This is a genomic window from Hyphomicrobium zavarzinii ATCC 27496, assembly GCF_000383415.1.
Classification (GTDB): Bacteria; Pseudomonadota; Alphaproteobacteria; order Rhizobiales; family Hyphomicrobiaceae; genus Hyphomicrobium_C; species Hyphomicrobium_C zavarzinii.
Genome location: NZ_KB911256.1, coordinates 224,913 through 338,354, shown reverse-complemented (window position 1 = coordinate 338,354; position 113,442 = coordinate 224,913). Strand labels below are relative to the sequence as shown.

Below are 113,442 nucleotides of genomic sequence, written 5' to 3'. Positions count from 1 at the left end.
CGCCGATCACGAGCCTGCGGTCGATGGGAGCATCAGCGGGCGGGACGCGGAACTGTGATCCCGAAAGAGGCGCCGCGCGCCGCCGGACAAGCCAGAACCCCGGCGCCGCGACGCCGATGGCGCCCGCCATGACGAACGCCAGACTCGGGTCCCACGTGCCGGCGATATCGAGAAAGTTCTGCACCTTCGCCGGATCGACCATGCCGGAAAGGATCAAGCCCAATCCGAACAGAAGGCCGGAGAGAAGCGCACCGATCACGCCCATGGCCAGCCTCCGATCACATGGCGCACCGCATAGACGGTTGCAGCGGCCGTCGCCATGAACACAGCCGTTGCCACGATGGAGCGGCGCGAAAGACGGGCGAGCCCACAGACGCCGTGGCCGCTCGTGCAGCCACGGGCGGCGAAGACGCCCGCGCCGACGAGCAGTCCCGCTACGACGGCCAGGCTCAAGCTCGGCGTTACGGTCTGATGCACCGGCCCCCCGGTCGCGAGCGTCCAGACGAATGGGCTAGCGAAGAGAGCGGCAATGAACGCGGCCGCCTCCAGCGGCGCGCTCGCGGCATAGGGCGGAAGCAAGCGGCGCACGATGCCGCTGATGCCAGCCAGGCGGCCGGTGGTGAGGAGAAGCAGCACCGCGGAAGCCCCAATCAGGGCTCCACCGGCCAAGGATTCCAGAGGCGTGAATGGCGTCACGGTCATCGGCAAGGATCTCCAGCGCGAAGCGAGGTCATAGGCGAGCCCGCGCAGCGTGTCGAGAGGTCCGCTCTTCTACTTGAGCGGCGCCTCTTCCCCGCCGAACCTGTACTTCACGCCGAAGGTAGCCTCGAACTGGTACATGCTGATGTCGATGGTGTGCGCCGGATTGCCGAAGCCAACAAGCTCGGCCCCGCTCACCGTCTCCTCCGGCGCATAGAGGCCCGCAAGCTCGACCGACCAGGCGCTGTCGATCTTGTATTCGAAGCCAGCCGTGATGTGATGCTGCACCACGGCGGGGGCCAGAATGTTGAACTGCACGTCCCGCGAGGAGATCGGGTTCGTCGCATACGCATATCCGGCGCGGAGCGTGAGGGCCGGCGACGAGCGCCATTCGACACCGAATTTCACCACGTCCACATCGTCCCAGCCGAAGCCTCGGCCCTCATCCGTTCCGAGCAGGGCGGGGTTGGTGGACGGGTTGGCGACCGACGCGACCGAGCCGAACCAGATATGGCGATAGTCGGCGAGCAGGGTGAGGTTCGGCGTCAAATCGACCGCGATGCCGGCCTGGATGCTCGCCGGGATGTCGAAGCTGCCCTGCTCCGCGAACAGGCCGCGGTACTTATTGAACTCCTGCGTCCAGATCGGGGAGTTGCCAGCCACACCGAACCGGATACCGGGCGCGACCGCCCATTCGAGGCCAGCGCGAACGCCGCCACCCCAGGACACATCGTAGCCTCTGTTGCTCACGGCACCGGGATCGCTGGACGCTCCTGCAAATGCATCCAGCCCTTTGAGCTTGATCTGCTGGCGCGCGATGATCGGCGCGACACCGATCGAAACACCGGGTGCGATCGTCTTGGCGAGCGCGACAGAGAACAGGGCCTGCTGGAGATCGACGCCGAGGCTGCCGAAGCCGAAGATGCCGGGACCGGGCGAGAACGCGCCACCCGCGACGGAGGGATAGTCCGTGTTCATGCCGCCGCTGCCGTAGACAGAGAACCCGATCACATCGAAGTATGGGTTACCGTCGAGGCGATAGCTGGCGGCGAGATTGGGAATGGCGAACCAGTTGCTGTCGCTCTCGACGACGCCGCTCGGCGTGAAGCCGGGTGCGCTGCCGCCCTCGAACTCGCGGCGCGGGCTGAACGCAGACACGGCCGCCGTGAACTCGTTTCCGGAATGCACGAGGCCCGCCGGGTTGAGCGAGATCGACGTCGAGTCCCGGCCATCGGCCACACCTGCGCCCCCCAGCGCCTTGTGACGCGCGCCGTAGCCGTGCTGGAAGTAGCCTTCCGTAGCGCTGGCAGCCGACGATAGCGCCGTCCCCATTGCGATGACGACGAGCGCCGACTTCATCGGCGACGACGAACTCACAGACATTCGATCCCCCTCAGAACAAAACCCCTAGGGGGAACCTAGAGAGGCAGAGAAGCGTGGCGAACGAAGAAAAAACGCAAAGCAATTTCGCGTTTCGCGATCGCGCCACTCACCGGAAGTTTGGCGATTTGTATAGTCGGAAAGATGCTCATCCGAGGTATCGTGTGCGGCAGGGGGACTACCCAATCGAGGAGCTCGGCCATGACCGATCACTCACTGTCCACCACACCCGCAAAGCCAGACGAGTTGCCCGGCGGCGAGCTTCCCCGCGCGGTCTACAGATCCGTCGCCGCGGCCTTCGCCTGGATGATCCTGACGGCGTGGATCGCGTTCGGAATCGGCCGCGAGGCCGATTTCGCGCTCGCGGCTGCGTCTGTGCTTATCTTCATCTTCCTCGCTCTGCCGCTGCTCATTTACATCACGGCAAGCCATCACATGGCGGCCAAGCAGGAGACGCTCAACCACTTCCTGCATTCGGAAGTCGACACCGCGACGGGACCGCTTCCGGGCAAGGACGTGTGGATCGAGATCGCGGTCATTCCCGTGGCGCTCGCGCTAGCGGCCACGCTGCTCGGGATCGTGTACGCCTTCAGCTGACGCAGGCGGGCTCAATACGGGTGCGCCTGAGGCAGCTATGAGCACCTTCTTCTGGTCTCGCGTCAGCCTCTTGATCCGCGCTTCCTCTTTTTGCGCGGCGGAGCGCGTCTCGAAGCTCGCTTCGTAGACGAGCGTAACGGGGCGGCGGGGTGCAGTGTAGCGCGCGCCGCGAGCCCTCGCTCCATTGTGCTCCTGAAGGCGGCGCTGAACGTCGGTGGCGATGCCCGTGTAGTACGTGCCGTCGGCGCATTCGACGATGTAGAGCACGTAGCTCATCTCCGCCGTTTATCCCTTCGCGCCTCCGGAGGGCGCGGCGCGATGCTTCCTCTTGTGGGCGTATTTCGACACGGGCCGGGAGGCACCGCGGCCTGCGTGATGCGACGCGTTTCCTCGCTCACCCTCGGCGCGAGGTCCGCCCTTGCCCTGATAGCCGCCGCCGCCGTCCCGTTTGAAACCCTTGCGATGCCCGTCCTTGTCGTCGCGCCAGGGCTTCTTCTGGCGCTCATGACGCGGTCCCTCGTGACGTCCCCCCTCGTGACGAGGTCCGTCATGACGCGGGCCCTGGAACGGACGCGGCGCACGCGTCTCCGGCGCATCATTGGCCGGAGCGGACGCGTCAGCCTTGCGGTCGAGCGTGTCGATCCGATCGGTCACGGCGGCATAGTCGCTCGCGCCATGGGCGCCGACGCGGGAGATGCGGCCCTCGTTCTTCGGCATCATGCGGGCGGCGTCCGCGAACTTGTCGGCGAACTCGGCTGCGATCTCGAAGCGTGTATCGCGGTCGAAAATCTTGATGGCGCCGATCTCGGATTTGGTGACGCCGCCTGCCTTGCAGAGGAGCGGGAGCAGCCAGCGCGGATCCGCATTGCGCTCGCGCCCGATGTTGACGCGGAACCACACCATCTCGCGGCCGTCGCGATGACGCTCGCGCGGCGGGCGGCGCTCGCGGCCGGCTGCGTCTCCGCCGGAAGCTTCGCCTCCCTGCTCGCGGTCGGGCCGGCGCTCGAAGCGCTCGCCCCGGCGGTCCTCGCCTTTCCAACGACCGCCGGCGGGACGAACCCGGTCCTGCCGACGCGGCGGGGGCCCCGTGTCCTCCGCGAGATCCTCGGGCGCGGGCAGACGTGCCCGGTGCATCCGCACGAGGGCAAGCGCGATCTCCTCGGCAGAGCGCGCGCCGGTCAGCGAGCCCACGAGCGCAAGATCCTCGTCCGTCGCCGCATCGGTGAAGATGGGGTCGCTCAGGAAGCGTTCCTGATCGCGGGCGCGGATCTCCTCGGCCGTCGGCGCGGGGGCCCACGTCACCTTGAGGCGCGCGGCGGCAAGAAGCGCTTCCGCCTTGCGCCGGCGGTTGAACGGCACGACGAGCACGCAAAGCCCCTTCTTGCCGGCGCGGCCCGTGCGGCCTGACCGGTGCAGCAGCGTCTCATGGTCGTGCGGCAGCTCGGCATGGATCACGAGCGCGAGGTCAGGCAGGTCGAGGCCACGCGCCGCGACGTCCGTCGCGACGAGCACGCGGGCGCGGCCGTCACGCAGGGCGACGAGCGCCTGCGAGCGCTCGTTCTGCGTCAGCTCGCCCGAGAGGGCGACCGCCGAGAAGCCCCGCTCCACCAGGCGCGCATGCAGCCGCTTCACACCCTCGCGGGTGGCGCAGAACACGATCGCGGCGCGCGCTTCATGAAGGCGCAGCACATTGACCACCGCGTTCTCGATGTCGAACGGGGCAACGCGAATGGCGCGGTATTCGATGTCGGCGTGCTGCTCGTTGCGGCGGAGCGTCTCGATGCGAAGAGCGTCGCGCTGATAGCGGCTTGCGAGAGCTTCGATCTCGCGCGGCATGGTGGCGGAGAAGAGCAGCGTCTGACGTGTTTCAGGCGTCGCGTCGAGAATGAATTCGAGATCCTCGCGGAAGCCGAGGTCCAGCATCTCGTCGGCTTCATCGAGCACGATGGTCTTGAGCTTGGAGAGATCGAGCCGGCGGCGCTCGAGATGATCGCGAAGGCGCCCCGGCGTGCCGACGACGATGTGGGCGCCGAAGCCGAGCTGGCGTGCCTCTGCGCGGGCATCCATGCCGCCGACGCAGGTGACGACGCGTGCACCCGTCTCCGCATAGAGCCAGGCCAGCTCGCGCTGAACCTGCATGGCAAGCTCGCGGGTGGGCGCGATGATCAGCGCCAGCGGCTCAGCCGCGGGCTCGAAGCGCTCGTTCTCGCCGAGCATGGTGGCAGCCATGGCCAAGCCGAAGGCTACCGTCTTGCCGGATCCGGTCTGGGCGGAGACCAGCATGTCGCGGCCCGAGGCCTCCGCTTCGAGCACGGCGCTCTGCACGGCGGTGGGCACGGAGTAATTTCGCGAGGCCAGCGCACGTGCGAGCGCCGGATGAGACGTGGGGAAAGTCATGTTCGGGCTGCCTCTCACGCGATGGCGACAGCTCCGGCCCCGCACGCGAGGCTCGGCACCAGGCCAAGTGTCTGTGGTTTTCCGGTTGTCTAGACGATTTCCCTCAGATCCGCCAGCGGGAGGCTCGGCATTATCGGAGGCGCATTGTCGCCCGGAGGCGCCCGGAGGCGCCCAGGATTGCACCGCCAACAGGGCGTTGGGTGCGAACGCCCGAGGGCGATGAAGGGCCGGTCTCAGGGTCACGCAGCGATGGGTAACCGATTGATTTTACTTAGCTCGTCTCCTCAGCGCCCATCTTGGGTTCGCTCCGCGAACTCGCAAAGAAAAGTGGATGGCGCCGGAATGCGCCATCCACGCACATGTACTCAGGATCGACGGCGAGGCAGGAGGCCCGCTGCGCCCGGGCCTCACCAGCGGTATTGAACGCCGCCATAGACGGCGCGCCCCGTGCCGGGATTGAAGAGCTCCATGCTCGGGTCGGCATTGCCTGTCGTGATGGTGGTTGCGATGTAGCGCTCGTCGAGCAGGTTGCGCCCTTCGACATAGCCCGACCAGCCCTTACTCTGGTCGTAGCCGAGCCTGAAGCCGAGAAGCGCGTAGGGGTCGACCTTCAGAGTGTTGGCATTGTCCGCGTAAAAGGCATCCGCCATCCACTCGACATTCGGGCCGGCATAGAACCCGCTCGGATGATTGTAGAGCAACTCGGCACGAAAATTGTGCGGTGCGACTCCCGGCAGCTGGTTGTTGCCCCACAGGACATCGTTGTCGAAGAAGAAGTCGTTGTATGTGTAGACGACGTTGAGCCAGACGCGATCCTCGATGTCGAAAGTCGACTTGAGGAAGGCCAGTCCGAAGCCTGCTTCGACGCCTTGATGCACCGTCTTGTCCGCATTCTGGATTACGCACGGCGCGGTGAAGAAGGGAGAGAACACCACCGTCAGGCACTGCAGCTCGTCGTCGATCTCGGCGCGGTAGAGCGAGACATCCCACCTGAAATCGGGCCTGCTCCCGCGCGTTCCGATCTCATAGGTCGTGGCCGTCTGCGCCTTGATGTTGAAAGCGTTCGCGTCAAAGGTCGGAACCTCCGCGCTGCGCGAAATATTGGCGAAAACCTGCCAGCCGGGATCGACATCCCACAGGATGCCAACCTTGGGACTCCAGAGATCGTAATCGTTCGAGCCCGAATTTGCTCCAATCCGGTCACGCTGCTCGCGAACGACATGCATGAACTGGGTGCCGGCGATGAGGGCCACGTTCGGCGTCACGCTGAAGCTGTTCTCGACGTAGGCCGAGTAATTTTCCGACTCCCAGTCGAGAGAGGTGGTCAGCGCGCCTTTTTTGCCTGCGTTGTTGACGAACTGCTTGTAGTCGAAGGTGCCATTCAGAACATTCGCGCCGACGATCAAGCGATTGCGGAAGCCTCCGATCATGCGGTCGTCGGTGGCGCGGACGAAACCGCCGTAGTCCGACACGTCGTAGTCGAGGTACTCATAGATCGGATGGTCGACGTAGCGCTGGTGCGTGAACGCGCCGAACTCCACAGTCGTTCCGTCGATGCGCAGCGTGGTCTTGTTGGCCACGCGCACGGAATCGATGTTCCGCTGCTGGTCCAGGAATACCCAATAAGGGTTCGCTTCCTTCGGTGATTTCAAGGCCTGTGCCTTGGTCACCTCTCCGGGCAGTTCGCCGTTCCAGGTATTGGCGTTGACGTAGAAGCGCGTTTCCGCGTTCGCCGACAGGCGATAGCCGAGGTTGGCGTTGAGGCGCGCCATCTCCTGTTCGCTGTGCTCGCGATAGCCGTCTTCGCGATTTGCGGAAAGGTTGATGAAATAGTCTAGGCCGAGGGATCGACTTCGAAGAGATCGAACAGCCCGTCCGACGTGTTGATCGGAATGCCGTCCATAAACGCGTTGATGCCGCGGTTGCCGTAGTTGCGGGTGAGGCCCGACCCTCGGATCGAGACGCGCGCATCCGGTCCCCACTTCGACTGGATGATCACGCCTGGCACCCACCCGAGCGCATCCTTGATGGTGTTCGCGGGCGTGTTCCTGAACTCAGTGTCGGGCACGACCTCGACGCCGCCCGGCGCCCGGTTGATGTCTGCCGTTGCTTCAGCCGTAGTCGGCACGCCGAGGCTGCCGGAGCGGGTGCCCGGCGCAGGCGCGGCAACCGGTGCAGGCTCAGCGGCCGGGAGCGGTGCGGCCGCGCTCTGAGGAGCAGGGGTTGCTTTAGCAGTCTTCTTAGCTTTGGCGGCCTTGGAAACGGTGGTCTCGACCTTCACCGCCGGCAACTCGGTGGTTCCCTTGGAGGGCTCCTGTGCAACGACTGGAGACGTGACGAGTAGAGCCGATATGCCGGCCAACACCACTCGGAAGTGGGGCAGCCGGGGCGAAGCCGAAATACGGAACAGCGGCATGATGGGGCATCCAAGCTGATTAAATGGGAGCGACGCGTCATCGGAGACTAATGGATTGGGCGGCGATCCGGGATCCCGGATCGCCGCCCATTCTCCGTGTCAGAATTTCAGGGTCAGCCCCGCGTTGAACGAGCGTCCCTCGCCGGGAACGTTGTCGCGGGGCGAGGCGAAGTAGTAGTGCCCTGCGAGCGGATCCTCGAAGTAGGTGTCGAATACGTTCTTGATGCCGAGATCGACGCGCACGTTCTGCCACTCGTAGCTCGTGGCGAGATTGAGCAGAGCGTAACCGCCCGTCTCCATCTCATTGCGCACGGTGTCGATGTTATGCTTGCCGGCGACCGCATAGATCTCGACCGAGTTCGTCCATCCGCCCAGCGTATGCGTGAGCGCGAGCCTGCCGTTCCATGGCATCATGTGATAGAGGCTGATGCCCGTATCGGCATTTTCGCCGTGCACGTATCCGGCAACGCCGGTCAGCGCGAAGCGTCCGAACTGGCTCGAGTCGGCGAGCAGCAGGCTTCCCGACAGGTTGATGCCATAGAGCTCGGCGTCGTGATTGGCGAACTGAAGATAGACGACGTCCGGCATCATCATGCTGTCGCCGATCTTTCGAACGCCGATGTAGTCCTCGACGTAGGTGTAGTAAGGAGTGGCCTTGAACTCCCAATCCTTGCGCGCACCGCTGCTCCAACCCGTGGTGAAGCTCACGGTATGGGCGACCTCGGGATCGAGATCCGGATCGCCGACGTATCCGTTGAGGTCGCCGAACCATCCGATCATGCTCATGGCCATCTCTCCGCGGCCCCAAGCGTAGCGCTCATAGAGATTCGGGGATCGCGTCTTTCGCGCGTAGCCAATCTCATAGCTCTCGGAAGCCGACGGCGCGTAGCGCGCCAGCGCGGTGACATCGAAGTTCGTATCCGTGCGAGACCTGTCCCGAGCGTTGAAGTCCAGCGCCGCCTGCGCATCGGGATTGTTCATGCAGCCCATCATGCCCATGGGAATGCAGGGGTTAGCCGTGTTGTAGGGCGCTACGTCACCGGTATCCATCCAGACCATGTCGTTGCGCACGCCGAGCAGCGTCGACCAGGCGTTCGTCCACTTCCGCTCCCACTCGACGAAGGTACCGAGCCGTTGGCGCGTGCCGTCGTTGATATTCAAGTAGGTGTCCGGCGCCATCATCATGGTGCCAGCCACGGGCGGCCACCAGTCGTCGAGCCGCTGGTGATGGAACTCGTTGCCGATGCGGAGGAGATCGCGCCCGGACAATGGGATCTCGGCTTTGACCGAGTACCCTGCGTCCTGGCCTTCGGTGAGCATCGGCATCTCACCCGGCTGCTTATCCGCGAGGAAGTTCATCTCGTGCTTGGTGTTCTGGTAGAAGGCCCGCGCATCGAGCTTGCCCCAGCCGAAATTCGCGACATACCGCGTGTTCAGGAACCAGGCCTTGTTCTCGACCATGTCCATGTACTGGTTCACGTAGCCCTGATACGGGATGTATTGGATGCCGCCCTGGACGACGAACAGGTCGCCGCCGTTGCGAACCGCAAGCTGCACCGAGTGGTTCTGAGCCTCGTACTCGGACGAGAGCACCTCGACCCCGTGGCCGTCCTCGTAGTTGTCGGAGCGAACCCACGCGCCCGCGTAGTTTACGCTGACGTTGTTGCTCGCGGCATGTGCCGTCGCCGAGGTGCCGACGCCGTTGCCGTTGCTGCGATAGAAGGCGGAGATGCTGCCGGCGGTGTGCACACCTTCACCGACGCCTGCGAAATGCGGCGGCAGCGATTCCACGATCACGGTGCCGCCCAGACTGTCGCCCCCCTTCGAGACCGGCGTGACGCCCGAGAGCACCTCGATGTAGGCGATCTGCGCGGGATCGGCGTAAGAGAGCGGCGGGTTCATATGGTTGGCGCAGGCCGACGAGACGACCATGCCGTTCAGAAGCACTTTGACGCGATCGTCGTTGAGGCCGTTGATGACGGGCAGCCCGGACACGCCGCCAGCCTTGAAGATGCTGACGCCCGGGGCCTCGCGCAGAAGCTCGGCTGTGTCGCTCGTCTGGGGGATCTTCGACTGGATTTCCTGCCGCCCGATTTGCGTCGTGGTGCTCGGCACGGCAAGCCCTGTCGCGCCTACGCCCACGATCGGGGGAAGGCTTGCGTCGCCGCCGTCCACAACATCGGCTTCGGATTGGCCCTGTTCGGCTCCCTGAGACACGCTCGACGGCTGGCCAGGCTTCTTTGCCTTCTTGGCTTTGCCGGCGGCCGACTGCTGGATGGTGACCTCGGGGAGGGTTTGTTGCGCGTGAGAGGGCGAGCCCATCGCGCAGAGCGCGAGAACCGAAACGGCTCCGAGGGCAGCCGCGCGAATGGAGACAGGATTGGGCCGGGCCGAGACGAGCGGCCGGAGCAAAGCGTACATGGCGAAGATCCACATTGAGTCTGAAACGAGCGACGGGCGCACGCTTCCGTTCGGGAAGGCGATGCACGGCCATCGATGGCGCAGTTGAATCAGATCAGTGCGGAGAGGGGCGGGCCTCGGGCGGAGACTGCCCCAGGCTTGGGAGTCTCGGCAAACAGCGCCACCGCCAGCGTGTAGGTAACGGCGGCGTACTCGACTTGGCGAACGACAGGTTTGGACTCTGCGGCGGCCACAGCGGCAGCACCAGAAGCGGCATACGGGCAAAGTGCGGTATCGGCGTGTTGCGGCTTTGGCGAAACCGGCTTGTTTTCATCATCGACGGCCAAAAGCCGCGCGCCGGAGCTCGCGCAAATGACGATTTCGAGCCCCAAGCCCTCCGCAGCACTGGCCGACTGCAGCATATATCCGGCCGGGAGCAGGCTACGCAGAGCCAGCACAGCAAGCAGGACAATGGTGATGGCAGCGCGTCTGTGCACGGATTTACTTCCCCCACCCCACAACGCTAGCAGGGGGATGCAGGTTCGCAATACGTAATGGCTACTCGAAGAGCGAGGTGTGACGAAGCCGCCACATCGCTTGATCCAAGTCACTCTTGAAGAGGCTCCGCTCTTGAACGCAGAGCGGTCTCCGTTTCGACGGACCAGCTGCTGACGATCGAACTCCACCGGCACGGTGAGGCTCATTGTTGTTTTTATTGGTGCGGACGGTGGGACTCGAACCCACACGACGTTGCCGTCTCAGGATTTTAAGGCGATCCAGGTCACTCCGCAGCATTACGCAGCATTACGTAACTTATTGATTTTACTGAGGCCTATTACTCAGTATACATCTTGATTTCGCCCTGTTTCGCTCCAAAGTGGTCGCTAATTGGTCGCTAATTTTGATCGATGGAGACCGCTTGTGACTGCCGCTGTTCTTCTTTCGAAGCGCTTGGTCGACGCTCTTCAACCGGGCGAAACCCTTTTCGATACGACCGTAAAGGGCTTCGCCGTTCGGCGCCAGCTGCGGCACCCGGTCTACATGTTGAAGGCACGCATCAACGGTCGTCAGAGATGGATCACCATTGGTCGGCATGGCGCACCGTGGACGGTTGAGACGGCTCGCAAAGAAGCACAGCGCTTGTGGGGGCAGATTCACTCCGGTGTGAATATCGTTGCGGTGCGCGAGGCGAAACGCAATCAGCCGACGATTGAAGAACTGTGCGAGCGCTTTCTCGAGGAGCACTCGCGCCAGCACAACAAGCCGGCAACCGTGCTTGGCTACGAGCGCAATAACCGCAACCACATCATTCCTCTTCTCGGCGGCCGTACAGTTGCAGAGATCACGCGCACCGACATCGAAGAATTCAAACGCAAGATCCGCGACGGCATTACATCGAAACGCACGAAGCGTCGGCGCGAAGGCGGCACAGGTGGACTCGATGTCAGAGGTGGCCCAGGCGCTGCCAACAGAACGCTTGGCCAGCTGTCGAAGATGTTCAATCTCGCCGAGGTGTGGGGATGGAGGCCTGAGAACAGCAATCCCGTGCGAAAGGTCATTCGCTACAAGGAGAAGAATCTTGAGCGCTTTCTTTCCACCGAAGAGCTCTTGCGTGTCGGGCAGGTCCTGGTCGACTTCGAGACCAGCGGTGCGATCATGCCATCCGCAATGGCCTGCATCCGCTTGCTCATCTTTACGGGCGCTCGGCTAGGAGAAATGTTGACGCTGCAGTGGTCGTACGTCGATTTCGAGCGGCGCCTCCTTCTCTTGCCCGATAGCAAGACGGGCCAGAAGCCGATCGTACTCAATCAGCAGGCGATTGAGGTTCTGAACTCCATCCCTCGAATCGCCAATTGCCCGTGGGTCATCATTGGGCATCTGGAGGGAGAGCATCTCAAGGCATTGCAGCCTGCGTGGGACAAGGTCCGCCGAGCCGCCGGTATCCCCGATGTGCGGATCCACGACCTGCGCCACTCATTTGCAAGTTTCGCTGTTATGAGCGGCGGCACACTTCCCGTGATCGGAAAACTACTGGGCCATAACACCCCGATCACGACGGCGAGGTACGCTCATCTATCTAATGACCCAGTGAGCCATCTCGCCGAAATCACCGGAACGGCCCTGGCTAAGGCAATGGCATCCGGAAAGTTGCCGGGTGAGACGGACGTGGAACAGCAGAAAGCTGCAGATACTTTCGAGACCCTCAAGGGCAAGCTTGCGGAGCTGTTGGCAGACATGGACAAACTCTCGAAGTCGCCGTAGACGCGCAATCAGGAAACCACAGCGGTCCTTGCGAAGACCGCTGCACCGAGAAAGCGGTCATGCTCCCGTCAGCGTGTCATCTAGCGACCTGCGCGCCGTTCACGTCCGCTTCTCGTGCACTAGCGACGATGGTGCACTGAAAAACTCAACAACCGATCAGCTCTTGCGACGTGGAATGTACCCATACACGAATGCGAGAATGCGCGGTGCTTTGCTACGGTCTCTAAGGACCTTCCCGTGTACGCAAGCGAGGCTGAGCTATCGTTTGATCAGTCGTGAGGTGCTCTTGGCCTGCAATGACTTTCAGGGGCTGAGCACCTGCAGCAACAGAGCGCTCAATAGCGAGTTCTCCGCCGACGCAGCCGAGCATGTCCTGTAGCTTGTCGAAGTCACCGCACCACTGCAGCTCGATATCGCGATCGCGCGAACTGTCGCGAGGAGCTCCAGGCGACCCGAATGCCACGACACGCATCTGGAGCCGCTGGGCTTCAGGCGGACCGCTGACCTCGAGACCGAAGCCAGGCGTCGTGGCGTGCTGCATCACGACCGCTTCTCCCTTCGCAAAGGCCGTGGCCATCCCTTCGCGAACTTCATACCCGAGGCTCGACAATCCTTGAAGGATCGTCTGGCGGCGCGCCTCTGCAGCGATGCGGTTGATCTCTGCCTTCACCTGGGCAGCCGCCGCTGCGAGCAGGCTATCGACTCCGCTGGTGTCGGATGCCGCGAGAGCCGCTTCGATATCCGAGGCTAGGGCTCGAGCAGGTGCCGACGAGAAGCGTTGGATCTCGGCCAGCTGCGCGCGCAGCTTTGCGTGCAAGTCGCGCCGTTCCCGTGCCTTGCGCGTCGCCTCGGCCAAATCCGCAATGAGGCTGTCGACGAGCAGACTCGCGCGCGCCGCAGCGGATTCGGCGTTGATTTGAGCCAAGCGCTGTACGAACGCTGCACCCGCGTCTTCATCGATGAGCTGTAGCTCGACAATCAGGCCATCGACGCGGACCAGTCGGTCATCAGGCTCATTGTCAATAATGGTGGTGCGCCATTCGGCAAGGCTCCTTGGGCGTTCGCCTGCGCCGAGCCGGATCGCAATGTCACGTGTCTGCCCAGGGACGGCGTTTGCAGGGCCGTTGCCGCTAAGCAGGGCAAAGGCCTTGGCGAACGCACCTTCCTCGTCCTGATCGCCTGTCGTACCGGATACGATCGCCTCGAGTGAAGTCGAGAGCTCGCTCGGCACTGGCTTGCCACTGGCTCTGAGCTCAGCCAGCACCGTCCGGGCCGCGCCGGCGCGGCGGCGGTGCCGCGTGCGTTCGGCAGCAGCACGCTCAACCGCGCGCGCAAGCCGAGACTGCGTGTCCGCATCGAGAAATGCGATCTCCTCTGGTACCGCCTTCTGAAGCTCGACGAAGGCATCCTCAGCCAGAAGCGCGCGCAACTGGTCACGACGTTGGTGCACTTCAGCGATTTCGGCCTCGGTGATCGTGCTGTTGCGCTGCCCCGATCGCGTCCAGTGGGCAATGGCCGCGTCAAGACGGGCGAGATGCTGCTCGCAGATGGCGATGATTTCTTCGCGCGTCACGATCCGCACGACCTTGGGACCACTCATGCTGTTCTCCCTGAGGGGGCTGAGAGCGCGGCCTCGATGGCCAGACGGAGGCGCTCTTGCTCCTAGGTCCGCCGCTCATACCAGTCGGCGCATGAAACCCGATGCAGCTGCCGCACCGTGCCAGCGAGAATCTTCGGCCGCCACAACTCGCGGGCTCGGGCGCGCGCCAGAATGGCATCGCGCGGCGCGTCACACTCGACGCCGACGCCAAACAGGCCGGTGCGCGGGTCGACAATGGCGAGGTCGACAGCGAAGGCATCCCTCTCCCCGCCCAGCGTGGCCTCATACCCCAACCCACTGACGAAACGTTCGACGGATCGCACGAACCCATCGGTCACATCATGTCTGCGTCGTTCACCCCGCGAGCCTTCCGTCACCATGCGCCGGCACAAGGCGCGTCCAGCGTCGAGATCCTGCGCCGTAATGGACCGTCCGAACTCCAGATACCCTTGCAGGTAGTCGCGCTCCGTCATCGGCGGACGATGCGTCGAGAGCATGTCGGAGACCTCGCCGATCGGGATGGACGTGGCGACGATGATCTTCTTCTTGGCACGCGTGACGGCAACGTTCAGGCGGCGCCGTCCGCCCTGTTGTCCGAGAACACCAAAGTTGCGGCGGAACACACCGCGCTCGTTGCGACCGAAGGTCGTCGAGAAGATGATCAGATCGCGCTCATCACCCTGCACGTTCTCGACATTCTTGACGAAAAAACCGATATCCTCGTGCTCCAGCGTGCGCTGCTGCTCGGCGATATAGGCTTCCCGGAAGGCCGCGTTCTGCTCCGCTCTGGCCTCGAGCCGGTCTTCGATCAAATCGGCCTGTTTGCGGTTGAATGTGACGACACCGATGGAGGGCCGTCGCTCAGGTGGCTGGCTCCAATAGCCTTCCAGCAGCTCGACAACGCGATCAGCCTCGGTCGGATTGGTCTGTTGCGTATAGATGCCGTTGAGCTGAATGACCTCGATGGGCCGCTCACGCCGTACGACGGCTTCGGGATGCTGAACGGGAACGTTGAGGCGATTGCCGTAGAAAGCGGCATTGGAGAATGCGATCAGCTCGCGGTAGGCCGAGCGGTAGTGGACCTCAAGCCCCCGTGAGGGCAGCGACACGCGGGCCAGGTTGAGAAGATCTGGGCAGTCCTTGATCTCGCGCCGATTCCAGGTTTCCTCGAGAGCGTCTCTTGCACTGTCGCTGAGCCCATCGGGCTCGCTATCGTCGATTTCCGCGTCCTCGTCATCTTCGATGCGCCCCGCAAAGAACGACGTCGGCGGCATCTGCTTCTCGTCTCCACTAACGACGGCAAGCCTCGCACGGAACAGTGTTGGCAAGGCATACTCGATCGGCATCTGCGAAGCCTCGTCATAGACGACGACATCGAACAGGCCCGGCGTGAGAGGCAGGATGCGACTGGCGACATCCGGGTTGGCAAGCCATACCGGGCGCAATTCAAAAAGCCCAACATCGCGACCGCTCTCGATAAGATCGCGAATGCTGGAGCGCGGCACGCCGCGCGCGGCGCGTAGTCGCGTAATGCTCGTCCACGTCTGTTGCGTCCCCTGCACCTGAGATGCCTCGATACCGTCGGCCAAGAGCCGGCCATTGAGCCGACGCATCTCCACGTCGGCATCGCCAAGCGCCCGGGCTTTGCCCTCCATCTCGGTCTGATCGAGGAGCAGTGCCGGTTCGCGCGCCTCTAGCGACGCCTTGATGGCGAGACGGGCCTCACGTGCTATGATGCGCCGGACCATGGCGCTCAACTCATGCGTCGGCAGGGCGCTCATCTGGGTCTCGACATCGCGCAGATGCGCGAACACCTTCAATGTCGCCTCGTCGAGACCCATGGCACGCCGACGAAACTGCTGGAAGGCCTCCAGCGTCGGCAGGGCGCCTGCGATCGTTGACAGCGACGACATGTTCGACTGGCCGGTCGTGATCGCCGATCGGCAGGCCGACAACCACGGGTCCTCGAACCAGTTGTCCAGGGCGGCCAGCGCGGCCGCGCTTGCCGCGCGCGTGTCGCATCGTCTGACCGCTGCCGCCACCTCCTCGAGGAATGCCGGCAAGGTGCCGGCTTCGGCGTGTTGCAGGGCCAGATCGATCCGCGGCCCGCGTTCGAGGAGCTGCGCCAGCTTCTCGACGTCGCCAAGCGACTGACGCAAGTGCATGGCAAGCCGGGTGACGCCCGCCCATGGCATGGAGGCGAGCGTCAGATCGTTGATCCGCAACTGCACCAGCACTACGGCGAGACGCTGCTTGAGTGTCCGCAGCTCGCGCTCAAACCGTACCGCCCCGACCAACGCGGGCACGTCGCCGACGATCCCGGGCGCGCACTCGCGCAGGAAGCGCCTCAGGTGCCGTAAAGCAAGAAATCTGAACGGATTGAGGAGGCCAATTAAAGAGGCCGGCCCGGAAGCACGGTCGCACGCGCCCGCCAGCGCGCGAAGCGTGTCGTCATCGAGGGTGAGGAGAATGCTTGCCATCTCGCTGGATGGTAAGGACGAGTCCAGCGTCTCCAGACAGGCGATCAGCGCGTCGAGCTCCTCGAGCTGTTTTCCACCCTCGCTCTTGCCGGCCCGGGCACCGGCGCCGGGTGCGAACAGCGAGATCCATAAGGCGACATTGCCACGTTGCTCCGCTCTAAACAGAGCACTCATTTCGGATGCCTCCGACACCCACACGCGTGTTGCCTCGGCATCCGCGACCTCAAAGGCTGCAGTACCTTGCGAGATCAGCCCTTGGCGCTGCGCTTCCGCCGCGGCAAAAAGCTCGAAATCCGTCAGGAAGGCCCGAAGCGTGGCTGGATCGGCGTGGAAGGCCTTGAGGGCATGAAGAGGATTTCCCTCAAAGCGCGCAGGCAGCCAATAGCGCGCCAGCGAGGCGCAGGACTCCTCAATCGCCGCCCTCTGCGCCGCTGGCAATGTCTCAAGCAGGCCGCGCAATCTCGGCACGTCGATCGGCGCCGGCCCGTCCGCCTCCAGCTCGATCAGTTCGCCCAGGAGCGTCCTGTAGCTCAAGCCGGTTTCGTCGTCGGCCTGATGCAGGGCCTCATGGCGGCGGTCGAGCTGACCTTCGAGTTCCTCAATCAGATGGGCAAGCTGCTGCCGTTTCCGGCGCACGGCTGCGTCTGCCGAACCGGGGTTCCGCCGCAGATTGATGGCCTGGTCACGGATCATCTGCAGCACGGGCTGCCGATCCTTGTTGATGTCCGTGACCATGATGCAGCGGTCCTGCAGTCCTTCCTTCTCCAGGCGCTTTCGCACGACGTCGATTGCCGCATGCTTCTGGCAGACGACGAGCACGCTCCGCTTCCGGCCGATGGCATCGGCGATGATATTGACGATGGTCTGGCTCTTGCCGGTCCCCGGCGGTCCTTCGAGCAGAAGCCCCGGCGCATTGCGCGCCGCGAACACCGCCGCCTCTTGCGACGGATCGCTTGCCGCGCTGAAGAAGCGATCGATCTCGCGCGGCGACGGCGGTGACGGACCGTCGGCTTCCAGGCTCACGATACGAAGAAGCGCGGCCAGAGCTGTGGTATCCGGCGCCCTGGCCTTTAGCCGCCGCAGATCATCGACGATCGCCTGCCCGATATATGAGAGATGGAAGATGACAGCGGACGGAACAGCCTGCCGTGCCCCCGGTGGCACCTGAACGTCACGCCCCGGCAACCTGGCAAGCTCCTGCCCGGCGCACGTTGCCAAGGCGCTGAAAGCATCCATGACATCGCCGGGACTCAGCGCCGAGCGGCCGAGCAGCTCCTCGATCACATCTCGCCACCGGCCGATCTCATCGACCCCGACGATCCCCTCCAGCGCCGGATTGATGCGGACATCCTCCCGGTCACGGTCGAACGCAACCGAAACATTGCCGCGCACACCCACCGCCGCGTCGACACGTATCGGCCAGAGCAGGATCGGCGCGATGCGCGGCTTGACGGCCACCCTGCCGTCGCGGGCGATGAGGAAGGGAAACCCCAGATAGAGGCCATCGATGCCTGTGTCGCGCTTGTAGAGGGCTGCGCCCTGCACGAGATGGCGCAGCCGGCTTTCCGGAGAGCTCTCCGGTGTCGCGAACACAGCTGGATCAATCTCGAAAGACTGATCCGAGCGTCGCAGCACATGTGCAACCATGTCGTCCGGGCGCCGCCGCGCGCTCCCCAACTCACAGACGTCAATGCGCGGCGTCGTCTTGCCGATAATCATGCGTACCAGCGGGCCGCGCGTCAGCGAGATCGTCACCTTCTTCTCGAAATAATCGAGAATGCGCTGGTAGTACTCATGCTTGGGCGGCTCGCGCCATTGCTCCGCCGGAATGGCCAGTAACACCAGCGCGCGCCCGATTGGCAGTCGCCGCTCCAGACGGAGCTGTTCCACCCACTCATCGGCGCGCGCAATCCCGCAACGCGCAAGATCGCCGGTCCGACGCCGGACTTCGGCGATCAGATCACGGCGGGAGAGATCGAGATGACGCGCGGCTGCCGCGCGATCGAACAGGGCAATGCCGGCCCGCTGCGCCAGCTGCTCCGCTTCGCCGATGACCTCATCGCGGCTGCGAAAATAGCCGGGATCGGCGGCAAGAAGGATGATGAAATCCCCTTCGGCCGACTGGCGCCGTTCCATCAGGCTCGCGATGCCAGCGTGCTCCGTATCCGGAAAGAGCCGGCGTCGTATGTCCCATTCCGCGGCAAGCCGCGCGCGCGAGGTCGCCAGAAGATAGGCCCGCAGCGTTGCTTCTTCCAGATTGATCTCGAGGTGCCTCGCTTTCTCGCGCACAGCGCCGGCACGCATCTTGAGGCGCGACAGCCAGGGCTCCGCACCCATGCCGGCCAGAATGTCCGGCGCCGGCCCCGCTATCAACGCGTAGCCCAACTCGCTATGTTCGAGCAGCCATGCCGGATTGATGATGTCGCCTCGGCAGGCCAGCGGCATGTTCTCATTGAGCAGCTTCAGTGCGATCGACAGCCGGAAGTCATCGTGCAGCCCATCGTGGCGCGTGATCTGCCGCAGCATCGAGACAGCACTATCCGGCAGGCCGATCTCCGCCGCCCACGTCGCGATCTCGCCGCGGAGGAGGAGATCGCGCGCCTCATCCCAGTTGGGTGCGTCGGCAGCCTCGAGCGCGAAGCGCGTCGGGCTCCTGTAAGCTTTGTTGCCGAGACGGATCTCCGGACCAGCGCCCGTCTCCGGGCTGACCGCCGCGTCTGCCGGGACGTCGACGGCCTCGCCTTCGAGCCAGGCCTTGAGCTGCGGCCAGCCCCAGCGTTTGGTCCGGTCGCGCACCAGAAGGCCGCGTAGCACTGTCTGGAGCTCAGGCGGGAGGTCGCCGGGTACCGCGACACCGGTCGCAAGAGCGTGGACCAGAAAGACACGGGGATTGATACCGTCGAAACAACGGCCTTCCGTGACCTGCTCGAGCAGAATCATGCCCAAGCTCCACCAATCCGACGCCGGCGCGACGGCGCCGACGACAGCTTCCGGCGCCGTATACGGTGTCGTTTCGAGTGGAGCGACGATGTCGAGATCGAACTCAGAAAGCCGTGCCGATCCGAAGCCGGTGATCACCAGGTCGAGCGGCTCACTGGCCCGGACGTGAATGTTACCCGGTCTCAGATCCCGATGTCGCAATCCGAACTCGGCAAAGGTCCTGAGTGCACTTCCAATCTCCAAGGCAAGATGGCGGACGGACGCCAGATCGGCCCCCGAGTAGGAACGGTCGGCGAGCGATCCGCCTTCAATGTGCTCGCAGATGTCGTAGACGCGATCGTTCCAACGGCCGGTGGCAAGCAGCTCCGGCACGTGATCACGCGGCAATCGCTGCAGCAGGGCATAGACGGACGGATCTGGCTCGTGGCCATGAGCGTACAATGTCAGTACGGCCGATCGGTCATCATCGCACCGCGTGGCGACAAAACGCTCGCGCACCCGTCCTGGCGTGCTCAGTCGACGATCCAAGCGCCAGCCGTCGATGGTGTCGGGAGTTTCGATTTCCGGCGGCGGTTCATAGGGCGGCGGATCGGGCTCGCTGAAACCACCACGTTCGATGGTGTCGCCAAGTGCCGGAATGTCGACATGGCACTCGGGGCAGATCAGATCCCCCGCCGTGATCGGATGTCCGTTTGGACAGACATACTGCGCAGGTTCCGACGGGTCGCTCGGCGTGGTAGCGGGGCGCCAACCGCTCGGCCGAATGGGTTCCTGTGAGATTGGCCAGGGCTCAAAGCCCTTTTCGAGGCATCCCTCGCAGAAGACCTCGCCGAGATCGCGTTCGCTCTCACAGCTCGGGCACCATCGCATATGACTGCTGGGCATCACCGACAACTCTTGTCCTCCGAAGTCGCCACGCAATGCCCTTGGGTGGTGAGCCATGCGTTGAGGCGCGCGAAGTCATCACGATCCGGAATGCCGGCGAACCAGACGGTGCCGGCTTCGTCGAAAGCAACGTCGAGATGGCGATCGCTGTTGTCGCGCGATGTCTGGTAAGCGGCAAAGCGGTGGCGGCCGAGTGAAGTCAGGAACGTCAATCTCTGATTGTCGCTGCCGCGCAGGCGAAGGGACTGCGTCGCCGTTCGCTCGAAGGGATCGCTGACAATGGCGTCGATCAGGCCACGCATGCGCGACAGGTGCGCGTGGAGTGCCTCCAGCGGATAGCCAGAGAACACGAGAATATCTCCCGCACTCTCGGCCCTCAGGCCCCGCAGCAGAACTTCGAGCGCCCCGGCCTGATCAAAGGGCTCGCCGCCCGAGATCGTGATACCATCTGCCGTGGCAAGCCACGGTCTGATCGCCGCCAGAACGCCGCCCACCGTCGATGACGGCTTTATCGCCGCCCAGGTGTCTGCAGAGATGCAGCCGGGACATCGGATTGAACAGCCCTGAAACCAGATGCCAACCCGGCGGCCTGGCCCCAAGGCGGTGACCGGAAAGTGAAGGCGGGACAGGCTGATGGGAAGATCCGTACTGATCATGGCAACCTCGCCAGATGCAGCGACGTGACAGCTCCTTTCTCAACCTCGGCAATCGACAGGCGAGATCCCTGCGGATCGCCGAAGTCGAACAGGGCGCGGGCCAGCGGATTGACAAGATGGCGTTCGACCTGATTGCGAATGCCGCGTCCCCCGTTCGACAGATCCTCCAGACACAAAATCGCCAGCTGTTCGCGGGCGCCGTTGCTGATCGAAACGTGTGTGCCGCCATGCGCCAGATCGGCCAGCGTCGCATCCACCATCTGATGAAAAATCTGGATGGCGACCTCCGGCCGGATGAAATCAAAGACGATGATGTTCTCGCCAATCCGGTTGAGAATTTCGGGCCGGTTGAGAACGATCTTGAAGTGGCGTTCGATTTCGCGGCGCACGTTCGCCTGGACCGCCGCAAAAGGCTCGTTGGGCGAGACGTTGAGGACGCGTTCGCCTGACGGGTCCTCGCGATAGATGCCGAGGTTGGAGGTGAAGACGATCAGTGCCTCGGAGAAGTAGACGCGATCACCGCGACCCGACGTCAGCACGCCGTCGTCGAGAATCTGCAAGAACTTGTCCAGGATGCGCGGATGCGCCTTCTCGATCTCGTCAAACAGAACAACACTGAAGGGCTTCTCGCGAATGGCGTTGGTCAACTCGCCGCCGACATCATAGCCGACATAGCCCGGCGGAGCGCCGATCAGGCGTTGGTCCGAATGCTCCGCGCCGAACTCGGACATATCGAACCGGATGTAGGCACTTTCATCGCCGAACAGCAGCGACGTAATAGCCTTGGCAAGCTCGGTTTTTCCGACGCCAGTGGGACCTGCCAGGAACACGACGCCCCGCGGCCGCCCGCCGCGGCGCGGTGCGCCGACACCGGTGAGTGCCCGCTTCACGATATCCAGCACATGCGTGACGGCATGATCCTGGCCCTTTACCCGGCCGCGGATATAGGCCGGCGCCGCCTCGATCTTGCGCCGGTCGATCCTCCTCCACGGGTCCTCGGTCACGCCGACCTTGTAGCGTCGCACGGCATCGGCGATCCGGTCGAACGTGACGCTCTCGCTGCGACCCAGTTGCGCAATCGCGTTGAGGTCCGTGAGGAGCAGGCCGTCGGTCATATCGACGAAAGCGTCGGCAGAGGCGGCGAGGGCCTCCGCACTCGCTTGTCCGCCTGCCGGCATGGTCTTGATAAGGACGCGCGCCAGCGCACCTCGCGCAAGGTGGTCGGGCTTGGCGATCGGAATGTGTCGCAGGCGGGCATTGTTGAAGAGGAACCAGTCCGGCAGATCGCCTTCTTTGTCGACGATCCACACGATGGAATTGAAGAACGGCGTCCGCTGCGGGCCATGCGGTCTCGGCCGGGCCGTCTGCGAAAGAACCTGGGCACGCATGAAGAGCTGATGCTCGTGCGGCTGGAGGAACTCATTGCGGACGATCAGCCGTGACGCGAAGTCCACCACGAGGGCAATAGGTCCGTCGTCAAACGAGACGATCCGCTCCAGTGTGGATGTGAGTAGATCGAGTCCCGCCGGTGCGATCCCGTTTGCCGGTGTCAGGCCTAGTCGGCTGAGTACCGCATCGCCATCCGGAGGCGTGCCCGACAGTGTGTCGGCCATGCGAAAGCCAGTGGTCGGCTCGTAGGAGACCACATGCTGGTAGCCGCTGGCGACGAGCTCTGTCGCAAGCGCTGTCATCAGGGATGCCGCAGTCATCTGCCCCGGGATAGCTTCCAGGGCCTGCAGGTCGCGAACATTGCCGGTGAGGACGAACTGGCTCTTTAGAGGAAGGAACCGCTGCAGATCCCTCAGCCAGCGCGGCTTCTGATAGGCGTCAACACGAACCATCCCCCACCTCGGAATCTATTGGCGCCCACCGCTCCAGAAGTCAGAAGGGCCGAAAGCGTTCGTTCAGCAAGAAGACTTTCGAAATGTTATGCTGAAAAGCAGCCAAAAAAAAATGTCTGGCGTGAATCGCAGCTGCCGTCGCCCCGCATCAGCAGGTTTTCCACTGCATGCGTGTGGTCGTTGCTGCACTCTGCCCTCGTGTTGCGGAGGTGAGGGCGGCGCTTGTGCACGTTCATCACCTCCCTGCAGGAAATAGGCAGCAGACGTGGAGAGAAAGAGACTGTGCGGCCGCCCCGATGAATCGCTAGGCAAACAGAAGCAGACGCCACTAACACAGCTGTCCGCAGTTCGAACCGATCGGAGCTAGATGTCGGCTCCTGGGACCAATCGTCAATCAAACTTCCTGACAACGATTCCGGTGATGCCAAGGCCACCCAATCGTGTCACCCACACCAAGCCACCGTTCAAGTCGGGAGTTCTGGTGAGCTTCCCCGCAAGGTATCCCCCTGGTCGCTTCCCACTTCGTCTTCAATCTCAGCCGCCTCTTCAATCTCGGGGCTCGCGCTCTCGATGGCTTCAGGCGTTATCTCTGCATCTTCGACGATGGAACTCCGAGGAACACCTTTCGGCCTCTTCGTCGTCATGCCCATCATGGCCTTGAACGATAACACCGACGAACCAGGGTGCCCTCTACCGTCGTGGTTTGCTACACCAGCGATGGACCACTTCGTCGGGCGTGCCCCATGGATATTAAGAAGCTGAGCGGTGCGACGGCTGGCAAAGCCGATAAGCCAGTCTTCAATGTCATCAATACATGTCTCGTTGCCTGTTTGACCGCGCACATTCGCTTGATGGATGACGTAAAATTCAATCTTGGCCTTACGTCTGTTACTTAGATACTCATTCAGACTGTTGATATTGCGGTCGTTGAAGGCTTCTTTGAAGATGTTCTTAGATGCCTTCCCCACATAGACCGGCAAGCTCCCGCGTCCAGAGGCGCAGGAGAAGACGTAACAGCCGGGCTTGCTGACGTCGTCGCATTCTTGGACGATTACTTTCAATTGCTCTTGATGGATGAGTCTTCCGCCGGTCACCCCCTTCCTTAACGGAACGGGAAAAGGACCCTTCACGACGAATTGCACCATGACATCCCCCACGCGACTTAATCGAGACGCATTGTACTATGGGAATAAGGGCCGCGACGAGCAAAACATGTTCCTCGGCCAATCAATGGACAGTGTCGCACGATTTGGTTGCAGAGCAATATATCGGGTACCGAAGCAGACGCTAACAAAGCGCTGAACGACAACCGCTACTTATTCGAAGACGGACGTCACACGATACATGCGGGGCTGTCCACCTCCCCCCATCGCGATGTCGGCTTCTGGGACGCCTCTCCCAACCGCCCTACGTCAGGGGGATAGCGTCGGACCTCGATTGTGTGTTGACATCTCCACACCGGGACGGCGACTGAACTGTTGACGCGATGACCTTCGATTTTGGATCAACCACATCGCCTGCCGCCCGCGCGCCTTAACCGTCTATGACGAACGGCATTACGTCACCTATCTGCGTTTGCTGGATGCGAAGGCCGACGGCGCGGACTGGAAGGAAGTCGCGCAGATCGTGCTACACCGTGATCCGGCCGCCGATGAACCTCGCACACGCCGTTGCTGGCAAAGCCATCTCGAACGCGCGCAATGGCTGTCGCGTGAGGGCTATCGGAGAATTCTGGAGCAGGCGGCAGCCAACAAGGCGTGAGGGCCACGCCAGCACGATTAACGCTTGTTGGGCTTGATCGGATAATGGAGCAGTAGGCGATAGCCCCCGCGCATCATTTTGATGCCGTGCGCGACTAGGCGGCGGGCCTTGTTCTTGCGCGGGTCGCGCTCGAAATCCTCCTTGGTGCCGCGAAAGCCGAGCAGGATTTCGGCGATGGTGCGATAGCTCTCGCCGCTCAGACGAGCGTCGAGCGCGCGCAGGGACAGGATATGCCATTGCCGGAGCTGGGCGGGAACGGCCCGGAAATCTGGACCGGGCGCGCGGCCGCTGAGGGAACGCCAAAAACGGCGGGCGGCGTGAGCGCGCAGCTCCAGAAATGAATCCATCGGCAGCGTAACGGCATAGAAGGCGGTGGCATCCGGAACTGCCTCGGGAAGCCAGAACTGATGTGCAATGCCATCCACCTGCCAGAGGCCGTGCCAGCCATCGGCAGCGGGGCGCAGGTCTAGGCCGTCTAGGTGCGCCAGCGTCAATATTGGCTCGGTGTCGCCGTCCTTGTGATCTACAGGCGACAACATCACAGCTTTCGGCTGAAGGCGCGGACACCAGATCGGCGTTTGACGATCATGCGGCGCGTCGGGATCGCACGGGAAATCGCAACCCCCATCGATGCGCGAACTCTTCAAGGTCGCGGGCAGCCGCCCCTCCGGTCAATGCGATGGTCTGGCAGTCCCGACGATATTCGTCGTTACGGCGCAGGTATTCCCAAGCGAAACCAGCGGCAGGGATGTGCTTTGTATGCCCGTATGCCGCCGGAGATCGCCAATCGATGCTGAGCATGGCGTCTCCTCCCCAAGCCGGGATGCTGGGCAGCGCCCGGCAAAAAGAGGTTCAAGGATCACCGAAAATATAGAACCCGCTCAAAGCAGATACCTTGAGCGGCTAACCCGATCATTCTTTGGTGTTTTTAGCTTGGCAACAGCCGGCGCTTTGGAGCTGCCTGCCCGTATGAGCACGGACAGGCAGTCATGTACTCACCTGTTGGAAAACACATGGACCTCGCCGTGCGCCGTCTCGATAGTGAACAGGTCGCCGCCCATCTCGGCGTCGCGCGCCATCGCGTTCCAATCGACATAGTAGCGCAGCGCCTCGGGGATCGTGACGCTCTCGGTCGTCAATTCCTCCATGTAGTCGGCGAGGCTGGCGAACTGACCATGATAGCAATCCTCCAACGTGGATTCGGCTTGGTCCATGTCGCCGCTGAACTGCTCCAGCCGGCCCGCGCCAAGTGCGCCATGCTCTGCGATGAAAGCGGCCATCCGCGCCACGGTGTCGATGCCGGCATATTCGGAGATGCTAACGCCCTCGAAGCCCTCATAATCGTGAATGGCGTATTCCTCCGCGCCCTCTACAGGGGAACGGGCAAGCATCGCGGCAATTTCATCCCTGATCTGATCGGTGTCCTGATCCGCGTCGATCCAAGCCCCATGCAGATAGCCGTTATTGTAGGCGGCAAGGCAGGCGACATAGATGCGGGGATTGCTGTCGGATACGTTGGCCATGTCTCTGATCCTCGGGTCTGAAGGTCAGCGAAGCGGAACGCCGCGCCTGACCTTCTGGCCGTCGCCGAGACCGGGTGTGCAAACGGAGGGAGGCTTCGCGGGGAACCGGCTGCACGGAGCGCGTCACGCGCGGAGGAAGCTGGGCGGAAGCCTTTCGAAGTGCGCCGAGGGCAGAGCCCTAAGTTACAGAACTTTTTTCCTGCCAGATCAACTACACGTCGAAACCACCTTGGCGTGCGATTGGCTCTTTCACGAAGCTGTCGGCATCCAAGCCAGCTTGACGCAGGAATGGTGCCTCGGAAAGCCGTGCATACAGATTAAGCATCCGAGTTTCAGCACGTCGGATAAATGTTTCATAGGCCATGGGGATAATCTTGGTCGGCCCTTCCTCACGGACGCCTTCACGCGGCGTTAGTCGCGATCCCAGGACAAAACAGGTCACACGCGTAGAATCGTCAATCAATCCGTGAGTCTGCAATTCAACAACATACTTCCATGCTTGGTTCTTCTGATCCATGCCGATAGGAATGCCGGGCCGCTTCAACTCGACAACAATCAAGTGCTCCACGCCAATAACTTCGTGCTGCTCATCGAACGCGGGGCGGGCAAATAGTCCTACACTGCCATCGGGTAGAATAACGAAGTCGGGCCGGTTCAGGCTGCCCTGACGGGATGACGCGCATCGGCTCCTGTCCGACCTTGTCGGCGAAGCTGTGAAGGATCTCCGGCCAGACGCTGAAATATCCCTGCCGCCGGGGTTCGGGCAGGCGCTTGAGCACGAAGGCCGCTTCCGCGAGACGTTCCTCGACGAGGCTCGGCGTCCACCTCACAGCACACCTCCCCGGGTCTCCATCGCCCAAAGCAGGATCGCGATCGCGTCGGCCTCGTTGTCGTCGGCGGGTTGGAACCCGCGCTGGCGCATCGCGGCGAGCACGGCTTCCTTGCCGGCGTTGCCCTTGCCCGTGGCGAAGCGTTTGATGGTGCCGACAGGAACGCCCTGATACCGCAGTCCGGCGCATAACCGGGCCGTCGGCGGCGCGCCACGCTCGAAGCACATGGACGGCACGGCCTTTGACATCGCCATGGCGAATCACGATCCGGTGGCTTTCGAGGCTGCCGCCCGAGCCGTCGGCTTCCTCGGCTTCGGCTACTATCCGCGCTCGGGCTTCATGCACATCGATCTCGGGCCGGCTCGGCAATGGGGCGAGCGGTTCCCGGTGCGGGCGACGGCGTTCGCCGCGGAAACGTCGCCCGTGCGGGAGGTCCTGGCAGACAGCCGAACGATGAAGGGCAGCGGCGCAGCTGGCGTGGCCACGCTGGGCGCAGCGGGTGTCGAGGTGGCGCAGAGCGTTCTGACGGAGACACAGACCGCGATCCTGCCGCTCGTCCCCTATCTCGACACCTTGCGCTGGGTGTTCATCGCCGTGGCGATCGCGGGCCTTGCCGTGGCGATCTACGCCCGCATCGACGACTGGAAACGGGGGCGTCGATGATCGCCGCTCTGTTCACCGGGATCGCCGCCGCCCCGTGGATGCGGGCGGCCCTGCGCTACGGCGCCATCGCACTCGCCGTGTTCCTGTTCCTGCTCTCACTCCGGCGCTCCGGGCGAGCGGGACGCCTCGCCGAACGCCTCGAAACCTCGGAGAAGTTCAATGACATCCAACGCCAGATGCTCGACGCGGCAGCTCGCCGTCCTTCGTAATCGCAGCGATCTCGCTGACCGCCTGCGCGACGGCCACTTCTGAACCTCGCACGGCTACCGTCTGTCCGCCCTCGGTCGAGTACAGCAGGGAGTTCCAGGCGCGGGCGGCCGAGGAGCTGGCGTTGCTGCCACAGGGATCGGCGCTCGCGGAAATGCTGACCGACTACGCCGTGATGCGCGACCAGTCGCGGGCGTGCTCTTAGTAATCTGAGAAATATGGTTATCTTGATGTTGACCCTTCTAAACCTTTAGCCCCGCCCATCTGACCGTGACACTCCCGGCCAGCATGCTAACTCCAATCGCGAGAAGGAGGGGGCCCGCGAACTCGTCGGCGACAATGCCCGATGCCGAAGAAACCGATAGCAGCATCAGGCTGAATTCTCCTCCGTGGGCCAGAATCATCCCAGTTCGCCACGAGGTCTGGAGCGACTCGCCGAATGATCGGGCGACGACCAAGACAATCAGCGTCTTTCCCGCGAAAATAATTGCGAGCCAGATCAGCACGACAGGCCATGCAGATGGAATAGTCCATAGTGGCAATTGCGTCCCGATGCCGACAAAGAAAATCCCGACAAACAAATCGCGGAAGGGCCTAATCTCGTTCTCGACAGCATGGCGCGCATCACCCTCGCCAATAATCATGCCGGCCGCGAATGCGGCGAGTGCCGGAGAAAGACCGGCGGAGGCCGCGACAATCGCAGACCCTAGTGCAATGGTGAGCGCGAGGAGCTGGGCAAGTTCCGGATCGCCACGCGACGCTACCCAACGGGCAAGCACCTGCAACGGGCCACGGGCAATGAACAGAGCTGCAACCAATGCCATTGCACTGGCGACGACCGTTATCACGCCATACCCTTCGGCGGCTCCACTCATCGAATCGTGCAGAAGCAGGAATGCGACAGCTGCCAAGTCTTGAAACAGAAGCACTGCAATGGCCAGACGTCCTTGGGCCGATCCCAGAGCGTTCGTGCTTGCGAGCACCTTGAGGCACATGGCTGTGGATGACATGGCAACGGCCCCGCCGATGAGGATTGCGGGGACGGGCGCGAGATCGAAGATCAGACTCGCTACCAACGACACCGTTATCGTTGTGACTGCAACCTGCACGGCTCCAAGACCGAAAACATGCTTCCTGAGCGTTACGAGCTTCTCGAACGAGAATTCCAGGCCAAGAGCGAACAGCAGGAGTACAACTCCGATCTCGCCAATGCTGCTCAGGGCAGCGTTCTCGGCAATCAGGCCGAGGCCGGCAGGTCCGATGACTATGCCGGAAAGAATGTAACCGACAATGCTGGGCACGCCGATCCGTGAACATATCGTCACGAGCACGAACGCGGCAAAGACCAACAAGGCCGCACTTTCGACAAATCCGGTCACGCCATGCATGTTCTTCTCCTGATGGCATGGCGCAGGTAAGGCCAATACCTGTAAGCTCTAGACGTGCGAGCGCGCCCACTGCGCTATCTGCGCGGCAGGCATTGCACCGCTCGTTCTCGCAATTTCCTTCCCGCTACTGAACAGGATCATGGTGGGAATGCCGCGGATCCCGTGGCGGCCGGCGATCTTCTGTTCGGCTTCCGTATCGAGCTTACCAAGGCGGAAATTTGGTTCGAGCGACTGCGCCGCCGCCTCGAATTGGGGTGCCATCATCTTGCATGGCCCGCACCACTCGGCCCAGAAATCGACCAGCAATGGCAGTTCGGCATTCGCATGACGGTCAAAATTAGCCGCTGTAAGCGTGACGGGCCTGCCGTGAAAGAGAGGCGCGCCGCAGCGTCCGCAATTGGGATTATCGGTCAGGCGCTCTTGCGGCACCCTGTTGGTGGAATTGCACTGCGGGCAAGCGACCGTGGGCATCCTGTATCCTTTCGTTGACGAGCCGGTCTTGGCGGCCGGCTGATGCAAGCATTCAGCGCGTGGACATGGCGCGGCGCACCTCTCGCTGCCGCGGCTCTGGCAGGTATTCCACGCCACCGCCCTGGCGCCGAACCGGCTGCGGATAGAGCGTCATCAGCTCCAGTATTTCCTTGGGCATGTCCGTTCCAACGGGCAGGCCCATGTCGCGGGCCTCATCGGCAGAGATGGGGTAGTCGTGGGTCCAGGTGCCCGTCGCCAGCTTCGCCGCCACGGACGCCGCGCGGTTCTCGTCCATCTTGTCGGACAGCAGACGTTTCGCGAATGCCTCGATCTGCGCAATGGCCTTGCGACCGACATCGGCCATGATCAGGGTCTGGTCGTCGATCTCGGCGATGGGTTTCTCCTCGACGACCTTGATGAGCGAGGCAGCAGGCAACTGGCCAAGTTGCGGATCGACGGGTCCCAGCACGGAATGCTCGCACATCACGATCTCGTCGGCAGCAAGCGCGATTAACGTGCCGCCCGACATCGCGTAATGCGGCACGAACACGGTGACCTTGCCCTTGTGGCCCTGAATGGCCCGAGCGATCTGGGTTGCCGCCAGCACAAGGCCGCCCGGTGTGTGCAGCACGATGTCGAGCGGCACTTCATCGTCGGTCATCTGGATCGCGCGCAGGACTTCTTCGGAGTCGTTGACGTCGATGTAGCGCATCAGGGGAAAACCCAGCAGGTTCATAGTCTCCTGCCGATGAATCAGCAGAATGACGCGACTGCCGCGCTTCTTCTCGATGTTGGCTATCTTACGTGTGCGCATCGCCTCAAGATATCGGCGCTGCAGAACCGGCTGCAGCGCCGAAATGATGAAGAACAGCCAGAACAGCTGCATTATGTCCATGGACCTTGTCCTCCTTCCCGTCGGCCATCCGGCAGAAAGCCATAGATGCCCTCGTCGCGATAATAGTGGCGATAGGCATCGGCGCGCCTTCGCAGGAGTGGCGTTACAAGCCAACCGGCGAGAAACCCGCCGATATGCGCCCACCAGGCGATCCCGCCCGTGGCCTGATCGCTGCCGAGCGACAGAAAGCCGGGAATGACCTGCATGAAAAACCAGATCATCGCGAAAATGACCGCGCGCACTTCGAAGAAGAGGGGAATGAACAGAATCGGCACGATCACCACCAGCCGAGCCGCCGGAAACATGCGTGCGTAGCAACCGATCACGCCCGCGATCGCCCCCGACGCGCCAAGCGCGGGAACGACTGAGTCGGGGTTCGCCAGCGCGTGAGCCAGTCCGGCCGCCACACCACAGAACAGATAGAACAGCGTGAATCTACCCGGTCCAAGCCGATCTTCGACGGCGGGGCCGAAGATCCAGAGCGTCCACATGTTCAAGATGAGGTGCAGCCAGCCGCCGTGCAGAAAGATATTGGTCAGGAATGGGGTCCAGTCGGACGGGGCGACGAGGCTCAGCTGTCCGAAGAAGCGCGAGGGCACCAGCGCAAACTCGAACAGGAACCAGTCCAGCACGCGCGGCGGCAGGCTGGTCTGATAGAGAAAGGCGAGGACGTTCATGCCGATGACCGCCCATACGATGACGGGCGGGTAGCGGCGCGCGACACTGTCAAGGTAGGGAAACAAGCGGCAGATCCTCGCTCGCGCTGGCCATTCCGTTCATTATTTTTTCCCGGCGATCGTCACGCCCGTCCAGGCTGGGGGATCGGAGGCCGGGAAGGATTCCAGACTGGCTTCGATAACTGGATCGAATTCCGCCTGTTCTTGCGACGACAGGTCCACCTGATCGACTGCGCGCCGGCGTCGGTGGTCCGTGCGACCCCGATCCAGGCGTGACGGTATGCGAAAGGCGTTCGGGGCGTCGGCTCCCTTGTAGAGGCGATGCCGCTCCTCTCCCCGCCAGCGGTCAGGCGCATGCCGGTGAGCCACGTCCTCACGCACGAAATAGCGCCAGTCCTGCCGCTCCGCGAATTCCACGGCGCTTTCGCGGTCGGGAAATTTCAGCCGGATCGGACGATAGGGATCGTCGCTGGAGGTATATCCCATCAGCGGCTCGATGTGGGGCGGGCGCGACGGCTCGAATTCCAGTATCCAGTAGTTGGGCCGCGGCGCCGATGTCATCGCGGAACGTGCCGGCCGGTAGATGATCGCCGTCGGAACGTCCCATGATCTCATGTTGGTCCCGGGTATCTTCGGCGGAACGGGTGGACGATTGTGACCGCGCATCATGGTGCTTCCCCTCGGCTATCCCCCAGAAAAGCGCGTTCCAGCCGGGCGCGATCCCGCAGGGGCTGTGGAATTCGCACCTTCCTCTGGTGAGCACTTTCAAAAAGCGCATGAGCGGTATTGGAAGACTGACCTGAGTCACGCAGTTTATCGCTAAGATAATTGCGAGCCGACTGGACGATCCGGGTCACGTCGTCTTCAGGAATGCCGAGAACCGAAGAGGCTTTCTCAAGCGGGGTGTCGTTCAGGTCGACAAGAAACAGGACCCTGCGCCATAGCGCCGGAAGACCGGCGATCGCTCGATGCAAGAACAGCGCGTCCTGCCGTTTAGCGACCGCCGTTTCGGGGTCGTCCACACCGTCGTCGGCGACGAGTTCCTCAAGCAGCAGCACGTCGTCGGGCTGGTAGAACTCGAACATCTCCTCATCAGACTCGGTAGGCTCTCCGCCAGGCGCCTCGGGCGCTTCGTAGATCGAGGCGGCATCCTCGGGCACCGCGCGGCGCGCAGCCTGCGCCTCGGCCTCGACGGTCTCGAAGGCCAGTTGCGTCAGCCAGTCCCGGACGGAGAATTCGGTCGGCCGCCGCTCGAAGCGGTTGAGCCCGTTGAGGATCGTCGCATCGACGATATCGCCAACGCTCAGGTAGCCAGCCGGCACAGACCCGCTACACTCGAGATAGGTCAACTCGCGCCTGACGGTATCGTAGACCGTATCGAGATGATCCTCGATCAGGTCGAAGAAGAGTTGGCGCCGGTCCGCTTCCGCCGTATCCCGCGCGGACGGCAGCGGGGCGCCGATCCGGCGCCGGCGGGCGGGACGCTTGTATTCAGACTCGTGCTTGAGGCGCGCCACATGCCGGTCAACCCGCTGGCGCAGGTCGGCAAAGGCCTTGCGCAGGACAGGCTCGATCTCGAACCCCTCTTCCTGTGCCGCGATCACGCCCGAGGGCAGTTGCAGGCGCAGGCTGACCTGGATGCGCGTCTTGCCGCTCGTCTGGGAGGCGACGACTTCGAGCCGGACGAGATCCTCGCGGAAGCGTACAAGATGCGGTTCAAGTTGCCGCACCTCTTCCTCGATGACCTCAGGCGCGCGCTGTTGGCCGTGCCGGTCGAGATTGCGAAATGCTCTGATGACTTCCATGCCGTATGACCTTGCTTGTCGCTTTTTGACGAAATGAGCCGGCGCGACCGTCATCGCGCCAGCCAGTCCTTCACGACGTCATCCGGTAGACTTATCGTCCTTGGACTGCTCCTTATCATTGGCGTCAACCGGGACATCGGGCGTCGGAGCGTCCGCCTTGTTTTCGGCAACTGCGCTGGACTCGTCGATCCCGGCCTGGGCCGGATCGTCCGGGCTGTCGTCACCGGTGTCCCTTGCGATCTTTTCGAACACGACCTTCTGTTCGTCCGCTGACCAGGCGACGCGGACCTTGTCGCCATCCTCGATCCGCCCCGAGAGCAGTTCGCGAGCCAACTCGGTCTCCAGCTCCGACCGGATCAGCCGGCGTAGCTCGCGGGCACCGAATTCGGGACGGAAGCCGACCGCGCCGAAGTGATCCACGACGCTCACATCGAGTTCGAGTTCGACGCCCTGGGTAAGGGCGGTCCGCTTCACCCGGTTGAGCTGCAACTCGACGATCTGGCGGATCTCCGACTGATTCAGCGAATGAAAGACGATGATCTCGTCGATCCGGTTGATGAACTCTGGCCGGAAATGACCGCGCAACACCTCCATCAGTTCGGATTTCTGCTTGGCCTCGTCGAACTCCTTGGTGCCGCGCTTCTTGAGGTTGCGCTGGATGATGTCCGAACCGAGGTTGGAGGTGGCGATGATGATGGTGTTGGTGAAGTCAACCACGCGGCCCTTGCCGTCGGTCAGGCGGCCATCGTCGAACACCTGAAGCAGGATGTTGTAGACATCCGGATGCGCCTTCTCTATTTCATCGAGCAGTACGACCGAGTAGGGTCGGCGGCGCACCTTCTCGGTCAGTTGCCCGCCTTCGTCGTATCCAACGTAGCCCGGAGGAGCACCAACCAGTCGGGCAACCGAGTGGCGCTCTCCATATTCTGACATGTCGATACGGATCATCGCGTCCTGATCGCCGAAGATCACCTCGGCGAGCGTCTTGGCCAATTCCGTCTTGCCAACCCCGGTCGGCCCGAGGAACAGAAAGGTCGCAGTCGGACCGGACCCTTCGCGCAGACCCGCGCGCGCGAGCCGCACCGCATCGGCCACGGCGCGGATCGCTTCTTCCTGACCGATGACGCGCTCGTGCAGCTTCTCCTCAAGCTTGAGGAGCTTGTCCTTCTCCTCGGTGGTCAGCTCCGTGACAGGAACGCCGGTGATCTTCGAGACGATCTGCGCGACATGATCGGCGCGCACCTCGGCGGTCGCCGAAGCCTGGTCGCGCTTCCAGATCTCCAGAAGCTCGTCAAGCTCCTTCTGCTTCTGTTCGAGTTCCCTCTTCAATTCCGCTGCCCGGTCGAATTGCTTGCGGGCTGCGGCATAGTCCTGCTCGCGCTTGATCTGCGCGACCTCGGCCTCTAGCTCCTGGACGTCCACGGGGCGCGCTGTGGCGCTGATCTTCACACGTGCGGCGGCCTGATCGATCAGGTCGATCGCCTTGTCAGGCATGAAGCGGCCAGTGATGTAGCGGTCCGAAAGCTCGGCCGCCGCGACGATGGCCTCGTCGGTGATCGTCACCTTGTGGTGCGCCTCCAGCGTGTCGCGCAGACCGCGCAGGATCATGATGACCTGAGCCACCGTAGGCTCCTCGACATAGACCGGCTGGAAGCGGCGTTCGAGTGCTGCGTCCTTCTCGATGTATTTCTGGTACTCGTTGAGCGTTGTCGCGCCGATCAGGTTCAACTCGCCCCGCGCCAGCGCCGGCTTGAAGGTGTTGGCGATGTCGAGACCACCTTCGCCACCGCCCTGGCCGGCGCCGACAATGGTGTGGATCTCGTCGATGAACAGGATCAGGCTGTCCTTCTCCTCGGTGATCTCCTTGAGGATCTTCTGGACTCGCTCCTCGAACTCGCCGCGATACTTCGACCCGGCCACCATCGAGTTGATGTTGAGCTCGACCAGCCGCTTGTCGCGCAGCGCCTCGGGCACTTCGCCCGCGACGATCCGTTGTGCAAGTCCCTCGACGATGGCGGTCTTGCCCACGCCGGGCTCGCCGATCAGCACCGGGTTGTTCTTTTTCCGGCGGGCCAGCACTTCGATCGTCGTCTCGATTTCGCGGGCGCGGCCGATGACGGGATCGAGCTTGCCATCGCGGGCGAGCTTCGTCAGGTCACGGCTGAACTGGTCGAGATCGGGGGTGTTCGACGGAGTCTCGACGCGGCCTTCCTCGGCTCCCTTGCCGACCACCTTCGTCACCTGCTGACGCAGCGCCTGCGGCGTCAACCCCAGCTTGCGCAGCATCGCCGCGGCCAGGCCTTCACCTTCCTCGGCAAGTCCGATCAGAAGGTGCTCGGGACCGACATAGGAATGGCCGAGTTCGTTCGAGGCGATGAAGGCCCGGTTCAGCGCGTCCTTCAGGCGAGGGCTTACGCCGATTTCGCCCTCCGTCTTGGCGTCTCCACGCTTCGCTTCCTTCTCGATCTGGCGCCGCAGATCGTCCACATCGACCTTGAACTGTTCCAGGATCGTCTTGACGACGTCGGACGAGGTCAATGCCAAAAGCAAATGTTCGGTATCGACCTCGCTGCGCCCGAACTCTCCGGCCTTCTGTGCGGCATCCTGCAACAGCTTGTTGCCCTGTTCGCTCAGCCGGTCAGCGATGGTGCGTCCGCCGCCGCGCCGCGATCCACGCCGCGGCGCACCCTCACCGAAAGTGGCCTCGACGACATCGTCATCGCCGTCACCCATGGAGCCGAGCGTGCCGCCCCGCAGCGGGCTGTCACCAAAGAGGCTGCCGAATCCGCTGTCGCCGAAGAACTCGTCAAAAAGGGAATGCCGCCCGAACAGGGACTCCAGCGGCGATGCGCTGCGGCCCGACCGGCGCACCATCTCGCGGTAATGCTGGTCGCAAAGCTCCATGTTCTGAATTCTGCCGTTCACCGAGGCGCGCACGCGCGCCGTCGCCGGGCGACCGCAAATATCGCAAGCTCCGTTTGCCATTCGTCTTCTCCGTTTCTTTATCCAGTCAGGGTTGTCCGCCGATCATCTGCGCCAGTGACAGTGTCACGCAGCGACGGCTTCCGTTCTTTTCACCTTGGACCCAATTGCCACCAGATCGGGCTCGTCCAGGGTCTCCCGTTGCAGGAGATCCTGCGCCGATTGCTCAAGAAGATCCCGATTGGTTTCGAGAAGGGCGAGGGTGCGCTTGAACACGCCATCCACGATGTCGCGCACCTTCGCGTCCATCCGCTCGGCCGTGGCGTCGCTGAAGCGGCGGTTCAGCCACGACGACGGGTCGCCGGTGCCGAGAAAGCCGGGCCGATCGGTGTCGTAGCTGACATGCCCGAGGTCTTCGTCCATCCCGTACCGCGCGACCATGGCGCGGGCGATATCGGTAGCCTTGACCAGATCGTCGGCCGCCCCGGTCGAGAGGTGGTCGTAGACGATCTTCTCGGCCGCGCGCCCGCCGAGGAGGACGGCGATCTTGTTCTCCAGCTCCTCGCGCGTCATCAGGAAGCGGTCCTCGGTCGGGCGCTGGATGGTGTAGCCGAGCGCGCCGATGCCGCGCGGGATGATCGAGACCTTGTGCACCGGATCCGTGCCGGGCAGAGCCATCGCCACCAGCGCGTGCCCCATCTCGTGATGCGCCACGATCTCGCGTTCGCGCGGGTTCAGAACGCGGTTCTTCTTCTCCAGCCCCGCGATGATACGCTCCACGGCATTGTTGAAGTCGTCCATCGTCACCGCATCAGCCTTGCGGCGCGTGGCCAGGAGCGCGGCCTCATTGACGAGGTTGGCGAGGTCCGCGCCCGAGAACCCGGGGGTCAGGGCCGCGACCTTCTCGGCGTCCACGTCCGGTGCGAGCGTCACCTTCTTCATGTGCACGCCGAGAATCTGGATGCGCCCCTTCCTATCGGGCTTGTCCACCAGCACCTGCCGGTCGAAGCGGCCCGCGCGCAGCAGCGCGGGATCGAGGATCTCGGGCCGGTTGGTGGCGGCCAGGAGCACGATGCCCACAGAAGGGTCGAAGCCGTCGAGCTCGGTCAGAAGTTGGTTCAGCGTCTGCTCACGCTCATCATGGCCACCGGCGATCTGGCCGGAGGAGCGCGCCCTCCCAAGAGCGTCTAGTTCGTCGATGAAGATGATCGCCGGCGCGGATTTCCGGGCCTGCTCGAACAGGTCGCGCACCCGTGCGGCGCCGACGCCCACGAACATCTCGACGAACTCGGAGCCCGAGATCGAAAAGAAGGTCACGCCCGCCTCACCCGCCACCGCGCGCGCCAGCAGCGTCTTGCCGGTGCCGGGCGGCCCAACGAGCAATATGCCTTTGGGAATATGTGCGCCCAGCTTTCCGTATTCGGCGGGGTTCCTGAGGAACTCCACGACCTCCTCGAGCTCGGCCTTGGCCTCGTCCACGCCGGCCACGTCGGCAAAGCTGACGCCGGTTTCCTTCTCCATGTAGACCTTGGCCTTGCTGCGGCCGACCTGCATGAAGCCGCCAAAACCCTGCTTGTCGGCGAACTTGCGGAACAGCAGCATCCAGATTCCGAAGAAGGCGAGCGCCGGCGCCACCCAAGAAATCAGCGTGCCGAGAAAAGTGTTTTGCGGAACGCCAGTGATCTCGACGCCAGAGCGGTCGATCCGCTGCAGGATCGCGGGATCCACGACCGTGGTGACGAACTGGCTCTTGCCGTCGACGGGTTCGGTGAAGGTGCCGGTGATGGTGTCTGACCCGACCGCGACCGAGGCGACCCTGCCATCATCGAGATAGCTCTCGAACTGGCTGTAGCTGATCGGGGCGACGCTCTGCCAGCCGGCGATCAGATCCTGGATGAAGATCACGGCTATGAAAGCCACCACCCAGTACCAGATGTTGTATTCGGTCTTCTTTTCCATGCCGCTTGTCCCTCTCACTGGCGCCCGAGCCGCGCCCTGATCCGCTCGAGCAGCGCCAGCAGGGCGCGCCTTTCGTCCGCCGACAGATCCTGCAGGATTTCATGTTCGAGCGCCGATTGCCGCGGCGCGAGTTCCATCAGCATCGCCCGGGCCTTCGACGTTGCCGTGACGATCTGCGCCCGCCTGTCGTCGGGCGAGGGCGACCGCTCGACCCAGCCGCCCCGGACCATGCGATCGACGAGCTGGCCCGCAGTGGCCGGGCCGACCTCAAGTCGGTCGGCCAGATCGCCGATGGTCAGCCCGGACGCATCCTCGACATGCGTTGCCGCGATCCAGGACAGGCGGGTCAGGCCGCTGCCGCGGATGTCTTGGTCGATCCGCTGTTGGATGAGCTGCGCGACCCGGTGGATCGTCGTCCCGATCAGCGCGATGTCCGAAGAGATCAAGGGTATCTTTCCTCCGATTGCATGGGACACAGGAGAGACTGCTCTCCATCCAAGGCGCAATGCATGCATCATATATGCTTGCATAATAAAAGGAACCGCCTATCTTGATAGGCGGTCTCCGAACCCACATCCGGCCGGCACCGTTGCCCGCTCGGACCATGCCGCCGGTTCGGGGGCATCGATCAGCAGCAGGAGGCCAGCAATGCTCTATCCGACATATCTGCGCCGCAGCGATCCCTTCGCGCTGATGCGCTCCATGATGCGCGATCTCGACCGCGGCTTCTGGCCGTCGTCCCGCGCGGCGTTCCCGGCGGTGAATGTCTGGCAAGGCCCTGAGGCCGTCGCCGTCACCGCTGAACTTCCCGGCATCGAACCGGGCGACATTGAGATTTCGGTCAAGGACAACGTCCTGACGCTGTCGGGCGAACGCAAGGCGCCCGAGGTTCCCGACGGTGCGCGCTGGCGCCGCAACGAACGCGGTTTCGGCAGGTTTTCCCGCACTATCCGCCTGCCGTTCGCGGCCTCGGATGACATGGTCGAGGCGAGGATGACGAACGGTGTATTGCGGATCGTCATCTCCCGGCCCGAGGAAGAAAAGCCGAAGAAAATCGAGATCAAGGCGGCCTGAGAGGAGCTGGAACGATGAGCACCGACATCACGCAAGCCGCCGAAAAGACGCCGACCGACTCGCCCGAGACCACCGGCGGCGGACGCATCTAACGCCCGTTGACCGATATCGTCGAGACCGATCAGGGTGTCTCCATGATGCTTGAAATGCCTGGGGTCGCCGCCGATACGGTCGAAATCACGCTCGAAAATCGTGTGTTGACGATCCGCGGCAAGGTTGACCCGGTGCGGCCGGAAAACCTCGAACTTGCCTATGCCGAATATGGCGAGGGCGATTTCGAGCGTGCCTTCACGCTTTCCGAGGACTTCGACCCCGACCGGATCGAAGCCGAGATGCGTGGAGGTGTCCTCACTTTGACGCTCCCCCGAGCCCCCGAAGCACAGCCGAAGAGGATCGCCGTCAAGGGCGCCTGAAAACCGAAGGAGACCATATCATGCAGATCAAAGACCTCATCCCCTGGGCGCGCAAGGACGGCGCGCCAGACGCCAAGAGCAGCGAAGACAACCCGATCGCGACGCTCCAGCGCGAAATGAACCATGTGTTCGAGAACTTCTGGAACCGGGTTGGTCATTTCGAATGGCCCTTTGGCAACGGCGAGGCAAAATCCGACGTGGTCGAGACCGATAAGGCGATCGAAGTGTCCATCGAGCTGCCGGGCATGGAGATGAAGGACATCGAGGTGACGGTCAACGATGACATGTTGACTGTGAAGGGGGAGAAGAAGATCGAGCGCCAGGAGGAGAAAAAGGGATACTACCTCTCCGAGCGCAGCTACGGCGCGATCTACCGGACTATTCCGCTCCCCCCCGGTGTGGATGGCGAAAAGGCGCAAGCGTCCTTCAAGAACGGGGTTCTGACGATCAAGCTGCCCCAGACTCCCGAGGCGCAGGCGAAGGTCAAGCGCATCGAGGTCAAGAACGGCTGATTTGCCACATTGGGTGTCGCCGGTTTGCGGCGTCCCCTCCGCTCCGTGCGATATCGCACCGTCTGGAAAAGCCCCGGGGAGCTTGTCTCTCCGGGGCGACCTTCGAGAGGCAATCATGAAAGACTTGCAGCGATCCGGGCTGACCCGTGAACAATGGTCGGCTATGACGCTCTACGAGAAGTTCGAGCAAGTTGTCCTCTTTGTACTCAGCGTCATCATTGCGGCGATCGTCGTGGCGTCGGTCTGGGCGCTGATGCGCGAAGTCGTGAACCGCCTGGTTCTGGGGGCATTCGACACTCTCGATTACGCCACCTTTCAGGTGGTGTTCGGCATGATCTTCACCGTGGTGATCGCGCTCGAGTTCAAGCGCTCCCTTCTTGTTGCGACCGAACGCAGCTTCGGGATCCTCCAGGTCCGCACGATCATACTGATCGCACTCCTCGCCATCGCGCGCAAATTCATCATCCTGGACCTCGGCGAGACGGAATCATCCAAGATTGCCGCACTCGCGGGCGCGGCGCTTGCGCTCGGGGTTGTCCATTGGCTCGTGCGCGATCAGGACCGACGCGAACAGCCCCCTACTGAAAATGCAGATGGCGGTCAATGAACCGAACCTTTTTCATTCGACTTGTTTCAGCAACCTCTGCCGCGCTCCTTATCATAATTGTGTGGCAGAGCTTTCCTATCATTCAGGGCGTTGTGCTCGGTCGGTTTGCCGAACCGCGCGCCGTGGCTCCGCGCGGCGACTTGGCGGCGTTTGAACAAAGCACCATCACGGTATTCAACGCCGCTCGAGACAGTGTCGTCTTCATCACGACGGCCGAGCGTGTAGTCGATCCCTGGACCCGGAATGCCTATGACGTTCCGCGCGGGAACGGTTCAGGATTCGTCTGGGACGAACTCGGTCATGTGGTGACGAACAATCATGTTATCGCCGGCGCGAGCCGGGCAGTCGTCAGGCTGGCTGATGGCCGTGCCTTCTCCGCGCGCCTGGTGGGGCGTGCCCCCGAGCACGATCTCGCAGTCCTGCATATCGGCGTAGGTTCTGACCGGCCACCGCCAATCCCCATCGGCACCAGCAACGAGTTGCGTGTCGGTCAGAGCGTGTTCGCCATCGGCAATCCGTTTGGCCTGGACTGGACGATGACGACCGGAATTGTCTCGGCTCTCGGCCGCGAATTGCCGGGAGAAGGCAGTCTCCCGATACGGGGCCTGATCCAGACGGACGCGGCAATCAACCCCGGAAATTCCGGTGGCCCTCTGATCGACAGCGCGGGGCGTCTGATCGGCGTCAACACGGCCATTTTCAGTCCATCCGGCGGCAGTGCGGGAATCGGCTTTGCGGTTCCCGTCGATACGGTCAACCGGGTGGTGCCACAGCTCATCGCTCGCGGTAGCTATGCACCACCACGACTCGGCATCTTATTCGATCCCAGGGTCGACGCGATGCTCGCGCAGGATGGCACCTCCGGCGTCCTGGTCCTCGGAGTCGATCCTGACGGCCCCGCTGCCGGCGCGGGACTGGTGCCAGCCCGCATTAGCGGCGATGGGCTCATTGCAGTCGGCGACCGGATAATCGGCCTTGGAGCGACTAGAGTTGATGAAGCGGCCGACCTGATCGCGGCGCTCGAAGCGCATCGCCCCGGGGATCAGGTTGAATTGCACCTCCGGCGCGGCGATCAACACAAGAGCCTCAGGATCACACTTGGCGAACCGCGATAGGAGCCGGAAATGCCCGCTGTCTCGACGAGGCATCGATTTATCAATCTCGTCCAATCCGCCCTCTTGCTTGGCCTTATGGCGATGATCGCCTGGGTGTCCATGACAGCGGTCGTCGGCGCGGAGGTGGGGCTGCTACTTGCCTTCGGAATGGTTGCAGGTCTGATTTTTGCGCCCAATCTGCCGCAGGACTTCTTGCTGTCCGCATATCAGGCACAGCGCATAACGAGACGTGATGCGCCCGGCCTTGTCGCAGGAATAGCGGAACTTGCGCGACGTGCCGATTTGCCGCGCGCGCCGAAGCTCTTTCGCGTATCGAGCCCGTTGCCGAACGCCTTCGCGATGGGCCGTCCGGAAGACAGTACAATCTGCGTCACCGATGGACTCCTTCAACTCCTCGACGGTCGCGAACTCGTCGGCGTCCTGGCTCACGAAGTTGGCCACATCGCGAACCGCGACCTTTGGATCATGGGATTGGCAGATATGATGTCACGGTTGGTTTCCCTCGCGAGTTGGCTTGGACAATTTCTGCTGCTCCTCAACCTACCTCTTATTTTCGCGGGCGCGGTCTATGTTCCGTGGCATATCGTGGCGCTTCTCATCTTCGCGCCCACCTTGATGGCGCTCGTGCAGCTCGGCCTGTCGCGCACCCGCGAGTATGACGCAGATCGCGCGGCGGCGGAGCTGACCGGCGACCCGGAGGGTCTCATGAGAGCGCTGAGCAAACTCGAACGCCGTGTCGGAAGGTTCTGGGAGGAAATTTTTCTCCCCGGCCGACGCATTCCCGAGCCGTCCCTCTTGCGAACGCATCCAAGCACAGAAAGCCGGATCGCCAGGCTGCGTGAACTCACCGCCCTGGCAACACCGCAGTATCCGACAATCACGGGCATGTCTTATAAACCACGGCTACCCTCGTTCTTGCCGCCCAAATTCCGTCGACACGGAGTCTATTGGTAGAAATCACCTGTCTTTCGTTGCACTCGGGTAAATCTGCGCATACGAGGAAATGCCTGGAAATGGGCGGGAGTTGTGGGCGATTCGCCATGGCTTATCAGAGAGTTAGAGGATGAGTTCTCTCCCTCCGCCAAACACCGCCGATTGCCCTCTCTTGCCGCTGATCACCGCATTCGCACTAAGTGGTGCTGAGAACCGCCAATTCTGCGCTCTCACCAGATAATCCTGAAGATCAGCGACGGTAGCAAACGACCCGATTTCGATCGTTCGACCGTAGATTTTGCTTTGCCAGTCGCGGCCCGTCAGCTTTGCTGTTTGCTTAACCGGGGCGGAAGGTAGGGCCATGACCGCTATACCCATTTGGCGCAACGATGAGGTCGAGGGAAACCCATCGCTATGGGCGGCTGCCGATAGCAGAGTGTCCAGTGTGGACGGCAATCTGCTTATTGCCGATGCCGTGAAAATCTTGTCGCTTCCGATCATCTGCCGTCGGCCGGGACCGAACGGATCTTTCAGCGAAGCCTATTTCGTTCACACGCTCGGTTACTGCTTCGCGGGCAGTACGCTTATGGGACAAAACGCTATCTTGGGCTTGCGCCGCTACTCTCGAACCTCATATCGGCAACGTCCTATATTCCCTCAATCGAGGACATCCCCCGCCAGATTTTGGCATATCTGAAAGTGACGTTCGAGGACTACAGACCGATAGGGGCGCAACAATCGATCTTTGAAGTGGCCGTGTTCGGCTATTGTCACAGGACGCAGCAGTTGGAGATTGTCCATTTTCGCCCCTAACTCGTTCAGAATGTCTACGAGGTCGGGCTAGAGGCTCACCAGAATTTGCACACTCATGACTTCGTATACCTAGGGAACGATGGCGCAGCGCTTCGGGAAGAAATCACGAACGCCTTTAACGGTGAGGCTGTACCGGGCCGCCCTATTTCACGCGCGCCGCGCTTTGTGATTCAAGACCGTATAGCGAACGATGAAAGCCCTACAATCGGCGGCGATCTTCAACTCGCCATCGCCGACAGATTCGGCTTGCGGCCGTTCGCATTGGTATAACCTTATGTCTTGGGGCAACCTGCCGCCAACACTAGCTATCTCGGTCGCGAACTAACGGCCGATTTGACAACCGTCGGCGATGCGCGGGCGTCGCCTATGACGATCGTATAGCGCCGCAGCATCCGTAAGGTGTTGAAGTGAAATTTGCAAAAGCATCCGGTTAGGATGGCTGCTTCTTCAGTTTGCCATCCGAAAGCTGCCAGTCCGCTCCCTACCCCATTGCGGCCATTCGCTCTCGCCTCAATTTTAGAGGGCTATAGCGTAAAGGTAGTTCTCCGTTTCATCGTCTTCGGCCCGCCATTTGGTGCGCCGCGCCTTCGCTTTCTCAATAAAATATAATATTTTCAGTTAGTTATATGCTTGTAGCAGGTGGAGGGGGCTGGATTCGAACCTGGCATTCATACTACCCTCTACGCTAATGTGCGCGTTTCAACACAGCGCCCCGTAGGGGACTCGAACCCCTGAATGCTACGTTGCTCTACGCGGCCCTACGATGGCAGAGACGAGGGGATTCGAACCCCTGAGCGCTCTACGCCCCTCTACGAAAGCCGACGCTCCTCTACGCGCAAGTTTGGTGCGGTCGAGAAGGATCGAACCTCTATCAAGCGTATGTGAACATAGGATTGCGTAACAGTTGCGGCATCTTGCGGTTCAATGAGACACGCTCGCCTACGAAGTTAGTCGCGGGTCTGCTTACTGTTAACGTGGCCTCCTGCGTGAGAGGGTTGCACTGCTTGGCGGGGAGGTGGGTATCGAGCCACCCCCTCACGCCTTAATCGCCTATTCAGGTTGGCACGGGGCGCTTTAGTTATAAGCTAAGAAGGCACCTATCCAGTCATCTTGGTCGCCAAGATCGTCGGCGTGGCGTCGTGGTTTTGGAACGACCTTCACATGCGTCATACGTGCCGACCAGTCTAGGAGACTATCAAGCCGATAAACGACCTTTGAGTTTTGATCATCGCCCATTCTCGTGAATGGCGGGCCTTTCCCATTTCGGCGCTTCGCCTCCAATGTTCTCCGCGACAATCTGAGGAGCTCCGCTGCTTCTTCGGTGGTCAAAAATACGAACTCAAAATCGCTGTCTCGTTTCATGCTGCCTCGTGGTTGCGCCAGTCACCAGCACGTTATTTGATCAGCCTTGGCTATTACTCAAGGTCATTTTTTGAACCCGCGGGACAAGGCGAAACTAGGAGTAGCTAGGGGGATCTAAGCGGACATCACGATTTTGTGAGGTTTGGATCGCTTAATGCGACCGTGCAGAATTGATGGTCCGTGGCCGCGTTGCTCGAAACTCGCCGAAGATTGCGTCAGCCAGCGCGGGTCATCGCCACTGGTGGGGTAAAGAGTAGCTAAGTGATCCTAAAGAGTAGCTAGGAAATTGTTGTTTGGAGATGCACGGCTCCTTGCGACAATAGATGCATGACATATCAAACCAAGCCGCCAACAGCGCAACGCTCCACGAAGTCATCTACCAACCCAACGTCGACGAGCCGAAGCGGCCCACATGAGCCTCGGTCGATAGTTTGCGGGCCTAGCCCTACGGCGCCGCCCCGGAATACCACCGCATCTTCGACTTGGAGAGCGGACACAAAGGCTTCAAGCGATGGTCCCGCTCAAGGTGAGCAGCTTCTCACCACGTGTGAGGCCGCGCGATACTTGAGGCTGTCGCCACGAACGCTCGAGGGATTTCGTGTGCGCGGGTCAGGACCACGATTCATCAAGTTGGGATCAGGTCTCCGCTCGCGTGTCTTGTATCATCCTGCGGACATTCGCGCGTGGTTAGCACGGCGCTTCTCGTCGACATCGGAGTATGGGGTGTGAAATGGTTCGATGTCCCAGGAGCGGAAGTCACCTGCCCCATGGTCGGCGGGGATAAGGCCGTCGCCGACCACGTCTGCTATTGTGAAGGCTTTCCGACGACGGCCCGAGTGCACCCGGCCGCGTCCCTCAGGGCCGTCCTCCGAAACCCTTCACAATAGCGGACATCAACCACTCGGGCATGAGGGCAGTCCCCGCCGACGCAGTTCATGTCCGCAGCTGGAGGTGCAGCCTACATTCTGCGCGTCCCGAAAGCCGCGGATGGCCGATGGAGGACAGCCTAACTCTGTGGTCGGTTCCAAATATCGTATCCTCGCGGCGATTCGCTTCCTGAGGATGGCCCCAATGACACTGACGGAGTGGTTCTACTGGCTTTGGCCACTGATCGCGCCAGCCGTTATCGTCGTTGTATCTTTCACGGTACCTATAGTTCGCGATGCAATCGGAAAGTTCGTGGCGGGCTCCATTCAACACCGCTTTGACGCGCGAATAGAGCGCCTGAGATCGGATCTCGCCAGGGCTGAGGAAACCTTCAGAGGTGAACTGCGGGCCAAAGAGCAGCGGATCAACTCTCTGGTCGATGTTGCCCTTGCTCTCCGCTCTAGCAGGCAGACCGCGCTCGATGCTCGTCGGCTGGTGGCCGTCGAGAGGCTCTGGGCCGCAAAGGCAAAGCTCGACGTGTTCAAGTTGGCCGCTGCGTTCTTGGCCAGTATTCGTTTTGAGGAAGCCGCCAAGGCTTCGGCGACGGACGAGAAGACAAAAACTTTCTTTGAGATGCTCGACAAGATGGCTCTCGGCGGTGGCAAGCTGGAGTCTATCTCCGTGGAGGCAGAGCGTCCGTTTTTGACGCCCGTCGTGTGGGCGGCCTTTTCTGCCTATCAGGCGGTCATGTACCTCGCAGTGGCTCAACTTAAGATGCTGGCGGCGGGAGTGGGCAAGCCCGAGATGATCAACACAATGCATACGGATGACTTGCTAAAGGTCGCGCTGCCAAACTTCAAAGACTACATTGAGAAGTACAGCGCATCAGGCCACTACTACCTCCTCGATTTGTTGGAGCAAAACCTTCTCAAGGCCGTGAGCGACATGCTTGAAGGAAAAGCCGCGGATGCCGAGGCCCTAGAGCAATCAGCCCAGATCATCAAGATCGCGCACGAGATGCAGCCCGCCTTGGGACAGGATATGCAAATTCCTGATGAGTTGAAGGCGACAACACCACCGCCGCCCTAGGCTTGCCAACCGCACAAGTCCAAACGGCGCCCGGGTCATTGGGAGGCTGAACGTCCCTATTTACCCGTAAAGCGGTCGCGCCGAAGGCCGGTTTCGGATCACTGATGCCCTGGCCGAGGACGAGCTCTGGGGCCACGACGCCGCCGGTCTTCACCACTTCTCGTTGGGAAACTCGCGGGTTAGCATCTCCATCAAGCCACAACACTCGACGCCGAAGTGCTGACAGGCGCGCGGGATCTTTCGGTTCGGCCGCTTGGCCAAGGATTCGCCGGCGACCACGATGTGCCGGGTCGGGTTCGATGTCCTGTTGAGGAAGAGGGCGACGCCGACGACGTACTGGTCGGCTTTCTCCTTGCGCCCGCGAGCAGAGGCCATGCCGGGAAACTGGTGGGTGACCTCGCCGACCGTCATCAGGTAGTCGACGGAACGGGGTGCTGCAACGATCCGGTCGCGGTACTGGTCGAGCCACGCATGGACCCAGGGACACTTTAGAACTTCACCCCAAGCTTCCGGCGGGCAGGTGATGCGGCCTTGCTCGATGAGCTTGCCGATACAGAACAGAATCAGGTTCTGGCCCGGATGCCCCTCGATGGATATCCAAGCCGAAGCGTCGACAACGTACTTGCTGTCATTCCCCTCGGTCTCGGCCATAAAGTAGTTTTCGTTCTTCTATCTCCTTGCGGAGCGATTCAAAATATTTGGGCTTGGTATCGAAAAGCAGCTCGTTGGCATCCAGCGGGTCGATGACGCCGGCATCGAGCGCGTGGAGGACGGTGTCGACGTGGCGGACGCCGAGCTTGTTTGCAATCTTGGCCTGGTGCGTGGCGACGGCCTGGCTTTCCTTCTTCTCCCGTTTTTGCCATTCGATGAGCTTGCGGTCGTAAAGCCCGGCGCGGGCGAGACCGACCTCCTCCAGGTGGATCGCCACAGAGCTCATGCTGGTCTTGAAGCGGCGGGCCAGCCATCGGATGTTCTCGTCGGTCCAGTCTTGACCCGGGACCGGGCGGCGAGGAGCGGCGAGCGACACAAACCTCTCGCGTGGCATCAGGAAGAAGGCGGAGAATTGGTTACAGAACCGCTCGACGTTGTGCTTGCGGTTCTCGTCGCTGATGGCCGTGTTCCGCAGCAAGAGATGGCAGTACTCGTGCCAGAGGGAGAAAATTCGCGGCTCGACCACATCTTCGGCGCCATTGATGACGATGACCGGGATGGCGCGCTTGTCGAAGATCGACATCCCCCGCCATTGAGCTTCCTTACCCGCACGCATGACATAGACGAACGCGCCCTCGGCCTCGACCACCGCTCGCCACGCCTTGAAGGCGGTGTACTCAGTATCCCAGCCCATCTGGTCGTCGACAGACACCCTCAGGCGGGCGCGCTCGCTGGCGGCAATCTTCTCGGGATTGTCATTGAGCGTGTGTCTGGGCAAGCGAACGTCCGAGAACAGGTCCGGCGCCTCGGCCTTGAGGTCGTTCAAGCCCTCGATGGCGATGTTGACGTTGTCGATAAGCGCCAGGAGGGACGACGTCCACGCAGTCTTGTTCGAGCGGATGGTGCGGAAGTCCTCAACATCAAGCTTCGTGGTCGGCGGCAAAGGCGCGGGCATGAGAAGCGACGAGAACCCGATCTCGTACTTCTGGGCCATCTCGCGCAGCAGGCCGACGTTCGGCTTCAGCTCGTCGCCTTCGAGTTTGGCAAGGTACTCTTCGTCGACAGTCAACAGCTCCGCAGCGGCGGTCAGCGTGAGACTACGCTCGTCCCGCGCCCATTTAAGAACCGCGCCTTTCACCGGTACGTCGGCCACCGGGCAAAACTCCGTCTGGCTTCTGCAACAGATGTAATGGTCGATAGGGTTTATTGAAATCATTAAAACTTTGAATTGGTAACGACGACGGGACTTGAACCCGCATCCCCCCGCCCGTATGGTCCGGCTGCTAGACCTATGACCATACGTAGAAAACGGGTGCTCTATCCGTTTAAGCTACGTCGCGATTTCAGACCATCCAGCTTGGTGGTTTTCCTTTTTTGGGCTTCCGGGGCTTCGGCAACGGGAGCCTTTTTTGCGCACGCTCGAGCGCCATGTCCTCGGCAAGGGGCGTGGCGGCCGCGATGAGCCCCGATAGATCGTAAGAATTCGTCTTTGAGTTCGAGGACGTGCCGCGCACGATGCGGCGAACGAGACCGCGCTTGTCGAGCCGGGCTAGGCGGCGCTGAAGGGTGCGCTCGCTCAGCTTCATGGCTGTGGCCATCCTCACCTTCGACGGGCGCGGCAGAACCTCGGGCACCCACCAATGCGCAGCCAGGTGGAGGACGATATTCAGATCGATCGGATCGAGCCCGAGTTCCTGCTGTTTTTCGATGAGCACGTTCGGGAACAGGACCCAGCCGGCGCGGAGCAATTCGGGCTTCCATTTGGCGCGGTTCAGGGCCTGGGTGGGCCGATGTTGGGCAGTAATGGGCATGGGCGCCAACGAAGAAGATTGAAGACGGGCGGAAGGTAGTCGATTCGATGCTGTCGTGTATAGCTGGACACTAGCGACCAGGTCTTGAGGGGGGGGAGCAAACGCTTGGCTTCCGCTTGCGATCCTGTTCGTCGGCGCCCATTTCCACAGCGGCCCGATGTCGGCGCATGGAGGACTGGGGATTTCGCGGGGGGTTGACAGGGCTATATTCCGCACACTGCATATTGAGCCGCGTCGCCCGCACCGACGGCGGGCGACTGACCAAGCTTGGCGCGATCCCGGCCTCGACCTCTATCGCCACCATCGTCGGCTACCAAAAGGTCATCGTCAGCCCGACCTCGGGACCGACGGGGGCGGAGAAGCTCAGGTGAAGTAGTCATCGCCCCGAAAAAGGCCCCTTCGGGGGCTTTTTCAGTGTGGAACGCTGAGCTTCGGAGGTGGCGATGGCTGAGTACGACGACAATTTCGAGATGGATGACGACGACGATGTCCCGAATGAGCACGACGCTCTTCGGCGAGAGGTGGGCGACTGCATTCACTCGTGGTGCGAGCTGGAGCGGGCCCTCGTGTCGGTTCTGTCTTGGGTGTTGAACACGCCAGATCACAAGGCGGATATCATCTTTGCTGGCGTGGTGAGCTTTGCGGCGAAGTTGGATTTCATCGATGAGTTGATGCAGGAGGAGTTGGAAGACAGGCCCGAGCTCGGCTTCTGGGTATCGATGGCTGGTAACCTCAGGACGTTGTCAAAGGCGCGGAACGTTCTTGCGCACCACGCGCCGATCACTCGGTTGGTCAGCCGGCCGGACGACCCGGTGAAAATGAAGACGGTGATCTCGCCGTCTCGCGCCGACCCGCGACGGAGAGCAAAAAAGAGGCGGGGCTATACTTTGGCTGACACGCGAATGCTGGCAATGGAAATAAAGCACCACGCCGGCCTGCTGGATGAACTGGTCTACCATCTGGACGAGACCCAGCTGCGGCCGAACGTTTTTCATAAGGCTCACAAGCCGCTTGATCTGTTCAACGAGCTGAAGAACGCACCGGCTTGGAGCGGAAAAAAGAAGAAAAAGACGTGGGAGCGGGAGAAGGCGAAGCCGCCAGTCTGGTTTACGGGCAAGCCGGAGGAGTTGGCTGGTTGGTTGCAGGAACAGATGAAGGAGGAGTGACCGGCGTAGGGCGTGGTATTGAAATTTGAGGACTGTCCTTGCGCTCAGCCCCTTCGGGGGCTTTTTCTTTGGCATGGCGCGCTCAACTGATTCGACCAGTAGGACCGGCGTCCACGCCGTTGGACTCATCTTCAGCAAAAAGCTGGGATGGATTTTCCGCGAGCAGCACGAATCTGATTTCGGCATCGATGCTCAGGTCGAGGTGAAAGAGGGCGGGAGAGCGACCGGTAGGCTGATCGCGCTGCAGATAAAGTCTGGTCCTTCGCACTTGCGGAAGCGCGGCGAGAACTTCGTCTATCGCGGCGAGAAGCGGCACCTGGAATACTGGCTAAACCACCCACTTCCAGTATTCCTGATTTTCCATGACCCCGAGCCTGACATTACGCTCTGGCAGAAAATCGATGTCTCGTTTTGCGAGGTGACCGAAAAAGGCTGGTCGATTGAGGTTCCCAAGGGGAACGTCTTGGACGAGAGGGCGGCGGCAGTCTTCAAGAGCAAGAGGGAGCCTACCGAAGAGGAAACACGCCGGGAGCATCTGAAGTTCGATCTCGACGTCATTGAGGCGGTAAGCAAGCACGACGTGAAGTTCGAATGGAGGCTGGACGATGACCCGGAAATCGGCGTGACCGACTTAAAGGCGAGCTACCGGGATAAGAGCGGGAAAGAGAAAATCGTCTGCTGGGAATCATATGGCGGCGGTTCCTACACGGTTCACGACGTCATGCAGGAACGCTATTGGTTCCTGGACTGGGACTACGACGAAGATGTCATCAGGTACGATGACTGCGAGGACCATATTTTGGCGGTGACGGTAAGGCCCGAGGTGCTCGGGTGGCTCGCCGTCGAGAAAATTCTGCGAGAGGGTCCGCCGGAGATTGAGGAGCGCGAGATCCCCTACGAGGAGCCGACGTTCGAGGAGTCTTTCCGCGAAGCCCTTGAATTGGACTGGCAAGCTGAGATGGCCGAGCGGGAAAGAGACCGAGACGGTTGAGCCATATGTTGGTCGCGCAATGAGCTGTGTTATGCTGAGGCATAAGCAGTGCAAGTTTCCTGCATCCGCGCTATCCTGCCGGACGGCGACGGACTCCCCAAGGCAGTCAAGGAAACAATCGAAAACGTGATCGGCGAGGGCAAGAACGCTCTCGACGCATTGATCATGGTCGGCCTGCTTCAAGCCCACAAGAAGACGAGCGGTGGGCGCGGCTCCTGGTCAAACACGGCTGGGGCAAGCCTGAGCCGGTGCGCAAGACCGGCAAGCTGCCTGGTGAGGAAGTGCAAAGGGTCGACAGCTCCTATAGTCGCTCATGGCCCGTAGCGCCGTGAGCTGAACGGCCGTTTATCGGATCAACGCGGCTAGGCGCTCGGTCCCATGAACGGACATCGCCCAACGTTGTCGGAAGCCACGCCCGTTCCCCGAGACGATGTCCCGTGTTGCAGGCAACTTGGTCGTGCCAGCAGTCCAGAATTGTGGCTACTCACGCTGTACGGACTAGCGCGCCAAGTTCAGACAAGTCATGCTTTGGAATACCAGTTGGGTACACTAGCTACGACATGCCCGTGCCGGGTTCAGACGTGCCGCGCAAAGGTCGAGACGAGGCTAGGGGTGCGCACCGAAGGCTAAGATGGGTCGGTTACTCCGGATCGGCGGCGCTCGGGCCGCCGGAATTCCTCGGCCTAGCGGCTGTCATCGGAATGCGGACCTACGCCGCTTCAATCATCGTGCCAATCGGCTAGTGGAACCGGTGCTTCGCCGTATGACTGAAAAGGCTGGAGGCTGACGCACCCAGCCATAAAGCCGATCTGGTCATGGATTGACGGCGGTTGCGGGATGGGAGCGACCATGCGGACGACTTGACCACAGCAGGTGGCTTGTTGATGAACATAGCCACCAGGCGATTGCCCACTTCGTCGGCGCCTGGCTGGTCTACAGTTCGCCGAACATAAACGAAGAAATTTAGACGAATGGACACGACAGGCATGAAGGGTACGACGGCACGCATCGACGTCAGGGGCTTGATGGACTCAATCCCGAAGTCCAGCCTGCCGCTCGCGCCGGTGTTCGAGTCCATCACTAATGCGCTCGAAGCGATCTCTGAGCGCCAGAAGGTTTCTGCGACGGTTGTGCCCGGCCTGATCACGGTGAAGCTCTATTTCGGAGGACTCCTGGACGAGACCAAAGATCTGGAGCGCATCGAAATCGGCGATAATGGCATCGGCTTTGATGCCGACAATTTTGATCGGTTTGAAACATTTCTTGATCGGAGCAAGGGTTACAACAATCGCGGCTCCGGCCGCGTTCAATATCTGCACTTTGCCGATCATATTGAAGTCACCAGTCACTACAGGCTCGACGGCAAGACTTTCAAACGTCATTTCGATTTCAGTAAAGCCGCGCATATCTCCACGCCGACCAATGAGATCGCCGATGCGACGGCGCCTCTCGGCTCCGTCGTGGCGATGAGTGGGTTCGCACACACCGACAAAGAAAAATCATACTTCGACACGCTGACGATGGCAGAGCTGCGCAACGCCATCAAAAGCCACTTCCTGCTGCGCCTTCACTTGGAAAAAGAGAAGAATTCGAAAGCGGCACCTTCCATCAAGATCGAGTTCTACAAGAAGGGGAAATGCATCGATACCACGATGCTTGCACCCGGCGACATTCCCGATCCGCTCAAGGGTGCGCAGATCAAAGTTCCTCACGTAAAACTTCGCGATCCCAAGGCGGACGACCTGGAGTGGGTGCCGGTGCCCGGCACCGACGAGGTCCTGCACTGGGCGCATTTCAAGTTGCCGGAGGATGAGCTGGTTGAGAATGGCGTCGTGCTGTGCAGCAAGAACGTGGCTGTCAGCCGGCTCCGGTTCGACGCGATCAAAAAGACAGAGACCGTCGATGGGCATCGCTTTATGACGGCTTTCTACGGAGACGTATTCGACAAGCAGGATAATGTCAGCCACTCGGTCGATAAGTTCCTGTTTCCCTCCCAACGGGATGTCGAGAAGGCGGCGCGGGATGATCTGTTCTTCGATCCCGCCCGCTCGTTTTTGTTCTTTGACTCGATCAAAGACGCCATCGAGGGCGTAATCCCGGGCATCTACCACGAGGTGTTCGAACTCAAGAAAACTCAGGAAAAGGACGTCGAGGCGATCGCAAAGGCGCACGGGATCAGCGCTGACGTCGTGCGCTCTACCAAGATCGATCTCTCCGACTCCGAGCAGCAGATCACCGAAAAGCTTTACCGCAAGCAGGCGGAATCCCTGGCGCGCCGCAACCTGAAGATCAAGAAGCTCTACGACGGCTTAACGAGCCTCGACCCGACGGCCGACAACTACCATGAGGATCTTGAACGCCTGAGCGAGGAGCTGCTACAGGAAATCCCTCAGTCGAACAAGGAAGAGCTGAGCCGCTACGTGATCCGGCGCCAGATGGTGACCAAGGTTCTCCGGCTGATCCTCGACGAAAAACTTGTGACGAGCACGCCTGCTAAGAAGAGCAAGTCCGGCAAGAAGCAGCGCAAGGATAGGGAAGGTCTGATACACGATCTTCTGTTCAAGCGCAAAACAAGCACAGGTGCGGGCCCCAACGACCTATGGGTGCTCAATGAAGAGTTCGTGCATTTCGAGGGGTGCTCGGAACTCGCGATCAGCCAGATCACCGATGCGGCCGGAAAGAAGCTGCTCCGGCCGATCACGCAGGCGGTCCTGGACAAATACGGCATCAAGCCGAGACGGCGGCCGGACATCTTCCTGTTCGCCGAAGAATCTCAGTGCGTTCTGATCGAGCTGAAGGAGCCGGATGTCGATCTGTCCGACTACCTCAACCAGCTCCCGAAATACTGCAATCTGATCGCAAATTTTTCAGTCCTGCCGATCGAGAGGTTCTACTGTTATTTGATCGGCGAGAATTTCAGCCCGATCGACATTGGCGGCGACTATCGACGCAACGTCCATGGCGATTGGGTGCGCCGAAGTGATCTCGCTATCATGTCCTACGAGGATGGAAAGCAGGAAGTGCAGATCGCCACTGGGCAGATCGAAATCATAAAGCTCTCCTCGATCCATGCCAGAGCCGTGCGCCGCAACAAGAGCTTTGCCGATAAGCTGGGTGTTAGCGACAGTTTGGGCGAACCATAGGAGTGTCCGTTTATGCGCCTGCGTTGAAGGCACAAAGCCCTTTCAACGGTAAAATTTATGACACGGTTGACAACAGTCGTGCGCTGGCAAGACGCTTCTAAGCGCCCGGCAGCGGCGAGCGGTCGCCGCCAAAGAAGCGACCGACCTACACGTCTGGCTCCCACGCCCATTTTTCGGAGCGCAGACTCCACTTTTCGGGGGAGGCCTAGCACTGAGCCGATGTCCGCTTTCCGCCGTCGAGAAGCCATGTATTCGCATCGATCCTTGATCGTCTGACCGGCGAGCGAAGATGACTGCTTCCTCGGCTTCGCTACGATGGCACGAAACGTCGACGACCTTAACGCCCGGAGCAGGCGCTCACGTCGAGGTCACTGCGGGGTTTTCGTGGGAGGTCTGGATGAGCCTCTCGATCCAATTTATTCGGAAAGGAAACAGATCTCTGTCCGGGTTGCTCGCTTCTCGATGCTCTCGCGGACGGATTTGGAGGCTCCCGCGAAGTAATGCGTCTCCGCGAGACATCCAATCCCGCATTGAGGAAATCACCCGCAAAGACCACCACGTCGTTCTCGGTGACGCCAATGGAGCCGACAGCCCGAGATAGGAAAAGCTGCGGCTATCGAATCCTATGCAGCCGCCGGCATCAGCGTGTTGTCGGCGTTGTGGACGTGATCAACCACGACGATACGTCGGACATGTGCCGCATCGCGTCGGCCCGAAGGCTCCACGATCGCCGCCTTCAACTTGTTTCGCCTGCTCTCAGGACATGGCAACAGTCATGTTGCGGCGCAGCAAATGGTCGCTAATTTCCTCCAAAGTGGTCGCTAATTGGTCGCTAATCTTAAAAACATCGTTCATTTTTGAACGATGTAAACATTACAACATATTGATATTATTGGTGCGGACGGTGGGACTCGAACCCACACGACGTTGCCATCTCAGGATTTTAAGTCCTGTGTGTCTACCGGTTCCACCACGTCCGCGAATTTGCCGGGCGCCTCGGCTGGGCCTTTATGCGCTGGCGTGCCCGAGACCTCAAGGCCGCGTCGCTCCGCTTCCCCTCGTGCCCGCCACCCCGGCCTCGCGGGCCGAGCCATAAAGGATTGCGGCGCGCAGCAACAGATAGAGCGTCACCGCATTGAGGGTGTGCCACATGAAATGCGTGCCCCGGAGATGGCCACCGAGGCTCGTCAGCTCACACAGCTCTAGATCCAGCGTCCGGAAGGTCATGGACGCCAGGAAAACGACGGCGGCGACACTCAGAAGCCGCCATGCCGGATGACGAAGGACAGCGAGCAGGAGCGCCGAGGCCGCGAGCGCGATGAAGGCTGGAGCGTAGGCCGCGGTTCCGTTGAGACAGCGCGCGCCTGCCCGCGCCGTGACCGGCAACAGCGCGCCATAGTGGCAATCGAGCGTGCCCGCATACCTGATCGCCGCGTAGAAGCCGGCAAGTCCGGCGAGCACCAGAACCCAGGGGAACCCAAGGAAGCGGCGCATGAGGAACGCGAAATAGGCGAGCATGAAGACCGCGATCGGGATCATGTCGGCCAGGGACGCCCATCGGGTTGCATAGGTGTGGAAGAGAAAGCTGCCGATGCCGATTACGAAGGTCAGCGCCACGAGCAGCGCGGGCCCCACGCCGCGCCGGTCTCTGGGCGCCGCCAGATACTCACGTGCCGCGACGAGGGCCGCGATGAGGAAAGCCGCGTTGCTCACGGCATTCAGCGGCTCCGCCCAGAAGGAGGGGTCCTGCCCACGCTCGCAGTAGATGAAAATCTTTTCGTAGAGGTTCATGGGGCGGAAGGTTGCCTCGAAGCGCTCAGTGCCGGATCAGGGTGTTGGAGCCATCTCTGCGCCAGCGAGCGGATGCCTATCGGGCATCGTTCTCGGCGCGGCGGTCGGGCGACGGCTCGGGCCCTGCGGGGGCGGCGCCGGCCGCCGCTTTCTGCATCAGGGTTCTCAGCTCGGCGGGATCGTCGAGATCGATGGTGTGGGGATACTCTGGGTCCTTGCCGCGGACATCCGGCATGACATCGCCTTCGGCAGTGTAGAAGATCGTCCGGGGAACGTATGTCCCGTCAGGGGAGAAGGCGCCGTTGGCGTCCGGGTCCTTGTCGACGTCGACGAGGATCATCACGAAACTGCGGGAGGCTGCGACGACGCCTGCGTCGTGCCAGACCTTGCGGTAGCGTTTGCACGAGGTGCACCAGGAGGCGTGGAAGAGCATGACGACCGGCTTGCCGGTGCGGCTCGATTCACGGATGCCCGGCCCCACCTCCTTCCAGTCGATCTCAGCGCCGTTCCACAGCTCGGCCATGGCGGGCTGGCGGGCGGACGCGTGGGGCAGCGCAATGGCCGTTGCGAGCACAAGGGCAAGCGCGAGCGCAAAGCCAGCGGTGGGCCATGCGGACGCCAGCCGGCGGCCGGGACTGCGGACTGGTTTCGACATCGTGCTCGCTCCTTTTTGGTGCCGGATCTTTTCCCGCTTCTTTGCGGGCTGCGCAAGACGGATCGTTCGAATTTGAACCCGCCCCTTGACGCCGGATTAACCAGGAAAGTCCCGAATGTCTTAAACAACGGCCGCTACACTTCGGGCCAGAATTCGCGTTTTTGGCAGGAGTGTCCGCTCAGTGGACTCCGCAAACTTCGTCAAATACTTGCGGCGTCGCCCAACCTTGCGCGAGCCGCGGTCCGATCGTCCGTTGCGCACGCTCGCGGGCATGAGCATGCTCACGGTGTTCTTTACCGCCGTTCTGGTGATCGGGGTGGTGCTCTGGTCTGCCGCGCGCAGCGATCAGGTGACCCGGGACCGCCAATTCCAGACCGTCTCGGACGCCATCACGCTCGGCCTGCAGAAAATCCCGTTCGATCAGGAAAGCGTGGCGTACTGGGACGACGCCGTCCTCAATGTGCGCAAGGCGTTCGACGTCAAATGGGTGGACGTCAATCTCGGCGTGTGGATGTACGACTACTTCAAGCATGACCGCGTCTACATTCTCAACGCGCAGGATCGCGTGCTCTACGCCATGGCGGATGGCAAGCAGGTCGCCCTCACCACCGACCGGCCCAACAACCTCGTCGGCGCTCTCGCCACGGAAGTGCGGGGCAAGATCGAGGCCGGCTCTTCCGAGAAGCGCGAGGGCGGCAAGGTCAACATTCCCCGCACCGAGGATCTCGGCTTCATCGAAGGGCGCCCCGCGGCCGTCAGCGTGATGCCGCTCATGCCCCATTCGAAAGAGGTCTCGCAAGAACGCGGCAGCGAGAGCCTGATCGTGAGCGTGCGCTTTCTCGACCGCAGCTTCCTGTCCGACATGGCTGACGCCTACCTGCTGGAAGGCGTCCGGTTTTCGCGCACCAACGACTTGAGCGACGAGGAGCAGGCCTATCCGCTGAAGAGCAAATCAGGGGCCGTAATCGGCAACGTGGTGTGGATGCCGAAGCTGCCCGGCGCCAGGATCCTGTCGGAAGTGCTCCCCGTGCTCGCCGCGGGCCTGTTCGTGATCGGGATTGCGGTGTCCCTGCTCGTCCGCAGCCTCAGACGGACTTACACGGAACTCATGACAAGCGAGGCGCAGGCCCGCCACTTGGCGTCTCACGATACGCTAACCGGCCTTCCAAACCGGGCGTTCTTCAATGACCGGCTGGAAGAGGCGCTTATCGAAGTGAAGGGAGGCCGTGAGCAGATCGCGCTCATGTTCCTCGATCTGGACCGGTTCAAGCAAGTCAACGACACGCTCGGTCACGCAGCCGGAGACGCGCTGATCCGCGAGCTGGCCGCTCATCTCAGCGCGACCCTGAGACCGGGAGACGCGCTCGCGCGCATGGGCGGCGACGAGTTCGCCATCGTCATGCGCAACATCCAGGACCGAAGGGAAATCGATGCGCTTTGCATGGACATCGTCGCCGCGGTCTCGAAGCCGTTCGAAGTACTCGGCGGCCAGGCGACGGTGGGCATCAGCATCGGTGTCGCGATCGCACCGGATGTGGGCGTGGACCGCAGCGAGCTCGCGCGCAAAGCGGACATCGCGCTGTATCAAGCCAAGAAGAACGGCCGGCGGCGCTATCAGTTCTTCACCGAGGAAATGGGAGAAAGCGCGCAGAAGCGCCGGACACTCGAAGCCGAGCTGCGCCGGGCTATCGAGAACGAAAACGAGCTCGAGGTCGTGTATCAGCCGCTCTACTCGGCCGAACGTCTCGGTATCTCGGGCGTGGAAGCCCTCGTGCGGTGGCATCACCCCCGCCTCGGTTCCGTCTCCCCTGTCGTGTTCGTGGCACTCGCCGAGGAATGCGGCCTGATCGACAAGCTCGGCGACTGGGTTCTGCGTCAGGCCTGCAAAGCCGCGAGCGCCTGGAGCGTGGAAACGGTGGCCGTGAACATCTCTTCGGTGCAGCTACGCCAACCGGATTTCGCCGAGCGCGTGCTTCACATTCTGTCCGAGACCGGAATGGCGCCGAGCCGGCTCGAGATCGAGATCACCGAGAGCACGCTGCTCGACGGATCGGAAAGTTCGGCGCGCGCGCTCAAGATCCTGCGGGCCGCCGGCATCAGGGTGGCGCTCGACGACTTCGGCACGGGTAATTCCTCGCTGAGCTACCTGATGAAGCTCGAGGTCGACAGGGTCAAGATCGACCGGTCCTTCGTGCGTCACCTGGGCGAATCCTCGCAATCCTATTCGATCGTGCAGGCGATCGTGACGATGGCCCATGCCGTGGGCGTGCCGGTGACAGCCGAAGGCGTCGAGACGCGCGATCAGCAGGAGTTTCTGACGCGCATCGGCTGCAACCATCTGCAGGGCTATCTGCTCTCGCCACCGCTTTCCGCTCTGCGTCTCGTGGAGATTTTCGGCGGCCGGAAAGGCCGCACGGGCGGAGAGACCAGCGCGGCCGTGGCGTAGATCACGCGCTCTTGCCGTCTCCCGCGAGCCGGTAATCCATCAGCCTATTTCGGGCAATCGATCGCGACCGTCGATCTCGTCGAGGCGATGAAGCGGCGGCAGTCGGATTTTTTCGCCTCCGCGGGGGGAGGCGGGCTCGATGCGGCTATCTTGTCCGGCGTCTCGTTTGGCGGAGGCTGCGACGAGCCGGTCAACACGGCCAAGCGCTGGCGAGCCTCGTCCTGCGCGGAGCGCGCATCGAGCGATTTCGAGGGAAGCTCCAGGGCACGCCTGAAGCTCGCGACGGCAGCATCCTTTTCGCCTTGCTGCTCCTTGATGCGCCCCTTCAGGGTGTGGGCCGCGGGAAAGTTGTCCTTGAGGGACAGAGCCTGCTCGACATCGGCGGAGGCAGCGGCAATCGCGTTGTCGCGGAACGCCACGAGGGCGCGCGCGTAGTAGGCGCCGGCCTCCTTGGGCAGCCCCGAGACGGCTTTCTCGGCTTCCGCGCGCGCCGGGCCTTGCTCGCCCAGATCCGAAAGAACGAGCGCGCGCAGCATCTCGACCTTGCGATCGCCCGGATCGAGAGCGCCGGCCCGCTGGAGCTCGGAAAACGCGGCTTGAAACTCGCCGCGGCGACGGAACAGGCGTGCGCGGTTGATGTAGGCTTCGGCCACCTCGCCCTTGCGGCGCAGATACTCGTCAAGGTCGGCGAGAGATCGCTCGCGATCGCCCCGCTCATGCTGAGCTACGGCACGGCTGTAGTAGGTGTCGGCATAATCGGGCTTGCTGGCGATCGACTTGTCGAAGTCCGCCAGCGCTCGGTCATAGTCGCCTGCGTTGAAGTACGACCAGCCGCGATTGTAGTGGCCTATATAGACCTGCTCGCGCGGAAGGCGTCCGCTGTTCATGACCCGCGTGCAAGCGTCCGCGCTGGTCTTGCGGTCGGAGGCCGTGCAATCGGCGAGGTCCTGCGTCATGCCGGCGAGGCTTGGCGATGCGAGCGCGCCGAAGACCAGCATCATACCCGCCGCGCCCGTCAGACGCTGAAGATGAAACGATCGCAGCATGGTCTTCTCCCTTTCACGAGGGATCGAGCCGAGCCCGCCACCCCCGGGTTGAGACATCTCCGGTCGAAGCGGCGACTGTGACGGCGGCGAATAGGGATTGCTGTTCCCATCGGAACATCGCGCACGATTTCAGGCCCAGCCACACTTGGCGCGGCTCACGCGCAGGACCACATGCATGTGCGAGACACGAGCGGCGCCACCGCGGTGTGCGATCGCTCATGCTTCGCCTCTTGACGGCGACGGCGTTCTCCTCCACATATGTTAATGTGATAAACATTCACATGAGGTCCGAGTGCAATGCACGACATGGTTCTGAAGCTCGACGACCTGGGCCGGCCGGCGTGGCTCGCGCTCATGGTCCTGAGTTTTATTGTCTTTTGGCCGCTGGGACTTGCGGTCCTGGCTTTCCTACTCTGGAGTGGACGCATGGGACGAGGATGGGGTTGCAGAGCTTGGGACCGTGACCGCTGGCAGCAGCGCTTTGCGGAGAAGTGGGACAGGCGCGGCGATGGGTTCCGCGGAGGCTTCTCTCCGTCGGGCAACCGCGCTTTTGACGAATACCGGGAGCAGACCCTGAAGCGCCTGGAGGACGAGCAGCGCGAGTTCCGCGACTTTCTCGAGCGGCTTCGCCTCGCCAAGGATCGCTCGGAGTTCGATCAGTTCATGGCCGAGCGGAAGACCCGTCCTACGCCTCCCCCGGGGGCGGGCGGCGAGGCTCCTTCGCCTCAGGTCTGACCGCAGCGCAGATCGAGCGCGGCTGCACGCGCTCCACGCACACCGAAAGGCCGGCTCCCTCGGGGCCGGCCTTTTCCATATCGGACCCAATGCGGGACCTGGCACACGGCTTAACCGGAGATAAAGCAACAAGTCATTCGAAACACAGCAAATATCGTATCGAGTGTAACGCTTTATCATCATGCTGGGACTAAGTATTGAACCTCGACCGGCGTGCTGCCAGTCTGGAGATTGTTCGATGCTTGAGCGCCGCGGGATCGCTGGCTGCATCGCTGCGTGTGTGGGGACCTCGTTTGTCGCGCTGGCCGCGACCATCGGCGGTTTCCCCCCAATCATTTCCTCCCCCGCCACGGCAACGGCCGGCCTTTGGACGTTGAGCGTCGCACTTGCCGCGAGCGCTCTCTGCCTTCTCGTCTTTTGGTCTTGGCCTCGCGGCCAGAAGATCAGCCCGTTTGCCTCGCGACGTCCGATGAGGCTGGTGGCGGACGAGGACGAGAACCGCCCTTCCGCCGAAGAGCTTGCCGACATCGGCGATATGGTCCGCATGCTGGGCGATGCCGTGCTGCTCGCGCGTGACCTGCCGAGCCTCGAACGTCTCGATACGGTGGATGTCTGGGCGCTGGTTTCGGAGACTGTCGCTCAACACAAGGACAGCCGCCTGACGCTTCAAGCCGCAAAAGGCTGCGGCCCTGCCTTCGCGCTCGCCGATGCGAGGGCGTTGCAGCGTGCCATCGACATTCTCGTCACACAGGCCCTGATGAGCGGATCACGCACGACGGTGAGGCTGGATCACGGCACGACAGCGCTCGTGGTCGTGGTCGACGATAACGGCCCGGGTATTCCGCGCGCCTGCCGCGAGAGCGTGTTCGAAGCGCGCTACTATATCGAGACGCCGCCATCGCAGAGAGCCAGCCGCTCTGCGGAGCTTGTCGCTGCGCGCCAGATGGTACGCGCGCAAGGCGGCGACATCACCATATCGGCCTCTCCAGACGGGGGCGCGCGCTTCACGCTGAAGCTCCCGCTCACCCAGGCCAACGAGACTGCGCTCAAGGCCGCGTCCTAACCGCCGCGCTCAGCGGAATGCCTTGTCCAGATTGATCGCGCGGTCGAGACCTTTCACGGTGTCGAGCCCTTTGACGCCCGCAAGGTTGGCGCTATCGAAATCCGCGCCCGTCACGTCGGCACCCGAGAGATTGGCGCCCGAAAAATCCACCTTCGAGAGATCCGCCTCCACCAGCAGAGCGCCCGTCAGGTCCGCGCCGACGAGGCTCGAGAACATCAGCACCGAGCGCGTCAGGTTAGCGTGCCGCAAGGTGGCGCCGGAGAAATCACAGGACTTGAGGACATTGCGTGCGAGTGTGACGAGGGTGCCCTGGCCGGGGCGATCCTCGAGCGGGCTCAGGTCGGCATAGGTGAGATCCGCGCCGCGAAAATCCGCGCCCGATAGATCGGCCTGCACGCGGACGCCGGAGAGGTTTGCGCCCGCGAAACGCGGCGCGTCCGCCGGGCTGTTCTGCATGTCGGAATAGACAGTGGGGCGGAAGATGGTGGAGCCGCGCAGATTGGCGCCCGACATGTCGGCGCGAATGAGAACCGCGCGATCGAGCCTTGCGTAGGACATGTCCGCGCCCTTGAGATCGGACCCTGTGAAATCCACTCCATAGAGATCGGAGCGCGAGAGCCGCGCCTGCTTGAAGTCGAGGCCGGAGAGATCGAGGTAGGTGAGGTCGCGGCCGGCGTAGTCGACGCGCTCTCCCGGCTTGGCCTTGAAAAGCTGCTGGGTGATCTCACGCGCCGTAAAGTCCGCATCGGGCGACACGTTCTCGTCAGCCGCCGACGCGGCCGTGGCAAGCGCCAAGGCGAACACCAAACCCTGCGAGTAACGGACAACAGCCGCCATGATCCCGAGTTCTCCGCCGCAACCCGCCAGCCGCGGCACGTCATTGGTAAATGATTCCCAACGCTGACCCAGACCGCAAGTCTCCTTTGGGTTACGGCGGCGTGCCAAGCGCGGATCAGGCGCCGCCGCGGCGCTCCAAATCAAAAAAAGCGGCAGAACGATAAAACTCTAACGATCGCGCAAGCTTCCGATTAATTCCTGCACGGCACGATCTGCCGCGTGGCAACGTGTCTTGCCGAATATCTGGCTGCCGGCCTCTCAACAGACGCGATCCATTGGAGAACGGATGATCAACTTACCCATAGGGAGCTCAGCGGCAGCGTCCACGCTGCGCAATGGTCTTCCGTCTCAGCGTCCGGCTCCGCCCGCGCAGGCCGATCTCGATCTTACGGCACGCAATCCCGAGATCGCCGGGCGCAATCCGGAAGAAGCAGGCGGCACGGGCATCGCCAGTCTGGTGCAGCTCAATCTCAGCTTCGAGGCCGCATTGCAGCAAGCCCAGCAGATCAAGTCGCTGCTCTCACTCCAGCCCCTCAGCATTGCCAACGAAGAGCCGAACGACATCCTGACCCTGGTGGCGGGATAGTTTCGCGGCCCGCCGGCTTATGCCTTGCCGACACCACCGCCGGTCGGCGTATCGATGACGATAGCGTCGCCGGCGTCGAGGTCGACGGCTGCGGCGCCGGACAGTTCCTCCACGCGCCCGTCGCGGCGGCGGAGAGTGTTGCGTCCGGCCTCCCCCGGCTCGCCATCGGCCAGGCCGAACGGGCGCACTCTGCGGAAGCCGGAGAGGATCGCCAGGCGCATGGGCTCGAGGAAGCGGATCACCCGGCGCGTGCCGTCGCCGCTTTTCCAGCGCCCCTTGCCGCCCGAGCCACGGCGGATGGAAAAACGTTCGAGCAGCACCGGATAGCGGCTCTCCAGGACCTCGGGATCGGTGAGGCGGGTGTTTGTCATATGGACATGCACACCGGCCGTGCCGTCGAAGCCGTGGCCGTCGCGGTCGAAGCCGGCGGGAGAGCCCGAGCAGATGGTCTCGTAGTACTGCACCTTGTCGTTGCCGAAAGTCAGGTTGTTCATGGTGCCCTGGGCCGATCCGAGCACGCCCAACGCCGCGAACAGCGCATTGGTGATCACCTGGCTTGTCTCGACGTTGCCCGCCACCACGGCAGCGGGATAACGCGGCTTCAGCATGGAGCCGTCCGGAACGACGATCTCGATGGGTCTCAGGCATCCGGCATTGAGCGGGATCGGCTCGTCGAGCAGCACGCGAAACACATAGAGCACGGCTGCGCGCGCGACCGGCTCCGGCGCGTTGACGTTGGTGGGCTGCTGAGGAGAGGTGCCTGTGAAATCGACCTTCGCGGCTCGGCGCTCGCGATCGATGGTGACCGTGACCTCGATCGCCCAACCACCATCCGTCTCCACGCGAAAATGGCCATCGCTCAGGCGCCCGATGAGACGGCGGACGGCCTCCTCGGCGTTGGCCTGCACGTGGCGCATGTAGCTCGCCACCACATCGGCGCCGAACTCTGCGACGAGGCGGACGAGTTCTGCGCGGCCGCGCGCATTGGCCGCCACCTGCGCCTTGAGATCGGCGATGTTCTGAGCGGGATTGCGGGCGGGATAGCGCGCGCCGGTGAGCAGGCTCAACGTCTCCTGCTCCAGGAAGCGATCGTCGCGCACCAACGGCACGCAGTCTATGTAGACCCCCTCCTCCTCGATCGTGGTGGCGTTGGGGCTCATGGAGCCGGGGGCCGTGCCGCCGATATCCGCGTGATGGCCCCGGCTTGCGACATAGAACGCGGGCGTGGACGCGCCTTCTATGAACACCGGCGTTACGACCGTTATGTCCGGCAGATGCGTGCCGCCGGCATAGGGCGCGTTCAGCATGTACACGTCGCCGGGGGCTAGCCGTCCGCCCTTTTCGCGGATCACGGTCTCGACAGCGCTTTCCATGCTGCCGAGGTGGACCGGCACATGGGGCGCGTTGGCAACGAGCTGCCCCCAGCGGTCGAAGATGGCGCATGAGAAATCCAGCCGCTCCTTGATGTTCACCGATTGCGCGGTGGCGCGGAGCGCCTCTCCCATCTCCTCCGCAACACCCATGAACAGGTTGCCGAACACCTCAAGCAGGACCGGATCGGCTTCGAGCCCCACGTGCTCGCGCTTGCGCGCCGCGGCGCGGGTGAGAACGAGATCGCGCCGGGGCGTCATCTCGGCCACCCATCCGTTCTCGACGACGACGGTCTGGTTCGGCTCGATAATGATGGCAGGACCGGTGACGCGCTGGCCGTCGCTCAGGCCTTCCCGGCGCCAAACGCCGGCTTCGTGCCATGCCCCCCGCGAGAAGTAGCGCGTGCGCGAAACAGCCGTTGCCGGTTCTTTCGGCGCTGTTTGCAGGCTGGCTTCATCCCGATCGGATCCGCCTTCCGCCTCCACCTCGACGAAGCCGATCTCGATGCGTTTCTCGGGTGAGATGAAGCCGAAGCGTTGCGCGTGGGCAGCCTCGAATGCGCGCCGCAGATCGTCCAGCGGCGTTACGCCCGATGGAGCCCGTGCGTCCAGACGAACGGGCAGCGCGACCTCGGTCGCTTCATAGCGCAGGTGGAGCAACGTGATTGCTTGAAGGCTCGCGGGCGCGGCGCCTTCGGCCGCGAGCTCGGCGGCGGCGTCTTGCAACATCGCATCCGACAACGCTGAAGCCGCGGCGAGACCGTTCTCATCGAGCGGGACCTCGAGCGAGCGCTCTCGGCTCGCGCGTACCGAGGAGAGGCCGATGCCGTAGGCCGACAGCAGGCCAGAAAGCGGATGGATGAGAACCTGGCGCATGCCAAGCGTATCGGCCATCAGACACGCATGCTGTCCAGCGGCCGATCCGAAGCCATTCAGCACGTAGCCCGTCACGTCGTAGCCGCGCTCGACCGAGATTTTCTTCACGGCCTTGGCCATGTTCTCGACGGCAATGCGAATTAACCCATCGGCCACCTGTTCCGGCGTGCGGCCGTCGCCGATCTGCTCGGCAAGCGCCTCGAAGGCAGCGCGCACGGCATGCGTGTCGATGGGCTCCCTGCCGCTTTCGCCGAATACGGACGGCATGAAGGCGGGGTCGAGCTTGCCCAGCATCACGTTGGCATCGGTGACGGTGAGAGGGCCGCCGCGCCGGTAGCACATGGGGCCTGGATGAGAACCCGCGCTCTCGGGGCCAACCTGGAGGCGCCCGCCGTCGAACCGGAGGATCGAGCCGCCGCCCGCGGCCACGGTGTGGATGCGCAGCATCGGCACGCGGAGGCGCACGCCCGCAACCTCCGTTTCGAACGTGCGCTCGTAGCTGCCCGCGAAGTGAGAGACGTCGGTCGAGGTTCCGCCCATGTCGAAGCCGATGACGCGGTGGAAGCCCGCGGCTTGTGCGGTCTTGGCCATTCCGACAACGCCCCCCGCCGGGCCGGAGAGGATGGCGTCGCGGCCGTGAAAGTGAGCGCGCGCCTTGAGGCCGCCGGACGAGGCCATGAAGAACATGCGCGCTTCCAGGTCTCCCGTGAAGGCCGCGGCCACGCCGTCCGCATACCGGCGCAGAACGGGCGAGAGATAGGCATCGGCTACAGTCGTGTCGCCGCGTGGCACGATCTTGATGAGGGGAGCCACCTCATGGCTTACCGAAATCTGCGTGAAGCCCGCATTTCGCGCGCACTCTGCCGCGAGCCGCTCGTGCTCGGGGTAGGCGTAAGCGTGCATGAACACGATGGCGACGCTCGCAAAGCCGTCGCGGCGTGCCGAGGCGAGAGCGGCGGAGAGGGCTGCCGCATCGAGCGGCTTCTCGACGGTGCCGTCCGCGCGCACACGCTCGTCCGCGCCGATCACCCGGCTGTACAGGTTCTCCGGCTTGACGATGCGCCGCGCGAAAATGTCGGGGCGGGCCTGGGTGCCTATTTCGAGCTGGTCTTCAAGCCCCTCGGTGATGACCAGCACGGTGGGCTCGCCCTTGCGCTCGAGCAGCGCATTGGTGGCAACGGTGGTGCCAATCCGGACGGATGCGATGCGGCCGGCGGGAATAGCCTCGCCCGGTGTAAGTCCGAGAAAGCGGCGGATGCCGGCGATGGCGGCATCGTTGTAGAGGCCAGGAGCTTCCGACAGCAGCTTCAGCGCCGAAAGACGGCCTTCGGGCGTTATCGCGACGATATCGGTGAAGGTGCCGCCGCGGTCGACCCAGAACTGCCACGCCGCGCGCTCGTGTCCCATAGATCCAATCGCCGCAAAGCCTTGTGATCCTGCGTGGCTATCGGCGGGCGCCCGTTCCGTCAACCGCCCAACATGAAATTTGCTCCATGTGCTTCATCATCGCCCCGGAAGCAGGTATGGATTGCGGATGCCTCTCGACAGTCTATCCAATCTCATCGAGCAGGAGCGAGACCAGGGCCTGCGCGGCCGCCTCGCCGATCTGCTCGGCCACTGGTGGCCCGCTCTTGGCCGCCTCATTCGACCCAAGCCCGTGCATCAGACCGCAGCCTTCTCGGCCGCCATCATCGCGCTTGCCGCAAAGATGGCAAAGGCCGACGGCGTGGCGGTGAAGGTGGAGTGCCAGACGTTCGAGCGCTTCTTCGAGCCCACGCCCGAGGAGATACCGCGCATCCGCAGCCTCTACCATCTCGCGAGCCAGGATACGGCCGGCTTCGAGATCTACGCGGAGAACGTGGCACGGATGCTCAAGGACGAGCCGGATCTCAAGATCAACGTGCTCGAATGCCTTCTGATGATCGCGTGCGCGGACGGCATCCTGCATCCGGCCGAGGAAACATTCCTGCGGACGGTCGGCGAGGCATTCGGCATCTCGTGCGACGAGTTCAAGAAGCTGCGTGCGCCGTTCGTACGGGACATGGACAACCCTTACGATGTGCTCGGGCTCGAGCCCACCGCCTCGCGGCACGCGGTGCGCGCGCGCTATCTCGAGCTGGTGCAGCGTTTCCATCCGGATCGCCTGACGGCGAGAGGCGCGCAGGCGGCGCTCATCAAGGCCGCGACCGTCAAGCTGGCCGCCATCAACGCCGCGTACGAAGCCATCGTGGCAGGCCAGCGCGCGCAAGGAGAACGTGCGTGAGCGTCGTGGACCTGATCACCCGACCGGACACGCCGCTGGTCGGCGAGTTGTTCCCCTCCCCCAACATCGAGCCGCGCAAACCCGGATACGCGCCCTCGATGCTGATCCTGCACTACACGGGCCTGCCGACGGTGGAGCGCGCGCTCGACGTTCTCTCTCGCCCGGACTGCAAGGTCTCGTGCCACTACGTGATCGACGAGAACGGCCGCATCATCCAGATGGTGGCCGAAGACTTGCGTGCCTGGCACGCGGGCGTCTCCTACTGGGGCGGGGAAACCGACATCAACTCGGCATCGATCGGCATCGAGATCCAGAATCCGGGGCACATGCTGGGCTATCCCGAGTTTCCGGCGATCCAGATGCGCGCGGTGGCGGCCCTCTCACACGATATCGTGCTGCGGCATGGCATCGCCCCTCATTACGTGCTCGCCCATTCGGACGTGGCGCCAGGCCGGAAGATAGACCCCGGCGAGAAGTTCGACTGGGCCTGGCTTGCGCGGCAGGGCGTGGGCAACTGGGTTGCACCGGCTCCGCTCGACGAGGGGGACCCGGGGCTTCAGCCCGGTTGCAGGAGCGCCGACGTGGAGCGCGCCCGGCGCCTTCTCGCCGACTACGGGTACAAAATTGATCTCAAAGGCTCTTTCGACGCGGACATGCAGACGATCGTGCGCTCCTTCCAGCTTCATTTCCGCCCGGCCCGCACCGACGGGCGGCTCGACCGCTCCACCCTGGACACGCTGTCACGGCTGGACATGCCCCGGAGCCTCAAAGACGGCCGGATTGCCTGATTAATGCTGACAATTAAAATTGGGACGTAAACGGCTTAGACTGTGCCTCTCTCATAAGGTCGAACGCTGATCTGTCGCGGGCCACGACCCTGGCCTCGCTTTGACAGATTGTTGCAATGTGGGATGACGTCCGGCCGAAGCAGAAACGAGCCAGACCGCGCGACGGGGAAGAAGAGGGAAACGCCAGATGAAGATCGTGATCGCCCCAGACTCCTTCAAGGAGAGCCTGACCTCTCTCGAGGTGGCGACCGAGCTCGAAGCGGGCCTGCGCCGCGTGTGGCCGGATGCGGACTACGTCAAGGTGCCGATGGCGGACGGCGGCGAGGGCACGGTGCAGTCGCTGGTCGATGCCACGGGCGGGCGGATCGTGAAATGCGCGGTCAGCGGTCCCTTGGGACAGAAGGTGCTTGCTTCCTACGGCCTGCTCGGCGACGGGCGCACGGCCGTGATCGAGATGGCGGAGGCCTCCGGCCTGCCGCTGGTGCCGCGCGCCGACCGCGATCCGCTGCGCGCCAGCACCTTCGGAACGGGTGAGCTCGTCGCGGACGCGATCAACCGCGGCGTTGACGAAATCATTATCGGCCTCGGCGGATCGGCCACCAACGACTGCGGCGCGGGCTTCGCCCAGGCGCTCGGCGTTCGCTTCATCGGCGCCGATGGCACCGCCATCACGGAGCCGCTCGGCGGCGGACGTCTGGACGAGGTCGTGTCCGTCGACGTGAGCGGCATCAATCCCGGCCTGTCGCGTGTAAAGGTCAACGTAGCGAGCGACGTCACCAACCCGCTCACCGGCGAGACGGGCGCGTCTGCGGTCTACGGCCCACAGAAGGGCGCGACGCCCGAGATGGTTCAGAGGCTCGACCGCAACCTCGGCCACCTGGCCGCCATCATCAAACGCGATCTCAACATCGACATCGCCGGTCAGCCGGGCGCAGGCGCGGGCGGTGGACTTGGCGCCGGCCTGCTCGCCTTCACCAACGCGACGATGAAGCGTGGCGTGGAGCTGGTGGTCGCAGCGACGAAGCTCGACGAGCACATGAAGGGCGCCTCGCTCGCCTTCACCGGCGAAGGACGCGTCGATTTTCAGACGGCCTTCGGCAAGACACCGGCAGGCGTTGCCGCTTCCGCGCGCCGGCACGGCGTTCCCGTCATCGCCATCGGCGGCGGCCTTTCGGATGATGCCAACGGCGTGTTCGCGCACGGCATCGACGGGCTCGAAGCCGCGACGTCCAATCCCATGCCGCTCGAAGTGGCGATGAAGAAGTCGCGCGAGTACTTGCAGAACGCGGCCGAGCGCGTGGCGCGCCTGATCGAGATCGGCCAGCGCGTGGCCTCGGCCTCCGCAGAGACCGCGTCGTCCGCCCCCTCCGCTCCGCAGACGGGCTCGTCCGTGGACGCCAAGTCGCTCAACGGCGCGGCTTCCGTCTCGCTCCATCCCGTCGCCAAGCGCAACAAGCCCGTAAAAAAGGCCCTGCGTGCGAAGCGAACCCAGGGGCTCACGCGCGCTGCCGTGGAATTGAGCCAGCGCCGCCGCCAGCGGCTGCAGCCGACGCTCAGCTCCTGATCCTACGGACGCCTGCCCAGCGGACACGGATAGCGCGCACAACGCGCTTGCCGGTTAACCGTGCCCGTTAACCTGCGCGGCGCTTGTAAGTTGCTGGGGCCGATCAACCTTGCAAGAACCCTGAAATTGCATGGCTAAGGCCCGTCTCAAATGGGAACGCTCCCCTCCAAACGTGATCTCCGTATAGACCTCTTTCGCGGCCTGGCCCTCGTTGTCATCTATATCGATCACATTCCCTACAATCGGTTCTCGCACCTGACGCTGAGGAATTTCGGCTTCACGAGTGCGGCCGACATCTTCGTGCTGTTGGCGGGGATCTCATTTGCGCTCGCCTATGCGCCTCGCCTCGACACGCGCGGCATCGGCCCCGTGACGGGAATGGTGGGGCGGCGCATCGTGACGATCTATGCGGCCCACATTCTCGTTCTGCTGGCCGCGCTCATGCTTCTCGTCGTCGTCAATCGCAATGCACCCCTCGATCTGTTCGTCGCGTCTCCGGCGACATGGGTCGACTACTCGTTACCCCATGCGGCAGCGATGTCGCTCGTGCTTCAATTTCAACCGCCCTACTTCGACATTCTGCCGCTCTATCTCGTGTTGCTCGCCTTCGCGCTGCCGCTGCTCTTCATGGCACGCAGCCATTGGGGGCTCGCTCTTTCGGCGTCGGCAGCGTTGTGGCTCGTAGCGGCGGTCTACGGGCTCAACTTCCCGAGCGTGCGCTCGATCGAGGGCTGGTACTTCGATCCCTTGTCTTGGCAGATCGTGTTTGCGACGGGGTTGTGCATCGGGCTTGCCAGCCTCGGCGGCGGCTCCATCTGGAAATCGCGCTGGCTATCGGCTTTGTGCATTCTCGTCATTGCCGTCTCGTTTGTGCTGGTCTTTCCGTGCCGCCATCTCGGCACGGATTCGAGCCACTGCTATCTGGGCTCGTTCTCGCAGTTCGGCGGCCTCGTGGACCGGCAGACGCCCTGGCGTTTCGTCAACACGCTGGCGTGGGTCTATCTGATCATCCGCTACGTCCCGCGCGACGCGCGCTGGCTCACCCGTCCCGCCGCCCAGGCTCTCACCCGCATGGGGCGCAACTCGCTCGCGGTGTTCTCGATCGGCACGTTGCTGTCGCTCGCGGCACGGCTCGCTTTGCCTGGGCCGGATCATAGCTGGCTCGCGCAAATCGCCATCTTCGTGACCGGCACGGCGGTGATGGCGCTCACGGCGTATCTGCTCGACAACGTGCCGCGCAACATGCCGCTCATCCCCACGCGCGCCAAATCCGTCTGACGCTCGCCGGTGCGCCCTTTGCGCGCCTGATGCAGCTCGCTCTTGACGCGAGACGCGATCGCGCCCTTATGTGCCCCTGTCAGCCGGCTGGACGGCCGCTGCCGTCTCACGACGGTGGAGGAAAGTCCGGGCTCCATGGAGACAGGGTGGCGGCTAACGGCCGCCGGGGGCGACCCCAGGGACAGTGCCACAGAAAACAAACCGCCCGGCGGGCCTCGGCCCGGCGTGGTAAGGGTGAAACGGTGCGGTAAGAGCGCACCGCGCGACTGGTAACAGGAGCGGCACGGCAAACCCCACCCGGAGCAAGACCAAATAGGGGTGGCCGCGTGCGGGGAAACCCGGCACGGAGGCGTGTCTTCAAGCCCGTCACCCGGGTTGGTTGCTCGAGGCGCCCAGCAATGGGCGTCCCAGATGAATGGCCGTTCGCGACAGAACCCGGCTTACAGGCCGGCTGGCACATACCCCCACCTCGACACGGTATGATATGGATTTGCCATAGTGTTGTTCTAACACGCGATTTCATGAATTGCTCGCTGCGGCCCAACTCTTGGCCGCGACGGGCGTTAACCCGGTGTCGGGTTCAACAGGAAGAAGGATGTAAGTGATGAAAGCGATGCTGCCTCTGGCTGCTGCCCTCGTACTCGGCGCAACGCCGCTCCTGGCTCGCGATGACAGCTTCTCGGCGGACCCGGGCCCGGCTCCGGTTCGCTCGGCCTCGAGCATCTATGAGCGGATCGCCGCCCACTATGGCCCGATGGGCCGCGACGTGAAGGAGAAGTTCCGCGACGGTCCCTGCAAGATCGAGCGCCGCTGGTGGACGGACGGCGACTACGAGGAGACCATCAAGTGCCGCGGCCCGCGTGACCGCGACTGATCCCACGCCTTGACCGCGCTGATCCTCGCCGGATCGGCGGAACCTGCATCAAGCCCGTCCGTTCCCCCTTTGCGACCCGGGAACGGACGGGCTTTTTGCGTGGCGTGCACCATAGTTCCCAGGTCGAATTGACAGGTTTATGCTTCCAGTTCTCTGATGGATCGATCAACAATTATCCGGAGGAGCAAGGTCATCATGAAACGCCTCGTGACTGCTTTGACTCTGCTCGCGGCCTCCGCCCTGCCAGCCAGCGCGGGCCGAGATTGGGACGATGACGACTACTACGAGTCCCGTCACTGGCGCGGAGAGTATCGGGCTTACTATGGAGCGCCCGCCTATCGCGCGCCGGCCTACGAGGTCTACATCCCCTACGGCTACTACTTCGCCGGGGAGCCGGAAGACTTCTACGGCCCGAACTGCACCATCGAGCGGAAGTGGCGACACGGCCGCTATAAGGAAAAGATCGAGTGCGACGACGACGATTGAGCGCCGCGCCCGCGACAAACAACAAACGCCGTCCCGAAGAGGGGCGGCGTTTTCGTTCGTGGTTGAAAGCGACGCCCGAGGTGTCCGGCGCCGGCTTGGCGTCTTTTGCCTCGCCTAGAGCGGCTTGCCTTTGCCCGTCAGCAGCCAGCGCGGGTCGAACCAGCGGTCCGCCGGGCCGTCATAGGGGAGACGCGTAATGTCCCAATGCATGATAAAGGGCGCGTAGACGTCCCAAAGGGCGGGTCCGCCGCCGATGAAGACGACGCGATCGGCAAATTCCGCGAGCACGGCTTCAGGATTTTCATGCGAGCGCGCGACGCGGAGGGTCATCTGAGCACGGGCAAAATCCGGCACGGCGCCGATGGTCTTCGGCCCGGCGATCAAAACGTGCCCGCGCGTGATCTCGAAGAAGCGCTCCACGTCTGCCCTGAACTCGGGGCGCGGATCGCCCTCCCAGGGCAGCTCGCCGTTCAATCCCAACTGACCGCTCAGGCCGATGGCGCATATGCAGCGCACGTCGCTCATTCATATCCGCGGTATCCCGCGCCTCTTTTCGTCTGCGTGTTCGCGACACCTAGTTCATCTGAGAGCGATGCTCAAGCCGTCTGATATTGCTTTCATTTGTCGAGGAACCCGTCGAGCGCCCTCAGCAGCTCCTTGGGACGCTCGTGCTGGGGCAGGTGGTGGCAGCTTTCGAGGATCTTGAGGCGGGCGCGCGGAATGGCGGCCGCCACCCGGCGCCCGGCTCTCAGCGGCACGATGGGATCCTTGCGGCACCAGACAACGAGAACGGGCTGGCTCAGCGCGCGATAGCGCTTTGCGATCTCCTTGGGACCCTCCTCGGTCACGATCGCGCGGGCGGTCGCGAGGAAAGCCGTCATGGCGGCGGGGTCGCGGTAGGGCGCGGCGTAGCCTTCCACCATCTCCTCACTCGCGTCTTCCTCGCCGCCCATGGCCTCGCGGAGCAGGAGACGCGCCATGGCTTCCGGAGACAGGGCCGAAACCAGCGTGTCCGGAAGAAGCGGGGCCTTAACGAGGTCGAAATAGCGCGGCGTGGAGCGCGGAAGGGCGGGTGCGCCGATCACAACAATCCGCGCGATGCGCGAGGTGCCGCGGATGCCCTCGGCTATGGCCGTTCGCAAGGCGACCGTGCCCCCGAACGAATGGCCGACGACGCTTACGCCTTCGAGACCGCGCTCGATGAGGAAACGCGCGACGAGGGCTGCCTGATCGTCGGCCGAGTAGGCACCGTCCTGCGGCTTGCCCGAGCGGCCGAAGCCCTTGAGATCGAGCGCGATGACGCGATAGCGGGCGGCAAGGGCGGGGGCGATCTCGTGCCAGGTGAAGCTCGACTCTCCGAGACCATGCAGGAGCAGGAGCGGCGGCCCGGCGCCCTGCTCCTCATAGTAGAGCGACACCGCCTCACGGCCAGGAACCTCAAGTGTGATCCGCTGGCCGGGCGGCGCCTCGGCGGGTGCTGCCGCCGCGACGGCGCCCATCGCGGCCGTCACCGCCGCAAGCGCAAGGGCCAGCGCCGCCCTCCTCCCTCGCCACCGCCGCACCTTCACCAGTCCATCCCTCCGTTGAGGCTCGCCTTGTCCATATCGTGCGTCCGGGCGGCTGGCGATAGAGGCCTCTTCTAGTCACTGCATTGATAAGTCTGGCTCGAATTTGTGGCGTGAAACAAGGGATGGGACCCGCCTAAATCCTTAACGATCCATTGACGCCCATACCGAACCATGGCATCCCATATATGCCCGACCGCACCGGGCACGGGCCCGTGGTAGTGGCGCCAGCTTCGAGAGAGGGCCGAAGCCCGAGCGACCGCCACGGCCCAGCCCGGAGCGGCCGGCATGGGGATTTCAATCCCCGCGCGTGAAAGTCTGACAAAAGCGTTCCGTTAGTTGCGTTGGAGATCGAGGCTCGAGAAGGGGATGGACCGCTTTGTCTCGACATTCACCAACAAGATCGACGCCAAAGGACGCGTCTCAATTCCTGCTCCGTTCCGCGGCGTGCTCGAACGCGACGGATATGCAGGCGGAATCTATTGCTACCCCTCGATCGATGCTCCTGCCCTTGATGCAGGCGGCGAAAGACTTGCGAAAAAAATCGACGGGCTTCTCTCGGGCCTGCCGGACTATTCGGACGAGCGAGACGAGCTCTCTGTCGCGCTCTACGGCGACGTCCAGGTCCTCGGGATCGACGGGGACGGGCGTATCGTCCTTCCTGAAAGCCTTCGTCGCCACGCCGGTCTTCAGGATCTCGTCACATTTGTCGGCCTTGGCGACAAGTTTCAGATGTGGGCCCCTCAAGCCTTCGAGGAGCGGCGCGCTCGGGCCCGCGAAAAGGCTCAAGAGCACAGAAAACTGTTCGGCGCGGGGAGCGGCCATCGCAGCAGCGGTGGCGACGAAGGGGCACGGGAATGACGCCCCGGCGCACCGGCTCGATACCGGTGCTCCAGGATGTGCGGGCGCATATTCCCGTGCCCCTTTCGGATCTCGTTTGAACTAGCCCTGCCGGTTTCTTTGCGGCTCGCGCTTCCGCGATAAGCGTGGTGCGGGCCGCAAAATGTCCTATAAAGCCGCCGATCATGACCGCGGCCCATCCACATCGTTCCCCTCACATCCCGGTGCTCCTCGCAGACGTCGTGGAGCAGTTGCAGCCGGTGGCGGGTGAAACCTACATCGACGGCACGTTCGGCGCGGGCGGATACACCCGCGCCATCCTCGAGGCGGCTCCCTGCCGGGTGATCGCAATCGAGCGCGATCCCACGGCTTTCGCCAACGGCCAGGCGCTCGTCGCGGAATTCGGCGGACGCCTCTCGCTCGTTCCCGAGACCTTCAGCAATATGGAAGAAGCCGCCGCTTCGGCCGGGGCCGAGCGGGTTCACGGCGTCGTGCTCGACATCGGCGTTTCCTCGATGCAGCTCGACGATCCGGCGCGCGGCTTCTCCTTCCTGCGCGACGGACCGCTCGACATGCGCATGTCGCAGAATGGCCCTTCCGCGGCCGACGTGGTCAACCACATGGACGAGGAAGACCTCGCCAACATTCTCTTCAACCTGGGCGAGGAGCGCCGCTCACGCGCCATCGCACGGGCCATCGTAAAAGCGCGCACAGAAGCGCCGATCACGACGACGAAGGCGCTCGCCGGCATCGTCGAGCGCGTGCTGGGGCGCGCACGCGGCGACGAGAAGCATCCGGCGACGCGGACGTTCCAGGCGCTGCGCATCCACGTCAACGACGAGTTGGGCGAGCTCGAGCGCGCGCTGGAAGCCGCGGAGCGCCTGCTCGTTCCCGGCGGACGGCTGCTGGTCGTGACCTTCCACTCGCTGGAGGACCGGATCGTCAAACACTTCCTGCAGGAGCGCTCCGGCAAGACGGCGGGCGGCTCGCGCTATCTTCCAGCGCCATCCGGCCCGGCCAGTGCACCAAGTTTCCGAATTGTTAACACTCGCGGTTTTACACCTAACAAAGAGGAAACGGACGCAAACCCGAGGGCGCGCTCGGCACGGTTGCGCGTGGGGCTCCGGACGGAGGCTCCCGCGTGGAGCGGCACTGCGCCGGGATCGCCCTTCGCCTAAGGCCCTGCGTGCGCAAGGCACGCCGCGCCATTGTCGTTGAGGTTCAACCGATGCACCCGCTTACAGTTTCGGCAGCGTTTCTCGCCATCTCCAGCGCCTTTCTGCTCTACGGGCTCTCCTACGACACACGCCAGCTCGAGGCGCGCGTCTCGGCGCAGGAGCGGCTTGCGGACAAGGCACGTGCAGATATCGCCGTGCTGAAAGCCGAGCGCGCGCATCTCGGACGGCCGAGCCGCATCGAGCCGCTGGCGCGGGCACAAGGGCTCGAGCCACTTACCGACAAGCAGATGACGGACCGCGTGCCTGACGGCGGTCTCAGCACGGGTGCGATCGCCCGCTGAGGCTCATCTAGGGGGACGGACAAAACAATGCGCGGCGCGGCCAAAGGCGGAAGAAGGGCACGCTCTTCGGAGCCTGCGCCCGCACGCGCGGAGGCCCACTATGGGCCGCGCGGCCGCTTCAGAACGCGCCTCGTCATGCTCGGCATGGCGGCGCTGTTCGCCTGCGTCGCGGCGCAACTCGCGCGTCTCGCCGGCAGCGGCGGGTTCGAGATGGTGGCAGCGATCACCGAGCCGATGGCGCGAAGCTATGCGCGGCCCGACATTCTCGACCGCGGCGGCCGGCTGCTCGCGACCGACATCGAAATGCCCTCCCTGTTCGCCGATCCTTCCCTGGTGCAGGGCCTCGACGACGTGACCGAGCGGCTCGGCACCGTTCTGCCGGACATGGACCAGGGCGAGCTGCGCCGCCAGCTTTCCGACCGGAACCGGCGTTTCATCTGGCTTCGCCGCGGCATCGCGCCGAAGCTTGCGCAGCAGATCCACGATCTCGGTCTTCCCGGCCTCGAGTTCCGCGACGAGTTGAGGCGCGCCTATCCGCTCGAACGGCTGGCGGGACACGTGCTCGGCTCCGTCAACATCGACAATCGCGGCGCGAGCGGCATCGAGCGCACCATCGACGAAACGGTGGGCGTCGAGCCCACACACGGCGCGCCCTCGAACGTGGGGCTGCCGGTGAGGCTCTCGCTCGATCTCGGCGTGCAGCACGCCATCGAGGACGAGCTCAAGGCTGCCATGGTGCGCTACGAGTCCAAGGGCGCCGCCGGCCTCGTGATGGACGTGCGCACGGGAGAGATGCTGGCTTCCGCCTCGCTGCCAGGGCTCGATCCTTCTCAGCCCTCCGAGGTGCTGGATCCGGCGCGCATCGACAAGATCCAGGGCGGGACGTACGAGCTGGGCTCGATCTTCAAGATCCTGACAGTCGCCATGGCGCTCGACAGCGGGAAAGCCAAGCTCGATACCGTGCTCGACGTCACCAAGCCGCTGACCGCCGGACGCTTCACCATCAAGGATCTGCACGCTTCGGGGCGCCCCCTCACCGTGTCCGAAGTATTCCTTCACTCGTCGAACGTCGGCTCGGGGATGCTCGCGCTCGCCGAGGGGCCGGAGCGGCAAAAGGCGTTTCTGGAAAAGCTCGGCCTGATGGCGCCGATGCGCACGGAAGCCGGCCCCGTCGCAGCCCCGCAGTTGCCGCCCCAGTTCGGGCGCGCCGAGCAGATCACGGTCGCCTATGGCCACGGTATGGCGGTGGCGCCGATCCAGTTCGCGGCGGCAACGGCGGCCATCATCAACGGCGGCACGAGGGTGACGCCTACGTACTTCCGCGGACGTAGCGATGCGCCCGCGAGCACGCGCGTGGTGAGCGCCGAGACGAGCAACAGCCTGCGCGGTCTGCTGCGGCGCAACGTGAGCGAGCCGATCGGAACCGGGCGGCGCGCGGATGTTCCCGGCTATCGCGTGGGCGGCAAGACCGGCACGGCAGAGATGCCGGGACGCGGGGGATACATGGAGAAGGCCGTCGTCGCCTCCTTCCTAGCCGCGTTTCCGATGGACGATCCCAAGTACCTCGTACTGGTGCTGCTGTTTGAGCCCAAGGGAACGAGCGAGTCTGCCGGAGAGGTGCTGGCCGGGCGCAATGCGGCTCCAACCGCGGGACGCGTGATCGCGCGCATCGCGCCTCTGCTCGGCGTCAAGCCGGCTGCGGACGTGGCGCAACTCCCGAATTGAGCCACACTTAACGCAATCCCAACGCTTGACCCGGATAGTTGCTGTCGCCCCCCGGCGCCCATCCCGCCGTGTTGAACAGGTCACCTTTCACGTCATGGACGATATCGAGCTCGTATCCGGCTTCGGGTCCATCGCGCGGCTTCGCGCGCTCTGGCGGAGCGTGGGCGCGCAAGCTGGCGGGCTCGGCGCATTCGACAGGTTCGATCTCGTAGAAGCCGCTGCCCGCATGGTGGAGGCGGAGGGCTCCGAACCGCTGGTCGCAATCTTCCGCCGCAACGGAGAGGCGGTCTCGCTTCTGCCGCTCAGGTGCGAGCGTCTTCTCGGCGCGCGTCTTGCCGTGCCGCTGCTTCATCCCTTGGCGCAATACACCGACGCTGTCGGCGAGGCGATCGATCCGGACGCCTTCGCGCGCCTCTGCAAAGCCGTCAGCCGCAGAGGCATCGACGTGATGCTCCTGCGGAAGGTGCGCCACGACAGCCGCCTCCACGCTGCGCTTCAACGCCATGGCCGCTCGCAACGGGCCGCCGAGCGCGCGCTTTACATCGACCTCAAGGCCCATGGCACGTTCGCGGCCTATGACGCCTCGTTCTCCGGCAGCACGCGGCGCAACCGGCGTCAGCGCAAGCAGAAGCTCGAAGCGCTGGCGGGGCCCGTCTCCTTCGAGATGCTGCGAGGCGGTGATGCGCTCGACGCTTTCGAAACGGCGCTCGGCTGGAAGCGCGCGTGGCTCGACGAGCGCGGTGTCTCTAGCCCGGTGTTCGACGGAGGACAGTGGGAAAACCTGCTGCGCAGCACCGTTGCCTCGGGCTCCGCCATCGTGTCGGCCCTCAGCGCGGGCTCGTCGCTTGCCGCAATCGAGGTGGGCTACGCGGACCGCAACACCTATGTCGCCTATCTCGGCGCATTCGATCCGCGCTTCAGCTCGGCCAGCCCCGGCCAGGAGCAGATGCTGCGCACCATCGCCTGGTGCTTCGAGCAAGGTTTCGAGCGCTACGATCTTCTCGCTCCTGCCGATGACTACAAGCGCCAATGGGCGCGCACGGACACCGGCATCGCCATCGACGACTACGCGGTCGCGCTCACCTCTGTCGGGCGTGGCGTGGCGGGCCTGCGCCGGCACGTGCGTCCGCTCGCGCGTGATATCTATCTCAGGCTCTCGCCGGAAGTGCGCTCGGCTGGAAGCCGCTATGGGATGCCGGCCGCCGCGGTGGCAGCAGCCGCCTGCGCGAGCGCGATGCTGGCCGCGATCGAGTGAGCTAACCTCGCACTCTCGACATGCCCCAAAAACAGAACCATCGGCAGCTTCCGCCGCCGATGGTTCCACCCCGATCACGCTACGGCACCCATCGGGCGGAGCCCCAGCGTGGACGGTTCGAAAGCGACGTCTCCGTTCCAGACGCCTCTCGCCGCCGAGCCACGCTTGCCCGCTACTGGGCTCGTGTCGCCCGATTGCAGCCGTCATCGATCTGTAAGAAAACGGTCGCACGGCTTCAACGTCTAAGGGGGTCTAATCCAGGTTCCGGACATGGATGGGGATTGGAAGACATTCGTTCGCCGCTATCGGTTGCGCCACGGCCTCAGTCAGGCGCGCATGGCCGACGTGATGGGTGTGGCACAGCGCACCATCTCACGGTGGGAGCGCGGCGAGGACAGTCCGTCCGTGGTGCAGCAGAAGCGCCTGCGTGACCTGGGTTGGGCACCCGCCAGCTCGCTGTTGCGCAGCCTCTCCGCCTCGATCTCGCTCTGCCCAGCGCCGCGTGCGCTGACACGAACGCCGGGCCTCACGCTGCAACGTCTCTCCGCACCCGCGCTCGCCAAGCGCCCTTCCATGGCAGACTGGATCGGCCGCGACCTGGCGCCGATCGCCACGGGCGTGCTCGAAGAGATCCTGGACGACGGCGTGCTGCAACGGGCGATCGCGAACGGCGAGATCCAGAGTCTCGTGACCACCACCCGCAGCGTTCTGCAAACGGCCGAGCACGACAGCATCGGCCTGTTCCGCACCACCATCACTTACTTCTTCCACGAAGGGACGATCTATAACGACGCCATCGGCTTCCCGGCCCCGCCGGATGCCCAGTGCGGCTATAGCCCGGTTGCGATGGACGATGCGCTGTTCGACGGGTGAGCTGCCTGCTCAAGCGCGGCGTGCGTAGACTGGAATCTCGAACGAGCACGAGAAGGGCTGCTTACTGTCCGGCGCGTCCACATGCAGCGTCCAGCGAACCCCGTTGCCCTCGCTGTCGAGCGAGTATTCCCGGCTCGCGGGCGGCACATCGATCTCGACCGGGATGCGTGCGCCCGTGCGCGAAACCATCACGAGAGAGGCGGGGATCTCGCGCTCAACGCGGGCCAGCTCCCTCACGTCGAGACGGGAGGTGGTCTTGCCGCCGGTCCTGATCCTGATCCACTTCAACTGTTCGCAGATCAAAGCGGCCCTGAGCGGCTCGACAGGCCGGGCCCGAAGGCGGGCCTCGACTGTGCCGCGAAACCTGTCACCGATGTAGGCGGGGAGCGTATCGAGGCGGAGGGTGGTCCTGCCGTAGCGCACGTGTGCCCAGGTCGCGGCGAGCGCGAAGCGAAGCGCTATCAGGCCGCAGAAGAGAAAGGCGCCGAGTAGAAAGTAAGTCCACCAGGACTCGTCCAGAGCCACGCGGATCTTGTCGCGGTTGACGGTGCCGATGAACGCGAGGGCGCCCCACCAGCCGATGTTCCAGACCCATAGCAGGGCCGTGACGCCAAGGTTCGAGTGCGTGACGCGGCGGGAGGCCCAATCCTTGCGCTGCATCCAGGGCTGGCCCGGATAGCGCGCTTCGAGCCGGGCCTGCTCAGCGTCCCAGAGGGGTTTCTTCACGTAGCGGAAATAGAAGTAGCCGAGACCGATCGCTGCAAACACCAGCCCGATGGCGATCAGCACCAACGCTTTCGGAATGCTGGCTTCACCCGAGAGGAGCTGACGCACTCCGGCGAGGATGGTGAGGCAGCCCACGGCGCCCGTCAGCGCGAACATGGCGAGGACGAAGATGACGCCGATCCATTCACCGACGGATTGAGGGCGCGCGGGCAGATCCGGCGTCGAAACGCTCGTTCTCACGGATACGCCGGTCGTGCTCTTCGCGAACCGCTTGAACTTCATGCGTTGCTACCCGACGGAGCAGGAGATCTCGCCCTCGGCGCTCAGGGTCTCGCCCTCGGAGCTGGCTTCGTCGCGGATGTGATAGACGGTGAGCTTGTAGGAGCCGCCGAACGCCGTCTCGTCGTCAGGGCTCTGGGTGGTTTCAACGACAAGCTCCACGTAGCCGTGCAAACCCGAGCCCGGCCTCTCGCGATAGAGATGAAGCTTCAGGCTATCCCCGCGAAACCAGTGATGGGCGAGGTGGTCCTTGTCGAAGGCGAGGTCGGCCAAGTCCTTCGGAGTATCTTTCAAGAGAACCTTGAGCTTGCCTTTGAAGTTGGTGAAGACCTCGCCCAGCCCGTGGCTGAACGAGCTTCCCGCCTCGAACTTCACGGAAGCATCGTTCGCCTCGCACAGGAAATCACCCGTCGCATGCGCGGGGCCGAGCGCCGCCATCATGGAAACCAGGACGGCGCCCGCGAAGCGGATCGTATAGTTCATCGAAGCCTACCCCTTCCCTCTAGGCGCGGCTCGCCAGGGCGTCGCGGCCCAGCGCCGAAAGCGCGGTCTTCACGATGTCGGGCGCGGCGAGGCCCGCGCGCTCGTACATGCGGGCCGGCGCGTCGTGATCGATGAAGACGTCGGGCAGCACCATCGAGCGCACCTTGAGGCCGCGATCGAGCAATCCCGCTTCGGCGAGGTATTGCAGCACGTGGCTGCCGAACCCGCCGATCGAGCCCTCCTCGATCATCACCAGAACCTCATGCGCCTTGGCCAAGCGCGCGACGAGATCGCGATCGAGCGGCTTCATGAAGCGCGCGTCCGCGACCGTTGTGGAAAGCCCCATGGCTCCGAGCTGGTCGGCTGCCTTCAGCGCTTCGCCGAGACGCGCGCCGAGCGACAGGATGGCGACGCTGGTGCCTTCCCGCAGGATGCGGCCCTTACCGATCTCGAAGGGAATGCCCTCCTCGGGGCGCTCGACTCCCATGCCCTCGCCGCGCGGATAGCGGAACGCGCAGGGGCGATCGTCGATTGTGGCGGCCGTGGCGACCATGTGCGTCAGCTCGGCCTCGTCGGCCGCGGCCATGATCACCATGTCGGGCAGGCAACCCAGGAACGCGAGATCGAACGAGCCTGCGTGCGTCGGCCCATCGGCGCCGACGAGGCCTGCGCGATCGATGGCGAAGCGGACGGGCAGGCGCTGGATGGCGACGTCGTGCACAACCTGGTCATAGGCGCGCTGCAGGAACGTGGAGTAGATGGCGCAGAATGGCTTAAGGCCTTCGGTTGCGAGACCGGCCGCAAATGTGACCGCGTGCTGCTCGGCGATGCCTACGTCGAAGGTGCGATCCGGAAACTCCTTGCCGAAAAGATCGAGGCCGGTGCCGTCCGGCATGGCAGCCGTGATGGCAACGACGCGCTTGTCCTTGCGGGCCTCGGTGATGAGGCTGTCGGCAAAGACGCGCGTGAAGGTGGGCGCGTTCTGCTTGGGCTTCACCTGCGCGCCGGTGACGACGTTGAAGCGGGCGACGCCGTGATACTTGTCGTCGGAGGCTTCAGCCGGGGCGTAGCCCTTGCCTTTCTTGGTGACGACGTGGACGAGCACCGGCCCCTGCTTGGTGTCGCGCACGTTCTTGAGCACGGGGAGCAGGTGGTTGAGATCGTGCCCGTCGATGGGGCCGACGTAATAGAAGCCCAGCTCCTCAAACCACATTCCGCCCTGCCAGAGGTGGCGGGTGTACTCCTCCATGCGGGCGGCGCGGCGCTCCCAGCTTTTCGGAAGGCGCTTGGCGAGCTGCTTGGCGAAATCGCGGAGTTGCAGATAAGTGCCGCTGGATGTGACGCGGGCGAGATAGGACGAGAAGGCGCCAGTGGGCGGCGCGATCGACATGTCGTTGTCGTTCAGGATGACGATCAGGCGCTCGTCGCGGGCGCCCGCGTTGTTGATCGCCTCGTAGGCCATGCCGGCGCTCATGGCGCCGTCGCCGATCACGCAGATGACGTTGTTGGTGCCGCCGTTCAGATCGCGCGCGACGGCCATACCGAGGCCAGCCGAGATCGACGTGGACGAGTGGGCCGCGCCGAACGGGTCATACTCGCTCTCGCCGCGCTTGGTGAAGCCCGAGAGGCCACCGCCCTGGCGGAGCGTGCGGATGCGATCGCGCCGCCCGGTGAGGATCTTGTGCGGATAGGACTGGTGGCCGACGTCCCAGATCAGCCGGTCCTGGGGCGTATCGAACACCCAATGGAGAGCGACCGTCAGCTCGACGACGCCGAGGCCCGCGCCGAGATGCCCGCCCGTGACCGAGACCGCCTCGATGGTCTCCTGGCGCAGCTCATCGGCAATCTGACGAAGGTCAGACTCGGGGTGCTTGCGAAGATCCTCCGGCGTCTTGATGGTATCGAGGAGCGGGGTCTTGCTCACGGCGGGACACATTCCTTCAACGATATGGGGCGTTTCGCCCAAGTGGCCGCAGCCTTGACACTCCAGCCTCGCGTTTCGGGGCACCATAGCGCCGAATGTACGGCGGATGAAGGGCCGAGGGCGGGCATTCCTCCCGCTCCCGCTGCGTCAGATGTGTGCAAAAGCGCGGACTGGCGTCCACCGGGGTTCGGAGGGGCACCAATCGGGCATCCCTCTTTCTTTTTCCGGCAGTTGCTCGGTCCGCACCTGGCAACCGGACAGCGCGGTGCGATTGCGATTTGCCCCAGGCTCCGGCGTCACTCCGGGTCGAGAGGCTCCGTGCCGCGCGGCGCGCCATCGGAACCCACGGTGAGCTTCTCCACGCGGGCCTCCGCCTGCTTCAACAGGCGGTCGCAGTGCTCGCGCAGCGCCTCGCCCCGCTCGTAGATGGTGATGCTCTCTTCAAGCTCGACATCACCGCGCTCCAGCCGGCTGACGATCGTCTCCAGCTCCTTCAGAGCGCGCTCGAAGCTCAGCTCCTTGATGTCGGCGTGATTCTTGTTCGGCGTCTTTGTCATTCCGAGCGAGCCCTTTGATTCTCCGGCCCGAATTTAGAGCCTCGAACGCCCGCACGCACGCAATGATTTCTTTAGCCACATCAATTCTTTAGCTTCCGAGATCCATGAGCGTGCGCACATGCACGGCCACCGACTTGGCGAGCGCTTCGAGATCGTAGCCACCCTCCAGCATCGAGACGATGCGGCCCTTGCAATGGGTTTCGGCCACCTTTCCGAGAGCTTCCGTCGCCCACATGAAGTCGGCCTCGACCAAACGCAGGCCGCCGAGCGGGTCGCGCTTGTGGGCATCGAACCCGGCAGAGATGAGGATCAGGTCCGGCCCGAAGTTGTGGAGTGGACCCAGGATGCGGGAGGTGAATGCGTCGCGGAAGGTCTCACCCCCATCGCCCTCGCGCAGGGGCGCATTCCAGATGTTGCCGACGCCCGTCTCCGACAGCTCGCCCGTGCCGGGGAACAGCGGCATCTGGTGGGTGGAGCCGTAGAACAGGTCCTTGTCGGACCAGAAGACGTCCTGCGTGCCGTTGCCGTGATGAACGTCGAAATCCACGACGGCGACCCGCTCTGCGCCGTGGCGGGCGCGGGTGTAGTGGGCGGCGATGGCAATGTTCGAGAACAGACAGAAGCCCATGGCCCGGTCCTTCTCGGCGTGATGCCCGGGCGGGCGCACCTGGCAGAACGCGTTCGCCACGCGGCCGCTCATCACCTCGTCCACGGCCTCGAGACCGGCGCCGACCGCGCGGATGGCTGCTTCGTAGGTGCCGCGCGACATCACGGTATCGCCGTCGATGTGGAGGGCGGCATCCCGCTTTTTCACAATCTCGGAGGTGCCTTTCATGCGGACCAGATGATCCGAGGGGTGAACGCGCAGGATCTCGTCCTCGACATCGAGACGCAGAGGCGCCTCCGCCCGCATCAAGGCGTTGTAGCTCTCGTGCGCCAGCACCTTGTCGATGGCGCGCATACGATCGGCGCGCTCCGGATGTCCCGGCCCCGTGTCGTGCTCCACGAAGGCAGGGTGGGTCAGCAGCAGTGTTGCCATAGTGAGGTCAGCCTTGGCGTTTCCCGAGTTTCTTTAATTGAGTTCCATGATAGCGGAGCCGTGGCGACTGGCCAGCGCTAACACGGTTACCGGGATCAGACTCTGAGGCCAGGGCGCTCCTTGCCGAAGCGGGCGCGGAGCCATCTCAGGCCGCGGACGGGGGCGGTCAGCACGGCCCAGAGCTGGAGCAGACAAAGCCAGACAAAGGCCGGGATGCCAACCAGCGGCAGGAACAGCACGACGAACGCGAGCAGGCGGGTCAGGCGTGCTGCCCAATATCCGAATTTCCCCGCATAGTCCGCCCGCTGCTCGGCAGGCCAGAGGCGCCCCCACCAAGATCTCGACACCTGGAACGCCAGGACGCCGAAGACGAGCGAGCCCAGGTAGACGAACTGAGCGGTGGATGGAATGCCGGGGATGAGGCGGGCGTCGAGCTCGCGCTCCCGAGCCTCGTCCCGAGCATAAACCTCGGCCGCCCTAACGGCGACGTGGCCGGTCACCTCGCCGATCCACTCGCCGAGCGTGCCGGTGATCGGCGTTGTCGCGGTGGGTACCGGGACGGCGGAAAACACCACGCGGCCCTGCGAGCCTGTGGCCGCCTTGACCGCCAGCTCGCTGCCGGCTCCTCCCAGCGCGCTCAGGAAGTCGGCAAACGTGGCGCGCTTCAACGCGTCGTCGAGACCGGCGACCTCGACCTTCTGCCAGAACCAATTGCGCCCGCCCGGCTGATGCGTGGCGCTGGTCTGCAAAAGCACGAGATTGACGTCGGCGCTTTCGGCGGCTTTGACGAGCTGGGTGATGTCGAGCGTCTGCTCGGGGCCGCTCGACGGCCGGAAGGTCAGCACGTTGCCTTCGATGCGGCCGGAGACAAGGGCGGTCTGTCCCTTGAGCGTGGCCAACGCATCCGAGAGAGACGAGGGATCGACCTGATCGACGAGGGCGGCCTTGGTGGCGGGATCATAGCGGGGCACCGACGACAGCCTGCGCGGCCCCCCGGGCTCGAGCGCGAGCGCACGTATGTTCGAGCGATTGAGCGGGCGGCTTAGCCTGTAGATGGTCTCCTCGAAGAGCACGCGATCATCCAGCCCGACGATTATGTTCGAGCGGAATTCGGCGGCGAGATCCCCCGCCCCGCTGCCCGTGCGGCGCAGGCGGTAGGCCTCCTTTCCGGACACGATGTGAAGGTCCGCGTCCTTCGGCAGGTCCTTCAGGAACGAGCGCCCAGAGAAGACGGTCTCCTCGCTGAGGTAGAGCGAGAGCTTTCCGCCCGTCGCGATTTCGGGGGCAAGCGTCGTGGCGACGCGTGCCATCTCATCCGGCGTCGCGGCGGTGAAAACGGTGCCTTCGCGGCTGGCGAACTTCCAGTGACCCTCCGGCGTGACGTGAGCCGCAAGCGCAGCCCCTTGCGACAGACGCGGCAAGCCTGCGACGTGGGCCGCTGCATTGTCGAGAGCGCCGAGGCCGAGCTTGCCGGTCTTGGCAGTCACGCCTCCGCCGGTCTCGGCTGCTTCCCGTGCCAGACGAGAGAGCCAGCCCGCGCCCGAAGCGTCGGGGAGAAGCGTCGCGGCAGCGGCGAGCACGAGCGCGCTTGCAGCGAAGCGAATGAGCCGCATCACCTTCCTCCGACTTCGCGCGCGTCCCTCTCTCAGCCCGCAGGTGCCTTCATGCGAGCTCGGACTCCGGAATCGCCCCGATGACCGAATGGCCACCAGACGTCACCACGGAGGCGAGACCAGGGCCGGCCACCGAAATGTTTTCGGCGAAGAAGCGGGCGAGCGCAACGGACTCCATGGCGTGGGGGCCACCCACCTCCAGGCCAGCCAGCGCGCCCTTGGCCAGATAATGGCCGCCTGCCGCAAGCCCGAACAGCCGTAGATAAGGCGTTGCTCCCGCGAGCGCGAGATTGGGGCTGTGCTCGATGGCTTCGAGCATCCAGGCGGTGGCTTCGGCAAACGCGACGACGGTGGACGAAAGGCGCTGGCCCATGCGGCCGATCTCCAGCCGGTTGAGCGTCTTCAGCTGGCGCGCCGTCGCCTCGAACTCAGCGATCACCTGCTTGATGAGATTGCCGCCCGCGAGCGGAAGCTTGCGCGTCACGAGGTCGATCGCCTGAATGCCGTTGGTTCCCTCGTAGATCGGAAGGATGCGGGCGTCCCGGTAGTATTGCGCGGCGCCTGTCTCCTCGATGAAACCCATACCGCCGTGGACCTGCACGCCGATGGAAGCCACCTCGCAGCCGATGTCGGTCGAGAAGGCCTTTGCCACGGGCGTCAGAAGGGCCGCGCGATCGGACGCCGCCCGGCGATCCGCTTCGGTGGCGGCGTGACGTGCGCGATCGATGTCGGCGGCCGTGGCGTAGCAGATGGCGCGGGCGGCGCGCGTCAACGCCTTCATGGTGAGCAGGTTACGGCGCACGTCCGGATGCTCGGCGATGGCAACCATGCCGGCGGACGTGGCGGTGCGGCCCTGGCGGCGCTCCTTGGCGTAGCTCACGGCATGCTGGGTCGCGCGCTCTGCAACGGCGACGCCCTGAATGCCGACGGCGAGGCGCGCAGCATTCATCATGATGAACATGGTGTTGAGGCCGCGGTTCTCCTGGCCCACCAGATAACCGATGGCGCCGCCCTTCTCGCCGAACTTCATGACGGCGGTCGGGCTGCCGTGGATGCCGAGCTTGTGCTCGAGCCCGGCGCAGACGACGTCGTTCTCGGCACCCAGAGAGCCATCCGCATTGACGAGGCGCTTGGGCACCAGGAACAGTGAAATGCCGCGCGTGCCCGAGGGTGCGTCCGGCAGGCGCGCCAGCACGAGATGGATGATGTTCTCCGTGAGATCGTGATCGCCGTAGGTGATGAAGATCTTGGTGCCGAAGATGCGATAGGTGCCATCCTCATGACGCTCGGCACGCGTGGTAATGACGGAGAGATCCGAGCCCGCGTGCGGTTCGGTGAGATTCATGGTGCCGGTCCATTCGCCGCTCACCATGCGCGGAAGATAATCCTTCTTGAGCTTGTCCGATCCGCCGGCGTGCAGCGCATCGATGGCGCCTTGGGTGAGGAGAGGACAGAGCCCGAACGACAGGTTCGCCGCGTTCCACATCTCGCAGACCGCCATCGCAACCGTCTCCGGCAGGGCCTGGCCGCCGTACTGCTCCGGGCAGGGGAGCGCGCTCCAGCCCGCCTCGCGAAATGCGCCGTAGGCCTCTTTCCAGCCCATCGGGGTGACGACATGGCCGTTGGCCCATCGGGAGGGCGTGCGATCTCCAGCCTTGTTCAAGGGGGCGAGTTGCTCGCCAGCGAACTTGCCGGCTTCCTCAAGGATGGCGCGCAACGTGTCCTCGTCGAGCCCGTGCGAGCCGCCCTTATCCATCTCGCCCGAAAAATCTGCTGCCGTCTTGAGCGCGAACAGGATGTCGTCTACTGGAGCCTCGTAGCTCATTGCTTCTCCCTTTCCCGGCGCCCGGCGAATCAGCGTTTCCCGCCCGCCTCGATCATCGGGCGGAAGCCGTCCGAGCGCAACGGAGCACGAATCAGGTCCCGAACAATGGCAGTGCGCACGGCGGATCAAACGGCAATCGACGAGGCTGGCCGCCTGCTTCGGGACGGCGCACTCGTGGCGTTCCCGACGGAGACCGTCTATGGGCTCGGCGCGGATGCGACAAACGGGCAGGCCGTCGCTGGCATCTTTGCGGCGAAGGGGCGGCCGCATTTCAATCCGCTGATCGTACACGTTCCCGATCTCGCGCGGGCTGAACAGCTCGCAGTTTTTCCGCCCTCCGCGCTCAGGCTGGCAGAGGCGTTCTGGCCCGGGCCTCTGACGCTGGTGGTCACGCGGCGCGCGAGCTCAGGCCTCTCAGACCTCGTCACGGCGGGGCTCGACACAGTGGCGATCCGCGTTCCTTCACATCCCATTACGCAGGCCTTGCTGGCGGCATCACAACGACCGCTGGCGGCTCCCTCCGCGAACCGTAGCGGACGCGTGAGCCCGACCCGCGCCCAGCATGTGGACGAAGACCTCGGCGCCCGCGTCGCCATGATCCTCGACGGCGGAGCGACCGAGCACGGCCTCGAAAGCACCGTGCTGGATGCGAGTAAGCCGGACGGCGTGGTGCTTCTGCGGCCGGGCGCGGTTCCGCGCGAGACGATCGAGGCGGTGCTCGGCGCGCCTCTCTCGGACGGCCCGGAGAGCGACGACGCACATCCCACGTCACCCGGCCAGCTCGCGAGCCACTATGCGCCAAACGCCGCGATCCGCCTCAACGCGAGCGACGTGCGGCCGGGAGAAGCTCTGCTGGCTTTCGGCGCGCCCGTTCCGCAGACGGCGGGGCCGGTGATCAATCTCTCGGCGCGGGGCGATCTGATCGAGGCGGCGGCAGGATTGTTCGCGGCGCTTCGCGCGCTCGACCGGACGGGAGCGGCCACCATCGCCGTGATGCCGGTCCCGGAGCACGGGCTCGGCGAAGCGATCAACGACCGTCTGCGCCGGGCGGCGGCTCCGAGAAGCGGCGCCTAGGCACCGATCAAATGCATCGCGACGAGCACGACGTGCGGCATTGCTGGCGCACGGAGAGGCATTGCGACACGTTGAGCCCCGCGCACGAGATCATCTGACACCGTGAGCCGCAGCTCGAACGGCAATTGGGGCCGTAGGTGTTTGGACGTGTGATGCCAGGGCCGGGGCCGAACCGCGGCACGAGCGCGGGATTAGGCACGGGCGTCACACGCGGCACTTTCGGTGCCGGCAACACCCGCGGAGGCGGAACCGCCCGGAAGCCTGGGTCGAGCGTGCTGCCAGGGCGCGTCCGGTTGGGCGCGGCTTCGGCTGTGCCTGTCATGCTTTCGAAACTCTGGACGGCCAGAGCCGCAACGGCGAGCGCCGCGAGACATGCAAAAAACGCTGCTCTGGCTTTCATGGCGAAGGCGCCTGGAACGGAAGATCGTTGGCCATTCTTCGTACTCTAAACGTCTTCACTCACCGTTGAAATCGGATTCCGGCTCAACAGCCCGACTCACACGAGAGCCGGCACTTCTGGCGGACCGCCAGGCATTCCGACACATCGAGGTCCGGGCAGGTGACGCGCTGGCACTGCTCGCCGCAGGCCGCGCGACAGGAAAAATCGGAATAGGCGGGGTTCTGCTGTGTGGGGGCAGTCGCCGTCGCCGCGGGCGGCGTGGTTTCTCGTCCGCCAGGCGCCGTGCGCGCCCCGGGACTAATGGGCGGCGTGACAGCGGCCGGGCCTGGTGTCGCTTTAAGTGCAGGCGCGACAGTCGCGCTCGGAGCGGCGGGGCGCGTAATCGCGGCACCGGCGGGATGCGTGGCGTGGGGCACCGGGCTGTGCATCCCAGTGCCTCCTCCTGCGCTCGATCGCGACAGGGCCGTGCCCGGGAGCGCCAGCACGACGGCGGCTATCATCAGGCCCAAGACAGCCACAAAGGCAGCCGCCGAGCCGGATTTTTGCCTTAGACGGCGAAAGCCTGATATTGCCTTCTCGACTGCAACCGGACGCGAGGCCCGCTCGCGGCCCTTCTTCATTGCCAGCGGCTTATCCATGACGTCGTCCTCCGATCGTTCCGCGAAGGCGCCTGACGCCGATCTCATCGCCCGCTTCGCGGCGATCGTCGGCGCCGATCACGCGATTACGGCGCCAGCAGAGCAAGCGCCGTACCTCATCGAATGGCGCGATCTCTATGTGGGGCGCACGCCCCTTGTCGTGAAGCCCGCGACGACCGACGAAGTCTCGCGCGTGCTCGCTCTCGCCAACGCGGAAGGGGTGGGCGTGGTTGCACAAGGCGGAAACACCGGCCTCGTCGGCGGGCAGATCCCAGCCGAAGCTGGCACCGAAATCGTGCTCTCCCTCAAGCGGTTGAACCGCATCCGGAGCATCGATCCGGCTGCAACATCGTTAACGGTGGAAGCGGGCGTGACGCTGCAGGAGGTGCAGGAGGCGGCGCGACAGGCGGGGCGCCTGTTTCCGCTGAGCCTCGCCTCGGAAGGCACCGCCACCATCGGCGGCAATCTCGCCACCAACGCGGGCGGCGTGGCCGTGCTCTCCTACGGTACGGCGCGGTCGCTGGTGTCCGGCCTCGAAGTGGTGCTGGCGGACGGCAGCGTGTGGGATGGTCTCAAAGCGCTCAAGAAGGACAACACCGGCTACGACCTGCGCGACCTGTTCGTCGGCTCGGAAGGCACGCTCGGCGTCATCACAGCCGCAACGCTCAAGCTCTTTCCCGAGCCGCGCGAACGGGCGACGGCCTTCGCCGCGCTGCCGAGCCTCGACGCGCTGCTTCCCTTCTTCCAGCTCGCGGAGGAGCAGGCGGGCGGAGCGCTCACCGCCTTCGAGTTCATGCCGCAAGAGCTGCTCGACTTCGTGATCCGGCACATTCCGGGTACGCGCGTTCCCCTGGCAGAGAGATCGCCCTGGTACGTGCTGATCGAGATCTCCGGCGCGTCAGAGGGGCGGGCCTCCGCCGCGCTCGACGGCATCCTGGGGGACGCGATCACTGCGGGCCTTGCGAGCGATGCAGCCGTGGCGGCGTCGTTGCAGCAGGCGGCTGAGCTATGGCGGCTCCGGGAAGCGGCGTCGGAAGCGCAGAAAGGCGAAGGCGGTTCCATCAAACACGACATCTCGGTGCCCGTGGCTCGCGTTCCCGAGTTCCTGCGGAAGGCCGCCCACGTGGTCGAGCGGGTGTGCCCTGGCGCAAGGCCCGTTCCGTTCGGGCACTTCGGCGACGGCAACGTGCATTACAACATCTCGCAGCCACGCGAGATGGCGAAAGCCGACTTCCTCGCCCTCTGGGATACCATGGCGCGCGCCGTGCACGACGTCGTCGTCTCGCTCGGCGGATCGATCTCGGCCGAGCACGGCATTGGCCGGCTCAAGGTGGACGAGCTTCAGCGCGTGAAGAGCCCGGTCGAGATCGAGCTGATGCGGCGCATCAAGGACGCGCTCGACCCTAAGGGCATCCTCAATCCCGGCAAGCTTCTCAGCCGCTAGCGGTCAGCCATCGTTGCGGAGAGATAGCTTGATCCCAGCCGTCGGTGTGAAGCCCCGCTCCGCCAGGGCGCCGAGATATGCCGTTCTTGCACGACACTGCAACGTGTCTGGATCCCGGCCTCCGCCGGGATGACGATGCAGGGCAGGGTGACGATACCTAGAGTGCAGGCGGTTTCCACATCTCCAACGTCACCCCGATGAAGATCGGGGTCCAGAGACGTCTCGCGCAGGACGCGTTTCAGCCGAGGCCTGTCGCCCGCCATCCATGGACGGGCTTGACCCGGCCATCCAGGAGGCGCGCACTCACCGCTGAAACGAGTGGCTCTGGATGACCGCCGGTCGATGCGAAGCATCGCTCCGCGATGAGGGCGGTTAGGGTGTGCGAAGGGGGAACCGCGCGATCGTTTCCGCTCGCAGTTCCCTGCCCAAGAGAGAGAGCCAGCGGTCTACCGCTCGCGGAAGGCGCGGGCGAACTGGTCGGAGAGCGGCTTCGTGAAGTAGGTCAGAGCCGTGCGCTCACCCGTGGTGATGTGGATCTCTGCCGGCATGCCGGGAATGAGCTTCAGCTCGCCGAGCTTTGCCTGCGCGTCCTCCGTCAACGCCAAACGAATGCTGTAGTAGGGAATGCCATCCGCGGGCGCTGCACCGTTGGAGGGGCGCGACTGGTCCATCATGAGATCGGCCGAGACGCGCGTCACGGTCGCCGTCATGTCCGGCGTGGTGCGCTGGTTGAAGGCGGGGAAGCGCACGTGCGCCAGCTGACCCACCTTGACCTGGTCGATGTCCTGGGGAGCGACCTTGGCGTCGATCACGAGGCGGTCCGCGTTTGGCACGATGAGCATCACCGGCTCGCTCGGCGTGATGACGCCGCCGACGGTGTGCACCGAAAGCTGATGCACGGTTCCGCTCTGGGGCGCGCGGATCTCGATGCGCTTCAACTGGTCCTCGGCCGCGACGCGCCGCTCCGACAGCTCGGCCTCGCGGCCCTGCTGATCACGAAGCTCCTTGCCGACCTCCGTTTTCAAATCCTGATCGAGCTGGAGAATCTGCAGCTCGATCTCCGAGATCTTTCCTTTCGCCTGGGCGGTGGCGGCCGCGACCTGGGCGATATCGCCTTCGAGCTGGGCGACGCTGCGGCGCGCGGCGGTGATGCGCGGCGTGCTGACGAGGTTCTTGCCTTCGAGCTTTTCGAGGCCTTCTAGCTCAGCCTTGGCGAAGTCGTGCTCCTGGCGGCGCGAGGTCTGCTGGGCGATGAGGCCGTCGATCTCCTCGCGAAGCTGCGCGATGCGCTCACGAAGCTGCGACTTCAAGCCCTCGCGCGCGGCGCGGCGATTATCAAAGAGCGCGGTCTCGCTCGCCATGATCTCGGCGAGCACCGGCTCATTGCGGCGCGCGAGGATGTCCGCCGGGTATTCGATCCCGGTGCGATTGTCCTGCTCGGCCCTCAAGCGGGCCTGGCGAACGGCGATCTCGTCGAGTTGCTTCACCACCATCTGAAGGTTGGCGCGGGTTACCGTCTCGTCGAGGCGGACGAGCAGATCGCCCGCTTCGACATGCTGGCCTTCCGTGACCTCGATGGCGCCCACGACGCCGCCCGTCGGGTGCTGGACTTTCTTGACGCTGCTGTCGACCACCACGTTGCCCGCCGCAAGTACAGCGCCCGCGAGGTCGATGGTGGCTGCCCATACGCCGAGCCCTCCCAGAAGCGTGACGACGACGGCGATGCCGAACACGATGTAAGCGCGCACCTCCTTGAACGGCGAGGCCGGTGCGGCCGGGCGCATGGGTCCTTCGAGCTTCAACTGCATGATGCTTCTCCTCAGCCCGCTACCGCACCGTCTGCCACCATCTTGATGCCCGGCGGCAGGGCGCGCGCCAGCGTGGCGGCGATGGACGGGCCGACGGGGGCGGACGGCTGCTGGGCAGGCGCCGGGGCGGGCACGGCCTGCAGCACGGATTTCAGAACCTCATCGCGCGGACCGAAGGCCTGGACCTGTCCTCTGTTCATTGCGAGAACCTTGTCGAGGCCGGCCAGTGCCGACGGGCGATGGGCAACGACGACGACGATGCCGCCACGGTCACGCACCGAGCGGATTGCCGTGGTGAGAGCGAGATCGCCCTGCTGATCGAGGTTCGAATTCGGCTCGTCGAGCACGACCAGGAACGGATTGCCGTAGAGCGCACGGGCCAGGCCCACACGCTGACGCTGACCTGCAGACAGCTTCGTTCCGCCATCGCCGATGCGCGTCTGATAGCCATCCGGCAGGTGCACTATCATCTCGTGGATGCCCGCGAGCTTCGCAGCCTCGATGATGGCCTCGCTCGGCGCGTCGGGATCGAGACGCGCGATGTTCTCGGCCACCGTGCCGTCGAACAGCTCGATATCCTGCGGCAGATAGCCGATATCGCGGCCGAGCGCCTCGGGGGTCCACTGGTCGAGCGTCGCGCCGTCGAGGCGCACGCTGCCGCCGCGCGGCAGTGGCTGCCATGCGCCGACGAGAGCGCGGATCAACGTCGACTTTCCGGCCGCACTGGGACCGATGACGCCGAGGCCGTCGCCAGCCTCGAGCGCGAAGGAAACCGCGGAGATGGTGGGCATCGCCTCGCCCGGGGGCGCGACGGAGAGATCCTTCACGGCGAGCATGCGCGTGGGGCGCGGCAGCGCCATGGAGATCTCCTGCGCGGGAAGCTTCGCAAGCAGCGTATCCAGGCGCTGGATGCTCTGGCGCATACCCACGAAACCCTTCCAGTTGGCGATGGCGATCTCGATGGGCGCGAGGGCGCGCGAAAGAATGATGGAGCCCGCGATCAGAGATCCAGCCGAAAGCTCTCCTTTGATCGCGAGATAGGCGCCGAGACCCAGGATGCCGGATTGCAGAAGAAGGCGCAGAACCTTCGACATGGTGCCGATGCCGCTCGCCGCGTCGCTCATGCTGAGCTGATCGCCGAGATAGCGCTCGTTCAATTTTTCCCAGCGCGCGACCACGCGATTGCCGAGGCCCATGGCCTGGATCACCTCCGCGTTGCGGCGGGCCGCCTCGCTGAAGGCATGACGCTGCGAGCTGCTCTTGGTGGCTTCCCGGGCGGGCGCCCTCGTCTTCATTTCCGTCAGAAGCGTCAGCGTCACCAGAAGGAGTGCGGAGCCGATGGCGAACATGCCGAGCACGGGATGCAGGAAATAGATGAGGCCGATGTAAACGGGCATCCACGGCATATCGAAGAACGCCGTCGGCCCGAGGCCGGACAGGAACGAGCGGATCTGATCGAGGTCGCGCACGGGCTGGAGCGCGTCAGCGCCCTGCTTGGCACGAATTGGGACAACCAGCACGGCTTCCATGACGCGCGCACGAAGCTGGCGGTCGATGCCGAGGCCGATGCGGCTCAAGGTTCGAATGCGGGCGAAATCCAACGCGCCGAATGCGGCATAGAGCACCACCAGCAGGATGGTGATACCGATCAGCGTGGGCACGCTTCGCGACGGCAGAACGCGGTCGTAGACCTGCAGCATGTACAGCGAGCCAGTGAGCACCAGCACGTTGATGATGCCGGAAAAGACGCCGACGCCGATAAATGCGGAGCGCGATCTGCCAATCGCTGATTTGACGCTGGATGTGGACACGGGTGCTCCTCGCGACCGATGCAATCGTTCCTCGAGAGCCGTCTTAAAGCTCGCGATGGAGGGTGGGATGCAGGTCTCGCGCCATGGGCTGGCTCACTCCGGGGCAAGCGCGGGCTGAGCGGCGTTAGCGTTAAAGGCCGGTAAAAATTCCTGGTTAAATTTCTCCGAAAAGCCGAGATTCCGGGCTCTTGCGGCGGCCTCGCACACGCAAGTGCGCGGGCACCAAAAATGCGACGCCCGCAAGGTGATCCCTGCGGGCGCGTAAAAAACGGGACAGTGGTGTATCAGCTATCGACAGGGCCGCGCTTCGACCTGACAGTCGTAGCCGGAGCTGGACGAGCTGCAGCTGATGCGCTTGCCCACGGCCTTGCTGAAGCGCGCCCAGTCGCTGCCGTACTCGAAGTCCGTGAAGCTCGACCACGAGCTGATGGCACTCTTCTGGGCCGCGGCCTTGGTGGCGCCGGTTCCGCTCCCGTAGTGGTAATGGTCGGTCATGCACATCTTGTTGCCCACGCGCGCCTGATTGTGCATGGACGCAAAGCCGGTCTGATCCGCCGACGAGGGCGCGCAGCTCGCGCCCAAGATCATCGCTGCAAGAGCCAAACGGTATGACGCGTCGGTCGACATCAGAGGCCTCCTGTTGACTAGAACGATCCGAGCATTTTGCCAGATTCAGCCGGCGGTCTCGACAACGGCCCACAGAAAAGTCGACGCGCGCGGTAAAGAGATCACAGTGCGGGCATGCATCCTTCGGTATGTGCCCGCAGGAGCCATGCACGGCGGCACGCAAAGCGGCTCTACTCGACGCCGAGCGCCATCCCCATGCGCACGAGATCGGCAATGGAGCGCGCCGACATCTTCGTCATGACCCAGGTGCGGTGGATCTCGACGGTGCGCGGACTGATGCCGAGCTGCTGGCCTATTTCCTTGTTGGAGAGGCCTCGTATGAGAAGCTGCATGGTATCGCGCTGGCGATCGGAGAGCGATTGATGCCTGCTCTTGAGATCCTCGAGCTCGAGGCGCACCTTCATGGAGTTTTCCGACGCGACAAGCGCCTGCTCCACGCTGGCGACGAGACGCTCGTTGCTGAACGGCTTCTCCACGAAATCGAAGGCGCCGAGCTTGATGGCCTGGACTGCCAGCTCCACGTCACCATGGCCCGTCATCAGGAGCAGCGGGCGCGGATCCCCGACATTCTGCAGCGTGCGCAAGAGATCGAGGCCGGACATTCCCGGCATGCGCACATCACTCACGATGCAGCCCTCGGCAAAGGGCGCGGCGAGAAATGCGCTTGCTCCGTCGAAGCAGCTCACCGTCATGCCGTGCGCTTCCAGCAGCATGGCGACGGCATCCCGGACGGACGCCTCGTCGTCAATAACGGTTACGGTTTTGCTCATCAGCCTCCCTTTCGATCGGCAGTCTCAAAACGACCCGCGCTCCGCGCGATGACGTGGAGATGGTGAGGCTGCCCCCGTGCGCCTCGGCAATGGAACGGGCAACGGCCAAGCCGAGCCCAGATCCTTCCGGCTTCGTCGTCGTGAACGGGGCGGGCTCGGCGACATTGAAGCCCGGGGGAAAACCGGGGCCGTCGTCCCGCACCTCGATCAGAACATCATCATCCGCCGACAGGGTGACGAATACCTCGATCGTTCCGCCGCGGCCTACGCCCAGAATGGCCTCGGCACCATTCACGATCAAGTTGTGGGTGGCCTGCTGAAGCTGCACGCCGTCGGCCTTGATGATGGGGAAATCCGGAAGCACGTTGATGGCCAGACGGATACCCTTCTTGGCTAAATCCTCGCCCAAAAGAAGTTCAAGCTCCTCGATCTTGGCCTTGAGATCCACAGGGCGCTTGGACAGCGTTCCCTGGCGCAACAGCTCGCGAATCCCTTTCAGCACCTCGTTGGCGCGTGCGCTCTCGGCCCTCACCTTTTCCACAGCGCGAGAAGCGAGATCGATATTGCCATCCGTCATCGCCTTGGATGCGACGCCGGCGTAGGTGTTGAGCGCCGTGAGCGGCTGGTTGATCTCATGGGCGATGGTCGCGACCACCTCTCCGGCGGAGCGGATGCGGAGCGCCCTGTTGATAGCGGCCTGCTGATCGCGAAGGCGTGCAGCCGAATCCTCGCGCTCCGCCACGATGGTGCCGACGATGAGGCCAGTGATCGCGAGCGCGATCATCAGAACCTGAAGCGCACCGAGGCCCGGATCGGGACCGAAGCGGATCTCGGCGCCGATGATGAGGCCGATCTGAATGAACAGAAGCGCAATCGCCGATCCAGGCGGGCCGTAGCTCAGCGAGATCCACAGCAGCGGCAAAAACAGGAGGTAGAAAAGCTGGAAGGCGGTGGCTTCCTGATAGCCGAAGACAACGGCGAGGGCGGCATAAAGCGCGAGGAGCTGAACGAGCGCCAGCGGCTCGGGCCTCGGCCACGGCCTGTAGGTGACCGCGAGCAGCACAAGGGGCGCTATCACCAGGATGCCGATGATGTCGCCCACGGCTGCACGCCACGCGACAGCGATCACCTCGTTCTGGAAGATGGTGCCGGAGCTTCGCAGGATGACGACATAGACGGCGGCGGCCACCAGCGCCGAGGACGCGGCTACGCCGATCAGCGTCAGCGCATCCCGCACGAAACGGAATCTCGGATCGAAGCTCACAATACGCTGTAGAGCGAGACCGCCCGCGAGATAGGTGCTGCCGACCGCGAGCGACAGCAGAAGCTCGAGCTTGATGCCGAGGGCGGCTCCCCTCACCACCATGTCCGCTACGGCCGGTGCGATGAGGACGAAGGGCGCGTAGAACCATCCACCCAGAAAAACCACTGCGATGCTGAGGCCCGGCGGCGGGTTCCAAGGTGTGATTCCCAGGCCGCGATAAGGCTTTACGTAGCTCACGTAGTCGAGCGCGATGTAGGCCGCGAGAAACAGGCAGCCGTACAGGATCCGGCGATAGATGCGGGCGTCGGTCATGGTGCCGTGGAGCCGTTCCTGTGTTGCAGCCGCCCGTGAATAGGCCGGAAATCCCCTTTTCGCCGCTTCGGCGATAAGGGGCGATACGTAATACCACTTAGGTGGACCTTCTACGTACTCACGCCAATTGTGGAACCAATGCAATCGGATCAAGTTCTGTCCGTCACGACAGCGCTAATTCTCGTTTACCCTGACTTCATTGTTCACCCTGACTTCGACGGAGGATCTGATGACAGACGCCACTTCAGAGGCTGTGTCCGAACATCGGCTACCTGCCGCCTACTCGCAGGGCTTTGCGCATGTTCGCGTGTTGTATATTGCGAATCCCGATGACGTGGGTCCGCTCGCGGTGCCCGAGTCCTCGGCGCAGGAAGATGCTCCCGCTTTGCTCGACGGTGCGGTTCCGGCGCTTGCCGGATGTGCAAGAACCGTTGGCGGCTGAGCGGCTATGGAGAAGCCAAGAATGCCTACCGGCGTAAGACTATTCGATCTCTTCCTTGTTGCTTCCGCCATCATCATCATGGCGTTCCGTTTCGCGTCTTGATCACCTCTACGCTCTATGCTCAGAGACCCAGTCGGGTGGGTCTCTTATCAGGCTCAAAATGAAAAGGATGCTTGTGGTTGTCGACGGCTCCGTGCAAGCCAACCTTGCACTGGATCAAGCTCTCGAAATTGCCCAAGCGTTGCCGAGCTCTGAAGTTCTTCTGCTCAACATTACACCCGCGCCATCGCCCTGGCAGATGCTGCGTCCGGTGCCGCGTGCGTTGCGCGAGATCTCCGAGCGCGTGATGACGCTCGCGCTCCAGCGCGCAAAATCGGCCGGCGTGAAGGCCGAGGCGCGAGTCGAGCCCGGCGAGACCGCCGAGGTGACGACGCGGATCGCACACGAGGAACGGTGCGATCACATCTTTCTTCCGGAACAGGAAAGCACGCCTGTCGCCCGCGCGCTGCTGACGCTCGCCGGACTGAGCGCGCACACGGCTGCAAGCCGCGTGATCTCGCTGTCCGATGTGCCGGTGACGGTGATTGCGCGCGAGCGCGTGCGCGAGAGGGCCTGAGAGAGCCCGGAGGGGCGGACGACGCCCTCCCCGCCCTAGTGCATCGCCCCGTTCTCGATATCGGCCTGCAGAACACCGGCCACGATGGCGCGGGCGGCGTACTCCGCCATGCAGCGGTATCCGAGATCATTCAGGTGGAAACGATCGCTGGAAAGATACGACGAGCCGGGATGCTCGCGCGCGAGGTCCGCCATCGTGTCGTAGCGATTGACGAGCAGCACGCGCTTCTCGCTGGCGATCTTCGCGATCTCGTTGACGATGCTGGTGTAGCGCGCATCCTTCGACAGGCGCTCGACGTATTGGGGATCGATCAGCACGACGTCGATCTTATGGCTGGCGAGCCAAGTGAGCGTCTCCCGAAGCTGATCGCCGAAATCGTCGGCATCGATGCGTGCGACCGCGTCATTCGTGCCGACCTGCCAGACGACCAGATCGGGCTTCAGCTCCGCAACCTCGGCCTTGAGCCGCTCCGCTGCACCCTCGGCCACCTCGCCAGACTGGCCGCGCGGGAACATCTCGATGCGCAGTCCATCGATCACGCCTTCGAGATCGTTCTCGAGGCGAACCGGATAGCTCGCGAGCGGAGACGAGGCGCCGATGCCTACGGTCGAGGAGGAGCCGAGCGCGATGACGCGAACAGGGCGCTTCTCCAGAATTGCGCGGCGCACGGCGCGCAACGGCGCGCGGCCTTCGTAAGCCGGGCTTTTTACCTTGCACTCGCTCGAGAGCCTCGGGCTTCCCGCATGCACCATCGGACGGCGCGGCGATGGCTGCACCGCGGGCTCGGCGGCGGGAGTTGCGAGCGGCATCGCCCCTTGCGACGGGCTCCTGTCGTCGGACTGCGCGATGGCAGCCACGGAGCCAAGGAGGAGCCAGGTCACGCAGACGCTGACGACTGGAATTCGGAGATCCACGCTGTGATCCTCAACAATACCAAGCCTGTTGTCACGATGGCCGTGTCGAGCAGAAAGGTCGGCTCGCCAATGTATCTGACCATCTGGCCAGCCAGCGCGAGCAACGACGCCACGCAGAAGACGGCGAGGGAATTGCGACCGAGGCTGCTGCAGTAGCGAACGACGGGCCCCACATGCCGGGAAAGTACAGGAAATAGCGGATAGAACGCAATCGCGATTGCGAGCATGCTCAATATTCGGACAGGCGATAGATACTTCTTATCGAACAGGAATAAGTATCGCGGATTTGGTGCGGTCATCGGGTCCGGACGATAGTCGACCCAGACGATGACAAGGCCAGCCACAAGCACCGCGACAGCCCACGGCCACAGGCTTCGGACCACTTTTTGCCACGATGGATATATCTTTTTCGACGCGACCGTTACGAAGCCCAACACGATCAGGAGCTGCCAAGATAACGGATTGAAGAACCACGCGCCATCCGACGGCCAGCTCGGAAGCTCGATCTCAAACGTTAACGTCACAAGATAAAGCGCGACCGATGCGGCGAGCGCCAGCGCCAAAGAGCGGCGGGCCAATACGACAAACACGATCGCGAGCAGCAGCAGCACTACATAGAGCGGCAGGATGTTGAAGTAGCCGATCTGGTAGGTGAGCAGCACCATGCCGATGGAAGCGCGCACGGTGTCATAAAACGCGGGGCCTGCATTGTGCCATTCGAGGAGCAGTGGATCGCTGAACGCGATGGCGCCGGCTCCCAGCATGGCGACCGCGACGGAGATGGTGGCGATCTGCGCCTGCCAGATCTCGAACGCGCGGATCAGAAGGCGCATCACCACCTGCCCGATGGGTTTCACCGAGGATTGGCCATTGGCGACGAAAGCGAGCGAGCAGCCCGCCAGGAACACGAACAGCTCCGCGGCATCCGAGATGGCATAATTGCGGAGCGTGAGGATGGAATAGTCCATCCCCGGAACGTGGTTGATGAAGATCATGACGAGCGCGACACCACGCCAAAAATCGATCGCATTGGGTGGTCGCATCTCGCGCTCTCTTATTTTTTGATCTTGCGTGCCGTGGGGCGAGCCCGAGCCTTAAAGCGTACCTCGCGGCCCGATACAAGCGGATGCTCCCGCCCTGCTTGCACAGCGTGCAGTTGCAAAATAAGGCGCCTACTATTTTCGCAGTGCAATCTTGAGGTCCCCCCGGCCCTTCCTATCTACGTTTGGTCAGGAAAGACTATTGGGGACCAGAATGATCGACGCTGCAAAGCTTCTCGACTTGGTTTTGAACGGAACAGGCGGGGCTTCTGCGCCGCAGAGCACGACGGGCTCAGTTCCGGCCACTCAGCCGGGCTACGGCGCAGCGCCTGCAACCGGCTCGCCCGGCGGCGACCTGATGGAGCAGGCCAAAGGATTTCTACGCGGGCAAGGCGGCGGCATCCTGGGTGGTGCGGCTGCGGGCGCGCTCGCGACCCTCGTTCTCGGCACGAAATCGGGACGCGATATCGCCGGAGACGCGCTCAAGCTCGGCACGGCCGCGGCGCTCGGCGGCCTCGCTTACAAGGCGTACACGAACTATCGTGACGGCAAGCCTCTGATCGGGACAAAGGCCGCGGAGTACATCGCCGCGGCGCGCTCGGGCGCTACGCTTCCCGGCGCTCCCGCGCCGAACGAGCATGCCATGCTCCTCTTGCGCGCCATGATCGCGGCTGCCCTCTCCGACGGGCGCATCGACGCGGAGGAGCGCCAGCGGATCGCCGGACGGCTTGCCGACATCGGGATCTCGCAGGAGGAGCAGCAGTTCCTCGATCGTGAGATCGCCGCGCCGTGGTCGCCGCATCAGTTTGCGGCTGCCGCCACGACACCCGAGATGAAAAGCGAAGTCTATCTGGCATCCGCGATCGCCATCGAGGCGGACACGCCGGCGGAGAAGGCCTACCTGCGCTATCTTGGAGCGACCATGGGGCTCGAGGATGGCCTTGTCGCGCATCTCGATGCGGCCGTTCAGTCGGCCAAGGATCCGGCCTCGGTTCCGCAGGTGCGTGCGGCCGGCGCCTGATTGCCTTCCGCTCCGTTCAGAGCTTTCTGCCCCTCGCCCTCTCGCGAGGGGCAATTCGTTTCAGGCGCGTGCTCCGCCTTCCGTGGGCGGCAGATCCTCGTCGGCGCTCACCTCGACGACGCCGACCTCGCTCATCACGAAGATCGTGCGGTCCGGCATTTCGCGCGCGAGGCGGACGGCGAGCGGCCGTGCCATGGCCTGATGCGCCTTGTGCTGCTCGTCGCTCCACAGGCTCTCGGCGGGGTCCTCGCGATTGAGGGACGACGTGAAGGCCTCCGCCCAGGCATTGAGATCGTCCGTCAACTCCTGCGAGAGGCCGAGGCGCTCGGGCGGGAAATCTCCGTAGAGATCCTCGTCGAGCGCCCAGAGCGGATGCGTATCGTAGTCGGCCATAACCTTGATGCGCGTGCATTCGGAAGGGTCGCGACCATCGTCCGGTGTCGCGAAGGAGGCAAACGGGGACGCTGGCGGAACCTTGCTCAGGCTCCACGCCACATAAACCAAATGCGCGGCGACCAAACCGCCAGCAACGGCGAGCGCGGGCCACCCTGCATCCTGCCAGCTCTGCAAGCGGCCGGAGGAGAAAGCCCAAACGACCAGGGCCGTCGCCAGCAGATAGAGGATGAAGGCATTGGTGGTCTGGCGCCGTCCGGCTGCATCGGTGTCATCATCGTCGAAGAAGCGGGGCGCGACGTAGAACAGGTATGCGGCCTGTCCGATGGCGGAGGCGATGAACAGCCAAGCGGCGATGTCCAGCGAGACGACCAGCGCCGCGCCGCCCGCCAGCACGAGGGCAGCGGCGGCAATGAGCCAATAGCTTTGCGCCACATCCTTCCGGCTCGGCTTCTCTGCGGCAATGGCCGCAATTGCACGGTCGAGAAAGAGGGACATGACGGCCGCGCGCGTCGCCAGATATCCGGCCAGCACATAAAAAGCGCCAACGGCGCGCAACAAAAAGTCGATCACATCCATTGATGCTGCGTCTCCCCCTCTCACGCGGGCCGGCCCGCAGTTGTCCGTATGCTTCTTAGCTGAAAACCGTTCGGGATCACGCCGTTTTTTCCGGACGGATCAAGATCAGAGGGGGTGAAGCGAGGAGAGCAGCATGAACGAGATGTTTCGCCGCTTTTCGGAGCACGCCTCTCATCTGGTCGGATCCTACTGGGCCTTCCTGGCGGCGTGTCTCGTGGTTGTCCTCTGGGGGGTGAGCGGACATTATTTCGGCTATTCGGACACGTGGCAGCTATTCATCAATACGGGCACCACGATCGTGACATTCCTGATGGTGTTTCTCATCCAGAACACGCAAAACCGGGATGCGCGCGTGGTGTCGCTCAAGCTCGACGAGCTTCTGCGAAGCGTGGACGGGGCGCGAACCGGGCTGGTGGAACTCGACCATATGTCGGACGAGGATCTGACGCGGGTGCAGCAGGAGTTTATGCGGCTACGTGAAACCTATGCGCCGCTGATCGACGACGACCTCGCGCATGTGGAGCGTGAACTCCGGCAGCGGAAGACGAAGCGTTGAAGCAAAACGCCCGGCAGTGTCCTGCCGGGCGCGCTCAACTCCTTGCTCGTCCCCACTTCTTTTTCTTTCGCCGGCAACGCGGCGCGTCAGGCCGGAGACTGCATGTAGAAGATTGCGTAGATCACCGCGGCTGCAATTACCGCGATCAGAAGCGAGCGTGTGAGCACGCGGTAGTTCAGGCGCTGCGGCGTAGCCTGGCGCGCATCCGTAGGATCGATGACTTTTCGATCGGCCATTTCCAGTCCTCCTCGTCCTTTGCGTGGAAAACTCGGAAAGGGCCGGATTTGTTCCGGATTTTATTACGCCGGATCTGCTGGGGGTGGGGCCTGACCGGCGCTTTCGCTGACGCGCGAGAAATCCACGGCGAGCGCATCGATGAGTGCGCGGACAGCCGGAAGCAAGCCCCTGCGCGACGGGAACACCACATGCACGATGCCCGCGCGCGGCGCCCATGCCGGAAGCACGTCGACCAGCGTTCCGCGTGCGAGATCGCCGGCCACCATCATGGTGGGAAGCTGCACAACGCCGATGCCAGCGAGCGCGGCGAGGCGCATCTGGATCATGTCGTCAGTCACGAGGCGCGGGCGGTGCGGAACGAGCGCGGTGGCTCCTTCCGGGCCTTCAAGGCACCACTGGTGCTCACTGTGGGCTGGACCGAAATCTATGCTCGGCATGGCGCTGAGATCGGCCGGTACGATGGCGCCGGACAGTCCACTCAAAAGGGCGGGGCTCGCCACCAAGCGTTGCGTGCTGGGGGCCAGCACCTTCATGATGAGATCGCTCTCCTCCAGCGGGGGAATGCGCACGCGGATCGCCACATCGAAACCTTCGGCGATGACATCCACCTTGCGGCTCGTGCTTTCGAGATGGACGGTCACGCGCGGGTTCGCCGCCATGAACCGCGCGATCATGTCGCCTGCCTGGAAGCACAGCAGCGCCGGGGGGCAGGCCACCCGCACAACGCCTTGCGGCGCGGCACGCGAGCGCTCGATCGCCTCTTCGGCGGCCTTCGCTTCCACCAGCATCGCCACGCAATGGCGGTAGAATTCTTGCCCGATCTCGGTGACGGCGAAGCGGCGCGTGGTGCGCTGGATGAGGCGGACGTTCAGGCGCTCCTCCAGGAGGATAATCCGCCGGCTCAGGCGCGACTTCGGAATACCGAGGGCGCGGGCGGCCGGGGCGAAGCCGCCGTGGTCCACCACCTGGACGAAGAAGTAGAGGTCGTTGAGGTCCTGCATGGCCTTATTGTCCACCAAATAGGACAATGAGGTCAAGAATTGGCATCTAGCGGGATTGTCGTCCCATCTCTATCTCACCGATCGACAAGGACGCCCCCATGAGGCATCCGGAAAGGAGACACCGCCATGAGACAGGTTCTCGGCCTTTACAGTGCGCCCCGCCCCCATTGGGTCGGAGACGGCTTCCCCGTGCGGTCGCTGTTCTCTCCCGGCAGCCACGGCGCGCACCTCTCGCCCTTCATTCTGCTCGACTACGCGGGTCCCGCCACGTTTCCTCCGGCGGCAGCCCCGCGCGGCGTGGGCGAGCATCCGCATCGCGGTTTCGAAACGGTGACGATCGTCTACGAGGGCGAGCTCGAGCACCGCGACTCCACCGGCAACGGCGGACGGATCGGCCCCGGCGACGTGCAGTGGATGACGGCCGCGTCCGGCATTCTGCACGAGGAGTTTCACTCGAAGGAGTTCACCCGCACGGGCGGAACGCTGGAGATGATGCAGCTCTGGGTAAACCTGCCGAAGAAGGACAAGTCGGCTGCGCCCGGCTATCAGACTCTGACGGATGAGAAAATCCCATCGGTCGAGCTGGCGGACGGAGCGGGACGGGTGCGGGTCATCGCGGGAGACTACAAGGGTCACAGAGGTCCGGCGAAGACATTCACGCCAATCGACATCTGGGACCTGAGGCTCAACCGCGACAAGGCGACGACGCTCACCCTGCCGGACGGCCATACGGCGGCACTGGTCGTGCTGAAAGGCACGGTGCTCGTCAACGAGCAGCACATCGCACGGGAAGCTCAGCTCGTGCTTCTCGATCGCACGGGCGGGGACATCTCGCTCGAAGCGAACAGCGATGCGACGGTGCTCGTGCTCAGCGGAGAGCCGATCAACGAGCCGGTGGTGGCGCATGGTCCGTTCGTCATGAACACGGTCGGCGAAATCAAGCAGGCGATGCTCGATTTCCAAACCGGACGTTTCGGCAGCATGGCACCCACGTCCTGACCCGACGGCTCCGCCCTCGCGGCGGAGCCGTTTCTCTTTAACTCGATTTTCTTAGGGATTTGTTCACCATCATCTCGGAAGCTCAGCAGGCGCACGCTCGCGCAGGCGGAGCTCAATATGGCCCTCTGGAAGACACTGGTTTCCTCGCTGTCCGGCGACGACGCATCGCGCTCCAAAAAGAAGCCGGAAGGCCGGGCGTTGAGCCCCGAGGACTTCAAGCGTCCGCAGCGCCTGAAAGAGGGCTACCTCTGGTCCGAGGGCATGATCATGCCGCGCCCCTGCACCATCCGCGACATGTCTCCGCTCACCGCGCAGATCGTGCTCTGGCACGACGACATCAAGCCTCACCTGCTGGCGCGCCCGATCAGGCTCTTCTCGAGTGCCGACAACAAGGAAGCCGATTGCGTGGTAACCGGCCGCGAGGCCAACGTGCTGACGCTCCGCTTCATGAGCGCGTTCCGCGCGCCGTCGCGGAAGTATCCCTGAGGGCTCACCGCGCGCCTCGATCAAGCGGAGGCGACGCGGTGGATATCCCTTCCTCCTGCCGAGATGATGCGCGCCGAAACGCGCTTCAGAACGCTTCCTTGAAGGGCCTCAAATCCAGCTCGTGCGTCCAGGCGCTCCTGGGCTGCTGGTGCAGCGTCCAGTAGGTCTCTGCGATGTCGTCCAGCTCCAGAAGACCGTCGGAACCCTTCGCCTTCACGAAGCCCGCGAACCGCTCACGCGCATAGTCGCCGCGAATGACGCCGTCGATCACCACATGCGCCACATGGATGCCCTGAGGGCCGAACTCGCGTGCGAACCCCTGCGCGACGGCTCGCAGCGCGGCCTTGGCGGAGGCGAAGGCCATGAAGCCCGGACGCGCCCTCAAGGACGCGGTCGCGCCCGTGTAGATCACCGATCCCCGCTTGCAGGGCAGCATGGTGCGGATGGCCTGGCGGCCGATCAGGAATCCACCGAGTGCATTCTGCCGCCACATGTCCTCGAAGTCCGCCGCGTGCATCTCGAGCGACGGCACCATGACGTTGCTACCGACGTTATAGGCGACAAGCTCAAGCGTCTCCGGCGCCTCCAGCGTGTTGAACAGCGCCGTCACCTCGTCCTCGTTCGTGACGTCCGCGACCGCAACGCGGGCCTTCCCCCCGTTCGCACGGATGTCCGTCGCGACCAGCTCGAGACGCTCCAGCGTGCGCCCCACCAGCACAACGCACAAGCCTTCGCGGGCGAAGCGGCAGGCCAGCGCGGCGCCGAGACCGGATTGCGCGCCCACTCCCACAACAATTGCCGCGCGTGCCGCCAAAATCGCCTCCCTCGGGCTGCTTCGTCGCGGTCACTCTCGGCCGGCCTCGGCTCGCCGTCAAACCGGCTTTACCGCTGGGCCATCGGCACGTTGGCCTGCAGCTTGGATTTGTCGAGCTTGTAGGACCAGGGAAGGCCGGCGTTCTTCCAGCCGTTGACCGTGCGGTGTCCCTCCTTCGACAGATCTCCCTCGAAGCCGTCGTAAACGCTCCAGGCGTTCGTAAATCCGGCTTTGGCGAGCATATCGACGGCTCTCGCACTGCGCTCGCCAGACCGGCAGATCACGAGCACCTTGTCGGACTTGGAAAGCCCCTTCCGGGCAAGCGCTGCCTCCACATTCGCAACGAACGCCGGATTTGGCGACATGGCGAACCGGCCGCCCTTGTCATCCCAGGCGCGCGGCTCGGCAAGCTCGGCAAACGGCACCTGCGCGTCGATATCGTCCGCCACTCCGACGAACATCAACTCGGCGCTGCTGCGCACATCGATGAACAGCAGCCGCGGGCGTTCGGCCATCGCGGCGTCATGCGCCTCCTTGGACGAGACGTATTTGCCGAGCACCGTGCGCTTCGACTGAGGCACGTTCGTGCCGGCGGCGGTATCGGCCAGCGCCGACGTGGCCGCCATCATGGCGAGTGCGGCCATCGCTATAAATCTGATCATATCTCTGCCTCGTCAGGGTTGGATCGGGATCGATACGGTGAAAGCGCCGCGCAACTCGCCGGGGGCGAAGCCGGTCGCCGCGTCCTCTGGGTAGAGAGACTTGATCGCGCTCCTCACATCTGGGGCGATGACCGCGCCGTGACAAGCCGCGCACGGCTTCTCGGCCATCACGATCGGCTTCATCAAGCGGAATGTGCTTGCGCCGTTTTCGGTGACGATCTCGGCGTGCTCGAGCTTGGCGGCATCCGCGCCTTTTGCGATCTCGGACTGGAACTCCTCGAGCACGCGGCGCTCGAAGGCGTCCGGCGCGTTCGCGGGATTGCGGACGCGGAGGGCGGTGCGGCCGATCGAAAGGCCGTGCGTCTCGGCGGCGTTGCGGGTTGCTTCCGGTGCGATGGCCTGGCAGGCGCTCAACGCGTTCGTGGGGCCACCGGAGGCCAGCGCCTCTCCGAGGCTCGTTTTCAGGCTCGCCGCGAGCGCGGCGATGGCAGCGCGCGCCTTGGCGGCGTTCGCCTCGTCCGGCACCTGCGTCTCGGCGGCGGCTTCGAAGCCCGCGGCGCTGGCCACGAGAGCGGCGGCGATGACGAGTTGCTTCAGCTTCCGTCCCGATCCCGCGGACAGGGTTCTCATGCCATTCTCCCCATGCTCACAACGCTGCTCGCCAGCCCGTCGCACGACAGGCCGGCAGCGGACGTCCATTCTCAGACGCTCATGCGGAAAACGAAATAGGGGGAATTACGGGACAGGTCTGTGACCGAAGTCACATAGGGGGAACGGCGGGGGAGCGCAGCGGCGGCCGCGGAGAGTGATGAGGTGAGGTTTGGCTGCACCCGCGCTCGCTCTTAGCGCATGCCTCCGGCATGACGCGCGGGCCGGGCTGTCGCGCGCCGAGCCGCTGGCCCTCCCTCGCTCACTTTGTGCTTGCCTCTGGCAAGACGCTCAGCAGCGTCTCGGCCCTTCGGGCTTCCATCCCTTGCAGAAGAGCTTCAGCTCCACGTGCGGATGATGCCTTGGGGGGGTTCTCCTTAACACTGATTTATACGGCAGGATGGGCAGATCAGCCGAAGGATTCACCGAGAATACGAATGCTGCTACACACTCGTTGTCTTGTTGATCGGCACAAGGCGGAACGGGCGGGGGTTGCCACGATGTCGGAGACTCAGATCGAATGGACGGATGCCACCTGGAATCCCGTCGCCGGGTGCTCTGTCATCAGCGCTGGCTGCACCAACTGCTATGCGATGGAGATGGCGCGCCGCCTTGAAGCGATGGGCATCGACAAGTATGCGGGCCTGACAAGAAAAAGCGGCAAGCGCACCGTCTGGAAGGGCATCGTGCGCGAAGACTGGTCGGCACTGGACATCCCCATTCGCTGGAAGCGGCCGAAAAAAATCTTTGTGAACTCGATGAGCGATCTCTTTCATGAAGGCGTGAGCGACCGCTTCATAAGCGAGGTTTGGTCGGTCATGAAACGCACATCCCATCATCACTATCAAATCCTGACCAAGCGCCCCGAACGAATGGCAGCGTTTGTTCGCAAGCACATTAAAGAGATTGTTCCAAATGTCTGGCTAGGCACGAGCATTGAAAACGCCGAAAATGCCCCCAGGGTCGTGTCCTTGAAGACCGTCCCAGCAGCGATAAGGTTCATTTCCTTCGAACCGCTCATCGGCCCTGTCGGAGCCATCGATCTCGCTGGAATCCATTGGGCCATCGTCGGGGGCGAAAGTGGCCGGTTTGCTCGCCCTATCCGCGAGGAATGGATCGACGAGATCTATGAGCAATGCGCATCGTACAATACGGCGTTCTTCTTCAAGCAGTGGGGCACATGGGGCAAGGACAATAAGAAGCGATCCAAAAAGGCGAACGGGCGAGTATATCGCGGTAGAATTTGGAATGACATGCCGCGCGGCCTCGATACTACGGGTACAGGCCCCAATGGGTCGCGGTGAGCAATGGTCGCCAAGAGCTACGATTGGGAAAATGGCGTCGCGCTTGAAGATCACACGCGCCGCAAACATAAAATCTTGCGCGAATACTTTTCGCGCTACCTTTCTGTGCGCTGCGTCTTTCCCCAACAAACCAAATTCAGGCTAGCAATCATCGACGCCTTTGCAGGTGGTGGCCGCTACTTGTGCGGTGCAGCAGGTTCTCCACTCATATTTATTGAAGAACTTCGGCTGGCTGCGGAAAGCTTCAACGTCAGACGCAAGTCCGATGGAATGGCTCCGATCGACATCGAATGCTTCCTCATCCTGAACGACGTCGAGTCGGGAACCATAGCTATCCTGCGCAGCCATGTGGAGCCGCTTCTGGCAGCCATTCGGGCTGAAGTACCGCAATTGCACATCCAGGTCGTCTATCACGAGGAAGCATTTGAGAGCCTCTTCCCGAACGTCAAAGCCGATTTGAAGCAAGGCCGCTACCAGAACGTCCTCTTCAATCTCGATCAGTACGCGCACAGCGATGTCAAACTGGCCACATTGCGGGATATCAGCGTGGCATTCGCTTCGGCCGAGATCTTCTATACGTTCAGCATTTCATCGCTGCTTGCATTTCTTCACAAAAGCGATTCTGCCGCCCTCTCCAAGCAACTGGCTTTCCTGAGCGCAGGCGCTGACCTTTCAGCGCTTGAACAGCAGATGAGCCGCACGGAATGGCTGGGCGCAGCCGAACGCCTTGTCTTTGACCGCTTCCGCGATTGTGCCCAGTTCGTGAGCCCGTTCTCAATCAACAATCCCGACGGCTGGCGGTATTGGCTTATTCACATGGCTAACAACTACCGGGCCCGGCAGGAATACAACAACGTCCTACACCAGAACAGCAGCATGCAGGCGCACTTCGGCCGCTCCGGCCTCAACATGCTGTCGTTTGACCCCTCACACGAAGGAGCCCTCTACCTTTTCGATGTCTCCGGGCGTGTTCTCGCTAAACAACAATTGTTGGAGGACATCCCCCGTGTAGTTACAGACTTTGGCGATGCGATCTCGGTGGGTCAGTTCTACGGCAGCATTTACAATATGACGCCTAACCACACCGATGACATCCACGCTGCTATTGTTGAGAACGCAGACCTCGAAGTTCTGACAGAAACCGGCGGAGTGCGTCGGAGCCCCAACACAATCCGCGCAAACGATACGTTGCGCATAAAACGTCAACGCACTTTCTTCCCCATATTCCTCGGCTCGAAATAGTCAGTTGCCTGTCTCTTGCGTCGGTTCAAAAAAAGTCCTTGCCCTCAGGCCAAGGCTCGTCAGTCAGCAGCGGCCGTAAAAAATGACGAACACCATGCCGCAAAAGACGCACCACAGTTTCCCCCAACTTTTGTCGGGAGCCTGCAAGATTGTGGTAGCTACGGGATTTTTGGGGGATGGCGGACTAAAGCTAAGTCCTTGAAATATTGGTCGGAGCGAGAGGATTTGAACCTCCGACCCCCAGTCCCCCAGAATCGTTACCAACCAAACATACGCAAACATCCCGCCAGCAACGCACTGTCGGTAACACTCTGGAAGACATAGGGAAACTCCGATTTCGTTATCAAATGGCCCCATAAGCCACCAAGCTAGCACTTCGCACGAACCGTCCTAGTTGCCGTCCTAGATTTTTCTACCGGGACTTCACCAGAACGCTCTTAAGAGCAGATGGAGAATTCTCGTCATGACGTCCAGAACCATCCTAACCGACCTTCTTATCCGGGCGCTTCCAACCCCTTCGCAAGTTTCCACCCAGTACCCTGACGCCAAGTGCCAAGGCTTTGGCATTCGCGTCAGCAGCAAAGGCGTCAAGACCTTCTACTACCGCTACGAGCTGAACGGCTCGGAGTCCCGCATGACGATCGGTCGCTATCCCGACATTAAGCTCGCCGAGGCGCGTTTGAAGGCCGACCAGGCACGTATCCTTGTTAAGGCCGGCATCAATCCCAACCCCGAACCAGAGCCGCAGGCTGCAGACGATGCGCCCTCGCCCGCAGCAACCCCGCTGAACGCACGAACCGCTGCAAACAACCGCCCTGAAGGCATCGCGCCCGTTCTTTTCACGACCGCCCTCAAAACCTATCTGGACATTCATTGTCCTGGGCACGCAAGGCAAAGCACCATCAACGAATATCGCTACGTCCTGACTAAGCACTACGGCCGCCCATGGGCGAGCAGAACCGTATGCTCCATCAAGAAGTCCGACGTCATTGCCGTCATTGAGCGCGCCAAAGCAAACGGTCACTACAGCGCCGCCCGGCACGCCCAAAAATCTGTCATGACCTTCTTCAAATGGTGCAGAGCCTCTGACTACATTCTCGTCTCCCCCTGCGAAGACCTTCCGACTCCCCCCAAGGCCAAAAGAAGGAAGCGCCTGCTCACAGACCACGAGATCCGGCGAGTTTGGGAGGCTGCCAAGGCCGAAGGCTACCCCTTTGGCCCCATTACCCAGCTTGCGATCCTTACAGCGCAGCGTCGA

105 protein-coding genes, 2 tRNA genes and 1 other RNA gene (2 of these 108 running past the window's edge) are annotated in these 113,442 nt (G+C 63.3%); 45 read left to right on the top strand and 63 right to left on the bottom strand.

The genetic code is table 11. The annotated features are described in order from the left end of the window. The 3 genes from F812_RS0105650 to F812_RS0105640 form a co-directional block, all read right to left on the bottom strand. A protein-coding gene (locus F812_RS0105650) for a YeeE/YedE family protein (protein ID WP_020084986.1) crosses the window boundary here: on the bottom strand, nucleotides 1-265 show its 5' portion. The gene continues 152 nt to the left of window position 1, outside the view; the window shows 265 of its 417 coding nt (coding positions 1-265); its start codon is at nucleotides 263-265; its stop codon lies beyond the left edge, outside the window. Then, nucleotides 256-702, bottom strand: coding sequence for a YeeE/YedE family protein (locus F812_RS0105645; protein WP_020084985.1), 447 nt, complete (start codon nucleotides 700-702; stop codon nucleotides 256-258). Before F812_RS0105645 ends, F812_RS0105650 begins: the two co-directional genes overlap by 10 nt. 69 nt (nucleotides 703-771) lie before the next feature. Further along, the gene (locus F812_RS0105640; protein WP_026867872.1) at nucleotides 772-2,082 is read right to left on the bottom strand and encodes an OmpP1/FadL family transporter; all 1,311 of its coding nucleotides are present in this window, start codon (nucleotides 2,080-2,082) and stop codon (nucleotides 772-774) included. A gap of 198 nt (nucleotides 2,083-2,280) precedes the next feature. Here F812_RS0105640 and F812_RS0105635 point away from each other — a divergent pair, with 198 nt between their 5' ends. Beyond that, nucleotides 2,281-2,676, top strand: a complete 396-nt coding sequence (locus F812_RS0105635) for a hypothetical protein (RefSeq protein WP_020084983.1) — start codon at nucleotides 2,281-2,283, stop codon at nucleotides 2,674-2,676. Here the strand turns inward: F812_RS0105635 and F812_RS22725 are convergent. The 6 genes from F812_RS22725 to F812_RS0105610 all read right to left on the bottom strand — a co-directional run bounded on the left by F812_RS22725 (nucleotide 2,635) and on the right by F812_RS0105610 (nucleotide 10,386). Next, nucleotides 2,635-2,952, bottom strand: a complete 318-nt coding sequence (locus F812_RS22725) for a GIY-YIG nuclease family protein (RefSeq protein WP_020084982.1) — start codon at nucleotides 2,950-2,952, stop codon at nucleotides 2,635-2,637. The genes F812_RS0105635 and F812_RS22725 overlap by 42 nt on opposite strands. Before the next feature lie 9 nt (nucleotides 2,953-2,961). Further along, nucleotides 2,962-5,073: a DEAD/DEAH box helicase gene (locus F812_RS0105625; RefSeq protein ID WP_020084981.1), complete on the bottom strand. Its 2,112-nt coding sequence runs from the start codon at nucleotides 5,071-5,073 to the stop codon at nucleotides 2,962-2,964. A gap of 407 nt (nucleotides 5,074-5,480) precedes the next feature. Beyond that, a complete protein-coding gene (locus F812_RS22720; protein WP_342446743.1) occupies nucleotides 5,481-6,899 on the bottom strand; it encodes a TonB-dependent receptor family protein in 1,419 nt (472 codons plus the stop codon). An 8-nt stretch (nucleotides 6,900-6,907) separates the two neighbouring features. After that, nucleotides 6,908-7,489, bottom strand: a complete 582-nt coding sequence (locus tag F812_RS27205; protein ID WP_342446740.1) for a TonB-dependent receptor plug domain-containing protein — start codon at nucleotides 7,487-7,489, stop codon at nucleotides 6,908-6,910. 99 nt (nucleotides 7,490-7,588) lie between these two features. Next, nucleotides 7,589-9,910: a TonB-dependent receptor gene (locus F812_RS0105615; RefSeq protein ID WP_040497994.1), complete on the bottom strand. Its 2,322-nt coding sequence runs from the start codon at nucleotides 9,908-9,910 to the stop codon at nucleotides 7,589-7,591. A gap of 89 nt (nucleotides 9,911-9,999) precedes the next feature. After that, nucleotides 10,000-10,386 carry a DUF2946 family protein gene (locus F812_RS0105610; protein ID WP_020084979.1) on the bottom strand — a complete coding sequence of 129 codons (387 nt, stop codon included), beginning with the start codon at nucleotides 10,384-10,386 and terminating at the stop codon, nucleotides 10,000-10,002. A 424-nt stretch (nucleotides 10,387-10,810) separates the two neighbouring features. Here F812_RS0105610 and F812_RS22715 point away from each other — a divergent pair, with 424 nt between their 5' ends. Next, the gene (locus F812_RS22715) at nucleotides 10,811-12,151 is read left to right on the top strand and encodes a tyrosine-type recombinase/integrase (protein WP_020084978.1); all 1,341 of its coding nucleotides are present in this window, start codon (nucleotides 10,811-10,813) and stop codon (nucleotides 12,149-12,151) included. Nucleotides 12,152-12,374: 223 nt separating this feature from the next. Here F812_RS22715 and F812_RS0105600 read toward each other — a convergent pair whose 3' ends face one another. From F812_RS0105600 to F812_RS0105580, 5 genes are all read right to left on the bottom strand, one after another. Then, nucleotides 12,375-13,751 (bottom strand): hypothetical protein, encoded by a 1,377-nt coding sequence (locus F812_RS0105600; protein WP_020084977.1) that lies wholly within the window; start codon nucleotides 13,749-13,751, stop codon nucleotides 12,375-12,377. 62 nt (nucleotides 13,752-13,813) lie between these two features. Further along, nucleotides 13,814-20,056 (bottom strand): AAA domain-containing protein, encoded by a 6,243-nt coding sequence (locus F812_RS22710; protein ID WP_245257646.1) that lies wholly within the window; start codon nucleotides 20,054-20,056, stop codon nucleotides 13,814-13,816. Beyond that, nucleotides 20,056-20,712 carry a 4Fe-4S single cluster domain-containing protein gene (locus F812_RS0105590; protein WP_026867871.1) on the bottom strand — a complete coding sequence of 219 codons (657 nt, stop codon included), beginning with the start codon at nucleotides 20,710-20,712 and terminating at the stop codon, nucleotides 20,056-20,058. Before F812_RS0105590 ends, F812_RS22710 begins: the two co-directional genes overlap by 1 nt. After that, complete coding sequence (locus F812_RS0105585; protein ID WP_020084974.1) at nucleotides 20,709-22,553, bottom strand: AAA family ATPase; 1,845 nt, start codon at nucleotides 22,551-22,553, stop codon at nucleotides 20,709-20,711. The genes F812_RS0105590 and F812_RS0105585 overlap by 4 nt, the downstream gene beginning before the upstream one ends. A 464-nt stretch (nucleotides 22,554-23,017) precedes the next feature. Next, a complete protein-coding gene (locus F812_RS0105580) occupies nucleotides 23,018-23,698 on the bottom strand; it encodes a hypothetical protein (RefSeq protein WP_020084973.1) in 681 nt (226 codons plus the stop codon). Nucleotides 23,699-24,056: 358 nt separating this feature from the next. Between F812_RS0105580 and F812_RS0105575 the strand changes: the two genes are divergently transcribed. Further along, a complete protein-coding gene (locus F812_RS0105575) occupies nucleotides 24,057-24,314 on the top strand; it encodes a DNA -binding domain-containing protein (RefSeq protein WP_026867870.1) in 258 nt (85 codons plus the stop codon). Nucleotides 24,315-24,331: 17 nt separating this feature from the next. Here F812_RS0105575 and F812_RS0105570 read toward each other — a convergent pair whose 3' ends face one another. The 6 genes from F812_RS0105570 to F812_RS26420 form a co-directional block, all read right to left on the bottom strand. After that, nucleotides 24,332-24,853: a DUF2285 domain-containing protein gene (locus F812_RS0105570; RefSeq protein ID WP_020084971.1), complete on the bottom strand. Its 522-nt coding sequence runs from the start codon at nucleotides 24,851-24,853 to the stop codon at nucleotides 24,332-24,334. Nucleotides 24,854-24,899: 46 nt separating this feature from the next. Next, nucleotides 24,900-25,115, bottom strand: a complete 216-nt coding sequence (locus tag F812_RS26000; protein WP_083929089.1) for a transcriptional regulator domain-containing protein — start codon at nucleotides 25,113-25,115, stop codon at nucleotides 24,900-24,902. 194 nt (nucleotides 25,116-25,309) lie between these two features. Continuing rightward, nucleotides 25,310-25,837: an antirestriction protein ArdA gene (locus F812_RS0105565; protein ID WP_020084970.1), complete on the bottom strand. Its 528-nt coding sequence runs from the start codon at nucleotides 25,835-25,837 to the stop codon at nucleotides 25,310-25,312. 211 nt (nucleotides 25,838-26,048) lie between these two features. Continuing rightward, a complete protein-coding gene (locus F812_RS0105560) occupies nucleotides 26,049-26,405 on the bottom strand; it encodes a hypothetical protein (protein ID WP_020084969.1) in 357 nt (118 codons plus the stop codon). Nucleotides 26,406-26,424: 19 nt separating this feature from the next. Further along, nucleotides 26,425-26,616 carry a DUF6362 family protein gene (locus tag F812_RS27200; RefSeq protein WP_342446742.1) on the bottom strand — a complete coding sequence of 64 codons (192 nt, stop codon included), beginning with the start codon at nucleotides 26,614-26,616 and terminating at the stop codon, nucleotides 26,425-26,427. 47 nt (nucleotides 26,617-26,663) lie between these two features. Next, nucleotides 26,664-26,921, bottom strand: a complete 258-nt coding sequence (locus F812_RS26420; protein ID WP_156827277.1) for a RuvC family protein — start codon at nucleotides 26,919-26,921, stop codon at nucleotides 26,664-26,666. On the opposite strand from F812_RS26420, the gene F812_RS22705 reads away from it, so the two are divergent. Continuing rightward, entirely contained in the window at nucleotides 26,893-27,330 is a 438-nt protein-coding gene (locus F812_RS22705) for a peptidoglycan L,D-endopeptidase MepK (RefSeq protein WP_020084967.1), read from the top strand. The two genes, F812_RS26420 and F812_RS22705, sit on opposite strands and share 29 nt — an antisense overlap. Beyond that, nucleotides 27,327-27,539 carry a hypothetical protein gene (locus F812_RS22700; RefSeq protein WP_020084966.1) on the top strand — a complete coding sequence of 71 codons (213 nt, stop codon included), beginning with the start codon at nucleotides 27,327-27,329 and terminating at the stop codon, nucleotides 27,537-27,539. Before F812_RS22705 ends, F812_RS22700 begins: the two co-directional genes overlap by 4 nt. Before the next feature lie 240 nt (nucleotides 27,540-27,779). Here F812_RS22700 and F812_RS0105535 read toward each other — a convergent pair whose 3' ends face one another. From F812_RS0105535 to F812_RS0105495, 9 genes are all read right to left on the bottom strand, one after another. Continuing rightward, nucleotides 27,780-28,925 carry a cation:proton antiporter domain-containing protein gene (locus F812_RS0105535; RefSeq protein WP_020084965.1) on the bottom strand — a complete coding sequence of 382 codons (1,146 nt, stop codon included), beginning with the start codon at nucleotides 28,923-28,925 and terminating at the stop codon, nucleotides 27,780-27,782. Nucleotides 28,926-28,973: 48 nt separating this feature from the next. Then, nucleotides 28,974-29,396 carry a thioredoxin TrxC gene (gene trxC, locus F812_RS0105530; RefSeq protein ID WP_026867869.1) on the bottom strand — a complete coding sequence of 141 codons (423 nt, stop codon included), beginning with the start codon at nucleotides 29,394-29,396 and terminating at the stop codon, nucleotides 28,974-28,976. Between the two features lie 52 nt (nucleotides 29,397-29,448). Next, nucleotides 29,449-30,291, bottom strand: coding sequence for an SDH family Clp fold serine proteinase (locus F812_RS0105525; protein ID WP_026867868.1), 843 nt, complete (start codon nucleotides 30,289-30,291; stop codon nucleotides 29,449-29,451). Beyond that, on the bottom strand, nucleotides 30,282-30,968 hold the full coding sequence (locus tag F812_RS0105520; RefSeq protein ID WP_245257632.1) for a rhomboid family intramembrane serine protease: 687 nt from the start codon (nucleotides 30,966-30,968) through the stop codon (nucleotides 30,282-30,284). The genes F812_RS0105525 and F812_RS0105520 overlap by 10 nt, the downstream gene beginning before the upstream one ends. A gap of 102 nt (nucleotides 30,969-31,070) precedes the next feature. Next, a complete protein-coding gene (locus tag F812_RS0105515) occupies nucleotides 31,071-31,637 on the bottom strand; it encodes an NADH dehydrogenase ubiquinone Fe-S protein 4 (RefSeq protein ID WP_020084961.1) in 567 nt (188 codons plus the stop codon). After that, complete coding sequence (locus tag F812_RS0105510; protein ID WP_020084960.1) at nucleotides 31,634-32,773, bottom strand: RNA polymerase sigma factor; 1,140 nt, start codon at nucleotides 32,771-32,773, stop codon at nucleotides 31,634-31,636. Before F812_RS0105510 ends, F812_RS0105515 begins: the two co-directional genes overlap by 4 nt. A 78-nt stretch (nucleotides 32,774-32,851) precedes the next feature. Then, nucleotides 32,852-35,758 carry an ATP-dependent Clp protease ATP-binding subunit gene (locus F812_RS0105505; RefSeq protein ID WP_020084959.1) on the bottom strand — a complete coding sequence of 969 codons (2,907 nt, stop codon included), beginning with the start codon at nucleotides 35,756-35,758 and terminating at the stop codon, nucleotides 32,852-32,854. A 63-nt stretch (nucleotides 35,759-35,821) separates the two neighbouring features. After that, nucleotides 35,822-37,654, bottom strand: coding sequence for an ATP-dependent zinc metalloprotease FtsH (gene ftsH / locus F812_RS0105500; RefSeq protein ID WP_020084958.1), 1,833 nt, complete (start codon nucleotides 37,652-37,654; stop codon nucleotides 35,822-35,824). Nucleotides 37,655-37,668: 14 nt separating this feature from the next. Next, nucleotides 37,669-38,100, bottom strand: coding sequence for a MarR family winged helix-turn-helix transcriptional regulator (locus F812_RS0105495; protein WP_020084957.1), 432 nt, complete (start codon nucleotides 38,098-38,100; stop codon nucleotides 37,669-37,671). Between the two features lie 202 nt (nucleotides 38,101-38,302). On the opposite strand from F812_RS0105495, the gene F812_RS0105490 reads away from it, so the two are divergent. From F812_RS0105490 to F812_RS0105465, 6 genes are all read left to right on the top strand, one after another. Continuing rightward, a complete protein-coding gene (locus F812_RS0105490; RefSeq protein WP_020084956.1) occupies nucleotides 38,303-38,728 on the top strand; it encodes an Hsp20/alpha crystallin family protein in 426 nt (141 codons plus the stop codon). A 98-nt stretch (nucleotides 38,729-38,826) separates the two neighbouring features. Next, nucleotides 38,827-39,141 carry an Hsp20/alpha crystallin family protein gene (locus F812_RS22695; RefSeq protein WP_020084955.1) on the top strand — a complete coding sequence of 105 codons (315 nt, stop codon included), beginning with the start codon at nucleotides 38,827-38,829 and terminating at the stop codon, nucleotides 39,139-39,141. Nucleotides 39,142-39,161: 20 nt separating this feature from the next. Further along, on the top strand, nucleotides 39,162-39,653 hold the full coding sequence (locus F812_RS0105480) for an Hsp20/alpha crystallin family protein (protein ID WP_020084954.1): 492 nt from the start codon (nucleotides 39,162-39,164) through the stop codon (nucleotides 39,651-39,653). 115 nt (nucleotides 39,654-39,768) lie between these two features. Continuing rightward, nucleotides 39,769-40,260 carry a phosphate-starvation-inducible PsiE family protein gene (locus F812_RS0105475; RefSeq protein WP_026867867.1) on the top strand — a complete coding sequence of 164 codons (492 nt, stop codon included), beginning with the start codon at nucleotides 39,769-39,771 and terminating at the stop codon, nucleotides 40,258-40,260. Further along, complete coding sequence (locus F812_RS0105470) at nucleotides 40,257-41,375, top strand: S1C family serine protease (protein ID WP_020084952.1); 1,119 nt, start codon at nucleotides 40,257-40,259, stop codon at nucleotides 41,373-41,375. The genes F812_RS0105475 and F812_RS0105470 overlap by 4 nt, the downstream gene beginning before the upstream one ends. A gap of 9 nt (nucleotides 41,376-41,384) precedes the next feature. After that, complete coding sequence (locus tag F812_RS0105465) at nucleotides 41,385-42,329, top strand: zinc metalloprotease HtpX (protein WP_020084951.1); 945 nt, start codon at nucleotides 41,385-41,387, stop codon at nucleotides 42,327-42,329. Nucleotides 42,330-42,431: 102 nt separating this feature from the next. On the opposite strand, the gene F812_RS0105460 is transcribed toward F812_RS0105465, so the two are convergent. Together F812_RS0105460 and F812_RS25985 are read right to left on the bottom strand one after the other, a co-directional pair. Continuing rightward, nucleotides 42,432-42,809 carry a hypothetical protein gene (locus F812_RS0105460; RefSeq protein WP_020084950.1) on the bottom strand — a complete coding sequence of 126 codons (378 nt, stop codon included), beginning with the start codon at nucleotides 42,807-42,809 and terminating at the stop codon, nucleotides 42,432-42,434. 1,386 nt (nucleotides 42,810-44,195) lie between these two features. Further along, on the bottom strand, nucleotides 44,196-44,483 hold the full coding sequence (locus F812_RS25985; protein ID WP_083929087.1) for a helix-turn-helix transcriptional regulator: 288 nt from the start codon (nucleotides 44,481-44,483) through the stop codon (nucleotides 44,196-44,198). 327 nt (nucleotides 44,484-44,810) lie between these two features. On the opposite strand from F812_RS25985, the gene F812_RS27265 reads away from it, so the two are divergent. Continuing rightward, nucleotides 44,811-45,212: a helix-turn-helix transcriptional regulator gene (locus tag F812_RS27265; protein WP_083929086.1), complete on the top strand. Its 402-nt coding sequence runs from the start codon at nucleotides 44,811-44,813 to the stop codon at nucleotides 45,210-45,212. A gap of 342 nt (nucleotides 45,213-45,554) precedes the next feature. Continuing rightward, nucleotides 45,555-46,439, top strand: a complete 885-nt coding sequence (locus F812_RS0105450) for a hypothetical protein (protein ID WP_156827276.1) — start codon at nucleotides 45,555-45,557, stop codon at nucleotides 46,437-46,439. A gap of 150 nt (nucleotides 46,440-46,589) precedes the next feature. Here F812_RS0105450 and F812_RS0105445 read toward each other — a convergent pair whose 3' ends face one another. From F812_RS0105445 to F812_RS22690, 4 genes are all read right to left on the bottom strand, one after another. Beyond that, nucleotides 46,590-47,090, bottom strand: coding sequence for a DUF4411 family protein (locus F812_RS0105445; RefSeq protein WP_020084947.1), 501 nt, complete (start codon nucleotides 47,088-47,090; stop codon nucleotides 46,590-46,592). Continuing rightward, complete coding sequence (locus F812_RS0105440; protein WP_020084946.1) at nucleotides 47,068-48,243, bottom strand: helix-turn-helix domain-containing protein; 1,176 nt, start codon at nucleotides 48,241-48,243, stop codon at nucleotides 47,068-47,070. The genes F812_RS0105445 and F812_RS0105440 overlap by 23 nt, the downstream gene beginning before the upstream one ends. A 76-nt stretch (nucleotides 48,244-48,319) precedes the next feature. Further along, a tRNA-OTHER gene (locus F812_RS26415) sits at nucleotides 48,320-48,430 on the bottom strand. Between the two features lie 3 nt (nucleotides 48,431-48,433). Next, on the bottom strand, nucleotides 48,434-48,901 hold the full coding sequence (locus tag F812_RS22690) for a helix-turn-helix domain-containing protein (protein ID WP_051113770.1): 468 nt from the start codon (nucleotides 48,899-48,901) through the stop codon (nucleotides 48,434-48,436). 194 nt (nucleotides 48,902-49,095) lie between these two features. On the opposite strand from F812_RS22690, the gene F812_RS26410 reads away from it, so the two are divergent. The 4 genes from F812_RS26410 (at nucleotide 49,096) to F812_RS0105415 (ending at nucleotide 54,201) form a co-directional block, all read left to right on the top strand. Beyond that, nucleotides 49,096-49,272: a hypothetical protein gene (locus F812_RS26410; RefSeq protein ID WP_156827275.1), complete on the top strand. Its 177-nt coding sequence runs from the start codon at nucleotides 49,096-49,098 to the stop codon at nucleotides 49,270-49,272. A gap of 72 nt (nucleotides 49,273-49,344) precedes the next feature. Beyond that, on the top strand, nucleotides 49,345-50,067 hold the full coding sequence (locus F812_RS0105425) for a hypothetical protein (RefSeq protein WP_020084943.1): 723 nt from the start codon (nucleotides 49,345-49,347) through the stop codon (nucleotides 50,065-50,067). A 25-nt stretch (nucleotides 50,068-50,092) separates the two neighbouring features. Beyond that, nucleotides 50,093-51,058: a DUF4365 domain-containing protein gene (locus F812_RS25280; protein ID WP_020084942.1), complete on the top strand. Its 966-nt coding sequence runs from the start codon at nucleotides 50,093-50,095 to the stop codon at nucleotides 51,056-51,058. A 986-nt stretch (nucleotides 51,059-52,044) separates the two neighbouring features. Continuing rightward, entirely contained in the window at nucleotides 52,045-54,201 is a 2,157-nt protein-coding gene (locus tag F812_RS0105415) for a hypothetical protein (protein WP_156827273.1), read from the top strand. Between the two features lie 893 nt (nucleotides 54,202-55,094). Here the strand turns inward: F812_RS0105415 and F812_RS0105405 are convergent. The 3 genes from F812_RS0105405 to F812_RS0105395 all read right to left on the bottom strand — a co-directional run bounded on the left by F812_RS0105405 (nucleotide 55,095) and on the right by F812_RS0105395 (nucleotide 56,647). Continuing rightward, nucleotides 55,095-55,181 (bottom strand) — tRNA-Leu (locus tag F812_RS0105405). 52 nt (nucleotides 55,182-55,233) lie between these two features. Beyond that, complete coding sequence (locus F812_RS22680; RefSeq protein ID WP_020084939.1) at nucleotides 55,234-55,992, bottom strand: ceramidase domain-containing protein; 759 nt, start codon at nucleotides 55,990-55,992, stop codon at nucleotides 55,234-55,236. Between the two features lie 76 nt (nucleotides 55,993-56,068). Continuing rightward, on the bottom strand, nucleotides 56,069-56,647 hold the full coding sequence (locus tag F812_RS0105395; protein ID WP_020084938.1) for a thioredoxin family protein: 579 nt from the start codon (nucleotides 56,645-56,647) through the stop codon (nucleotides 56,069-56,071). Nucleotides 56,648-56,918: 271 nt separating this feature from the next. Here F812_RS0105395 and F812_RS22675 point away from each other — a divergent pair, with 271 nt between their 5' ends. Continuing rightward, nucleotides 56,919-59,093: a bifunctional diguanylate cyclase/phosphodiesterase gene (locus F812_RS22675; protein ID WP_156827272.1), complete on the top strand. Its 2,175-nt coding sequence runs from the start codon at nucleotides 56,919-56,921 to the stop codon at nucleotides 59,091-59,093. Between the two features lie 44 nt (nucleotides 59,094-59,137). Here F812_RS22675 and F812_RS0105385 read toward each other — a convergent pair whose 3' ends face one another. Further along, nucleotides 59,138-60,139 (bottom strand): tetratricopeptide repeat protein, encoded by a 1,002-nt coding sequence (locus F812_RS0105385; RefSeq protein ID WP_026867865.1) that lies wholly within the window; start codon nucleotides 60,137-60,139, stop codon nucleotides 59,138-59,140. 297 nt (nucleotides 60,140-60,436) lie between these two features. On the opposite strand from F812_RS0105385, the gene F812_RS0105380 reads away from it, so the two are divergent. Both F812_RS0105380 and F812_RS0105375 read left to right on the top strand, forming a co-directional pair. Then, nucleotides 60,437-60,874, top strand: a complete 438-nt coding sequence (locus F812_RS0105380) for a DUF2852 domain-containing protein (RefSeq protein WP_020084936.1) — start codon at nucleotides 60,437-60,439, stop codon at nucleotides 60,872-60,874. A 469-nt stretch (nucleotides 60,875-61,343) separates the two neighbouring features. Then, complete coding sequence (locus F812_RS0105375) at nucleotides 61,344-61,937, top strand: sensor histidine kinase (RefSeq protein WP_198011143.1); 594 nt, start codon at nucleotides 61,344-61,346, stop codon at nucleotides 61,935-61,937. 9 nt (nucleotides 61,938-61,946) lie between these two features. On the opposite strand, the gene F812_RS0105370 is transcribed toward F812_RS0105375, so the two are convergent. Continuing rightward, the gene (locus F812_RS0105370; RefSeq protein ID WP_020084935.1) at nucleotides 61,947-62,774 is read right to left on the bottom strand and encodes a pentapeptide repeat-containing protein; all 828 of its coding nucleotides are present in this window, start codon (nucleotides 62,772-62,774) and stop codon (nucleotides 61,947-61,949) included. A gap of 286 nt (nucleotides 62,775-63,060) precedes the next feature. Between F812_RS0105370 and F812_RS0105365 the strand changes: the two genes are divergently transcribed. Continuing rightward, nucleotides 63,061-63,360 (top strand): hypothetical protein, encoded by a 300-nt coding sequence (locus F812_RS0105365; protein WP_020084934.1) that lies wholly within the window; start codon nucleotides 63,061-63,063, stop codon nucleotides 63,358-63,360. 17 nt (nucleotides 63,361-63,377) lie between these two features. Here F812_RS0105365 and F812_RS0105360 read toward each other — a convergent pair whose 3' ends face one another. Further along, nucleotides 63,378-67,013, bottom strand: a complete 3,636-nt coding sequence (locus tag F812_RS0105360; RefSeq protein ID WP_020084933.1) for a hydantoinase B/oxoprolinase family protein — start codon at nucleotides 67,011-67,013, stop codon at nucleotides 63,378-63,380. Nucleotides 67,014-67,140: 127 nt separating this feature from the next. On the opposite strand from F812_RS0105360, the gene F812_RS22670 reads away from it, so the two are divergent. From F812_RS22670 to F812_RS0105330, 7 genes are all read left to right on the top strand, one after another. Further along, nucleotides 67,141-67,869, top strand: a complete 729-nt coding sequence (locus F812_RS22670; RefSeq protein WP_020084932.1) for a TerB family tellurite resistance protein — start codon at nucleotides 67,141-67,143, stop codon at nucleotides 67,867-67,869. Further along, a complete protein-coding gene (locus F812_RS0105350; RefSeq protein ID WP_020084931.1) occupies nucleotides 67,866-68,657 on the top strand; it encodes an N-acetylmuramoyl-L-alanine amidase in 792 nt (263 codons plus the stop codon). Before F812_RS22670 ends, F812_RS0105350 begins: the two co-directional genes overlap by 4 nt. A 187-nt stretch (nucleotides 68,658-68,844) precedes the next feature. Next, entirely contained in the window at nucleotides 68,845-70,221 is a 1,377-nt protein-coding gene (locus F812_RS0105345) for a glycerate kinase (protein WP_020084930.1), read from the top strand. Nucleotides 70,222-70,371: 150 nt separating this feature from the next. Beyond that, nucleotides 70,372-71,499: an OpgC family protein gene (locus tag F812_RS0105340; protein ID WP_020084929.1), complete on the top strand. Its 1,128-nt coding sequence runs from the start codon at nucleotides 70,372-70,374 to the stop codon at nucleotides 71,497-71,499. A gap of 79 nt (nucleotides 71,500-71,578) precedes the next feature. Further along, nucleotides 71,579-71,958: RNase P RNA component class A (gene rnpB / locus F812_RS25375), an RNA gene on the top strand. A 145-nt stretch (nucleotides 71,959-72,103) separates the two neighbouring features. Continuing rightward, complete coding sequence (locus tag F812_RS25275; protein ID WP_020084928.1) at nucleotides 72,104-72,373, top strand: hypothetical protein; 270 nt, start codon at nucleotides 72,104-72,106, stop codon at nucleotides 72,371-72,373. Nucleotides 72,374-72,568: 195 nt separating this feature from the next. Beyond that, nucleotides 72,569-72,859 carry a hypothetical protein gene (locus F812_RS0105330; RefSeq protein ID WP_020084927.1) on the top strand — a complete coding sequence of 97 codons (291 nt, stop codon included), beginning with the start codon at nucleotides 72,569-72,571 and terminating at the stop codon, nucleotides 72,857-72,859. A 114-nt stretch (nucleotides 72,860-72,973) separates the two neighbouring features. On the opposite strand, the gene F812_RS0105325 is transcribed toward F812_RS0105330, so the two are convergent. Next, the gene (locus F812_RS0105325) at nucleotides 72,974-73,384 is read right to left on the bottom strand and encodes a dihydrofolate reductase (RefSeq protein WP_020084926.1); all 411 of its coding nucleotides are present in this window, start codon (nucleotides 73,382-73,384) and stop codon (nucleotides 72,974-72,976) included. A gap of 92 nt (nucleotides 73,385-73,476) precedes the next feature. Further along, a complete protein-coding gene (locus tag F812_RS0105320; protein ID WP_156827271.1) occupies nucleotides 73,477-74,427 on the bottom strand; it encodes an alpha/beta fold hydrolase in 951 nt (316 codons plus the stop codon). Nucleotides 74,428-74,793: 366 nt separating this feature from the next. Here F812_RS0105320 and mraZ point away from each other — a divergent pair, with 366 nt between their 5' ends. The 6 genes from mraZ (at nucleotide 74,794) to F812_RS22660 (ending at nucleotide 80,636) form a co-directional block, all read left to right on the top strand. Beyond that, nucleotides 74,794-75,285: a division/cell wall cluster transcriptional repressor MraZ gene (gene mraZ, locus F812_RS0105315; RefSeq protein ID WP_020084924.1), complete on the top strand. Its 492-nt coding sequence runs from the start codon at nucleotides 74,794-74,796 to the stop codon at nucleotides 75,283-75,285. Nucleotides 75,286-75,449: 164 nt separating this feature from the next. After that, the gene (gene rsmH / locus F812_RS0105310) at nucleotides 75,450-76,442 is read left to right on the top strand and encodes a 16S rRNA (cytosine(1402)-N(4))-methyltransferase RsmH (RefSeq protein ID WP_020084923.1); all 993 of its coding nucleotides are present in this window, start codon (nucleotides 75,450-75,452) and stop codon (nucleotides 76,440-76,442) included. Nucleotides 76,443-76,492: 50 nt separating this feature from the next. Continuing rightward, entirely contained in the window at nucleotides 76,493-76,783 is a 291-nt protein-coding gene (gene ftsL, locus F812_RS0105305) for a cell division protein FtsL (protein WP_020084922.1), read from the top strand. Between the two features lie 27 nt (nucleotides 76,784-76,810). Continuing rightward, nucleotides 76,811-78,508, top strand: a complete 1,698-nt coding sequence (locus F812_RS0105300; RefSeq protein WP_020084921.1) for a peptidoglycan D,D-transpeptidase FtsI family protein — start codon at nucleotides 76,811-76,813, stop codon at nucleotides 78,506-78,508. Between the two features lie 94 nt (nucleotides 78,509-78,602). Beyond that, complete coding sequence (locus F812_RS0105295) at nucleotides 78,603-79,763, top strand: GNAT family N-acetyltransferase (RefSeq protein ID WP_020084920.1); 1,161 nt, start codon at nucleotides 78,603-78,605, stop codon at nucleotides 79,761-79,763. A 270-nt stretch (nucleotides 79,764-80,033) separates the two neighbouring features. Further along, nucleotides 80,034-80,636 carry a helix-turn-helix transcriptional regulator gene (locus tag F812_RS22660; protein ID WP_020084919.1) on the top strand — a complete coding sequence of 201 codons (603 nt, stop codon included), beginning with the start codon at nucleotides 80,034-80,036 and terminating at the stop codon, nucleotides 80,634-80,636. Between the two features lie 9 nt (nucleotides 80,637-80,645). Here the strand turns inward: F812_RS22660 and F812_RS0105285 are convergent, their stop codons facing one another. From F812_RS0105285 to F812_RS0105255, 7 genes are all read right to left on the bottom strand, one after another. Then, on the bottom strand, nucleotides 80,646-81,644 hold the full coding sequence (locus F812_RS0105285) for a hypothetical protein (protein ID WP_020084918.1): 999 nt from the start codon (nucleotides 81,642-81,644) through the stop codon (nucleotides 80,646-80,648). A 6-nt stretch (nucleotides 81,645-81,650) separates the two neighbouring features. Then, nucleotides 81,651-82,124, bottom strand: a complete 474-nt coding sequence (locus F812_RS0105280) for a hypothetical protein (RefSeq protein ID WP_020084917.1) — start codon at nucleotides 82,122-82,124, stop codon at nucleotides 81,651-81,653. A 19-nt stretch (nucleotides 82,125-82,143) separates the two neighbouring features. Continuing rightward, nucleotides 82,144-84,060 (bottom strand): 1-deoxy-D-xylulose-5-phosphate synthase, encoded by a 1,917-nt coding sequence (dxs, locus tag F812_RS0105275; protein ID WP_020084916.1) that lies wholly within the window; start codon nucleotides 84,058-84,060, stop codon nucleotides 82,144-82,146. A gap of 284 nt (nucleotides 84,061-84,344) precedes the next feature. After that, on the bottom strand, nucleotides 84,345-84,605 hold the full coding sequence (locus tag F812_RS0105270; protein WP_020084915.1) for an exodeoxyribonuclease VII small subunit: 261 nt from the start codon (nucleotides 84,603-84,605) through the stop codon (nucleotides 84,345-84,347). Between the two features lie 88 nt (nucleotides 84,606-84,693). Further along, a complete protein-coding gene (locus tag F812_RS0105265; protein WP_020084914.1) occupies nucleotides 84,694-85,644 on the bottom strand; it encodes a histone deacetylase family protein in 951 nt (316 codons plus the stop codon). 95 nt (nucleotides 85,645-85,739) lie between these two features. Continuing rightward, the gene (locus F812_RS0105260; protein ID WP_020084913.1) at nucleotides 85,740-87,257 is read right to left on the bottom strand and encodes a hypothetical protein; all 1,518 of its coding nucleotides are present in this window, start codon (nucleotides 87,255-87,257) and stop codon (nucleotides 85,740-85,742) included. 49 nt (nucleotides 87,258-87,306) lie between these two features. After that, the gene (locus tag F812_RS0105255) at nucleotides 87,307-89,082 is read right to left on the bottom strand and encodes an acyl-CoA dehydrogenase family protein (RefSeq protein ID WP_020084912.1); all 1,776 of its coding nucleotides are present in this window, start codon (nucleotides 89,080-89,082) and stop codon (nucleotides 87,307-87,309) included. 105 nt (nucleotides 89,083-89,187) lie between these two features. On the opposite strand from F812_RS0105255, the gene F812_RS0105250 reads away from it, so the two are divergent. After that, complete coding sequence (locus tag F812_RS0105250; protein WP_020084911.1) at nucleotides 89,188-90,156, top strand: L-threonylcarbamoyladenylate synthase; 969 nt, start codon at nucleotides 89,188-89,190, stop codon at nucleotides 90,154-90,156. 1,036 nt (nucleotides 90,157-91,192) lie between these two features. Then, the gene (locus F812_RS0105240; RefSeq protein WP_020084910.1) at nucleotides 91,193-92,638 is read left to right on the top strand and encodes an FAD-binding oxidoreductase; all 1,446 of its coding nucleotides are present in this window, start codon (nucleotides 91,193-91,195) and stop codon (nucleotides 92,636-92,638) included. A 446-nt stretch (nucleotides 92,639-93,084) separates the two neighbouring features. On the opposite strand, the gene F812_RS0105235 is transcribed toward F812_RS0105240, so the two are convergent. From F812_RS0105235 to F812_RS0105215, 5 genes are all read right to left on the bottom strand, one after another. Then, nucleotides 93,085-94,446 carry an HlyD family type I secretion periplasmic adaptor subunit gene (locus F812_RS0105235; RefSeq protein ID WP_020084909.1) on the bottom strand — a complete coding sequence of 454 codons (1,362 nt, stop codon included), beginning with the start codon at nucleotides 94,444-94,446 and terminating at the stop codon, nucleotides 93,085-93,087. An 11-nt stretch (nucleotides 94,447-94,457) separates the two neighbouring features. After that, entirely contained in the window at nucleotides 94,458-96,257 is a 1,800-nt protein-coding gene (locus tag F812_RS22655; protein WP_020084908.1) for a type I secretion system permease/ATPase, read from the bottom strand. A 288-nt stretch (nucleotides 96,258-96,545) separates the two neighbouring features. Continuing rightward, nucleotides 96,546-96,884 carry a hypothetical protein gene (locus F812_RS0105225; RefSeq protein WP_020084907.1) on the bottom strand — a complete coding sequence of 113 codons (339 nt, stop codon included), beginning with the start codon at nucleotides 96,882-96,884 and terminating at the stop codon, nucleotides 96,546-96,548. 170 nt (nucleotides 96,885-97,054) lie between these two features. Next, nucleotides 97,055-97,654 carry a response regulator transcription factor gene (locus F812_RS0105220; protein WP_020084906.1) on the bottom strand — a complete coding sequence of 200 codons (600 nt, stop codon included), beginning with the start codon at nucleotides 97,652-97,654 and terminating at the stop codon, nucleotides 97,055-97,057. Further along, nucleotides 97,629-99,230 (bottom strand): ATP-binding protein, encoded by a 1,602-nt coding sequence (locus F812_RS0105215; RefSeq protein ID WP_020084905.1) that lies wholly within the window; start codon nucleotides 99,228-99,230, stop codon nucleotides 97,629-97,631. The genes F812_RS0105220 and F812_RS0105215 overlap by 26 nt, the downstream gene beginning before the upstream one ends. 229 nt (nucleotides 99,231-99,459) lie before the next feature. Here F812_RS0105215 and F812_RS0105210 point away from each other — a divergent pair, with 229 nt between their 5' ends. Beyond that, the gene (locus F812_RS0105210) at nucleotides 99,460-99,672 is read left to right on the top strand and encodes a hypothetical protein (protein ID WP_020084904.1); all 213 of its coding nucleotides are present in this window, start codon (nucleotides 99,460-99,462) and stop codon (nucleotides 99,670-99,672) included. Between the two features lie 160 nt (nucleotides 99,673-99,832). Then, nucleotides 99,833-100,288, top strand: a complete 456-nt coding sequence (locus F812_RS0105200; protein ID WP_083929082.1) for a universal stress protein — start codon at nucleotides 99,833-99,835, stop codon at nucleotides 100,286-100,288. A 35-nt stretch (nucleotides 100,289-100,323) separates the two neighbouring features. Here F812_RS0105200 and F812_RS22650 read toward each other — a convergent pair whose 3' ends face one another. Continuing rightward, complete coding sequence (locus tag F812_RS22650) at nucleotides 100,324-101,202, bottom strand: SGNH/GDSL hydrolase family protein (protein WP_156827270.1); 879 nt, start codon at nucleotides 101,200-101,202, stop codon at nucleotides 100,324-100,326. After that, on the bottom strand, nucleotides 101,166-102,245 hold the full coding sequence (locus F812_RS0105190) for an OpgC family protein (RefSeq protein ID WP_020084901.1): 1,080 nt from the start codon (nucleotides 102,243-102,245) through the stop codon (nucleotides 101,166-101,168). The genes F812_RS22650 and F812_RS0105190 overlap by 37 nt, the downstream gene beginning before the upstream one ends. Before the next feature lie 211 nt (nucleotides 102,246-102,456). Here F812_RS0105190 and F812_RS22645 point away from each other — a divergent pair, with 211 nt between their 5' ends. Further along, nucleotides 102,457-103,263, top strand: coding sequence for a tellurite resistance TerB family protein (locus F812_RS22645; RefSeq protein ID WP_020084900.1), 807 nt, complete (start codon nucleotides 102,457-102,459; stop codon nucleotides 103,261-103,263). Between the two features lie 60 nt (nucleotides 103,264-103,323). Here F812_RS22645 and F812_RS25270 read toward each other — a convergent pair whose 3' ends face one another. Then, on the bottom strand, nucleotides 103,324-104,235 hold the full coding sequence (locus F812_RS25270; RefSeq protein ID WP_020084899.1) for a hypothetical protein: 912 nt from the start codon (nucleotides 104,233-104,235) through the stop codon (nucleotides 103,324-103,326). 133 nt (nucleotides 104,236-104,368) lie between these two features. Between F812_RS25270 and F812_RS0105170 the strand changes: the two genes are divergently transcribed. Continuing rightward, a complete protein-coding gene (locus F812_RS0105170) occupies nucleotides 104,369-104,791 on the top strand; it encodes a low affinity iron permease family protein (protein WP_020084898.1) in 423 nt (140 codons plus the stop codon). Nucleotides 104,792-104,877: 86 nt separating this feature from the next. Here the strand turns inward: F812_RS0105170 and F812_RS26405 are convergent, their stop codons facing one another. Both F812_RS26405 and F812_RS0105160 read right to left on the bottom strand, forming a co-directional pair. Next, nucleotides 104,878-105,027 (bottom strand): hypothetical protein, encoded by a 150-nt coding sequence (locus F812_RS26405; RefSeq protein WP_020084897.1) that lies wholly within the window; start codon nucleotides 105,025-105,027, stop codon nucleotides 104,878-104,880. A gap of 63 nt (nucleotides 105,028-105,090) precedes the next feature. Further along, the gene (locus F812_RS0105160; protein ID WP_020084896.1) at nucleotides 105,091-106,029 is read right to left on the bottom strand and encodes a LysR family transcriptional regulator; all 939 of its coding nucleotides are present in this window, start codon (nucleotides 106,027-106,029) and stop codon (nucleotides 105,091-105,093) included. A gap of 126 nt (nucleotides 106,030-106,155) precedes the next feature. On the opposite strand from F812_RS0105160, the gene F812_RS0105155 reads away from it, so the two are divergent. Then, nucleotides 106,156-107,028, top strand: a complete 873-nt coding sequence (locus F812_RS0105155; protein ID WP_020084895.1) for a pirin family protein — start codon at nucleotides 106,156-106,158, stop codon at nucleotides 107,026-107,028. Between the two features lie 117 nt (nucleotides 107,029-107,145). Next, complete coding sequence (locus F812_RS0105150; protein ID WP_020084894.1) at nucleotides 107,146-107,514, top strand: hypothetical protein; 369 nt, start codon at nucleotides 107,146-107,148, stop codon at nucleotides 107,512-107,514. Between the two features lie 85 nt (nucleotides 107,515-107,599). Here F812_RS0105150 and F812_RS0105145 read toward each other — a convergent pair whose 3' ends face one another. From F812_RS0105145 to F812_RS0105135, 3 genes are all read right to left on the bottom strand, one after another. Then, entirely contained in the window at nucleotides 107,600-108,328 is a 729-nt protein-coding gene (locus tag F812_RS0105145) for an SDR family NAD(P)-dependent oxidoreductase (protein ID WP_198011142.1), read from the bottom strand. A 68-nt stretch (nucleotides 108,329-108,396) separates the two neighbouring features. Then, nucleotides 108,397-108,990 carry a rhodanese-like domain-containing protein gene (locus F812_RS0105140; protein ID WP_026867861.1) on the bottom strand — a complete coding sequence of 198 codons (594 nt, stop codon included), beginning with the start codon at nucleotides 108,988-108,990 and terminating at the stop codon, nucleotides 108,397-108,399. A 12-nt stretch (nucleotides 108,991-109,002) separates the two neighbouring features. Then, on the bottom strand, nucleotides 109,003-109,620 hold the full coding sequence (locus tag F812_RS0105135; RefSeq protein ID WP_020084891.1) for a Tll0287-like domain-containing protein: 618 nt from the start codon (nucleotides 109,618-109,620) through the stop codon (nucleotides 109,003-109,005). Between the two features lie 518 nt (nucleotides 109,621-110,138). On the opposite strand from F812_RS0105135, the gene F812_RS0105130 reads away from it, so the two are divergent. The 3 genes from F812_RS0105130 to F812_RS0105120 form a co-directional block, all read left to right on the top strand. Then, nucleotides 110,139-110,942, top strand: a complete 804-nt coding sequence (locus F812_RS0105130; RefSeq protein WP_020084890.1) for a phage Gp37/Gp68 family protein — start codon at nucleotides 110,139-110,141, stop codon at nucleotides 110,940-110,942. Between the two features lie 3 nt (nucleotides 110,943-110,945). After that, nucleotides 110,946-112,184, top strand: coding sequence for a three-Cys-motif partner protein TcmP (locus F812_RS0105125; RefSeq protein ID WP_020084889.1), 1,239 nt, complete (start codon nucleotides 110,946-110,948; stop codon nucleotides 112,182-112,184). A gap of 463 nt (nucleotides 112,185-112,647) precedes the next feature. Next, a protein-coding gene (locus F812_RS0105120; RefSeq protein ID WP_020084888.1) for a tyrosine-type recombinase/integrase crosses the window boundary here: on the top strand, nucleotides 112,648-113,442 show its 5' portion. 576 nt of this gene lie beyond the right edge of the window; 795 of the gene's 1,371 nt are visible here — the first part of the coding sequence; its start codon is at nucleotides 112,648-112,650; its stop codon lies beyond the right edge, outside the window.

Coding starts and splice junctions, on each gene's coding strand:
- F812_RS0105645 (WP_020084985.1), bottom strand. CDS start 702: ATGACCGTGACGCCATTCACGCCTCTGGAATCCTTGGCCGGTGGAGCC.
- F812_RS0105640 (WP_026867872.1), bottom strand. CDS start 2,082: ATGTCTGTGAGTTCGTCGTCGCCGATGAAGTCGGCGCTCGTCGTCATC.
- F812_RS0105635 (WP_020084983.1), top strand. CDS start 2,281: ATGACCGATCACTCACTGTCCACCACACCCGCAAAGCCAGACGAGTTG.
- F812_RS22725 (WP_020084982.1), bottom strand. CDS start 2,952: ATGAGCTACGTGCTCTACATCGTCGAATGCGCCGACGGCACGTACTAC.
- F812_RS0105625 (WP_020084981.1), bottom strand. CDS start 5,073: ATGACTTTCCCCACGTCTCATCCGGCGCTCGCACGTGCGCTGGCCTCG.
- F812_RS27205 (WP_342446740.1), bottom strand. CDS start 7,489: ATGCCGCTGTTCCGTATTTCGGCTTCGCCCCGGCTGCCCCACTTCCGA.
- F812_RS0105615 (WP_040497994.1), bottom strand. CDS start 9,910: ATGTACGCTTTGCTCCGGCCGCTCGTCTCGGCCCGGCCCAATCCTGTC.
- F812_RS0105600 (WP_020084977.1), bottom strand. CDS start 13,751: ATGAGTGGTCCCAAGGTCGTGCGGATCGTGACGCGCGAAGAAATCATC.
- F812_RS22710 (WP_245257646.1), bottom strand. CDS start 20,056: ATGCCCAGCAGTCATATGCGATGGTGCCCGAGCTGTGAGAGCGAACGC.
- F812_RS0105590 (WP_026867871.1), bottom strand. CDS start 20,712: ATGATCAGTACGGATCTTCCCATCAGCCTGTCCCGCCTTCACTTTCCG.
- F812_RS0105585 (WP_020084974.1), bottom strand. CDS start 22,553: ATGGTTCGTGTTGACGCCTATCAGAAGCCGCGCTGGCTGAGGGATCTG.
- F812_RS0105580 (WP_020084973.1), bottom strand. CDS start 23,698: ATGGTGCAATTCGTCGTGAAGGGTCCTTTTCCCGTTCCGTTAAGGAAG.
- F812_RS0105570 (WP_020084971.1), bottom strand. CDS start 24,853: ATGTTGTCGCCTGTAGATCACAAGGACGGCGACACCGAGCCAATATTG.
- F812_RS26000 (WP_083929089.1), bottom strand. CDS start 25,115: ATGCTCAGCATCGATTGGCGATCTCCGGCGGCATACGGGCATACAAAG.
- F812_RS0105565 (WP_020084970.1), bottom strand. CDS start 25,837: ATGGCCAACGTATCCGACAGCAATCCCCGCATCTATGTCGCCTGCCTT.
- F812_RS22705 (WP_020084967.1), top strand. CDS start 26,893: ATGGACGGCACGGCCTTTGACATCGCCATGGCGAATCACGATCCGGTG.
- F812_RS26420 (WP_156827277.1), bottom strand. CDS start 26,921: ATGGCGATGTCAAAGGCCGTGCCGTCCATGTGCTTCGAGCGTGGCGCG.
- F812_RS22700 (WP_020084966.1), top strand. CDS start 27,327: ATGATCGCCGCTCTGTTCACCGGGATCGCCGCCGCCCCGTGGATGCGG.
- F812_RS0105535 (WP_020084965.1), bottom strand. CDS start 28,925: ATGCATGGCGTGACCGGATTTGTCGAAAGTGCGGCCTTGTTGGTCTTT.
- trxC (WP_026867869.1), bottom strand. CDS start 29,396: ATGCCCACGGTCGCTTGCCCGCAGTGCAATTCCACCAACAGGGTGCCG.
- F812_RS0105525 (WP_026867868.1), bottom strand. CDS start 30,291: ATGGACATAATGCAGCTGTTCTGGCTGTTCTTCATCATTTCGGCGCTG.
- F812_RS0105520 (WP_245257632.1), bottom strand. CDS start 30,968: ATGAACGTCCTCGCCTTTCTCTATCAGACCAGCCTGCCGCCGCGCGTG.
- F812_RS0105515 (WP_020084961.1), bottom strand. CDS start 31,637: ATGATGCGCGGTCACAATCGTCCACCCGTTCCGCCGAAGATACCCGGG.
- F812_RS0105510 (WP_020084960.1), bottom strand. CDS start 32,773: ATGGAAGTCATCAGAGCATTTCGCAATCTCGACCGGCACGGCCAACAG.
- F812_RS0105505 (WP_020084959.1), bottom strand. CDS start 35,758: ATGGCAAACGGAGCTTGCGATATTTGCGGTCGCCCGGCGACGGCGCGC.
- ftsH (WP_020084958.1), bottom strand. CDS start 37,654: ATGGAAAAGAAGACCGAATACAACATCTGGTACTGGGTGGTGGCTTTC.
- F812_RS0105490 (WP_020084956.1), top strand. CDS start 38,303: ATGCTCTATCCGACATATCTGCGCCGCAGCGATCCCTTCGCGCTGATG.
- F812_RS0105480 (WP_020084954.1), top strand. CDS start 39,162: ATGCAGATCAAAGACCTCATCCCCTGGGCGCGCAAGGACGGCGCGCCA.
- F812_RS0105475 (WP_026867867.1), top strand. CDS start 39,769: ATGAAAGACTTGCAGCGATCCGGGCTGACCCGTGAACAATGGTCGGCT.
- F812_RS0105470 (WP_020084952.1), top strand. CDS start 40,257: ATGAACCGAACCTTTTTCATTCGACTTGTTTCAGCAACCTCTGCCGCG.
- F812_RS0105465 (WP_020084951.1), top strand. CDS start 41,385: ATGCCCGCTGTCTCGACGAGGCATCGATTTATCAATCTCGTCCAATCC.
- F812_RS0105460 (WP_020084950.1), bottom strand. CDS start 42,809: ATGATCGGAAGCGACAAGATTTTCACGGCATCGGCAATAAGCAGATTG.
- F812_RS25985 (WP_083929087.1), bottom strand. CDS start 44,483: ATGAAACGAGACAGCGATTTTGAGTTCGTATTTTTGACCACCGAAGAA.
- F812_RS27265 (WP_083929086.1), top strand. CDS start 44,811: ATGACATATCAAACCAAGCCGCCAACAGCGCAACGCTCCACGAAGTCA.
- F812_RS0105450 (WP_156827276.1), top strand. CDS start 45,555: ATGACACTGACGGAGTGGTTCTACTGGCTTTGGCCACTGATCGCGCCA.
- F812_RS0105445 (WP_020084947.1), bottom strand. CDS start 47,090: ATGGCCGAGACCGAGGGGAATGACAGCAAGTACGTTGTCGACGCTTCG.
- F812_RS22690 (WP_051113770.1), bottom strand. CDS start 48,901: ATGCCCATTACTGCCCAACATCGGCCCACCCAGGCCCTGAACCGCGCC.
- F812_RS0105425 (WP_020084943.1), top strand. CDS start 49,345: ATGGCTGAGTACGACGACAATTTCGAGATGGATGACGACGACGATGTC.
- F812_RS0105415 (WP_156827273.1), top strand. CDS start 52,045: ATGAAGGGTACGACGGCACGCATCGACGTCAGGGGCTTGATGGACTCA.
- F812_RS22680 (WP_020084939.1), bottom strand. CDS start 55,992: ATGAACCTCTACGAAAAGATTTTCATCTACTGCGAGCGTGGGCAGGAC.
- F812_RS0105395 (WP_020084938.1), bottom strand. CDS start 56,647: ATGTCGAAACCAGTCCGCAGTCCCGGCCGCCGGCTGGCGTCCGCATGG.
- F812_RS22675 (WP_156827272.1), top strand. CDS start 56,919: ATGAGCATGCTCACGGTGTTCTTTACCGCCGTTCTGGTGATCGGGGTG.
- F812_RS0105385 (WP_026867865.1), bottom strand. CDS start 60,139: ATGCTGCGATCGTTTCATCTTCAGCGTCTGACGGGCGCGGCGGGTATG.
- F812_RS0105380 (WP_020084936.1), top strand. CDS start 60,437: ATGCACGACATGGTTCTGAAGCTCGACGACCTGGGCCGGCCGGCGTGG.
- F812_RS0105375 (WP_198011143.1), top strand. CDS start 61,344: ATGAGGCTGGTGGCGGACGAGGACGAGAACCGCCCTTCCGCCGAAGAG.
- F812_RS0105370 (WP_020084935.1), bottom strand. CDS start 62,774: ATGGCGGCTGTTGTCCGTTACTCGCAGGGTTTGGTGTTCGCCTTGGCG.
- F812_RS0105365 (WP_020084934.1), top strand. CDS start 63,061: ATGATCAACTTACCCATAGGGAGCTCAGCGGCAGCGTCCACGCTGCGC.
- F812_RS0105360 (WP_020084933.1), bottom strand. CDS start 67,013: ATGGGACACGAGCGCGCGGCGTGGCAGTTCTGGGTCGACCGCGGCGGC.
- F812_RS22670 (WP_020084932.1), top strand. CDS start 67,141: ATGCCTCTCGACAGTCTATCCAATCTCATCGAGCAGGAGCGAGACCAG.
- F812_RS0105345 (WP_020084930.1), top strand. CDS start 68,845: ATGAAGATCGTGATCGCCCCAGACTCCTTCAAGGAGAGCCTGACCTCT.
- F812_RS0105340 (WP_020084929.1), top strand. CDS start 70,372: ATGGGAACGCTCCCCTCCAAACGTGATCTCCGTATAGACCTCTTTCGC.
- F812_RS25275 (WP_020084928.1), top strand. CDS start 72,104: ATGAAAGCGATGCTGCCTCTGGCTGCTGCCCTCGTACTCGGCGCAACG.
- F812_RS0105330 (WP_020084927.1), top strand. CDS start 72,569: ATGAAACGCCTCGTGACTGCTTTGACTCTGCTCGCGGCCTCCGCCCTG.
- F812_RS0105325 (WP_020084926.1), bottom strand. CDS start 73,384: ATGAGCGACGTGCGCTGCATATGCGCCATCGGCCTGAGCGGTCAGTTG.
- mraZ (WP_020084924.1), top strand. CDS start 74,794: ATGGACCGCTTTGTCTCGACATTCACCAACAAGATCGACGCCAAAGGA.
- rsmH (WP_020084923.1), top strand. CDS start 75,450: ATGACCGCGGCCCATCCACATCGTTCCCCTCACATCCCGGTGCTCCTC.
- ftsL (WP_020084922.1), top strand. CDS start 76,493: ATGCACCCGCTTACAGTTTCGGCAGCGTTTCTCGCCATCTCCAGCGCC.
- F812_RS0105300 (WP_020084921.1), top strand. CDS start 76,811: ATGCGCGGCGCGGCCAAAGGCGGAAGAAGGGCACGCTCTTCGGAGCCT.
- F812_RS0105295 (WP_020084920.1), top strand. CDS start 78,603: ATGGACGATATCGAGCTCGTATCCGGCTTCGGGTCCATCGCGCGGCTT.
- F812_RS22660 (WP_020084919.1), top strand. CDS start 80,034: ATGGATGGGGATTGGAAGACATTCGTTCGCCGCTATCGGTTGCGCCAC.
- F812_RS0105285 (WP_020084918.1), bottom strand. CDS start 81,644: ATGAAGTTCAAGCGGTTCGCGAAGAGCACGACCGGCGTATCCGTGAGA.
- F812_RS0105280 (WP_020084917.1), bottom strand. CDS start 82,124: ATGAACTATACGATCCGCTTCGCGGGCGCCGTCCTGGTTTCCATGATG.
- dxs (WP_020084916.1), bottom strand. CDS start 84,060: ATGTGTCCCGCCGTGAGCAAGACCCCGCTCCTCGATACCATCAAGACG.
- F812_RS0105270 (WP_020084915.1), bottom strand. CDS start 84,605: ATGACAAAGACGCCGAACAAGAATCACGCCGACATCAAGGAGCTGAGC.
- F812_RS0105265 (WP_020084914.1), bottom strand. CDS start 85,644: ATGGCAACACTGCTGCTGACCCACCCTGCCTTCGTGGAGCACGACACG.
- F812_RS0105260 (WP_020084913.1), bottom strand. CDS start 87,257: ATGCGGCTCATTCGCTTCGCTGCAAGCGCGCTCGTGCTCGCCGCTGCC.
- F812_RS0105255 (WP_020084912.1), bottom strand. CDS start 89,082: ATGAGCTACGAGGCTCCAGTAGACGACATCCTGTTCGCGCTCAAGACG.
- F812_RS0105250 (WP_020084911.1), top strand. CDS start 89,188: ATGGCAGTGCGCACGGCGGATCAAACGGCAATCGACGAGGCTGGCCGC.
- F812_RS0105240 (WP_020084910.1), top strand. CDS start 91,193: ATGACGTCGTCCTCCGATCGTTCCGCGAAGGCGCCTGACGCCGATCTC.
- F812_RS0105235 (WP_020084909.1), bottom strand. CDS start 94,446: ATGCAGTTGAAGCTCGAAGGACCCATGCGCCCGGCCGCACCGGCCTCG.
- F812_RS0105225 (WP_020084907.1), bottom strand. CDS start 96,884: ATGTCGACCGACGCGTCATACCGTTTGGCTCTTGCAGCGATGATCTTG.
- F812_RS0105220 (WP_020084906.1), bottom strand. CDS start 97,654: ATGAGCAAAACCGTAACCGTTATTGACGACGAGGCGTCCGTCCGGGAT.
- F812_RS0105215 (WP_020084905.1), bottom strand. CDS start 99,230: ATGACCGACGCCCGCATCTATCGCCGGATCCTGTACGGCTGCCTGTTT.
- F812_RS0105210 (WP_020084904.1), top strand. CDS start 99,460: ATGACAGACGCCACTTCAGAGGCTGTGTCCGAACATCGGCTACCTGCC.
- F812_RS0105200 (WP_083929082.1), top strand. CDS start 99,833: ATGAAAAGGATGCTTGTGGTTGTCGACGGCTCCGTGCAAGCCAACCTT.
- F812_RS0105190 (WP_020084901.1), bottom strand. CDS start 102,245: ATGCGACCACCCAATGCGATCGATTTTTGGCGTGGTGTCGCGCTCGTC.
- F812_RS22645 (WP_020084900.1), top strand. CDS start 102,457: ATGATCGACGCTGCAAAGCTTCTCGACTTGGTTTTGAACGGAACAGGC.
- F812_RS25270 (WP_020084899.1), bottom strand. CDS start 104,235: ATGGATGTGATCGACTTTTTGTTGCGCGCCGTTGGCGCTTTTTATGTG.
- F812_RS0105170 (WP_020084898.1), top strand. CDS start 104,369: ATGAACGAGATGTTTCGCCGCTTTTCGGAGCACGCCTCTCATCTGGTC.
- F812_RS26405 (WP_020084897.1), bottom strand. CDS start 105,027: ATGGCCGATCGAAAAGTCATCGATCCTACGGATGCGCGCCAGGCTACG.
- F812_RS0105160 (WP_020084896.1), bottom strand. CDS start 106,029: ATGCAGGACCTCAACGACCTCTACTTCTTCGTCCAGGTGGTGGACCAC.
- F812_RS0105155 (WP_020084895.1), top strand. CDS start 106,156: ATGAGACAGGTTCTCGGCCTTTACAGTGCGCCCCGCCCCCATTGGGTC.
- F812_RS0105150 (WP_020084894.1), top strand. CDS start 107,146: ATGGCCCTCTGGAAGACACTGGTTTCCTCGCTGTCCGGCGACGACGCA.
- F812_RS0105140 (WP_026867861.1), bottom strand. CDS start 108,990: ATGATCAGATTTATAGCGATGGCCGCACTCGCCATGATGGCGGCCACG.
- F812_RS0105135 (WP_020084891.1), bottom strand. CDS start 109,620: ATGAGAACCCTGTCCGCGGGATCGGGACGGAAGCTGAAGCAACTCGTC.
- F812_RS0105130 (WP_020084890.1), top strand. CDS start 110,139: ATGTCGGAGACTCAGATCGAATGGACGGATGCCACCTGGAATCCCGTC.
- F812_RS0105125 (WP_020084889.1), top strand. CDS start 110,946: ATGGTCGCCAAGAGCTACGATTGGGAAAATGGCGTCGCGCTTGAAGAT.